Source organism: Pseudomonas sp. 05N431, from assembly GCF_056397005.1.
This window is the reverse complement of record NZ_JBFTMN010000002.1, coordinates 393,721-509,063: the sequence shown is the minus strand read 5'-3', so window position 1 is coordinate 509,063 and position 115,343 is coordinate 393,721. Positions and strand designations below refer to the sequence as shown.

The 115,343-nt window shown below is 59.7% G+C and carries 92 protein-coding genes and 1 other RNA gene (1 of these 93 running past the window's edge); 46 read left to right on the top strand and 47 right to left on the bottom strand.

Annotated elements, in window-relative coordinates; genetic code table 11:
- A protein-coding gene (locus tag AC1DIG_RS05355; RefSeq protein WP_019689457.1) for a phosphoadenylyl-sulfate reductase crosses the window boundary here: on the bottom strand, window positions 1-580 show its 5' portion. Its footprint begins 155 nt before the window's first position; the window shows 580 of its 735 coding nt (coding positions 1-580); its start codon is at window positions 578-580; its stop codon lies off the left edge, out of view.
- A 174-nt stretch (window positions 581-754) separates the two neighbouring features.
- On the opposite strand from AC1DIG_RS05355, the gene thrH reads away from it, so the two are divergent.
- Complete coding sequence (gene thrH / locus AC1DIG_RS05350; RefSeq protein WP_477766440.1) at window positions 755-1,372, top strand: bifunctional phosphoserine phosphatase/homoserine phosphotransferase ThrH; 618 nt, start codon at window positions 755-757, stop codon at window positions 1,370-1,372.
- A gap of 126 nt (window positions 1,373-1,498) precedes the next feature.
- Here thrH and pabB read toward each other — a convergent pair whose 3' ends face one another.
- The 4 genes from pabB to rloA form a co-directional block, all read right to left on the bottom strand.
- A complete protein-coding gene (gene pabB / locus AC1DIG_RS05345; RefSeq protein ID WP_477766439.1) occupies window positions 1,499-2,842 on the bottom strand; it encodes an aminodeoxychorismate synthase component I in 1,344 nt (447 codons plus the stop codon).
- A 239-nt stretch (window positions 2,843-3,081) separates the two neighbouring features.
- The gene (locus tag AC1DIG_RS05340) at window positions 3,082-4,068 is read right to left on the bottom strand and encodes an alpha-L-glutamate ligase-like protein (protein ID WP_477766438.1); all 987 of its coding nucleotides are present in this window, start codon (window positions 4,066-4,068) and stop codon (window positions 3,082-3,084) included.
- Window positions 4,068-5,600 (bottom strand): osmotic stress tolerance membrane protein RloB, encoded by a 1,533-nt coding sequence (rloB, locus tag AC1DIG_RS05335; protein ID WP_477766437.1) that lies wholly within the window; start codon window positions 5,598-5,600, stop codon window positions 4,068-4,070. The genes AC1DIG_RS05340 and rloB overlap by 1 nt, the downstream gene beginning before the upstream one ends.
- Window positions 5,601-5,605: 5 nt before the next feature.
- Window positions 5,606-6,145: a retropepsin-like aspartic peptidase RloA gene (gene rloA / locus AC1DIG_RS05330; RefSeq protein ID WP_477766436.1), complete on the bottom strand. Its 540-nt coding sequence runs from the start codon at window positions 6,143-6,145 to the stop codon at window positions 5,606-5,608.
- A gap of 270 nt (window positions 6,146-6,415) precedes the next feature.
- On the opposite strand from rloA, the gene AC1DIG_RS05325 reads away from it, so the two are divergent.
- The 6 genes from AC1DIG_RS05325 (at window position 6,416) to prpD (ending at window position 15,102) form a co-directional block, all read left to right on the top strand.
- On the top strand, window positions 6,416-7,138 hold the full coding sequence (locus AC1DIG_RS05325) for a GntR family transcriptional regulator (protein ID WP_477766435.1): 723 nt from the start codon (window positions 6,416-6,418) through the stop codon (window positions 7,136-7,138).
- A complete protein-coding gene (gene prpB / locus AC1DIG_RS05320) occupies window positions 7,135-8,025 on the top strand; it encodes a methylisocitrate lyase (protein ID WP_477766434.1) in 891 nt (296 codons plus the stop codon). Before AC1DIG_RS05325 ends, prpB begins: the two co-directional genes overlap by 4 nt.
- A 221-nt stretch (window positions 8,026-8,246) precedes the next feature.
- Complete coding sequence (prpC, locus tag AC1DIG_RS05315; protein WP_477766433.1) at window positions 8,247-9,374, top strand: bifunctional 2-methylcitrate synthase/citrate synthase; 1,128 nt, start codon at window positions 8,247-8,249, stop codon at window positions 9,372-9,374.
- 202 nt (window positions 9,375-9,576) lie between these two features.
- Window positions 9,577-12,171, top strand: a complete 2,595-nt coding sequence (acnD, locus tag AC1DIG_RS05310; protein ID WP_477766432.1) for a Fe/S-dependent 2-methylisocitrate dehydratase AcnD — start codon at window positions 9,577-9,579, stop codon at window positions 12,169-12,171.
- Window positions 12,172-12,225: 54 nt separating this feature from the next.
- Complete coding sequence (gene prpF / locus AC1DIG_RS05305; protein ID WP_477766431.1) at window positions 12,226-13,416, top strand: 2-methylaconitate cis-trans isomerase PrpF; 1,191 nt, start codon at window positions 12,226-12,228, stop codon at window positions 13,414-13,416.
- Between the two features lie 201 nt (window positions 13,417-13,617).
- Window positions 13,618-15,102 (top strand): 2-methylcitrate dehydratase, encoded by a 1,485-nt coding sequence (gene prpD / locus AC1DIG_RS05300; protein ID WP_477766430.1) that lies wholly within the window; start codon window positions 13,618-13,620, stop codon window positions 15,100-15,102.
- Window positions 15,103-15,226: 124 nt separating this feature from the next.
- On the opposite strand, the gene ppsR is transcribed toward prpD, so the two are convergent.
- The gene (ppsR, locus tag AC1DIG_RS05295; protein ID WP_477766429.1) at window positions 15,227-16,045 is read right to left on the bottom strand and encodes a posphoenolpyruvate synthetase regulatory kinase/phosphorylase PpsR; all 819 of its coding nucleotides are present in this window, start codon (window positions 16,043-16,045) and stop codon (window positions 15,227-15,229) included.
- Between the two features lie 176 nt (window positions 16,046-16,221).
- Between ppsR and ppsA the strand changes: the two genes are divergently transcribed.
- The 9 genes from ppsA (at window position 16,222) to AC1DIG_RS05250 (ending at window position 24,589) form a co-directional block, all read left to right on the top strand.
- A complete protein-coding gene (gene ppsA, locus AC1DIG_RS05290) occupies window positions 16,222-18,597 on the top strand; it encodes a phosphoenolpyruvate synthase (protein WP_477766428.1) in 2,376 nt (791 codons plus the stop codon).
- 103 nt (window positions 18,598-18,700) lie between these two features.
- On the top strand, window positions 18,701-19,690 hold the full coding sequence (locus AC1DIG_RS05285; RefSeq protein ID WP_477766427.1) for an alpha/beta fold hydrolase: 990 nt from the start codon (window positions 18,701-18,703) through the stop codon (window positions 19,688-19,690).
- Window positions 19,691-19,790: 100 nt separating this feature from the next.
- Complete coding sequence (locus AC1DIG_RS05280; RefSeq protein WP_429538384.1) at window positions 19,791-20,090, top strand: Rieske (2Fe-2S) protein; 300 nt, start codon at window positions 19,791-19,793, stop codon at window positions 20,088-20,090.
- 87 nt (window positions 20,091-20,177) lie between these two features.
- Window positions 20,178-20,669: a ribonuclease E activity regulator RraA gene (rraA, locus tag AC1DIG_RS05275; RefSeq protein WP_427540250.1), complete on the top strand. Its 492-nt coding sequence runs from the start codon at window positions 20,178-20,180 to the stop codon at window positions 20,667-20,669.
- A 25-nt stretch (window positions 20,670-20,694) separates the two neighbouring features.
- A complete protein-coding gene (locus AC1DIG_RS05270; RefSeq protein ID WP_477766426.1) occupies window positions 20,695-21,690 on the top strand; it encodes a zinc transporter ZntB in 996 nt (331 codons plus the stop codon).
- 63 nt (window positions 21,691-21,753) lie between these two features.
- Window positions 21,754-21,999, top strand: coding sequence for a hypothetical protein (locus tag AC1DIG_RS05265; protein WP_054593251.1), 246 nt, complete (start codon window positions 21,754-21,756; stop codon window positions 21,997-21,999).
- 2 nt (window positions 22,000-22,001) lie between these two features.
- The gene (locus AC1DIG_RS05260; RefSeq protein WP_046053154.1) at window positions 22,002-22,826 is read left to right on the top strand and encodes a mechanosensitive ion channel family protein; all 825 of its coding nucleotides are present in this window, start codon (window positions 22,002-22,004) and stop codon (window positions 22,824-22,826) included.
- Window positions 22,827-22,916: 90 nt separating this feature from the next.
- Entirely contained in the window at window positions 22,917-23,507 is a 591-nt protein-coding gene (sigX, locus tag AC1DIG_RS05255) for an RNA polymerase sigma factor SigX (protein ID WP_477766425.1), read from the top strand.
- A 107-nt stretch (window positions 23,508-23,614) separates the two neighbouring features.
- Window positions 23,615-24,589 (top strand): OmpA family protein, encoded by a 975-nt coding sequence (locus tag AC1DIG_RS05250; RefSeq protein ID WP_477766424.1) that lies wholly within the window; start codon window positions 23,615-23,617, stop codon window positions 24,587-24,589.
- 104 nt (window positions 24,590-24,693) lie between these two features.
- Here AC1DIG_RS05250 and cobA read toward each other — a convergent pair whose 3' ends face one another.
- The 8 genes from cobA to AC1DIG_RS05210 form a co-directional block, all read right to left on the bottom strand.
- Window positions 24,694-25,467 carry a uroporphyrinogen-III C-methyltransferase gene (gene cobA, locus AC1DIG_RS05245; protein ID WP_477766423.1) on the bottom strand — a complete coding sequence of 258 codons (774 nt, stop codon included), beginning with the start codon at window positions 25,465-25,467 and terminating at the stop codon, window positions 24,694-24,696.
- Window positions 25,468-25,477: 10 nt separating this feature from the next.
- Window positions 25,478-28,195, bottom strand: coding sequence for a nitrate reductase (locus AC1DIG_RS05240; RefSeq protein WP_477766422.1), 2,718 nt, complete (start codon window positions 28,193-28,195; stop codon window positions 25,478-25,480).
- Window positions 28,195-28,512, bottom strand: a complete 318-nt coding sequence (gene nirD / locus AC1DIG_RS05235) for a nitrite reductase small subunit NirD (RefSeq protein WP_019689480.1) — start codon at window positions 28,510-28,512, stop codon at window positions 28,195-28,197. The genes AC1DIG_RS05240 and nirD overlap by 1 nt, the downstream gene beginning before the upstream one ends.
- A complete protein-coding gene (nirB, locus tag AC1DIG_RS05230; protein ID WP_477766421.1) occupies window positions 28,509-30,962 on the bottom strand; it encodes a nitrite reductase large subunit NirB in 2,454 nt (817 codons plus the stop codon). Before nirB ends, nirD begins: the two co-directional genes overlap by 4 nt.
- 447 nt (window positions 30,963-31,409) lie before the next feature.
- A complete protein-coding gene (locus AC1DIG_RS05225; protein WP_477766420.1) occupies window positions 31,410-33,080 on the bottom strand; it encodes a bifunctional protein-serine/threonine kinase/phosphatase in 1,671 nt (556 codons plus the stop codon).
- Window positions 33,081-33,087: 7 nt separating this feature from the next.
- Window positions 33,088-34,299: a nitrate/nitrite transporter gene (locus AC1DIG_RS05220; protein ID WP_477766419.1), complete on the bottom strand. Its 1,212-nt coding sequence runs from the start codon at window positions 34,297-34,299 to the stop codon at window positions 33,088-33,090.
- A gap of 338 nt (window positions 34,300-34,637) precedes the next feature.
- Window positions 34,638-35,213 carry an ANTAR domain-containing response regulator gene (locus tag AC1DIG_RS05215; RefSeq protein ID WP_145015334.1) on the bottom strand — a complete coding sequence of 192 codons (576 nt, stop codon included), beginning with the start codon at window positions 35,211-35,213 and terminating at the stop codon, window positions 34,638-34,640.
- Between the two features lie 15 nt (window positions 35,214-35,228).
- The gene (locus AC1DIG_RS05210; RefSeq protein WP_477766418.1) at window positions 35,229-36,440 is read right to left on the bottom strand and encodes a CmpA/NrtA family ABC transporter substrate-binding protein; all 1,212 of its coding nucleotides are present in this window, start codon (window positions 36,438-36,440) and stop codon (window positions 35,229-35,231) included.
- Between the two features lie 249 nt (window positions 36,441-36,689).
- On the opposite strand from AC1DIG_RS05210, the gene AC1DIG_RS05205 reads away from it, so the two are divergent.
- The gene (locus AC1DIG_RS05205) at window positions 36,690-37,709 is read left to right on the top strand and encodes a quinone-dependent dihydroorotate dehydrogenase (protein WP_054593241.1); all 1,020 of its coding nucleotides are present in this window, start codon (window positions 36,690-36,692) and stop codon (window positions 37,707-37,709) included.
- Window positions 37,710-37,952: 243 nt separating this feature from the next.
- On the opposite strand, the gene rmf is transcribed toward AC1DIG_RS05205, so the two are convergent.
- The gene (rmf, locus tag AC1DIG_RS05200; RefSeq protein WP_003223300.1) at window positions 37,953-38,168 is read right to left on the bottom strand and encodes a ribosome modulation factor; all 216 of its coding nucleotides are present in this window, start codon (window positions 38,166-38,168) and stop codon (window positions 37,953-37,955) included.
- 545 nt (window positions 38,169-38,713) lie between these two features.
- Between rmf and rlmKL the strand changes: the two genes are divergently transcribed.
- A complete protein-coding gene (gene rlmKL, locus AC1DIG_RS05195; protein ID WP_477766417.1) occupies window positions 38,714-40,984 on the top strand; it encodes a bifunctional 23S rRNA (guanine(2069)-N(7))-methyltransferase RlmK/23S rRNA (guanine(2445)-N(2))-methyltransferase RlmL in 2,271 nt (756 codons plus the stop codon).
- Window positions 40,985-41,122: 138 nt separating this feature from the next.
- Complete coding sequence (locus AC1DIG_RS05190; RefSeq protein ID WP_477766416.1) at window positions 41,123-43,522, top strand: sensor domain-containing diguanylate cyclase; 2,400 nt, start codon at window positions 41,123-41,125, stop codon at window positions 43,520-43,522.
- 129 nt (window positions 43,523-43,651) lie between these two features.
- On the opposite strand, the gene dacB is transcribed toward AC1DIG_RS05190, so the two are convergent.
- The gene (gene dacB, locus AC1DIG_RS05185) at window positions 43,652-45,112 is read right to left on the bottom strand and encodes a D-alanyl-D-alanine carboxypeptidase/D-alanyl-D-alanine endopeptidase (RefSeq protein WP_477766415.1); all 1,461 of its coding nucleotides are present in this window, start codon (window positions 45,110-45,112) and stop codon (window positions 43,652-43,654) included.
- Between the two features lie 234 nt (window positions 45,113-45,346).
- Between dacB and AC1DIG_RS05180 the strand changes: the two genes are divergently transcribed.
- Window positions 45,347-45,691, top strand: coding sequence for a YggL family protein (locus AC1DIG_RS05180; protein WP_054593237.1), 345 nt, complete (start codon window positions 45,347-45,349; stop codon window positions 45,689-45,691).
- Window positions 45,692-45,909: 218 nt separating this feature from the next.
- Here AC1DIG_RS05180 and AC1DIG_RS05175 read toward each other — a convergent pair whose 3' ends face one another.
- The gene (locus AC1DIG_RS05175) at window positions 45,910-47,100 is read right to left on the bottom strand and encodes a benzoate/H(+) symporter BenE family transporter (RefSeq protein WP_477766414.1); all 1,191 of its coding nucleotides are present in this window, start codon (window positions 47,098-47,100) and stop codon (window positions 45,910-45,912) included.
- Between the two features lie 244 nt (window positions 47,101-47,344).
- On the opposite strand from AC1DIG_RS05175, the gene AC1DIG_RS05170 reads away from it, so the two are divergent.
- Window positions 47,345-48,109, top strand: coding sequence for a GntR family transcriptional regulator (locus AC1DIG_RS05170; RefSeq protein ID WP_145015317.1), 765 nt, complete (start codon window positions 47,345-47,347; stop codon window positions 48,107-48,109).
- Window positions 48,110-48,263: 154 nt separating this feature from the next.
- On the opposite strand, the gene guaD is transcribed toward AC1DIG_RS05170, so the two are convergent.
- The 4 genes from guaD to xdhA form a co-directional block, all read right to left on the bottom strand.
- Entirely contained in the window at window positions 48,264-49,568 is a 1,305-nt protein-coding gene (gene guaD / locus AC1DIG_RS05165) for a guanine deaminase (protein ID WP_477766413.1), read from the bottom strand.
- 23 nt (window positions 49,569-49,591) lie between these two features.
- Window positions 49,592-50,434, bottom strand: coding sequence for a xanthine dehydrogenase accessory protein XdhC (xdhC, locus tag AC1DIG_RS05160; protein ID WP_477766412.1), 843 nt, complete (start codon window positions 50,432-50,434; stop codon window positions 49,592-49,594).
- Between the two features lie 70 nt (window positions 50,435-50,504).
- A complete protein-coding gene (gene xdhB, locus AC1DIG_RS05155) occupies window positions 50,505-52,904 on the bottom strand; it encodes a xanthine dehydrogenase molybdopterin binding subunit (RefSeq protein WP_477766411.1) in 2,400 nt (799 codons plus the stop codon).
- Complete coding sequence (gene xdhA, locus AC1DIG_RS05150; RefSeq protein WP_477766410.1) at window positions 52,897-54,351, bottom strand: xanthine dehydrogenase small subunit; 1,455 nt, start codon at window positions 54,349-54,351, stop codon at window positions 52,897-52,899. Before xdhA ends, xdhB begins: the two co-directional genes overlap by 8 nt.
- Window positions 54,352-54,618: 267 nt before the next feature.
- Between xdhA and AC1DIG_RS05145 the strand changes: the two genes are divergently transcribed.
- The 5 genes from AC1DIG_RS05145 to ffs all read left to right on the top strand — a co-directional run bounded on the left by AC1DIG_RS05145 (window position 54,619) and on the right by ffs (window position 62,622).
- Window positions 54,619-55,278, top strand: coding sequence for a GntR family transcriptional regulator (locus AC1DIG_RS05145; protein WP_477766409.1), 660 nt, complete (start codon window positions 54,619-54,621; stop codon window positions 55,276-55,278).
- 2 nt (window positions 55,279-55,280) lie between these two features.
- Complete coding sequence (smc, locus tag AC1DIG_RS05140; protein WP_477766408.1) at window positions 55,281-58,769, top strand: chromosome segregation protein SMC; 3,489 nt, start codon at window positions 55,281-55,283, stop codon at window positions 58,767-58,769.
- 256 nt (window positions 58,770-59,025) lie between these two features.
- A complete protein-coding gene (gene zipA / locus AC1DIG_RS05135; protein ID WP_054593228.1) occupies window positions 59,026-59,874 on the top strand; it encodes a cell division protein ZipA in 849 nt (282 codons plus the stop codon).
- A 90-nt stretch (window positions 59,875-59,964) separates the two neighbouring features.
- Window positions 59,965-62,322 carry an NAD-dependent DNA ligase LigA gene (gene ligA, locus AC1DIG_RS05130; RefSeq protein WP_477766407.1) on the top strand — a complete coding sequence of 786 codons (2,358 nt, stop codon included), beginning with the start codon at window positions 59,965-59,967 and terminating at the stop codon, window positions 62,320-62,322.
- A 203-nt stretch (window positions 62,323-62,525) separates the two neighbouring features.
- Window positions 62,526-62,622: signal recognition particle sRNA small type (ffs, locus tag AC1DIG_RS05125), an RNA gene on the top strand.
- A gap of 118 nt (window positions 62,623-62,740) precedes the next feature.
- Here ffs and AC1DIG_RS05120 read toward each other — a convergent pair.
- The gene (locus AC1DIG_RS05120) at window positions 62,741-63,109 is read right to left on the bottom strand and encodes a VOC family protein (RefSeq protein ID WP_477766406.1); all 369 of its coding nucleotides are present in this window, start codon (window positions 63,107-63,109) and stop codon (window positions 62,741-62,743) included.
- A gap of 136 nt (window positions 63,110-63,245) precedes the next feature.
- Window positions 63,246-63,560, bottom strand: a complete 315-nt coding sequence (locus AC1DIG_RS05115) for a helix-turn-helix domain-containing protein (RefSeq protein WP_054593225.1) — start codon at window positions 63,558-63,560, stop codon at window positions 63,246-63,248.
- Between the two features lie 490 nt (window positions 63,561-64,050).
- Between AC1DIG_RS05115 and AC1DIG_RS05110 the strand changes: the two genes are divergently transcribed.
- Entirely contained in the window at window positions 64,051-65,751 is a 1,701-nt protein-coding gene (locus tag AC1DIG_RS05110; RefSeq protein WP_477766405.1) for a putative bifunctional diguanylate cyclase/phosphodiesterase, read from the top strand.
- Between the two features lie 3 nt (window positions 65,752-65,754).
- On the opposite strand, the gene AC1DIG_RS05105 is transcribed toward AC1DIG_RS05110, so the two are convergent.
- The gene (locus AC1DIG_RS05105; protein ID WP_477766404.1) at window positions 65,755-66,513 is read right to left on the bottom strand and encodes a substrate-binding periplasmic protein; all 759 of its coding nucleotides are present in this window, start codon (window positions 66,511-66,513) and stop codon (window positions 65,755-65,757) included.
- Between the two features lie 145 nt (window positions 66,514-66,658).
- On the opposite strand from AC1DIG_RS05105, the gene dnaX reads away from it, so the two are divergent.
- From dnaX to AC1DIG_RS05085, 4 genes are all read left to right on the top strand, one after another.
- Complete coding sequence (dnaX, locus tag AC1DIG_RS05100; protein ID WP_477766403.1) at window positions 66,659-68,764, top strand: DNA polymerase III subunit gamma/tau; 2,106 nt, start codon at window positions 66,659-66,661, stop codon at window positions 68,762-68,764.
- Between the two features lie 67 nt (window positions 68,765-68,831).
- Window positions 68,832-69,170 (top strand): YbaB/EbfC family nucleoid-associated protein, encoded by a 339-nt coding sequence (locus tag AC1DIG_RS05095; protein ID WP_008028561.1) that lies wholly within the window; start codon window positions 68,832-68,834, stop codon window positions 69,168-69,170.
- A 302-nt stretch (window positions 69,171-69,472) separates the two neighbouring features.
- On the top strand, window positions 69,473-70,075 hold the full coding sequence (gene recR / locus AC1DIG_RS05090; RefSeq protein ID WP_477766402.1) for a recombination mediator RecR: 603 nt from the start codon (window positions 69,473-69,475) through the stop codon (window positions 70,073-70,075).
- 171 nt (window positions 70,076-70,246) lie between these two features.
- On the top strand, window positions 70,247-71,395 hold the full coding sequence (locus tag AC1DIG_RS05085; RefSeq protein ID WP_477766401.1) for an acyl-CoA dehydrogenase family protein: 1,149 nt from the start codon (window positions 70,247-70,249) through the stop codon (window positions 71,393-71,395).
- A gap of 138 nt (window positions 71,396-71,533) precedes the next feature.
- Here AC1DIG_RS05085 and AC1DIG_RS05080 read toward each other — a convergent pair whose 3' ends face one another.
- The 8 genes from AC1DIG_RS05080 to ccoG form a co-directional block, all read right to left on the bottom strand.
- Entirely contained in the window at window positions 71,534-72,082 is a 549-nt protein-coding gene (locus tag AC1DIG_RS05080; RefSeq protein WP_477766400.1) for an adenine phosphoribosyltransferase, read from the bottom strand.
- Window positions 72,083-72,160: 78 nt separating this feature from the next.
- Window positions 72,161-72,895, bottom strand: coding sequence for a fumarate/nitrate reduction transcriptional regulator Fnr (fnr, locus tag AC1DIG_RS05075; protein ID WP_477766399.1), 735 nt, complete (start codon window positions 72,893-72,895; stop codon window positions 72,161-72,163).
- A gap of 80 nt (window positions 72,896-72,975) precedes the next feature.
- Window positions 72,976-74,358, bottom strand: coding sequence for an oxygen-independent coproporphyrinogen III oxidase (gene hemN / locus AC1DIG_RS05070; RefSeq protein WP_477766398.1), 1,383 nt, complete (start codon window positions 74,356-74,358; stop codon window positions 72,976-72,978).
- Window positions 74,359-74,566: 208 nt separating this feature from the next.
- Window positions 74,567-75,250, bottom strand: a complete 684-nt coding sequence (locus AC1DIG_RS05065) for a sulfite exporter TauE/SafE family protein (RefSeq protein ID WP_477766397.1) — start codon at window positions 75,248-75,250, stop codon at window positions 74,567-74,569.
- The gene (gene ccoS / locus AC1DIG_RS05060) at window positions 75,243-75,473 is read right to left on the bottom strand and encodes a cbb3-type cytochrome oxidase assembly protein CcoS (protein ID WP_347929440.1); all 231 of its coding nucleotides are present in this window, start codon (window positions 75,471-75,473) and stop codon (window positions 75,243-75,245) included. The genes AC1DIG_RS05065 and ccoS overlap by 8 nt, the downstream gene beginning before the upstream one ends.
- 22 nt (window positions 75,474-75,495) lie before the next feature.
- Window positions 75,496-77,946 (bottom strand): heavy metal translocating P-type ATPase, encoded by a 2,451-nt coding sequence (locus tag AC1DIG_RS05055; RefSeq protein WP_477766396.1) that lies wholly within the window; start codon window positions 77,944-77,946, stop codon window positions 75,496-75,498.
- Between the two features lie 141 nt (window positions 77,947-78,087).
- The gene (locus AC1DIG_RS05050; protein ID WP_477766395.1) at window positions 78,088-78,621 is read right to left on the bottom strand and encodes a FixH family protein; all 534 of its coding nucleotides are present in this window, start codon (window positions 78,619-78,621) and stop codon (window positions 78,088-78,090) included.
- 11 nt (window positions 78,622-78,632) lie between these two features.
- Complete coding sequence (gene ccoG / locus AC1DIG_RS05045; RefSeq protein WP_477766394.1) at window positions 78,633-80,048, bottom strand: cytochrome c oxidase accessory protein CcoG; 1,416 nt, start codon at window positions 80,046-80,048, stop codon at window positions 78,633-78,635.
- 139 nt (window positions 80,049-80,187) lie between these two features.
- Between ccoG and AC1DIG_RS05040 the strand changes: the two genes are divergently transcribed.
- Both AC1DIG_RS05040 and AC1DIG_RS05035 read left to right on the top strand, forming a co-directional pair.
- A complete protein-coding gene (locus AC1DIG_RS05040) occupies window positions 80,188-80,571 on the top strand; it encodes a hypothetical protein (RefSeq protein ID WP_477766393.1) in 384 nt (127 codons plus the stop codon).
- A 66-nt stretch (window positions 80,572-80,637) separates the two neighbouring features.
- Window positions 80,638-81,660 carry a metallophosphoesterase family protein gene (locus AC1DIG_RS05035; protein WP_477766392.1) on the top strand — a complete coding sequence of 341 codons (1,023 nt, stop codon included), beginning with the start codon at window positions 80,638-80,640 and terminating at the stop codon, window positions 81,658-81,660.
- An 81-nt stretch (window positions 81,661-81,741) separates the two neighbouring features.
- Here the strand turns inward: AC1DIG_RS05035 and ccoP (AC1DIG_RS05030) are convergent, their stop codons facing one another.
- The 8 genes from ccoP (AC1DIG_RS05030) to ccoN (AC1DIG_RS04995) form a co-directional block, all read right to left on the bottom strand.
- On the bottom strand, window positions 81,742-82,719 hold the full coding sequence (gene ccoP, locus AC1DIG_RS05030) for a cytochrome-c oxidase, cbb3-type subunit III (RefSeq protein WP_477766391.1): 978 nt from the start codon (window positions 82,717-82,719) through the stop codon (window positions 81,742-81,744).
- Window positions 82,716-82,901, bottom strand: coding sequence for a CcoQ/FixQ family Cbb3-type cytochrome c oxidase assembly chaperone (locus tag AC1DIG_RS05025; protein ID WP_003175465.1), 186 nt, complete (start codon window positions 82,899-82,901; stop codon window positions 82,716-82,718). The genes ccoP (AC1DIG_RS05030) and AC1DIG_RS05025 overlap by 4 nt, the downstream gene beginning before the upstream one ends.
- A gap of 5 nt (window positions 82,902-82,906) precedes the next feature.
- On the bottom strand, window positions 82,907-83,515 hold the full coding sequence (ccoO, locus tag AC1DIG_RS05020; protein WP_054593209.1) for a cytochrome-c oxidase, cbb3-type subunit II: 609 nt from the start codon (window positions 83,513-83,515) through the stop codon (window positions 82,907-82,909).
- Entirely contained in the window at window positions 83,515-84,957 is a 1,443-nt protein-coding gene (ccoN, locus tag AC1DIG_RS05015; protein ID WP_054593208.1) for a cytochrome-c oxidase, cbb3-type subunit I, read from the bottom strand. The genes ccoO (AC1DIG_RS05020) and ccoN (AC1DIG_RS05015) overlap by 1 nt, the downstream gene beginning before the upstream one ends.
- Window positions 84,958-85,440: 483 nt before the next feature.
- On the bottom strand, window positions 85,441-86,394 hold the full coding sequence (gene ccoP / locus AC1DIG_RS05010) for a cytochrome-c oxidase, cbb3-type subunit III (RefSeq protein ID WP_477766390.1): 954 nt from the start codon (window positions 86,392-86,394) through the stop codon (window positions 85,441-85,443).
- The gene (locus AC1DIG_RS05005) at window positions 86,391-86,597 is read right to left on the bottom strand and encodes a cbb3-type cytochrome oxidase subunit 3 (protein ID WP_477766389.1); all 207 of its coding nucleotides are present in this window, start codon (window positions 86,595-86,597) and stop codon (window positions 86,391-86,393) included. The genes ccoP (AC1DIG_RS05010) and AC1DIG_RS05005 overlap by 4 nt, the downstream gene beginning before the upstream one ends.
- Before the next feature lie 3 nt (window positions 86,598-86,600).
- Window positions 86,601-87,209 carry a cytochrome-c oxidase, cbb3-type subunit II gene (gene ccoO / locus AC1DIG_RS05000; protein WP_477766388.1) on the bottom strand — a complete coding sequence of 203 codons (609 nt, stop codon included), beginning with the start codon at window positions 87,207-87,209 and terminating at the stop codon, window positions 86,601-86,603.
- Window positions 87,210-87,219: 10 nt separating this feature from the next.
- On the bottom strand, window positions 87,220-88,644 hold the full coding sequence (ccoN, locus tag AC1DIG_RS04995) for a cytochrome-c oxidase, cbb3-type subunit I (RefSeq protein WP_477766387.1): 1,425 nt from the start codon (window positions 88,642-88,644) through the stop codon (window positions 87,220-87,222).
- Between the two features lie 98 nt (window positions 88,645-88,742).
- Between ccoN (AC1DIG_RS04995) and AC1DIG_RS04990 the strand changes: the two genes are divergently transcribed.
- A complete protein-coding gene (locus AC1DIG_RS04990) occupies window positions 88,743-89,420 on the top strand; it encodes an alpha/beta family hydrolase (RefSeq protein WP_477766386.1) in 678 nt (225 codons plus the stop codon).
- Between the two features lie 186 nt (window positions 89,421-89,606).
- Here AC1DIG_RS04990 and AC1DIG_RS04985 read toward each other — a convergent pair whose 3' ends face one another.
- The 3 genes from AC1DIG_RS04985 to acnA form a co-directional block, all read right to left on the bottom strand.
- Window positions 89,607-91,172, bottom strand: coding sequence for a methyl-accepting chemotaxis protein (locus AC1DIG_RS04985; RefSeq protein WP_477766385.1), 1,566 nt, complete (start codon window positions 91,170-91,172; stop codon window positions 89,607-89,609).
- A 100-nt stretch (window positions 91,173-91,272) separates the two neighbouring features.
- The gene (locus AC1DIG_RS04980) at window positions 91,273-92,064 is read right to left on the bottom strand and encodes a lysostaphin resistance A-like protein (protein ID WP_477766384.1); all 792 of its coding nucleotides are present in this window, start codon (window positions 92,062-92,064) and stop codon (window positions 91,273-91,275) included.
- 253 nt (window positions 92,065-92,317) lie between these two features.
- The gene (acnA, locus tag AC1DIG_RS04975) at window positions 92,318-95,068 is read right to left on the bottom strand and encodes an aconitate hydratase AcnA (protein WP_477766383.1); all 2,751 of its coding nucleotides are present in this window, start codon (window positions 95,066-95,068) and stop codon (window positions 92,318-92,320) included.
- 222 nt (window positions 95,069-95,290) lie between these two features.
- On the opposite strand from acnA, the gene rlmM reads away from it, so the two are divergent.
- Both rlmM and tusA read left to right on the top strand, forming a co-directional pair.
- Window positions 95,291-96,364, top strand: coding sequence for a 23S rRNA (cytidine(2498)-2'-O)-methyltransferase RlmM (gene rlmM / locus AC1DIG_RS04970; RefSeq protein ID WP_477766382.1), 1,074 nt, complete (start codon window positions 95,291-95,293; stop codon window positions 96,362-96,364).
- Between the two features lie 178 nt (window positions 96,365-96,542).
- Complete coding sequence (tusA, locus tag AC1DIG_RS04965; protein ID WP_477766381.1) at window positions 96,543-96,794, top strand: sulfurtransferase TusA; 252 nt, start codon at window positions 96,543-96,545, stop codon at window positions 96,792-96,794.
- A 49-nt stretch (window positions 96,795-96,843) separates the two neighbouring features.
- On the opposite strand, the gene AC1DIG_RS04960 is transcribed toward tusA, so the two are convergent.
- Entirely contained in the window at window positions 96,844-98,253 is a 1,410-nt protein-coding gene (locus AC1DIG_RS04960) for an MATE family efflux transporter (protein WP_477766380.1), read from the bottom strand.
- Window positions 98,254-98,401: 148 nt separating this feature from the next.
- Between AC1DIG_RS04960 and pdxB the strand changes: the two genes are divergently transcribed.
- The gene (gene pdxB / locus AC1DIG_RS04955) at window positions 98,402-99,544 is read left to right on the top strand and encodes a 4-phosphoerythronate dehydrogenase PdxB (protein WP_477766379.1); all 1,143 of its coding nucleotides are present in this window, start codon (window positions 98,402-98,404) and stop codon (window positions 99,542-99,544) included.
- A gap of 174 nt (window positions 99,545-99,718) precedes the next feature.
- Here pdxB and AC1DIG_RS04950 read toward each other — a convergent pair whose 3' ends face one another.
- A complete protein-coding gene (locus AC1DIG_RS04950; RefSeq protein WP_477766378.1) occupies window positions 99,719-99,898 on the bottom strand; it encodes a PA1571 family protein in 180 nt (59 codons plus the stop codon).
- A 258-nt stretch (window positions 99,899-100,156) separates the two neighbouring features.
- Between AC1DIG_RS04950 and AC1DIG_RS04945 the strand changes: the two genes are divergently transcribed.
- Complete coding sequence (locus AC1DIG_RS04945) at window positions 100,157-101,956, top strand: ABC transporter transmembrane domain-containing protein (protein WP_477766377.1); 1,800 nt, start codon at window positions 100,157-100,159, stop codon at window positions 101,954-101,956.
- 118 nt (window positions 101,957-102,074) lie between these two features.
- Here AC1DIG_RS04945 and AC1DIG_RS04940 read toward each other — a convergent pair whose 3' ends face one another.
- Window positions 102,075-104,003: a transglycosylase SLT domain-containing protein gene (locus AC1DIG_RS04940; RefSeq protein ID WP_477766376.1), complete on the bottom strand. Its 1,929-nt coding sequence runs from the start codon at window positions 104,001-104,003 to the stop codon at window positions 102,075-102,077.
- Window positions 104,004-104,216: 213 nt separating this feature from the next.
- On the opposite strand from AC1DIG_RS04940, the gene AC1DIG_RS04935 reads away from it, so the two are divergent.
- The gene (locus tag AC1DIG_RS04935; protein ID WP_477766375.1) at window positions 104,217-106,133 is read left to right on the top strand and encodes an ATP-binding cassette domain-containing protein; all 1,917 of its coding nucleotides are present in this window, start codon (window positions 104,217-104,219) and stop codon (window positions 106,131-106,133) included.
- 179 nt (window positions 106,134-106,312) lie between these two features.
- On the opposite strand, the gene AC1DIG_RS04930 is transcribed toward AC1DIG_RS04935, so the two are convergent.
- On the bottom strand, window positions 106,313-106,750 hold the full coding sequence (locus AC1DIG_RS04930; protein ID WP_019689573.1) for a universal stress protein: 438 nt from the start codon (window positions 106,748-106,750) through the stop codon (window positions 106,313-106,315).
- 104 nt (window positions 106,751-106,854) lie between these two features.
- Between AC1DIG_RS04930 and AC1DIG_RS04925 the strand changes: the two genes are divergently transcribed.
- The 7 genes from AC1DIG_RS04925 (at window position 106,855) to AC1DIG_RS04895 (ending at window position 115,296) form a co-directional block, all read left to right on the top strand.
- Window positions 106,855-107,292 (top strand): hypothetical protein, encoded by a 438-nt coding sequence (locus AC1DIG_RS04925; RefSeq protein ID WP_477766374.1) that lies wholly within the window; start codon window positions 106,855-106,857, stop codon window positions 107,290-107,292.
- A 524-nt stretch (window positions 107,293-107,816) separates the two neighbouring features.
- On the top strand, window positions 107,817-109,964 hold the full coding sequence (gene fadB / locus AC1DIG_RS04920) for a fatty acid oxidation complex subunit alpha FadB (RefSeq protein ID WP_477766373.1): 2,148 nt from the start codon (window positions 107,817-107,819) through the stop codon (window positions 109,962-109,964).
- A gap of 29 nt (window positions 109,965-109,993) precedes the next feature.
- On the top strand, window positions 109,994-111,169 hold the full coding sequence (gene fadA, locus AC1DIG_RS04915) for an acetyl-CoA C-acyltransferase FadA (protein WP_019692749.1): 1,176 nt from the start codon (window positions 109,994-109,996) through the stop codon (window positions 111,167-111,169).
- A 101-nt stretch (window positions 111,170-111,270) separates the two neighbouring features.
- Complete coding sequence (locus AC1DIG_RS04910; RefSeq protein ID WP_019692748.1) at window positions 111,271-111,507, top strand: DUF1653 domain-containing protein; 237 nt, start codon at window positions 111,271-111,273, stop codon at window positions 111,505-111,507.
- A gap of 114 nt (window positions 111,508-111,621) precedes the next feature.
- The gene (gene topA, locus AC1DIG_RS04905) at window positions 111,622-114,243 is read left to right on the top strand and encodes a type I DNA topoisomerase (protein WP_477766372.1); all 2,622 of its coding nucleotides are present in this window, start codon (window positions 111,622-111,624) and stop codon (window positions 114,241-114,243) included.
- Window positions 114,244-114,386: 143 nt separating this feature from the next.
- On the top strand, window positions 114,387-114,911 hold the full coding sequence (locus tag AC1DIG_RS04900; RefSeq protein ID WP_123584637.1) for a DUF6586 family protein: 525 nt from the start codon (window positions 114,387-114,389) through the stop codon (window positions 114,909-114,911).
- 151 nt (window positions 114,912-115,062) lie between these two features.
- Complete coding sequence (locus tag AC1DIG_RS04895) at window positions 115,063-115,296, top strand: hypothetical protein (protein WP_123426092.1); 234 nt, start codon at window positions 115,063-115,065, stop codon at window positions 115,294-115,296.
- Window positions 115,297-115,343 lie beyond the last annotated feature (47 nt).

Genomic DNA, 115,343 nt, shown 5'->3' with positions numbered 1-115,343 from the left:
TGTTGTACGGCAGCTCCAGCATGCGGATATAGCCCCAGATCTCTTCGCTGGTCATTTGTGCCAGCGGGTTGAATTTGTACAGGGTGCGCTCTGGCGTCGAGAACGCGCTGTCGATTTCCAGTACGGCAACCTGACTGCGGGTGCCCGGGCTCTGGTCGCGGCGCTGGCCGGTGGCCCAGGCGCTGACGGTGGACAGCTTGCGGCGCAGCGGTTCGATCTTGCGGATGCCGCAGCATTCGCCATGACCATCCTTGTAGAAGCTGAACAGGCCTTTTTCTTTGACGAACGGTTCGAGCTTTGTATGGTCCGGGGAGACCAGTTCAATCTCGATCTTGTAGTGTTCGCGCACCTGATCGATGAAGCGATAGGTTTCCGGATGCAGGCGTCCGGTGTCGAGGCTGAAGACTTTGACGTTCTTGTTGATCTTCCAGGCCATGTCCACCAGCACCACGTCTTCGGCGCCGCTGAAGGAGATCCACAGGTCGTCCCCGAACTCGGCAAAGGCGAGTTTTAGAATGTCCTGGGCGGATTTGTTGGCATAGGTCGCAGCGAGTTCAGTGACGTCGAACGATGGGCTCATCAGGGCGGTTTCCTACAGGTCGGTGGCGCTAAGCGCTCTATATGGTGGCGATGGTAGCAAAATCCCGAAGCGACAGGGGCGCTCCTCTGCGTTGCGTCGGTCGGTATGTCTCGCTAGAGTTCGGCAGTCCTTTTGCTCGCTCAACTCAATAATCAGTACAAATGGGAGTGTCTTGTGGAAATTGCCTGTCTCGATCTGGAAGGTGTATTGGTCCCGGAGATCTGGATCGCCTTTGCCGAAAAAACCGGGATTGAATCCCTCAAGGCAACCACCCGGGATATTCCCGATTACGACGTGCTGATGCAGCAGCGCCTGCGCATCCTCGACGAGCACGGCCTGAAGCTGTCCGACATTCAGGAAGTGATCGCTACCCTGAAGCCACTCGACGGTGCCATCGAGTTCGTCAACTGGCTGCGCGAGCGGTTCCAGGTGGTGATTCTTTCCGACACCTTCTACGAATTTTCCCAGCCGCTGATGCGTCAACTGGGCTTCCCGACCTTGCTTTGCCATCGTCTGATTACGGATGACACGGGGCGGGTGACGGGCTATCAGCTGCGTCAGAAAGATCCCAAGCGTCAGTCGGTATTGTCCTTCAAGAGCCTCTACTATCGGGTGATTGCCGCTGGTGATTCGTACAACGACACCAGCATGCTGGGCGAAGCGGACGCCGGAATCCTGTTCCACGCACCAGACAACGTGATCCGCGAGTTCCCGCAGTTCCCGGCGGTGCACAGCTTTGCCGAGCTGAAGCAGGAGTTTCTCAAGGCCTCGAATCGCGAGCTGAGCCTGTAAACACCTGAAGATCGTTCCCACGCTCTGCGTGGGAACGCCTCAATGGACGCTCTGCGTCCGCTTCTGAATGTGACGCAGAGCGTCACGGGCTGCATTCCCACGCGGGAGCGTGGGAACGATCATCTGCTAGAGGGTTTGCAGGGTTTCGAGCAACACCTTCACCTTGGTGATGGACTCCTGATACTCGGCCTGCCAGTCCGAATCGGCGACGATCCCGCCGCCGCCCCAGCAGCAGACCTGACCATCCTTGACCAGCAAGCTACGGATGGCAATCGAGCTGTCCATTTCCCCGCGTACGTCCAGATACAGCAACGAACCGCAGTACAAACCACGGCGGGTTGGCTCTAGCTCGTCGATGATTTGCATGGCACGAATTTTCGGCGCGCCAGTGATCGAGCCACCGGGGAAGCTACCGGCGATCAGGTCCAGGGCGTCTTTTTTGTCAGCCAATTCGCCAGTGACGCTGCTCACCAGGTGATGCACGTTCGGGTAGCTTTCCAGACTGAACAACTCGGGGACGCGCACCGAGCCAATGCGGCAGGTGCGGCCCAGATCGTTGCGCAACAGGTCGACGATCATCAGGTTTTCCGCACGATCCTTGGGGCTGGCCAACAGTTCGGCGGCGTTGGCCGCGTCTTCGGCGGCGTTCTGCCCGCGCGGACGGGTGCCTTTGATCGGGCGGGTTTCTACGTGGCCTTCGCTGACTTTGACGAAACGCTCTGGCGACAGGCTCAGCACCGCGCCGCCATCGGGCAGGCTCTGGAAGCCAGAAAACGGTGTTGGGCAAGCTGCCCGCAGCGCGCAATACGCCGTCCACGGATCGCCTTGGCATTGCGCGCGAAAGCGTTGTGCGAAGTTGACCTGATAGCAGTCGCCGGCCTGGATGTACTGCTGGATACGCACGAACGCCTGCTGATAGTCGCTGGCGCTGAGGTCGGGGCTCATCGCGCCGCTCAGGGTGAACGGTGCGGCAGCTGCAGTTGTGGGTTGGCTGAACAGTTCAATCAGGCGCAGGCGTTCGGTGTCGATCAGATTGGGATGGAACACCAGTTGACTGCTGCCGATCAGGTGATCGCTGATCAGTGCCCAGTCATACAGGCCGAAGCGCGCGTCGGGCAGTTGCAGGTCATCGTGAGCCTGGGAGGGCAGGGCCTCCAGGTGACGGCCGAAATCGTAACTGAGGTAGCCGATCAAGCCACCCGCAAACGGTAATTCGTAGGGGGCAGGGATCGCTGCATCGCCGAGCCGAGCGAGTGTGGCGCGCAGGCGCTGCAGGAAAGCGCCGCCACTTTCGTCAGGCGATACCGCCAGTGTTGCCAGTGGCCAGGCGCTGAGCACGTCATAACGTCCACGCTCGGCACTCGGCCGGCCGCTGTCGAGCAGCACGCTGCCTGGGGCATGACGAATCGCCGCGAAATACTCGGCGGGGTTGGCGCGATAGGGAAGCGGGTATACGGAGCAGGTCAACATGGGCGGGGCAGATCAGCCATCGAGGCGGGGTGGCGATTGTAGTCCTCTGCGGGATTTGCTCCTAGAGGGGATGTCGGTGATCGGCAGGTTGGAGGCAGGGCTGAAGGTTTTGGTGACTGTCAGGCCGCCATCGCGAGCAAGCTCGCTCCCACATTAAATCTTTGGCGCTACACCGATCCAGTGTGGGAGCGAGCTTGCTCCGGGCGGCGTTCCGACGATGGGCGCGCCTCGGTCTCGAATCAGCCCTGAATCGGAGGAATATTCCCGAACATGTGCTGAACAAACTCCACGCGCTCTTGCGGCGTTTCGGTAATCCCTCTGGCCTTCAGCTCTTCCAGGCGTGCCTCGACTGCATGAGTGCGCGTGGTCAACCCGCAATCATTGGCGATCTGAATGTTCAGCCCGGGTCGCGCGTTGAGTTCGAGAATCAGCGGACCTTTTTCCTGGTCCAGCACCATGTCGACACCGATGTAGCCCAGGCCGCACAGCTCATAACAGCTGGCGGCAAGCTTCATGAAACCGTCCCAGTAGGGCAGTTGCACGTCATCCACCGCGTTGGCGGTGTCCGGGTGCTTGGCGATGATGCGGTTCATCCAGGTGCCGCGCAGCGTCAGGCCGGTGGCCAGGTCGACACCGACGCCGATAGCGCCCTGGTGCAGGTTGGCCTTGCCGTTGGATTGCCGGGTGGGCAAACGCAGCATGGCCATCACCGGGTAGCCCATCAACACGATGATGCGGATGTCCGGCACGCCTTCATAACTGATGCTTTTGAAGATCTGGTCGGGAATCACCCGGTATTCGATCAGTGCGCGGTCGCGGTGACCGCCCAGGGAATACAGGCCGGTCAGAATGCTGGAAATCTGGTGTTCGATTTCTTCATGGCTGATGATCTTTCCGGAAACCGTGCGGTACTGGCCTTCGAAGCGGTCGGCGATCACCAGAATGCCGTCACCGCCGGCACCCTGCGCCGGTTTGATCACGAAGTCGCTGTGGTTGCCGATGATTTCGCCGAGTTTTTCGATTTCTTTCTCGGTGGAGATCACGCCGTACATCTCCGGCACGTGAATGCCGGCCTTGATTGCGCGTTCCTTGGTGATGATCTTGTCATCGACAATCGGGTACAGGCTGCGCTTGTTGTACTTGAGTACGTAGTCAGCGTTGCGTCGATTGATGCCCATGATGCCCCGGGCGTGCAGGGCCTTCCAGGTCTTCCAGAAACCGAACATTACGACTCAGCCTTGACGAAGGCTTTGAAGCGCATCAGCTCGGTCAGGCGGTAGCCGCGATAGCGACCCATGGCCAGCATGAAGCCCACCAGGATCAACAGGATCGCCGGGAAGGTGAACACAAAGTAAACCAGTTCCGGAATGCTCATGATCAAGTGTCCCAGAGAGGCGGCGAACAGCGTACCAATCGCGACTTTCAACGCATGCCCGGCGCCACGTTCTTCCCAGGTGATCGACAGGCGTTCGATGGTCATGGTCAGGATCACCATCGGGAACAGCGCCACCGACAGCCCGCGTTCCAGCCCCAGTTTATGGCTGAACAGGCTGATGGCGGCAATCAGTACCACGACGAAGGTCAGCACCACCGACAGTCTCGGGAGCATTTGCAGCTTCAGGTGCTCAAGGTAAGAGCGCAGCGACAGCCCCAGCGCCGTGATCACGGTAAACAGTGCGATGCCGAAACCCAACCCGGTTTCGCGAAAGGCCAGGGCAACCAGCACCGGGGTAAAGGTGCCGAGGGTCTGCAAGCCGATCAGGTTACGCAGGATCAGGATAACCAGCACGCCGATCGGGATCATCACCATGATCATGAAGGTTTGCTGGGTTTGCAGCGGCAAGCCGTACAGCGAGTAATCAAGGAAGCTGGCGTCGGTGTTTTCGTCGGTCAGCTTGGCCAGGCGAATGGCGTTCATTTCGCTGTTGTTCAGGCTGAAGGTGACGTTGGCTTTCTTGCCGCCCTCGACGGTGATCAGGTTGTCATCGCCGGTCCACCACAGCAGGCGATCGGTAGGCAGGCCTTGCTCGCCGGTTTCCGGGTTGAAGTACAGCCAGTCAGTGCCGTTGAAGCTGCGCAGCCAGAGTTCCGGGGTTTGCGGCTGATCGGCGACCAGACGGATGGTGTGGACCTTTTCCATCGGTACATGGGCAATGGACAGCAGCAGCTCGACGATTTTCGCTTTGTGCATCGGTGACGGATCGCCGGCCAGCAGCAGTTTTGCGTTGTCGTCATTGGTATTGTTGACGCGTTTGATCGCTTCGCCGATGAAGGTCTCGACGTCTGCCGAGTGCTGGCGAATCGGCGCGAGCAGGGCGTCGGCGGCAATTTTCTCCGGACCTTCGACAGCGATGCTGTCGCGGAAGGTCGGGCCTTTGACTTTGGATTTTTCACCGGTGTAGCGCTTGGTCAGCACCAGACGGTAGTAAAGCGTCTGGTTGCCCTTGGCCCGGCGTGCCGACCAGGTGACCTTGCGGTTACCGTCGACGCGGTTGACCGCAACGCCATAGTTGTTGGAGATAAAGCTCTCATTGAGGCTGACGTAGTCGCGGCTCAGCGGTGGCACGAACATCTGGATCTTGACCGGGTCCTTGGCACTGGCGACGAACTCGACCTTGGCGTCGATGTTCCACAAGTCGTCGGTGGCGTCTTCGGTCACCGGAATGCCCAGCACGAAAATCTGATAGGCCGTAACTGAAAGGCCCAGCACCACCAGGATGGCGATCAGGATTTTCAGGTGGAGGGTAAGGGAGCGCATGGGCATTACTCTGCGGTATGAGCGTCGGTGGCGCAGGCGGGTTTGCCAGCAGCGTATTTAAGACTCGGGTCGACCAGCGCATCAAAGCGTTTCAAGGCTTCGGAACCGATCAGGAGCGGGAATTGGAATGCACTTCGGTCGGTCAGGTTTACTTCAATGCTGCGAAGCGCCGTGCCCATGCAGATATCCAGTTCGATCACCGGGCGAGCGGTGTACTGCTTGCCTTCCTCGGGATCGAAGTCGCCAGCACGGCGTTTGATTTTGCTCACGCGTGCCAAAGGGCGCTCGATCGGGTGTGAGTGGGCGGTGTCGATCGCCAGATAAAAGCGCACCCACGATTCGCCATTGCGTTTGAAGCGCTTGATATCACGGGCACTGAGGGAGGCGGTTTTGGCCCCGGTGTCGAGTTTGGCTGCGACTTCCAGGTCGATCCCTGCCAGCTGCGCGTACTCGTTGAGACCGTACACAGTCTTTTCGCCCGCGATAGCGAGACCTGGCAGGCAGAGTAGTAGACAGATCAACAGGGTGAAGGGCTTGAGTCTCATAGATCCTGGCGCGGTGCCGTCCGTTCTTCAGTTCAAGGCGACTGGCATTGCTGCACAAGCTCCTTCTCGTGCCTGCCATAAAAAGATGACAGACAAATGCGGGCGGCATTCTAGCACGGTGGTTTTATGGCGCCAGCCGCGCGCCTGTCCTTTACTTAGGTTTTACTTAAGGCGTTTATTAGACGATTGTCGACAATAGCTCTATTTCCTTTGACTGGTAGCGCGATATTGGTTAGTTTTTGCCGTATTGGCTTATGAGGTGTCGACAATATGCTGGATCAACTTGATCCCCCGGTGATGGCGTCAGACGATTCGGAAACCCTTTCCGAAAACGTCTTCCGACGTATTCAGGCGGCCATCGTCAAAGGCGAGATCGCCCCGGGCAGCAAGATTTCCGAACCTGAGCTGGCGCGCACCTACGGCATCAGCCGCGGGCCGTTGCGCGAGGCGATCCATCGCCTGGAAGGTCAGCGCCTGCTGGTTCGCGTCCCGCACGTGGGGGCCAGGGTGGTGTCGCTGAGTCACGCCGAACTGCTTGAGCTCTACGAAATTCGCGAGTCCCTGGAAGGCATGGCCTGTCGTCTGGCCGCCGAGCGCATGACCACCGAAGAAATCGAAGAGTTACGTCGGGTGCTGGAAACCCATGAGCGCGATGCGGCGTTTCAGGCCGGTGTCGGTTATTACCAGCAGGAAGGCGATTTCGATTTTCACTACCGAATCATCCAGGGCAGCGGCAACCGCACGCTGACGCAAATGCTCTGCGGCGAGCTATATCAACTGGTGCGCATGTACCGCATCCAGTTTTCCGCCACGCCCAATCGGCCGCGCCAGGCGTTCGCCGAGCACCACCGGATTCTCGATGCCATCGCCGACCGTGACGGTGAATTGGCCGAGTTGTTGATGCGTCGTCACATCGGCGCTTCAAAACGCAATATTGCCCGTCACTATCAGGACGGTGCCCATCAGACAGCCACTCCACGAGGTGAGTCATGAGTTCGAACAAGAGCACACCAGGCCAGCGTTTCCGCGATGCGGTTGCCAGCGAGCATCCGTTGCAAGTGGTCGGCACGATCAACGCCAACCATGCGCTGCTGGCCAAGCGCGCCGGTTTCAAGGCTATTTATCTGTCCGGTGGCGGGGTCGCTGCCGGTTCTCTCGGTGTGCCGGACCTGGGGATTACCGGGCTCGATGATGTGCTGACCGACGTACGTCGGATCACTGACGTTTGCGACCTGCCGCTGTTGGTGGACGTGGACACCGGTTTCGGTTCCTCGGCGTTCAACGTCGCGCGCACCGTGAAGTCGATGATCAAGTTCGGCGCGGCAGCGATTCACATCGAAGACCAGGTCGGCGCCAAGCGTTGCGGTCACCGCCCGAATAAAGAGATCGTTTCCCAGCAGGAAATGGTCGACCGGATCAAGGCGGCAGTCGACGCGCGTACCGATGACAGCTTCGTGATCATGGCCCGCACCGACGCCCTGGCGGTGGAAGGTCTGGAGTCGGCACTGGATCGCGCCGCGGCGTGCATCGAAGCCGGCGCCGACATGGTGTTCCCGGAAGCCATCACCGAACTGGATATGTACAAGCTGTTCGCCAGCCGCGTCAAAGCGCCGATCCTGGCCAACATCACCGAGTTCGGCGCCACGCCGCTCTACACCACCGAGCAACTGAAAGCCGCCGATGTGTCGCTGGTGCTGTACCCGCTGTCGGCCTTTCGCGCGATGAACAAAGCGGCGGAAAACGTCTACACCGCGATCCGTCGCGACGGTACGCAACAGAACGTCATCGACACCATGCAAACCCGCATGGAGCTTTACGATCGCATCGATTACCACACCTTCGAGCAGAAGCTCGATGCGTTGTTTGCTGCCAAGAAATAAAGATGGACGCACCCCCGTAGCAGCTGTCGAGCCTGCGAGGCTGCGTTCGAGGCCGAAGGACTCGCCAATCAGGCGGCGCGATTTCCCGGACGGACCGCGTCGTCAGGTTTACGACTGCTGTGCAGCCGAACGCCGCCTCGCGGGCTCGGCAGCTGCTACGAAAGCAAGATGATTATTTAGAGCTTGCCGATTCCCTGACAAATTCAAGATTGGAGACAGCAATGGCCGAAGCAAAAGTATTGAGTGGCGCCGGTCTGCGTGGCCAGGTGGCCGGGCAAACCGCATTGTCCACCGTGGGACAAGAAGGCGCAGGCCTGACCTATCGCGGCTATGACGTTCGCGAACTGGCGGCGCAAGCGCATTTCGAAGAAGTGGCGTACATGCTGCTGTACGGCGAACTGCCGAACAAGGCGCAACTGGCGGCCTACATCAACAAACTGAGCAAGCTGCGCGACCTGCCGCAAGCGCTGAAGGAAGTGCTTGAACGCATCCCGGCCGACGCCCATCCGATGGACGTGATGCGCACCGGTTGCTCGTTCCTCGGTAACCTTGAACCGGAGCATGACTTCTCCCAGCAGCACGATAAAACCGACCGGCTGCTGGCCGCGTTCCCGGCGATCATGTGCTACTGGTATCGCTTCAGCCACGACGGCAAACGCATCAACTGTGTGACCGATGAAGAGTCGATCGGCGGGCACTTCCTGCACCTGCTGCACGACAAGAAACCGAGCGAGTTGCACGTCAAGGTGATGAACGTTTCGCTGATCCTTTACGCGGAACACGAGTTCAATGCGTCGACCTTTACCGCCCGCGTTTGCGCATCGACCTTGTCCGACCTGTTCTCCTGCGTCACCGCGGCCATCGGTTCGCTGCGCGGCCCGCTGCATGGCGGCGCCAACGAAGCGGCGATGGAAATGATCGAGCGCTTCGCGTCGCCGGAAGAGGCGATCAAAGGCACGCTCGCCATGCTCGAGCGCAAAGACAAGATCATGGGTTTCGGTCACGCGATCTACAAAGACAATGATCCGCGTAATGAAGTGATCAAGGGCTGGTCGAAAAAGCTCGCTGACGAAGTCGGTGACACAGTGTTGTTCCCGGTTTCCGAAGCCATCGACAAGACCATGTGGGAACAGAAGAAACTGTTCCCCAACGCTGACTTCTACCATGCCTCGGCGTACCACTTCATGGGCATTCCAACCAAGCTGTTCACGCCGATTTTCGTCTGCTCACGCCTGACCGGCTGGGCGGCGCATGTGTTCGAACAGCGTGCAAACAACCGCATCATCCGCCCGAGCGCCGAATACGTCGGCGTCGAACAGCGCAAGTTCGTGCCAATCGAACAACGCTGAATGGTGGAGGCCGGCGCTGGTTGCTGAATGAACCGAAAACCCTGTGGGAGCGAGCTTGCTCGCGATAGCGGTGGGTCAGTCGACATCAATGTTGGATGTGACTCAGTCATCGCGAGCAAGCTCGCTCCCACAGTAAACCGAGTTCACTTCAAAGCCGGTGCCAGGCCCCACCTTTTGTAATCACCGTGACCGAGTCCTGACGATGAACACAGATTTCCGCAAATCGCTGCCCGGCAGCCATCTGGATTATTTCGACACCCGTGCGGCAGTCGAGGCCATCCAGCCTGGCGCCTATGACACCCTGCCGTACACCTCCCGTGTGCTGGCGGAAAACCTGGTGCGTCGCTGCGACCCGGCCACGCTCACCGAATCCCTGAAACAGTTCATCGAGCGCAAACGCGACCTCGACTTCCCGTGGTTTCCGGCCCGTGTGGTGTGCCACGACATTCTTGGTCAGACCGCCCTGGTCGACCTCGCCGGCCTGCGTGATGCCATCGCCCTGCAAGGCGGCGATCCTGCGCAAGTGAACCCGGTAGTGCCGACGCAATTGATCGTCGACCACTCTCTGGCCGTCGAGCGCGGTGGCTTCGATCCGGAGGCGTTCGAAAAGAACCGCGCCATCGAAGACCGTCGCAACGAAGACCGTTTCCACTTCATCAACTGGACCAAGAAGGCCTTCAAGAACGTCGATGTGATTCCGCCAGGCAACGGCATCATGCACCAGATCAACCTGGAGAAAATGTCGCCAGTGATCCAGGTGCGTGACGGCGTAGCTTTCCCGGATACCTGTGTCGGCACCGACAGTCACACCCCGCACGTTGATGCCTTGGGTGTGATCGCCATCGGTGTTGGCGGTCTGGAGGCGGAAAGTGTGATGCTTGGCCGCGCCTCCTGGATGCGTCTGCCGGAAAGCGTCGGTGTCGAACTGACCGGCAAGCTGCAACCGGGCATCACCGCCACCGATATGGTGCTGGCGCTGACCGAGTTCCTGCGCAAGCAAAAAGTCGTTGGGGCCTGGCTGGAATTCTTCGGCGAAGGCGCCTCCGCGCTGACCCTCGGCGACCGTGCGACCATTTCCAACATGGCCCCGGAATACGGCGCTACCGCAGCGATGTTCTACATCGACCAGCAGACCATCGACTACCTGAAACTCACCGGACGTGAAGGCGAGCAGGTGCAGTTGGTCGAAAATTACGCCAAGACCACAGGCTTGTGGGCCGATTGCCTGAAGGGCGCGCAATACGAGCGTGGCTTGACCTTCGATCTGTCTTCGGTGGTGCGCAACATGGCGGGGCCGAGCAATCCTCACGCCCGTGTCGCGACTTCCGATCTCGCGGCCCAAGGCATCTCTGGCCAGTGGGACGATGTGCCCGGCCAAATGCCGGACGGCGCAGTGATCATTGCTGCCATCACCAGCTGCACCAACACCAGCAACCCGCGCAACGTCATCGCTGCCGGCCTGTTGGCACGCAACGCCAACAAGCTCGGGTTGACCCGCAAGCCATGGGTCAAATCGTCACTCGCGCCGGGTTCGAAAACCGTGGCGCTGTACCTCGATGAAGCCGGCCTGACCTCTGAACTGGAACAGCTCGGTTTCGGTGTTGTGGCATTTGCCTGCACCACCTGCAACGGCATGTCCGGTGCGCTGGACCCGGTGATCCAGCAAGAGATCATCGACCGCGACCTGTATGCCACTGCCGTGCTGTCGGGTAACCGCAATTTCGACGGCCGGATTCACCCGTACGCCAAGCAGGCGTTCCTCGCGTCGCCGCCGTTGGTGGTGGCTTACGCCATTGCCGGGACCATCCGTTTCGACATCGAAAAAGACGTGTTGGGCCTGACGGCGGATGGCAAGGAAATCCGCCTCAAGGACATCTGGCCGAGCGACGAAGAGATCGACGCGGTGGTCAAGGCATCGGTCAAACCGGAGCAGTTCCGTCAGGTCTACATCCCGATGTTCGCCATTCACGAAGACACCGGTCCGAAAGTCAAACCGCTGTACGACTGGCGCGAGATGAGCACCTATATCCGTCGTCCGCCGTACTGGGAAGGCGCCTTGGCCGGGGCGCGTCCGCTCAAGGGCATGCGTCCGCTGGCGGTGCTGCCGGACAACATCACTACCGATCACCTGTCGCCGTCCAACGCCATCATGCTCGACAGCGCCGCTGGCGAATACCTGGCGAAAATGGGCTTGCCGGAAGAGGACTTCAACTCCTACGCGACTCACCGCGGTGACCACTTGACCGCGCAACGCGCGACCTTCGCCAACCCGAAACTGTTCAACGAAATGGTTCAGGAAAATGGCAAGGTCAAGCAGGGTTCGCTGGCGCGTGTCGAGCCGGAAGGCCAGGTCATGCGCATGTGGGAAGCCATCGAAACCTACATGGAGCGCAAGCAGCCGCTGATCATCATCGCAGGCGCCGACTACGGTCAGGGTTCGTCCCGCGACTGGGCGGCCAAGGGTGTGCGTCTGGCCGGTGTCGAAGCCATCGCAGCCGAAGGTTTCGAGCGCATCCACCGTACCAACCTGGTGGGCATGGGCGTGTTGCCGCTGGAGTTCAAGCCGGGCACCGACCGCAAGACGCTGGGCATCGACGGCACAGAAACCTTCGACGTGATCGGCGAGCGCACACCGCGCGCCACGCTGACCCTGGTCATCACCCGCAAGAACGGTGAGCAGGTGTCGGTGCCGGTGACCTGCCGCCTCGATACGGCTGAAGAAGTCTCGATCTATGAAGCCGGCGGCGTGTTGCAGCGTTTCGCCCAGGACTTCCTTGAATCGGCTGTTGCTGTCTAACGCGACTTGCCGGAGCAGGGCGATAACGTCCTGCTCCGGCGCATAAGGAACATTATGGCCCACGTATCCCAGATCAAGATTCCCGCCACCTACATGCGGGGCGGCACCAGCAAAGGCGTGTTCTTCAGCCTGCAAGACCTGCCTGAGTCGGCGCAGGTTCCGGGCCCGTCCCGCGACGCGTTGTTGTTGCGGGTAATCGGCAGCCCTGATCCGTATGAAAAGCAAATCGACGGCATGGGTGGGGCGACTTCCAGCACCAGCAAAACGGTGATCGTGTCCAAGAGCATCAAGGCCGATCACGATGTCGATTATCTGTTCGGTCAGGTCTCCATCGACAAGCCTTTTGTCGACTGGAGCGGTAACTGCGGCAACCTCTCGGCGGCGGTCGGTTCGTTCGCCATCAGCAGCGGTCTGGTAGAAGCCAGTCGCATCCCGCACAACGGTGTGGCGGTGGTGCGTATCTGGCAGGCTAATATCGGCAAGACCATCATCGCCCACGTGCCGATCACTGACGGTGCCGTACAGGAAACCGGTGATTTTGAACTCGATGGCGTGACCTTTCCGGCCGCTGAAGTGCAGCTCGAATTCATGAATCCGGCGGCCGAGGAAGAGGGCGCAGGCGGCTCGATGTTCCCGACCGGCAACCTGGTCGATGACCTGGAAGTGCCCGGTGTCGGCACGCTCAAGGTGACCATGATCAATGCCGGCATCCCGACCATTTTCCTCAACGCCGAAGCCATCGGCTACACGGGTACCGAGTTGCAGGGCGATATCAACGGCGACCCGAAAGCGCTGGCGATGTTCGAGACCATTCGCGCGCATGGCGCGCTGCGCATGGGGCTGATCCAGAATCTTGACGACGCCGCCAAGCGTCAGCACACCCCCAAGGTGGCGTTTGTCGCACGGCCTGCCGATTACCTCGCTTCCAGCGGCAAACCGGTGGCGGCAGGCGATGTCGACCTGTTGGTCCGCGCACTGTCCATGGGCAAGTTGCACCACGCGATGATGGGCACCGCTGCCGTAGCGATTGGCACCGCGGCGGCGATTGACGGCACACTGGTCAACCTCGCCGCGGGCGGTATTCCACGCAACGCGGTGCGCTTCGGGCATCCGTCAGGCACATTGCGCGTTGGCGCCGAAGCCAGTCTGGTCGATGGCGAATGGACCGTGACCAAAGCCATCATGAGCCGCAGTGCGCGGGTACTGATGGAAGGCTGGGTGCGCGTGCCGGGTGACTCGTTCTGATCCCGACACTAAGCCCATGTGGGAGCGGGCTTGCTCGCGAAGACGGACTGACATTCAACATTAATGTCGGCTGAAACACCGCTTTCGCGAGCAAGCCCGCTCCCACATTTGATCGCATTTCTACAATAAGAAAGATTAGCCCCCCGAGATTGATCCTGAACCGAGGTCCCATCAACGAACCACTGCCAGAGTGAATCGAACATGAGCGCCAACGTCGACCTGAACATTCGTCCCGACTACGACAAAGTCCTGCAGGACATTGCCGATTACGTTCTCAATTTCAAGATCGAGTCCAAAGAGGCGCTGGACACCGCCCGCAATTGCCTGATGGACACCCTCGGCTGTGGCCTGCTGGCCCTGCGCTTTCCTGAATGCACCAAACACCTGGGCCCCATCGTTGAAGGCACGGTCGTGCCCTTTGGCGCGCGTGTTCCCGGCACCCATTTTCGTCTCGACCCGGTAAAAGCGGCGTGGGACATCGGTTGTATCGTCCGCTGGCTCGATTACAACGACACCTGGCTGGCGGCCGAGTGGGGCCATCCGTCCGATAACCTCGGCGGGATCCTCGCGGTTGCCGATCACCTGTCGCAGAAGCGCGTGGCCAATGGCGATGCGCCGCTGACCATGCGAGCGGTGCTGGACGCGATGATCATGGCGCACGAGATTCAGGGCGTGATTGCCCTGGAGAACTCCTTCAACCGGGTCGGCCTGGACCATGTGCTGCTGGTCAAAGTCGCCTCGACGGCGGTGACCGCGAAACTGATGGGCGCCAATCGCGAGCAACTGCTGGCGGCGCTGTCCCACGCGTTTGTCGATGGCCAGGCATTGCGCACTTACCGTCACACGCCGAACGCCGGTTCGCGCAAGTCCTGGGCGGCGGGCGACGCCTCCAGTCGTGGCGTGCGATTGGCGGACATCGCCATGCGCGGCGAGATGGGCATTCCGGGTGTATTGACCGCGCCGCAATGGGGTTTCTACGACGTGCTGTTCAGCCATGCCAACAAGGACCTGGCGCTCAAGCCCGCAGATAAACGCACGTTCAGCCTCTCGCAGAAGTACGGCACTTACGTGATGGAAAACGTGCTGTTCAAGATCAGTTTCCCGGCCGAGTTCCACGCGCAAACCGCCTGCGAAGCGGCGGTGACCCTGCACCCGCAGGTGCGCGATCGTCTGGATGAAATCGACAAGATCGTTATCACCACTCACGAGTCGGCGATTCGTATCATTTCCAAGGTCGGCCAACTGGCCAATGCCGCGGACCGCGACCACTGCATCCAGTACATGACCGCCGTGCCGCTGGCCTTCGGCACTCTGGTGGCTGAACAGTACGAAGACGAGTTCCACGCCGCGCACCCGATCATCGACGAGTTGCGCGAGAAGATGGTCATTGTTGAAGAGCCGCGCTACACCCGTGAGTACCTGGAGGCCGACAAGCGCTCTATCGCCAACGCCCTGCAAGTGTTCTTCAAGGACGGCTCAAGTACCGGACAAGTGGTGGTCGAATACCCGATTGGCCATCGCCGTCGCCGCGCCGAGGGCATTCCCTTGCTGGAGGACAAGTTCAAGGCGAATCTGGCCACCCGATTCACTGCGCAGCGCAGTGCCGAGATTTTCGAGCTGTGCAAGGATCAGGCGCGGCTGGAGGCGACGCCGGTAAATCGGTTTGTGGATTTGTTTGTTATCTAAAGGGCCGCGTTATCGTTCAATCGCGAGCAAGCTCGCTCCCACATTTGACCGCAACCTCAAGGTAAATACGGTCCAGTGTGGGAGCGAGCTTGCTCGCGATAGCGGCTTAACAGGCGCTACGGAACTACTTGAACCGCCGCTCGACGCCTTTTTCCACCAGAATCTTCGCCGAAATCTCTTCCACGGAAAAATGCGTGGAGTTGATGTGCGCGATGTTCTCGCGGCGGAACAGGTTTTCGACTTCACGCACTTCGAACTCGCATTGGGCGTAGCTCGAGTAGCGGCTATTGGGCTTGCGCTCGTTGCGGATCGCGGTGAGGCGGTCCGGATCGATGGTCAGGCCAAACAGCTTGTGCTTGTGGGCACGCAATGCCGTTGGCAGTTGCAGGCGCTCCATGTCGTCTTCGGTCAGCGGGTAGTTGGCCGCACGAATACCGAATTGCATGGCCATATACAGGCAGGTTGGGGTTTTGCCGCAGCGCGACACGCCGACCAGGATCAGGTCGGCCTTGTCGTAATAGTGGGTACGGGCGCCGTCGTCGTTGTCGAGGGCGAAGTTCACTGCCTCGATACGCTCCATGTAATTGGAGTTGTGGCCAATGGAGTGGGACTTGCCGACCGAATACGACGAGTGTTCGCTCAACTCCTGCTCGAGTGGCGCGAGGAAGGTCGAGAAAATGTCGATCATGAAACCATTGGAGGTCGCGAGGATCTCACGAATATCCTGGTTGACGATCGTGTCGAAGATGATCGGACGAAAGCCGTCCTTTTCGGCGGCCTTATTGATTTGTTGTACCATGGCCCGCGCTTTGTCCACGTTGTCGATGTACGGTCGTATGACTTTGCTGAAGGTAATGTTTTCGAACTGCGCCAACAGACTTTGACCCAGGGTTTCGGCTGTAATGCCCGTGCCATCGGAGATAAAGAAAGCAGATCGTTTCATTTGCGCCTTGGGCCTTAAGCTGGTGACGATTCTTGGATATGATAGGCGCGGTTTGTCGGCCTGGATTGGCCCGCATTCTCACTTATTTTCCAGGTCCAGGCCATATTGCTGGCAAATGCTCCTGATGAGCCGCCAGCGCCCTGAGCTTTTCCAACACAGTTAGTGGAGAGATCACCTTGGTAGAGTACGTAGTTTCCCTCGATAAGCTCGGCGTCCATGATGTGGAGCATGTGGGGGGCAAGAACGCATCCCTGGGCGAGATGATCAGTAATCTTGCGGGGGCCGGTGTATCGGTCCCGGGTGGCTTCGCCACGACGGCTCAGGCTTATCGTGATTTTCTCGAATTAAGTGGTTTGAACGACCAGATCCACGCAGCCCTCGACGCACTGGACGTCGACGACGTGAACGCCCTGGCGAAAACCGGTGCGCAAATCCGTCAATGGATCATGGAAGCCGAATTCCCGGAGAAGCTCAACACCGAGATCCGCACCGCGTTCGCCACGCTGTCGGCCGGTAACCCGGACATGGCCGTGGCCGTGCGCTCCTCGGCAACCGCCGAAGACTTGCCGGACGCTTCCTTCGCCGGCCAGCAGGAAACCTTCCTGAACATCCGCGGCGTCGAAAACGTCATTCGTGCTGCCAAGGAAGTCTTTGCTTCCCTGTTCAACGACCGTGCCATTTCCTACCGCGTGCATCAGGGTTTCGACCACAAGCTGGTTGCCCTGTCGGCTGGCGTGCAGCGCATGGTCCGTTCGGAAACCGGCACTGCCGGCGTGATGTTCACCCTCGATACCGAATCCGGCTTCCGTGACGTGGTGTTTATCACCGGCGCCTACGGCCTGGGCGAAACTGTCGTACAGGGCGCGGTGAACCCGGATGAGTTCTACGTCCACAAAGGTACGCTGGCAGCGGGTCGCCCGGCGATCCTGCGCCGCAACCTGGGCAGCAAAGCCATCAAGATGATCTACGGCGACGAAGCCAAGGCCGGTCGTTCGGTCAAGACTGTCGATGTCGACAAGGCCGAACGCGCGCGCTTCTGCCTGACCGATGCTGAAGTCAGCGAACTGGCCAAGCAGGCGATGATCATCGAGAAGCACTACAAGTGCCCGATGGACATCGAGTGGGCCAAAGACGGCGATGACGGCAAGCTGTACATCGTTCAGGCTCGCCCTGAAACCGTGAAGAGCCGCACCCAGGCCAACGTCATGGAACGTTACCTGTTGAAAGAAACCGGCACCGTGCTGGTTGAAGGTCGCGCCATCGGCCAGCGCATCGGCGCCGGTAAAGTGCGCATCATCAAAGACGTTTCCGAGATGGACAAAGTCCAGCCGGGAGACGTTCTGGTTTCCGACATGACCGACCCGGACTGGGAGCCGGTCATGAAGCGCGCCAGCGCCATTGTCACCAACCGTGGCGGCCGTACCTGCCACGCGGCGATCATTGCGCGTGAACTGGGTATCCCGGCAGTCGTGGGTTGCGGTAACGCCACCCAGCTGTTGAAAGACGGCCAGGGCGTGACGGTTTCCTGCGCTGAAGGCGACACCGGTTTCATCTTCGAAGGCGAGTTGGGCTTCGACATCAAGAAAAACTCCGTCGACGCCATGCCGGAACTGCCGTTCAAAATCATGATGAACGTCGGTAACCCGGATCGCGCCTTCGATTTCGCGCAGTTGCCGAACGCCGGTGTGGGCCTGGCCCGCCTGGAATTCATCATCAACCGCATGATCGGCGTGCACCCTAAAGCACTGCTGAACTACGACGGTCTGCCGTCGGAAATCAAGGAAAGCGTCGACAAGCGCATTGCCGGTTACCACGATCCGGTCGGCTTCTACGTCGAGAAACTGGTCGAGGGCATCAGCACCCTGGCCGCCGCGTTTTGGCCGAAGAAGGTCATCGTGCGTCTGTCGGACTTCAAGTCCAACGAATACGCCAACCTGATCGGCGGCAAGCTCTACGAGCCGGAAGAAGAAAACCCGATGCTGGGCTTCCGCGGCGCTTCGCGTTACATCAGCGAGTCGTTCCGTGACTGCTTCGAACTCGAATGCCGCGCGCTGAAGCGTGTGCGCAACGACATGGGCCTGACCAACGTCGAAATCATGGTGCCGTTCGTCCGCACCCTGGGCGAAGCCAGCCAGGTCGTGGACCTGTTGGCCGAGAATGGCCTGGCGCGTGGCGAAAACGGTCTGCGCGTCATCATGATGTGCGAACTGCCGTCCAACGCGATCCTCGCTGAAGAGTTCCTCGAGTTCTTCGACGGCTTCTCCATCGGCTCTAACGACCTGACCCAGCTGACCCTTGGTCTGGACCGTGACTCCGGGATCATCGCGCATCTGTTCGACGAGCGTAATCCAGCGGTCAAGAAGCTGCTGTCCAACGCGATTCAGGCCTGCAACAAGGCTGGTAAATACATCGGTATTTGCGGCCAGGGCCCTTCCGACCACCCAGACCTGGCCAAGTGGCTGATGGAGCAGGGTATCGAAAGCGTTTCGTTGAACCCCGATTCCGTACTGGAAACCTGGTTCTTCCTGGCTGAAGGTCAGGCTGCGGTCTGATCCGTGAATGAAGCCCGGGTCAGGCTTTTCCGCTGACCGGGGCTTTAAGATTCAAGTAGGGCGGCATCCGGATGGAACCCGCCCTTTTTTATGCAAGAGCATTATGCAAAGCAGCAGCAACCTATTTCCTGTCGCCTTGATCAGCGCCGAGCGTCGCGGCGATCTGAGCGAGGACGTCTATCGTTTGAAACCCGGCAACAGCCCGGACGGCACCGTCGAGCTGGCGGTCACCCGCCTGGGCATGGCCGATGAGCCCACCGTGCGTGGCGTTCCAGTGATTTTGCTTCACGGCAGTTTTTCCAATCGGCGTTTCTGGTTTTCCCCCAAAGGCCTTGGACTGGGCGCCTATCTGGCGCGTGCCGGCTTTGATGTCTGGATACCGGAAATGCGCGGTCACGGCTTGTCCCAGCGCAATCAGAACTATCGAAAGAACCGCGTTGCCGACTATGCCCGTTACGATTTGCCGGCGATTGCTGCGTTCGTTCGTGAGCAAAGCGGTCAGGTTCCGCACTGGATTGGTCATTCACTGGGCGGCATCACCCTGGCGGCAGCGCTGGGTGGTCAGTACCTGGGTGAGCCTGCCGTGGCGTCTGCGGCATTTTTTGGTACGCAGGTCAGTCGTACCTATTGGCCGCTGAAATTTCCCCCGGTGGAGTGGAGCGGGCGCTTCATCCTGAAGCGTTTCGCGCAAATTTCAGGCTCCCGCCTCAAGCGCGGTCCGGAGGACGAGCCGATAGGCCTGGCGCTGGAGGGCATGCGCTGGTACGGCTTGTTCGGACGTTTTGGCGATGCCGAGAAAGACTGGTGGGCCGGGCTGGCGGAGGTTCAGGTGCCGGTCCTGGGCGTCAGCGCGACCAGTGATCATCAGGACCCGGATTGGGCGTGTCGCAAGCTGTTCGATCAGATCGGTTCCGAGCACAAGCAGTTCATCTGCCTGGGGCGCGAGCAGGGTTTTTCGGACAATTTCGGGCATGTTGAAATGCTCGTCAGCAAAGCCGCACAGGCCGAAGTCTGGCCGTTGGTGCAGCGCTGGCTGACAGATCCGCAGGCGCCGTTGTTGGCTGGCAAACCGGATTTGGCGACAGCGGTCTGAGTACGAATGCTCTGACAAGATCGTTTCGCTCCGATCAGCGAACGGCTAAGATATGACGCATTGAGCTGTTCTGGTCACAAACAGTTGTTGAGTCGGCCTTATGTTCGTACCGCTTGAGCGTCTGATCAATCTGAATGAAGGTTATCGGCGGACGTTCCAGGTTGAAGGGCGTAGCCTGCTGTTGTTGGTGCTGGATAATCAGCCGTTGTTGCTGATAGACAGCTGCCCGCACCAAGGCTCGCCGCTCGGCAGCGCGACATTGTCGGGAAATATCCTGCGTTGTCAGCGCCACGGTATCGAATTTCAGCTGCCCAGCGGCGTGCCGGTACAGGCACAGTGTCCTGGCTTGAGTATGCTGAAGGTGGCTTACGAGGGGGATCGCATCGGAATAGATGTTTAAATTCTTTGCTGATACTCGTTTCAGTGCCGTAACCCCTGCGATTTTCGACAGCCCACGATCTGTTCTTTCTCTTACAGGAGTTTCTCGATGAACCATTACCTTACTCCCGACCTGTGTGATGCCTACCCGGAACTGGTGCAGGTGCTGGAGCCGATGTTCAGCAATTTTGGTGGCCGTGACTCCTTCGGCGGCGAAATCGTTACCATCAAGTGCTTCGAAGACAACTCGCGGGTCAAGGAGCAGGCCGAGCTCAAAGGGAATGGCAAGGTGCTGGTGGTCGATGGCGGTGGTTCACTGCGCCGCGCCTTGCTGGGCGACATGATCGCCGAGAAAGCCGCGAAAAACGGTTGGGAAGGGTTGGTCATCTACGGCTGTATCCGTGATGTCGACGTTATTGCGCAAACCGACCTGGGTGTGCAGGCGCTGGCCAGTCACCCGATGAAAACCGACAGGCGTGGCCTCGGTGACCTCAACGTTGCGGTAACCTTCGCCGGCGTGACTTTCCGTCCGGGTGAATACATCTATGCGGACAACAATGGCGTGATCGTCTCGCCTAGTCCGTTGAAAATGCCGGAATAAATAACTGATTCAGCCAGGGGTGAGGATGTTCGAGGAAGAAAACGCGCAGTGGGGGCTGGTGCATGCCCTGGTGCTGGATGGTAAAGGTGGTGCGCGTTGGCTTGCCCGGACTGAACTGGATGACCTGCAACTGCAACCCCATGAAAGCCTTTGGCTGCACTGGGACCGTAGTCACCCGCAAACTCAGACCTGGTTGCGTAAATCCAGCGGCCTGAGTGAGTTCAGCTGTGACCTGCTGCTCGAAGAGAACACCCGGCCGCGCCTGTTGGCGCTGCCGGACTCCGAGTTGTTGCTGTTTTTGCGCGGAATCAACCTCAACCCGGGTGCCGAGCCTGAAGACATGGTGTCAGTACGCATCTTCGCCTCTGCTCAGCGGGTCATTTCCCTGCGTTTACGCCCGTTACGCGCCACCGATGAGTTGCTGGTGCAACTGAATGAGGGCAAGGGGCCGAAAACCACCTCCGAACTGGTCCTTTATCTGGCTCAGTACCTCACCCATAAGGTGCAGGATCTGGTCAGCGATCTCTCCGAAATCGTCGATGACGAAGAAGAAAAGCTGGATGCCGACGAACGGTATACTCCGGAGCATGGCTCCATTGTGCAGATCCGTCGGCGAGCGGCAGGACTGAAGCGCTTCCTTGCTCCGCAGCGGGAAATCTTCGGCCAGCTGACGCGGATAAAACTGCCCTGGTTTGTCGACGATGACAGCGACTACTGGAACGAATTGAACAACAGCCTGACGCGTTACCTGGAAGAGCTGGAATTGACCCGAGAGCGCGTGGGGCTGGTGCTTGAGACTGAAGACCGGCGTTTGAACGTGCATATGAATCGCATCATGTACCGCTTCGGGATCATCACCGGGATCTTTTTGCCGATGAGTTTTCTGACCGGTTTGCTCGGGATAAACGTCGGCGGAATTCCTTTTTCCGGGAACCCTTATGGCTTCGTGATTGCCTGCCTGATGATGGTGACGGTAGGGGTGGGGCAGTGGTGGTTGTTCCGGCGTTTGCGCTGGGTATGAGGGAGAGCCATGTGACCCGAAGAATTTTGATCGCGTCTTTCACAGATATCACGAGAGGTGCGTATGCACGATCCGTTTGAACAGTCCTTGCGCGACATGCTCAAGGCATCACCGTCCACCCGTGACGACGATGCCTGTCTGGGGCGTGTGCTGAAAACCGCCAACCGCCAGGTTGGTGCCGGTGATCTGTTCAGCCTGCTGGGCCGCTGGCTGCCCGCGCTGATGATCGCCCTGAATAACGGATCGGCCCATGTCATGCCGGTTTCCCGTCATAAACCTGCTGCCCGCACTGCTGATAAGGCTGATTGAATATGGAACTTGATCTCTGGACTCAGAGCCTCGTCACGGCAATGACTGCGTTGTGGACCAAGGTAGCGAACTTCATTCCTAACCTGTTCGGCGCACTGGTAGTGCTTCTGCTGGGTTTTGTCGTAGCCAAGCTGCTCGACACCCTGCTCTCGAAATTGCTGGCAAAACTGGGCCTGGATCGCTTGATGGGCGGTACCGGCTTGACCAAGCTGCTGTCCCGCGCAGGGCTGCAGGTGCCGATCTCTACGCTGATCGGCAAGATCGTTTATTGGTTCGTTTTGCTGATTTTCCTGGTTTCTGCTGCAGAATCCCTTGGCTTGGAGCGAGTTTCGGCTACGCTCGATATGTTGGCGTTGTATGTGCCGAAAGTATTCGGCGCCGCGCTGGTGTTGCTGGTGGGCGTGTTGCTCGCACAATTGGCCAATGGGCTGGTGCGTGGCGCCGCAGAAGGCGTAGGGCTGGATTACGCAGCAGGTCTTGGGCGTATCGCTCAAGGCCTGGTGATCATCATCAGTATTTCGGTCGCGATCAGTCAGCTTGAGGTCAAAACAGACCTGCTGAACCATGTGATCGTGATTGTCTTGATTACCGTTGGTCTGGCAGTTGCCTTGGCCATGGGGTTGGGAAGTCGGGAAATCGCTGGTCAGATTCTTGCTGGAATCTATGTGCGTGAGTTGTATCAGGTTGGGCAACAAGTACGTGTTGGTGAGGTCGAAGGTCAGATCGAAGAGATCGGCACGGTTAAAACTACATTGCTGACCGATGAGGGTGAGCTAGTCTCACTTTCCAATCGGATCCTCCTGGAACAGCATGTTAGTAGCCGCTAACCCGGCAAACCCTGCTAATGTATGCCGCCGCAAAATGCCCGATACGATGGGCTGCGGCGGACATTGACCTGACTGTCGGCCCGACTTGTTTTGAATAAAGCCCAATCGCTATCCATGCGCTACGACCCCCGCGAACTCTCTGATGAGGAGTTGGTCGCGCGCTCGCACACGGAGCTGTTTCACGTGACGCGCGCCTACGAAGAGCTGATGCGGCGTTATCAGAGAACATTATTTAACGTTTGTGCACGGTATCTTGGGAACGATCGTGATGCAGATGATGTCTGTCAGGAAGTGATGTTGAAGGTGTTGTACGGCTTGAAGAACTTCGAGGGCAAATCGAAGTTCAAAACGTGGCTCTACAGCATCACGTACAACGAATGCATCACGCAGTATCGGAAGGAACGGCGTAAGCGTCGCTTGATGGATGCTTTGAGTCTGGACCCCCTTGAGGAAGCGTCTGAAGAGAAGGCGCCGAAACCTGAGGAAAAGGGTGGACTTGATCGCTGGTTAGTGTATGTGAACCCGATTGACCGAGAAATTCTAGTGCTACGATTTGTCGCAGAGTTGGAGTTTCAGGAGATCGCGGACATCATGCACATGGGTTTGAGTGCAACGAAAATGCGGTACAAACGCGCTCTTGACAAATTGCGTGAGAAATTTGCAGGCATCACTGAAACTTAGTTCAGCGCAAATATTTCTTACGTGTAGGCAAGTTCTGATAGACTTGCCGCCGAGTTGTCCCCCGGTTTGCGGGACTGCTTTACAATCACCAGATGGGGATTTAACGGATGAAACTGAAAAACACCTTGGGCTTGGCCATTGGTTCTCTTATTGCCGCTACTTCGTTCGGCGCTCTGGCACAAGGCCAAGGCGCGGTCGAAGGAGAAGCATTCTGGGGCAAAACCTGGAACCACAGCGTCGATTCCTACCAGAACGGCCGTACTCCTGGCGTCTCGATCGGCTACTTCCTGACCGATGACGTGTCTGTGAACGCGACCTATCGCAAAGACGAATACACTCGTTCGGACACCGACACTGGCAACCAGCGGATCCGTGGCGATCACTTCGGTCTGAAATCCCAGTACCACTTCGGTACCGTTGGCGACGCTATCCGTCCTTACGTTGAAGGCGGTGTATCCCACGGCAGCATGACCAACGTCGCTGCTGACGGTCACACTGGTCGTGACAAGTCCACCTACCTGACCACTGGCGCTGGCGCCAAGTGGTACATGACCGACAACCTGTACGCTCGTGCTGGCGTTGAAGCCGACTACAAGCTGGACAACGGTCGTTGGGACTACCAGGCTCTGATCGGCCTGGGCGTTAACTTCGGCGGCACCGGCGGCAAAGTTGCTCCAGCTCCAGTAGCTCCAGCACCGGCTCCAGAGCCAGCTCCAGAAGCTCCAGTTGCTGAAGTTGTTCGCGTTCAACTGGACGTGAAATTCGACTTCAACAAGGCTGTTGTCAAGCCAAACAGCTACGGCGACGTGAAGAACCTGGCTGACTTCATGAAGCAGTACCCGAACACCACCACCGTAGTTGAAGGTCACACCGACAACGTCGGTCCTGACGCTTACAACCAGAAGCTGTCCCAGCGTCGTGCTGACGCTGTTAAGCAAGTTCTGGTCAAAGACGGCGTTGAAGCTAACCGCGTTCACTCGGTTGGTTATGGCAAGTCCCGCCCAATTGCTGACAACAGCACTGACGCTGGCCGCGCTGCAAACCGTCGCGTAGAAGCGCAGGTTGAAGCTACCGCTAAGTAATTAGCCTGGTAGTTCGGAAAAGCCCGGCTTAGGCCGGGCTTTTCTTTGCCTGCGATTTGGCTTTTTGGAAGATCGTCCGAACGCGGCCCGAGCCTTCGAGGGCACTATGCGAGGTTAGCGTTCCAGAACTCTTCTAAAGGAGCTGCCGCAGGCTGCGATCTCTTGGCGTTGTCACTGGCAGCCACTGCACCTATCACCAGGATCGCCGGGCTTTTCAGTTGGAAGCTGTGGGCATCTTCCTGCATCGCTGTCAGGCTACTCCGACATTCACGCTGGTGTGGCAATGAAGCATTTTCAATCATCGCCACGGGCGTATCAGCGGCCATCCCACCAGCGAGCAATTGCTCGCCAATTGAGCTCAATTTCGCCACGCCCATGTAAATCACCAGCGTCGTACCGCTTTGAGCCAAGGCTCGCCAGTTAAGCTCGCTGTCGTCCTGAGTGTGCGCGGTGACCAGCGTTACGCCGCGGGCGACGCCGCGCAGGGTCAGGGAAATATCGCATTGCGTTGCGCCGGCCAGGCCTGCGGTGATGCCATTGACCAACTCCACTTCAATCTCGCGCTCGCGCAGCCACTGCGCTTCTTCACCGCCGCGTCCGAAAATGCATGGATCGCCGCCCTTGAGCCGTACCACGCACTTGCCTTGGCGGGCATAACGCAGCATCAAGCGATGAATGAACGCCTGCGGAGTAGAGCGACAGCCACCACGTTTGCCGACCGCAATGATGCGTGCCTGCGGGCAATGCACCAGCACCGCGTCGTTCACCAGGTCATCGATCAGCACCACATCGGCTTCGTTCAGCGCCCGTACAGCTTTGAGGGTCAGCAATTCAGGGTCACCGGGGCCTGCGCCCACCAACCAGACTTTTGCGCTCATGTTCTATTCCTCACGAGGTGATTGCGACGGGCTGCACGCTGGCCGCCAACAGACGCTTGATTTCCGGGATACAGGAGCCGCATTGCGTGCCGCAACCGAGTTGTTGTTTCAGACCCTGCAAATCCAGGCCGCTGCGAATACCGGCACACACCGCGCCTTCGCTGACGTTCTTGCAGTTGCACAGGGTTTTGTTGGCGCTGACGGATGCACCTGCACTGCCGGGTGGCGTGCTCAACGGTGCCAAGAGCCAGCGCCGCAGTTGTTCGTCGGCGCGGCCTTCCAGCCAGAGGTTTTGCAGCCAGTGTTGGGCAAGGGTTTCACCGGCCAGACGAATGGCGGTAATCCGGCCCTGTTCGATGCGCACGCGTTTGCCAATGGCGCGCCGTGGATCGTCGTAAGCCAGGACCGGGCCATCGTTGAGTCCCAGTTGTTGATCGATGTCATGCAGCCGTTGCGGGTCGGGTGCCTGGGCGCTGGCAGCGCGTATCAGCAGCGCTGGGCGTTCACGGCCGGCCAGGCTGAGGCTGACGTAGGCAAAGCCCTCACAGAGTGGTCGCAAGGTCTCGAAATGCTGCTGAACATCGCCCTCAACCAGTGCGAACAAATGCCATGGCAGCTTTACCGGTTCGATACGCACGCCGCTGTGCTTGAGTTCAGGTTGTTTCGACAGAGGATCGAACGCCGGTTGTGTGAGCGTATTGACGCCACCCTTGAGGAAACGGTCTCCCCAGTGCATCGGCAGAAACGCCTGGCCCGGGCGCACGCTGTCATCACCGCCGACCGCAACGATCAGGCTGCCTCGACGGCTTTTGAGGCTGACCAGATCACCGTTTTGCAGCCGATACCGACGCAGTTCATCAGGATGCAGGCTCAACAGGGCTTCGCTGACATGCCCGAACAATTGCGCAGCCGTGCCGGTGCGGCTCATGCCATGCCATTGATCGCGCAGGCGCCCGGTGATCAGGGTCAGCGGAAAGCGTGCGTCACGTTGCTCCTTGGCGGCGCGATAAGGGTCGGCGACAAACTGTGCGCGGCCACTCTGGGTAGGAAAAATTCCGTCCGCATAAAGCCGTGGCGTTCCGCTCAAGGCGCCGTCCGGGAACGGCCATTGCTGCGGGCCGAGGCGGTCGAGCAGTGCATGACTGATCCCGCAGAGGTCCAGATCGCGTCCGCGTGTCAGTTGTTTGTATTCATCGAAGATCTGCGCCGGTTGCTCGAAAGCAAACAGGCTGGGCTGTGCTGGACGCAGGCGCTGTTCCAGACGCTGTGCGAAATCCACAGTGATCGCCCAGTCCGGGCGCGCTTCACCCGGTGCGCTGATGGCGCGGCGAACGTGGGAAATCCGCCGTTCGGAGTTGGTCACCGTGCCTTCCTTCTCACCCCAACTGGCGGCCGGCAGCAGCAGGTCGGCGAAGGGCGCGGTTTCGGTGGTACGAAAGGCTTCTTGCAGCACCACAAACGGGCAAGCCTGCAACGCCGCACGCACGGTTTGCTGATCCGGCAACGACTGCGCCGGGTTGGTGCAGGCGATCCACAATGCTTTGATCTTGCCGCTCTGGACCTGTTCGAACAGTTCGATGGCGGTTAGCCCGGTGGTGTCAGGTAGTTTCTCGACGCCCCAGTACGCCGCCACTTCGGCGCGATGCTCAGCATTGGCCGCTTCGCGATGGCCAGGCAGCAAGTTCGACAAACTGCCGGTTTCGCGCCCGCCCATGGCATTCGGCTGACCGGTAAGCGAGAAGGGGCCCGCACCTGGGCGGCCGATTTGCCCGGTGGCCAGGTGCAGGTTGATCAGTGCACTGTTTTTTGCGCTGCCGGCAGTGGATTGATTCAGGCCCATGCACCACAGCGAGAGAAAACTGGTTGAGGTGCCGACCCACTCGGCGCATTGCTGCAGCTGTTCAACGCTGATCCCGCAGAGTTGCGCGACCATTTGCGGGGTGTAATCGCGCACCAGGTTTTTCAGCTCGGCCAAGCCTTCGGTGTGCGCCTTGATGAACTCGCGGTCGACCCAGTCTTCCCACAGCAGCAGATGCAATATCCCATGGAACAGCGCGACATCGGTGCCGGGCAGAATGGCCAGGTGCAGGTCGGCGAGGTCGCAAGTGTCCGTACGCCTGGGGTCGATGACGATGACTTTCATCTGTGGTCGGCGGGATTTGGCTTCTTCCAGTCGGCGAAACAGCACCGGATGGGCGTAGGCCATGTTGCTGCCGACAATCATCACGCAATCGCTCAGTTCAAGGTCTTCATAGCTGCACGGCGGGGCGTCGGCGCCCAGGCTGCGCTTGTAGCCGACCACCGCCGACGACATGCAGAGTCGCGAATTGCTGTCGATGTTGTTGGTGCCGACCAGCGCCCGGGCCAACTTGTTGAAAGCGTAATAATCTTCGGTCAGCAGTTGCCCGGAGATATAGAACGCCACGCTGTCCGGGCCGTGCTCGGCGATCGTGTCGGCGAACACGCTGGCGGCGTGATCGAGAGCGGTGTCCCAATCGGTACGGCTGCGGGCCATACCTTTGCCGAGGCGCAGTTCCGGGTACAGCGCCCGCGCTGCACGGTCGCCGGTGAGGTGCAGGGTCGAGCCTTTGCTGCACAGCTTGCCGAAGTTGGCCGGGTGCGTCGGGTCGCCGCTGACGCCGAGGATCTGCTCGCCGTCATGCTCGATCAGTACGCCGCAGCCCACCCCGCAATAACAGCAGGTCGAGGCGGTCGTCTGGCGGCTCATCAGCCTGCTTCCCGCAGAGCCAGCATGACCCGACCGTTCTCCACCCGTGCCGGATGGTGATGAGCGCAGCCGACATCAGGTGCCAGGGCCTGACCGGACTCCAGGTCGATCTGCCAGTTGTGCAACGGGCAAGCGACGCGTTTGCCGTAGATCAGTCCCTGGGACAGTGGTCCGCCCTTGTGTGGGCAGCGGTCGTCGAGCGCGAAAACTTCGTCGTCGCTGGTGCGGAAAATCGCGATGTCACCTTTGGGGCCGCTGATGATGCGCGAGCCCAGGGCGTTGATTTCTTCGAGTGCGCAGATATCCAGCCAGTTCATGCCGACACCTCCAGGTTTTTCACGGGGATCACATCGAACTCCTTCTTCAGCAATGGCTGCTCAAGGCGTTCTTTCCATGGGTCCTGCTCGAACGACAGGGAGAATTGCAGCCGGTCGTTAAGCGCTTTGCGGCGCTCCGGGTCTTCCAGCACGGCTTTCTTGATGTGTTCCATGCCGACCCGTTGCAGGTAGTGCACGGTGCGCTCTAGGTAGAAGGCTTCTTCGCGATACAGCTGCAGGAACGCGCCGTTGTACTCGCGCACCTCTTCAGCGGTTTTCAGTTTGACGAAGAATTCCGCGACCTCGGTTTTGATCCCGCCGTTGCCGCCGATGTACATCTCCCAACCCGAGTCGACGCCGATGATTCCGACGTCCTTGATCCCGGCTTCCGAGCAGTTGCGCGGGCAACCAGAGACCGCCAGCTTGACCTTGTGCGGCGACCACATGTTGAACAGGTCATGCTCCAGTTCGATGCCCAGTTGCGTGGAGTTTTGCGTACCGAAGCGGCAGAACTCGCTGCCGACGCAGGTTTTTACCGTGCGGATCGATTTGCCGTAGGCATGGCCGGACGGCATGTCGAGGTCCTTCCAGACGCCGGGAAGATCCTGCTTCTTGATCCCCAGCAAGTCGATGCGCTGGCCGCCCGTGACCTTGACCATGGGCACGTTGTACTTGTCGGCGACATCGGCAATGCGCCGCAGCTCCGAAGGATTGGTCACACCGCCCCACATCCGAGGGACTACAGAGTACGTGCCGTCTTTCTGAATGTTGGCGTGGGCCCGTTCGTTGATCAGCCGTGATTGCGGATCGTCCTTGGCCTCGCCTGGCCAGGTGGAAATCAGGTAGTAGTTGAGCGCCGGGCGGCAGGTGGCGCAGCCATTCGGGGTGCGCCAGTTCAGGTAGCTCATGGTCCCGGCGATGGTCAGCAGATGCTCTTCGCGGATTGCCTGGCGGATCTGTCCGTGGTTGAGGTCGCTGCAACCGCAGATGGCTTTTTCGCTTTTCGGTTTGACGTCCGCCGCACCGCCGACGGTGTTGATCAGGATCTGTTCCACCAATCCGGCGCAGGAGCCGCAGGAGCTGGCCGCTTTGGTGTGTTTCTTGACTTCGTCGACGCTGAACAGCCCGTGTTCCTGAATCGCCTTGACGATGGTGCCCTTGCAGACGCCATTGCAACCGCAGACTTCGGCGTTGTCAGCCATGCTCATGGCTTTGTCCTGGCCTTGATGGCCTACATCGCCCAGAGCGTTTTCGCCGAACATCAGGTGATCGCGGATTTCGCCGATGGCGTGGTTCTCACGAATCTGCCGGAAATACCAGCCGCCATCCGCGGTGTCGCCGTACAGACAGGCACCGACCAGCACGTCATCCTTGATCACCAGTTTTTTATAGACCCCGCCGATCGGGTCGGAGAGGGTGATGGTTTCGGTGCCTTCGCCGCCCATGAAGTCACCGGCGGAGAACAGGTCGATGCCGGTGACTTTCAATTTGGTCGAGGTCACCGAGCCCGAATAGCGGGCAAACCCCAGTTGCGCCAGGTGGTTGGCGCAGACCTTGGCCTGCTCGAACAACGGCGCTACCAGGCCGTAGGCGATGCCACGGTGGCTGGCGCATTCGCCGATCGCGTAGATGCGCGGGTCATAGGTTTGCAGGGTGTCGTTGACCAGAATCCCGCGGTTGCACGGGATGCCGGATTTTTCCGCGAGTTCGGTATTGGGACGAATGCCGGCGGCCATCACCACCAGGTCAGCGGGAATGATGTCGCCGTTCTTGAACTGCACCGAGCCGACCCGGCCATTACCGGCGTCGTGCAGGGCCTGGGTCTGTTCGCACAGGCGAAAGTGCAAGCCGCGTCCTTCCAGTGCGGTTTGCAGCAACTGGCCGCTGGTTTTGTCCAGTTGCCGCTCCAGCAACCACTCGCCGAGGTGCACCACGGTCACGTGCATGCCGCGCAGCATCAGCCCATTGGCGGCTTCAAGGCCCAGCAGGCCGCCGCCGATGACTACTGCGTGTTTGTGGGTCTTGGCGGTGTCGATCATGGCCTGGGTGTCGGCGATGTCGCGGTAGCCGATGACGCCTTCCAGGGTATTGCCTGGGATCGGCAGGATGAATGGCGTCGAGCCGGTGGCGATCAGCAGTCGGTCGTATTCGGCTTCGCTGCCGTCTTCGGCGATGACCCGGCGTTTGACCCGGTCGATTTCCACCACCTTGCGGTTGAGCAGCAGCTTGATGTTGTTTTCCAGGTACCAATCAAGATCGTTAAGCACGATCTCTTCAAAGGTCTGCTCACCCGCCAGCACCGGCGAAAGAAGAATGCGGTTGTAGTTGGTATGGGGCTCGGCACCGAAGACCGTGATGTCATACAGCTCGCTGCTCAGCTTGAGCAATTCTTCCAGGGTGCGAACCCCGGCCATGCCATTGCCGATCATCACCAGTTTTAGTTTTTTCATCAGGTTCTCCGGGGAGCTCAGGCTTGCCTCATCAGGGCGGTCAGGCTGGCTCGACAAATTTTGCGCAAACAAAAAAAGGCGTCCCGCTAGTTTCCTAGCGAGGACGCCTTTGTCCTGGTCCCGTTCTCTCGGGAAGCACGCCCTTCGTCGTTGAAGGCCGGGCTTTATGTCTGTTGAAAAAGGTAATGCAGTGGTCGTGCCAAATCGGGGGAGGGCGCGGTTTTGTTGGGATTTGCTTCGTTATTCAGTATCTGGATTGGTCTTTTTGCACCGAATCAAAGCGCGTTGCCCGTTAATGGAGCGTATGGGCGATAGATTCGAGGGGGCTATAAGTCCGCTTTCGCGAGCAAGCTCGCTCCCACATTTGATCAACGTCGTATGCAGATGCTGTGTTCGCTGAAGATCTCTTGTGGGAGCGAGCTTGCTCGCGAAAGGCGCGACTGGATCTCAGCCATGAAATACCAGATACAACAGCACCAGATTGATCAGCAGCGACACCAGCGCCAAGGTCCGCCAGACCTTCAACGGTTCACGTTCCAGCAACGGTCTTGGTCGCACACTCAAACTGCGCCGTTCACCTTGCTCCAGCGCCAGTAACCATTCCTCCGCCGTCTCATAACGTTGCGCCGGGTCGGCGCACACCGCACGTTCCAGGCTTTGTCCCAGCCAGTCGGGTAAATCCGGCCGATAACGATTGGCGTTGATTGGCAGGCCAAAGCGCGGACGTTGAAAGGCTTCGATTTCCCCGTAGGGATAATGCCCGGTGGCCAGGTAATAAAGCGTCACGCCAACCGCATACAGATCCTGTTGCGGTGTCGGTGGATTCCCGTTGAACGCTTCCGGGGCGATATAGCTCGGGGTGCCCGGCAGGGCGTTCGATTGGTCTTCGGATAAGCCGGTGCAGTACGCCAGGCCGAAATCCAGCAGCCGTAACTCACCGTCGTCAGCCAGCAGCAGGTTTTCCGGTTTGATGTCGCGATGGAAGATTTGCCTCCGGTGCAACATGCCCACCGCCCGCAGCAAACGTTCGGCCAGTTGCTGCCATTGGGGCAGTGGCAACGGACCGTTTTGCGCGAACAGCTCGGCCAGGGTCAGCCCCGGATACTCGCGCATCACGTAATAGAGGTGCTGACGTTGCGCCGCCGGGTGAACTTCCGGAAAGCTGCGACCGGCAACGCGCTTGAGAAACCACTCTTCAGAGAGCAGCGCCTGTGCGGTCGCGGTGTCGTTGTTCAACTGCAAAGGGAGTGTTTTCAGAAGCCAGGGCTGTTGCTGCCCATCCCGTACACGGTAAATCAGCGACTGCTGGCTCTGCCCGAGCAGCCTCTCGACATGCCAGCCCTCGAAGGCCTGACCGGGTTTGAGTGGCGGCGGTAATGGCCATTGCTGTAGTTGGATCAGCGTATCGCCGATGCTCGTTTCACCAAGGGTGTCGACCCGCACCAGCAGCGCGCTGGCGTTGTCCTGACTGCCGGCCAGGTGAGCGGCGTTGACCAGGGTTTGCGCTGCGCTGTCGAGGTCGGGTTGATCGCGCAGAATGGCGGCGATGGCGGTGTCGCCCAGCGTTGCCCAAACGCCGTCGCTCAGCAGGACGAAACTCTCGCCCGCACGCAATTCACCGTCGAGAAAATCCAGCACCAGATGTTGATCCAGCCCCAGTGCACGTTTGAGCACATGCTGCATGCCCGGTTGTTCCCAGACGTGGTCCTCAGTGATGCGCTGCAACTGATCGGCGTGCCAGCGATACACCCGACAATCGCCAACATGCGCCAAGGTGAAGCGACGACCGCGCAGCACCAGCGCGCTGACGGTGGTGAGCAATGGCTGGCCGCCGCCATTGGCCTGCAACCAGCGATTCTGTGCCAGCAGCAGGCGGTCCAGCGCTTGTGCCACAGCCCAGGTCTGCGGCGTGGCGTAGTAGTCGAGGGCCAGGGCCTGCAAGGTTGCCCTGGCTGCCAGCCCGCCATCGGCGCATTGACTGACACCGTCGGCGATGGCGAACAGAAATCCCTTGCTCGCCGCCAGTTCAGCGGCGGGCGTGACCAGGCGCAGGGCGTCCTGGTTTTCGTCCCGTGGGCCGATGGCGCTGGCCTCGGCGAAGCTCAATTGCAGGCTCATCGGTACATCATACCCGCGCGGCAGTCACAGCAGCCGAACCCCAGGTGGTTCTCCAGCGACGCTTGACCCCGTGCAGGCCAAACCAGGCCAGAACACCGAGGCTGGCGAACAACCACAAGGCCAACTGATAGCTGCCGGTGCTCTGTTTGATCGCGCCCATGCCCGCCGCGAGGGCGAAACCGCCGATGCCGCCCGCCATGCCGATCAACCCGGTCATCACGCCGATTTCGCGGCGAAAGCGTTGTGGCACCAGCTGGAACACCGCACCGTTACCCGCGCCAAGGCCGAGCATGGTGCAGACGAACAGTGCCAGTGCAGCGTAGGAGCTGGGCAGGTTGAAGCCCACGGCAGCAATGCAGGTCGCGGCCAGCGTGTACATCACCAGCAGGGTGCGAATGCCACCGAAACGATCCGCCAATGCGCCACCGAGTGGCCGCATCAAACTGCCGCCGAATACACAGGCTGCGGTGTAGTAGCCGGCGGTGACCGGGCTCAGGCCGTATTGGTCGTTGAAGTAGCCGGGCAGGGCGCTGGCCAGGCCGATGAAGCCGCCGAAGGTCACGCTGTAGAAAAACATGAACCACCAGCTGTCGCGGTCACCGAGGGCCTTGAAGTAGTCGCTCATGGATTTGGCTTTCGGCCGTTCAGGTGCGTTTTTCGCCAGCCAGGCGAAGATGATCAGCGTCAGGATCAGCGGGATCAGTGCGAAGCCAAAGACGTTGCTCCAGCCAAATGAAGCCGCCAGCATCGGGGCGATCAGCGCGGCGAACACCGTGCCCGAGTTGCCCGCGCCGGCGATGCCCATCGCCTTGCCCTGATGCTGTGGCGGATACCACTGCGAGGCCAGGGGCAGGGCGACTGCGAACGAGGCGCCGGCCATGCCGAGAAACAGGCCCAGCAGCAGCGCTTGTTCGTAGCTGTGGATGCCCAGCTTCCAGGCGCCGAACAGGGCGCAGATCACGATCACTTGACCGATCAGCCCGGCGGTTTTCGGCGACAGACGATCCGCCAGCAATCCCATCACGAAGCGCAAGAAGGCCCCGGCCAGAATCGGCGTGGCCACCACGAGCCCGCGTTGCTGGGTAGTCAGGTGCAAGTCGGCGGCGATTTGCACTGCCAGCGGACCCAGCAGGTACCAGACCATGAAGCTCAGGTCGAAATACAGAAAGGCCGAGAAGAGTGTCGGGGTATGGCCGGATTTCCAGAAGCTTGAATTCATCGCGCACCTCAGCTGTAAAGAGTCTCGAAGGGAGTCATGAGCTTTGCGGTGGCGCGCCGCGACGGCCGCACCACCGGCCCCGGGCTGTGGGGCCAAAACGAAAAAACGCCGCAACCCGCTGCACTTGCGCGAAAGGGGTATGCGACGTCTTTGTCGTAGGTGGGGCAACCGCCGTTGGCTACCTGTGCGGTTTACTTAGCGAGATCTGTGCCAACAGGCGAAACCGAGTTGCGGCCCATCGCGAGCAAGCTCGCTCCCACAGGGGAATTGCGTCGTTCACAAATCAACTGTGGGAGCGAGCTTGCTCGCGATGGGGCCCTTACAGGCGCCAGAAAGGGTCAGCCCAGCAACTCGCTCATGGCAATGATCTGCTCGGCCACCTGGATCAGCTTCTGCTGGCGGCTCATGGCCTGGCGGCGCATCAGGGTGTAGGCCTGCTCTTCATTGCAGTCCTTCATTTTCATCAGCAAGCCCTTGGCCAGTTCGATGCGCTTGCGCTCGGCCAGTTGCTGGTCGCGGGCCTGGAGTTGAGCACGCAGGGCCTGATCGCTTTCGAAACGTGCCATGGCCACGTCGAGGATCGGTTGCAGGCGTGCGGCATGAATGCCTTCGACGATGTAGGCGCTGACGCCGGACTTGATCGCCTGGCGCATGACATCCGGGTCGTGCTCGTCAGTGAACATCACGATCGGCCGCGGCTGGTCGCGGCTGACCAGCACCACTTGTTCCAATACATCGCGGCTCGGTGACTCGGTATCGATCAGGATTACGTCCGGACGCACCGTTTCGACGCGTGCGGGCAGGTCGATGGTCAAGCCCGACTCGTCGATTACCTCAAACCCGGCCTCAGTCAGTGCCGCTTTGAGGCGCCCAACTTTTTTCGCCGTGTCGTTGATCAGCAGGATACGCAACATATTTGCAGCCTCCTGTCAGCGGCGGGCGAGAAGAGCGGAGGTGTCGGCCATGGCGTGCAGCTTGAAACTGCGGGCATACGCCGCCGGGTCCGAGCCATTCCATATTTTACCGTCGATCAACTGGCTGCTGCGCATTTCCTGATTCTGGCCCGCGATCCCCAGCGCGCTGGCGGCATCGCGATAGACACCAAGTTGCTGGACCTGACGTGCCACCTGCAGATAGTCCGGGTCTTCGCGCAGCAAACCCCAGCGCCGGAATTGGGTCATGAACCACATTCCGTCGGAAAGGTACGGCACGTTGACCTCGCCGCCAGCGTGAAAGCGCAGCGCGTGAGGGTCCTGCCAGCGATTGCCCAGGCCGTCGGCATAATCGCCCAGCAAGCGTGGTTCGATGCAGTCGAGTGGTGCGTCCAGGTATTCGCTAGCGCTCAACAGTTGCGCGGTGCTGCGACGGTTTTCCGTGCTTTGTTCAATGAAGCGACTGGCCTCCAGGATCGCCATGACCAGCGCCCGTGCGGTGTTCGGGTATTGCTCGACGAAGGTACGGGTGCAGCCGAGGACCTTTTCCGGGTGGTCGGGCCAGATGGTCTGGCTTGTCGCCAGGGTGAAGCCGAGGTTCTGCTTCACCGCACTGGCGCTCCAGGGTTCGCCGACGCAGAAACCGTCGATCCGTCCAGCCTGCAAGTGCGCGACCATTTGAGGCGGTGGCACCACGACGCTGTCGACATCCTGCAACGGATGGATGCCCTGGCTCGCCAGCCAGTAATACAACCACATGGCGTGGGTGCCAGTGGGGAAGGTCTGGGCAAAGGTGAGTTTTGGGCGACTTTGGTGCACGTGACGGTGCAGCGCTTCAGGACCGGTCACGCCCAGTGCTTGCAGGCCATGAGAAAGGTTGATGCTCTGACCGTTCTGGTTCAGCCCCATCAGCACGGCCATGTCCGTCGCGGCGACGCCGCCGATGCCCAGATGCACCGCATAGATCAAACCATAGAGGCTGTGGGCGGCATCCAGTTCGCCGCTGACCAGTTTGTCCCGCAGGTTGGCCCACGACGATTGGCGCTTGAGGTTCAGGGTCAACCCGTAGGGTTGGGCGAAGCCCTGAGTCGCCGCAACCACCACGGATGCGCAGTCGCTCAGGGCCATGAAGCCAAGGTTGATCGCGGTATTTTCCGGGGCATCGCTGCCGTTGATCCAGGCCAGCGGTCCTGCTACAGGTTCAGTCATCACATAAGCACCTTGCATGAAAAAAGCGCCGTACCCAGGCCCCATGTGCAAACCAGGCCAGGTGACGACGCCGTTGTCCTTTCAAATCGTAACCTGGCACGCATCCCGCCATTGGCATGGGTGCAGATGTCAGTACCAGTGCAAGGCATATGCCACTGATGGCTGATTTCATCGTGCGCCTCGCTTGCGACCCCGATGCACGGCTATAATCGCCGCCTTATTTCGCCGCCAACCGAGTCAAGCCCGCCCATGTATACCCTGGCCCGCCAACTGCTGTTCAAACTCTCCCCGGAAACCTCCCACGATCTGTCCCTGGACCTGATCGGCGCAGGTGGGCGTTTGGGTCTCAATGGCTTGCTGTGCAAGGCGCCAGCGCAGTTGCCGGTGAATGTCATGGGCCTGGATTTTCCAAACCCGGTGGGTCTGGCGGCTGGTCTGGACAAGAACGGTGCGGCCATCGACGGGTTTGCGCAGTTGGGTTTCGGCTTCGTTGAAATCGGCACCATCACCCCGCGTCCGCAACCGGGCAATCCAAAGCCACGGATTTTCCGCTTGCCGCAAGCCGAGGCGATCATCAACCGCATGGGGTTCAACAACCTCGGCGTCGATCATCTGCTGGCACGCGTGGCGGCAGCCAAATACAAGGGCGTGCTGGGGATCAACATCGGCAAGAACTTCGACACGCCGGTTGAACGTGCGGTCGACGACTACCTGATCTGCCTGGACAAAGTCTACGCCCACGCCAGTTACGTGACAGTCAACGTCAGCTCGCCGAACACTCCGGGCCTGCGCAGCCTGCAGTTTGGTGACTCGCTCAAGCAACTGCTCGAAGCCTTGCGTCAGCGCCAGGAAGACCTGGCTCAGCGCCACGGCAAGCGTGTACCGCTGGCGATCAAGATCGCACCGGACATGACCGATGAAGAAACCGTTCAGGTGGCGCAAGCGCTGATCGACACCGGGATGGACGCGGTGATTGCGACCAACACCACCCTGAGCCGCGTAGGCGTCGAAGGCATGGAATACGGTGACGAGGCGGGCGGCTTGTCCGGCGCTCCGGTGCGCGACAAGAGCACTCACACGGTCAAGGTGCTGGCCGCCGAGCTGGCCGGGCGTTTGCCGATCATCGCGGTGGGCGGTATTACCGAAGGCAAGCACGCGGCTGAGAAAATCGCTGCGGGCGCCAGTCTGGTGCAGCTGTACTCTGGCTTCATTTACAAAGGCCCGGCGCTCATCCGTGAGTCGGTGGATGCTATCGCGGCCTTGCGCTAAACCCTGTGGGAGCGAGCTTGCTCGCGATGACGGACTTTCAGCCAACATCATTGTTGAGTGTTAAACCGCTATCGCGAGCAAGCTCGCTCCCACAGGTGTGTTTGCAGCTCAAGGTTGGGGTTTTGAAGGCATAAAAAAGGGCTCCTCGAAGGAGCCCTTGGGCCGAAGCCCGCCGTCCGGAGAGGACGTGCGTGGTTAAGTCGTTACATATTCAGATTTTCGTGTCGGAGTGTGTGCCCTGTTTTAGCCGACGGCGTGAAGTTCGTTGAGTCTATGGATTCCCGCAGTGCCGGTCATACCGTCCCAGTTGTCGCCGCGTCCTTCTCGCCAGCCGTTGATCCAGGCTTGGCGTACCGACGGTAGAGTAAAGGGGCAAAGCTCACGGGATTTTCCACCAACGCCATATTGATATCCGCGCAAAAATGCTCTTTCCAACGGATCACGCTTAAGTCTTCTCATAGGGTGTTTCCCTCACTTGTTGACTGTATTTGTCGCGTCGACCTCGATCGAGGTCAGGCAGAAAAATTTCTGCCGTTGGTGGCTCGCTGCCGGCGTCACGAGCCAAGGTGTTGACGCCGTTGCGACGTCAACCTGTATTGAGTTCTAACCAATGCGTCACATCGAGGGAATGATCGTTTTGTCATAAGGACGTAACGATAATGATGCTAAGGCCATAAGTAACACGATGTAATTCCCGTGTTCATTGACCAAAGCTCGCTATGATCGGCCTTTCACTGGATGATGAGGCTAATGGTTGAGTAAAAATGTCCACCCGTTGCACTCGGGTACTATTCGACGAAGGGTCGAGTTATGACATTTTGTTGCACAGAATTTTTTATCTGCCCGGGCATCTAAGCTCATTCAACCGGTTGGTTGGCTGTGCGGCCAGGGTCGGACGGCACACTTTCGTGCCACGCGAGCGCTCTTCAAGAAAAGCGCTTGATTGAAAACCGAGCGGTCAATGCGTTGTCCGTTCACTTATTGCTAAAGGCCCTGGAACTCCCATGTCGGATCGTTACGAACTCTTCCTCACTTGCCCCAAGGGCCTCGAAGGCCTGCTGATCGAGGAAGCCGTCGGGCTTGGCCTTGAGGAAGCGCGTGAGCACACGTCGGCTGTGCGCGGCATGGCCGACATGGAAACGGCTTATCGCCTGTGCCTGTGGTCGCGTCTGGCTAACCGGGTGCTGCTGGTGCTCAAGCGTTTCCCGATGAAGGATGCCGAAGACCTGTACCACGGCGTGCTGGATATCGAGTGGCAAGACCACATGCTCAATGACGGCACCCTGGCCGTCGAATTCAGCGGTCACGGCTCGGGCATCGACAACACGCACTTCGGCGCCCTGAAAGTGAAGGACGCCATCGTCGACAAACTGCGCACCCCGTCGGGCGAGCGTCCGTCCATCGACAAGCTCAACCCGGACCTGCGCATTCACCTGCGTCTGGACCGTGGCGAAGCAATCCTCTCCCTCGATTTGTCCGGTCACAGCCTGCACCAGCGCGGTTATCGCCTGCAGCAGGGTGCGGCGCCGCTGAAGGAAAACCTCGCCGCGGCGATTCTGATCCGTTCCGGCTGGCCGCGCATTGCGGCTGAAGGCGGCGCCCTGGCTGACCCGATGTGCGGTGTCGGTACGTTCCTCGTCGAAGCGGCGATGATCGCCGCCGACATGGCGCCGAACCTGCGTCGCGAGCAGTGGGGCTTCACCGCCTGGCTCGGTCACGTGCCGGCGCTGTGGAAAAAACTTCACGAAGAAGCCGTCGCCCGTGCTGCTGCCGGTCTGGCCAAGCCGCCGTTGTGGATTCGCGGTTACGAAGCCGACCCACGGCTGATTCAACCGGGCCGCAACAACGTCGAGCGCGCCGGCCTGAGCGAGTGGATCAAGATCTACCAGGGCGAAGTCGCGACCTTCGAGCCGCGTCCGGACCAGAACCAGAAAGGCCTGGTGATCTGCAACCCTCCATACGGCGAGCGTCTGGGCGACGAGGCGAGCTTGCTCTATCTCTACCAGAACCTCGGCGAGCGTCTGCGTCAGGCCTGCCTGAACTGGGAAGCGGCGGTGTTCACCGGCGCACCGGATCTGGGCAAGCGCATGGGTATTCGCAGCCACAAACAGTATTCGTTCTGGAACGGCGCCTTGCCGTGCAAATTGCTGCTGATCAAAGTACTGCCGGACCAGTTCGTCACAGGGGAGCGTCGTACCCCGGAGCAGCGTCAGGCCGAACGCGAGCAGGCGGCCTACGATCAGTCGCCGGCCGAGCCGCAAGAGCGTCAGTACAACAAGAACGGCAACCCGATCAAACCTGCACCGGCGCCGGCTCCCGTTGTTGAGCAGCCACGTCTGAGCGAAGGCGGGCAAATGTTTGCCAACCGCCTGCAAAAAAACCTCAAGGCGCTGGGCAAGTGGGTCAAGCGTGAAGGTGTTGACTGCTACCGTGTCTACGATGCCGACATGCCGGAATACTCCATGGCCATCGATCTGTATCACGACTGGGTCCACGTTCAGGAATATGCGGCGCCGAAGTCGATCGACCCGGAAAAGGCCTCGGCGCGGATGTTCGATGCGCTGGCAGCCATTCCACAAGCCTTGAACATCGACAAGAGCCGCGTGGTCGTCAAGCGTCGCGAGCGTCAGAGCGGCACCAAGCAGTACGAGCGCCAGAGCGCACAGGGCAAGTTCACCGAGGTGAACGAAGGCGGCGTGAAGTTGCTGGTCAATCTGACCGACTACCTCGACACCGGCCTGTTCCTGGATCACCGTCCAATGCGCCTGCGGATTCAGAAAGAGGCGGCCGGCAAGCGCTTCCTCAACCTGTATTGCTACACCGCAACCGCCAGCGTTCATGCAGCCAAGGGCGGCGCACGCAGCACCACCAGCGTCGACCTGTCGAAAACCTACCTCGATTGGGCGCGTCGCAACCTGTCGCTGAACGGTTTCTCCGACAAGAACCGTCTGGAGCAGGGCGACGTGATGGCCTGGCTGGAAGCCAACCGTGACGAGTTCGACATGATCTTTATCGATCCGCCGACCTTCTCCAACTCCAAGCGCATGGAAGGGATCTTCGACGTGCAGCGTGACCACGTACAGTTGCTGGACCTGGCCATGGCCCGTCTGGCGCCGGGTGGCGTGTTGTATTTCTCCAACAACTTTCGCAAGTTCCAGCTCGAAGAGAACCTCACGGCGCGCTATGCCGTCGAGGAGATCACCGCACAAACCATCGACCCGGACTTTGCCCGTAACGGCAAGATCCATCGCGCCTGGAAAATCATGGCGCGCTGAGGCCTGATTGGATCCACAGAGCCTTGATTTTTCGAGGTTCTGTGGTGTTTTTGCGCTGGCTAATCTAATGGCTAATAGCTATAACTTCACTCAAAGCCAAGGTGACGCCAAAGCACGCCGGCGTTTTGAGTTTCGCTTATGCCGTTGCACGCCGTACGACCCAAGATCCTGGGCTTGATCAGTGAAGATGTTTCGGCCTGGCTCATTGCGCTGCTGGTGTTGCTGGCCGGCGGCGTACTGACGGGGCTGCTCGCCTGGGCCAGCTTCAATGCGCAGCATCAGCAGATGGCACAGCGTTTCCAAATGCTGGTCAGCGAGCGCAAGAGCCGGATTGCCGAGCGTTTCGACGATCAGGAACAGCGCCTTGATAGCCTGCGGCGTTTCTTCGTCAACTCCGATTCGGTTTCCCGTGAAGAGTTCGACGGCTTTACCCAAGCACTGTTGCACAGAACTCAGGCCTACGCCTGGGCACCGCGGGTTGCCCGCAATGAACGTTCCGCGTTCGAGCAACGGGTGCGCGAGCAAGGTAAAGCAGGATTTGCCATCCGCGATCTGACACCTTCCGCCACGTTGCGACCTGCCGCCGAGCGCGATGAATACGCGCCGGTGTTGTACAGCCAGGCGCTAGGCTCAAAAGGCGCGCCGCTGGGTTTTGATTTGCTCTCGGAACCGACACGTCGGGTAACCCTGCAAAAGGCCCGCTCCCTCAACGCGATGGCGGTGTCCGAGCCCACGCTGCTGCTTGGTGTCGATCCTGAGTATGCCCGTGGCGTGCTGCTGGTCGAGCCGGTTTTGCGCGATACTGCAGCGTCCGCTCAAGACGCTGCGCCCCTGGGTTACGTGCTGGCAGTGATCAGCATGCGTCAGTTGGTGGCCGATGGTTTTCCGTTGCCCAGTCAGGACAACCTTGTGGTGCAGATTCGTGGTCGGGCGCAGGACGGTCAGGCGCAAGCACTTTACGAATCTACCAACCCGGTGGCGAACCAGCCGTTGCATTACAGCTCGATGTTGCGCCTGGGCGATCATGTCTACGATCTCGATATTCGCACCAGTACCGTGTTTGAACGTGCCACTCATTCGGCGGTTGCCAGCCTGATCGTAATGGGGGCGCTGTTGAGCGTGCTGCTCAGTGCCTTGCTCTACATTCTGGTCAGTCAACGGCAACGAGCGCTGGCACTGGTCGAGCAGCGCACCCGCGAGTTGCGCCTGCGAGAACAGGAGTTGAGCGGCGCTCATGGGCAATTACGCGGGGTGCTGGACGCGGCGACCCAAGTGGCAGTGATCGCCACCAACCTGCGTGGCGTGATCACCACCTTCAATGCCGGTGCCGAGCACATGCTCGGCTATCGCAGTGTCGATGTATTGGGGCATGCGACCCTGGAAAGCCTGCATCTGCCCGCTGAGCTGGAGGCACGGGCTGTGGAGCTCAGTCAGCGTTACTGCAAACCGGTGCCGAGCTGCCAGGCGATGCTGGTGGAAGGTGGCGAAGCGGGTGGGCATGAAGCGCGCGAATGGACCTTGGTGCGTCAGGATGGCAGCCATCTGACGGTGAACATGCTCGCCACCGCCATGCTTGATGAGCAGGGGCTGTGGGTCGGGAATCTGGCGATCTGCATCGACATTACGGAGCGCAAGCGCGTGCATGAAGCGTTGGCGGCGCGCGATTTGCTGCTCAAGAAACTCAGCGCTCATGTGCCGGGCGGCATTTATCAATTCAAGATGGCGGCAGACGGGCGCTTCAGTGTGATCTACGCCAGTGATGGCATTCGCGATATTTACGAAATCGACCCGGACGTGCTGCAACAGAACGCCGAGGCCATTTTCGAGCGGATCCATCCTCAGGATGCCGCTCGGGTGCGTGCCTCGATCCGGATCTCTTCGCTAAAGCTCAACCCGTGGCGCGAAGAGTACCGCGTGCAGTTGCCCGTCCGTGGCCTGCGTTGGGTACGCGGCGAGGCAACGCCGGAAGAACTGCCTGGTGGTGGGGTGTTGTGGCATGGCTACATTTCGGATATTTCCGACCTCAAACGGGTCGAGGAAGAGCTGCGCGCCTTGTCGGTGACCGACTCGCTGACCGGCATTCACAATCGACGCTATTTCCAGGAGCGGTTGACCATGGAAATGGCCCGCGTCGAGCGAGGTGTCGGGGACTTGGCGGTGATCATGCTGGATATCGATCACTTCAAGCGCATCAATGATGTGTATGGCCATGCGGCCGGCGATCGGGTGTTGCAGGCGATCTGTCAGCGCATCCGTCAGCGTTTGCGGCGCACCGATGTGTTCTGTCGCCTGGGTGGCGAGGAGTTCATGGTGCTGTGTCCGGACACCAACGGGCAGCATGCCCATGCGTTGGCCGTCGAGTTATGGCAGAGCTTGCGCAATACGCCGATCGACGACCTGGGCACGGTGACTGCCAGCTTTGGTATCGCCAGCTGGCGTTCCGGAGAGGGGGCTGATGCCCTGCTGCTGCGCGCTGACTCGGGGGTTTATGCGGCGAAGCAGGCCGGGCGGGATCGGGTTGAGATGGAACTGGTATAGGCTGGTGGGCTGTTGTGGGAGCGAGCTTGCTCGCTATGAACGATGACACGGTCATTCTGATGCACCGCGTTGCCCGCATCGCGAGCAAGCTAGCTCCCACACTGGAACTATTGCGTTTTATAGATCGGCTTAAAGCGCCGACTCGGCGGTTGCCAGTTTCGGTTGGCGGTACAGGTCCAGCAGCACCTGATCGAGCACCGTATGCGCACCAAAAGGTGCCGGATCGTTGAGGATCGCGACTACTGCCCAGGTGTTGCCGTTGCTGTCGCGGCTGAAACCGGCGATGGCGCGCACGGTGTTCAGGGTGCCGGTCTTGACGTGTGCTTCACCGCGCATTGCGGTGGTCTTGAGGCGTTTGCGCATGGTGCCGTCCATGCCGCTGATCGGCAGCGAACTGACGAACTCGGCCGAGTACGGGCTTCTCCAGGCAGCCTGCAGCATGCTCGCCATTTCACGGGCACTGACCCGTTCGGCACGCGACAGGCCCGAGCCGTTCTCCATCACCAGATGCGGCGCGGTGATGCCTTTCTTCGCCAGCCACTGACGCACTACGCGTTGTGCGGCTTTTGCATCGTCAGCATCGGCGTCGGTGCGGTATTTCGCGCCCAGACTGAGGAACAGCTGCTGAGCCATGGTGTTGTTACTGTATTTGTTGATATCGCGGATGATTTCCGCCAGGTCCGGCGAGAACGCCCGGGCCAGTACCTTGGCATCCTTCGGTACGGCGGCCAGACGATCCTTGCCCTGGATGCTGCCACCCAGTTCCTGCCAGATCGCCCGCACGGCGCCAGCGGTATAGGTTGCATGGTCGAGCAGCGAAAGGTAAGTCTGCGAGCTGCAACCGTCGGCCAACTGGCCTGCAACGGTCACGCTCACGCTGCCGTCGGCCTGGGTCACCGGGTTGTAGCGTACGCCCCCGGAACACTGTTTACCGCTGAGCGCTTTGACCTGGTTGTCGATGCGAATGCTGGCGATCGGCGGTTCGACCGACACCAGCACCTTGCCCGAATCGTTGCGAGCTACGAAGCGCAGGGCCTTGAGGTTGACCATCAACGCGTCGGGTTTGACCAGGAACGGCTTGTTTTCGTCTTTGCCGTCGTCATTGAACTCCGGCAATTGCGGCTGGACGAAGAAGCTGCGGTCCAGCACCAGGTCACCGGTGACTTGCTGCACGCCATTGGCCCGCAGGTCACGCATCAGCAACCAGAGTTTTTCCATGTTCAGCTTTGGATCGCCGCCACCCTTGAGGTACAGGTTGCCGTGCAGGATGCCGCCATTGAGGGTGCCGTCGGTGTAGAACTCGGTTTTCCACTGGTGGTTCGGGCCAAGCATTTCCAGCGCGGCGTAGGTGGTGACCAGTTTCATGGTCGAGGCCGGATTGACCGAAACGTCAGCGTTGAAGACCGTCGGTGTACCCGGGCCGTTGAGCGGAATCATCACCAGCGACAGGGCGCTGTCCTGCAACTTGCTGGCTTTGAGTGCTTTTTCAACGCTGGGTGGCAGGGTTGTGTTGACTGGGGCAGCGGAAACAGGGAAGGCCAGCGGCACAAGCAGGCTGGCGAGAAGCAATGGACGCAAAGATTTGATCATCTGAAATAAAACCCTACAGCCGAGGGGGGGAAAGATGAGGGCATGAGAATAAATTCCCTCGGTGGTCGTGAAAGTGTCGGCATTATGCCCCAAGGAGTAGCGGCTTGTGCCGTACGCAGAGGGCCGAATCCGCTATTTTTTTACCGGCGGTAGGCGCAAGCCGCCAGAGAATCGGGCAAACAACGGCTTAAACTGCTAAAGTGCCGCCCGTTATTACTTTTGAGGATTGTTCCAATGGCGACTAACCGTTCCCAGCGTCTGCGCAAAAAACTGTGCGTCGATGAATTTCAAGAGCTGGGTTTCGAACTGAACCTGGATTTCAAAGAAGATCTGGCTGATGAGGCTGTTGACGCTTTCCTCGACGCGTTTCTGAAAGAAGCCATGGAAGCTAACGGCCTCGGCTACGTTGGCGGCGACGACTACGGTCTGGTTTGCCTGCAAAAACGTGGCTCGGTCAGCGCAGAACAACGCGCCGCCGTTGAAGCCTGGCTGAAAGCCCGCACCGAGCTGACCAGCGTAGAAGTCAGCCCGTTGCTGGACGTCTGGTACCCGGAAAAGCCGATCAATCCGGTAGCCTGATGTTCTGAACCAGCGACCCGTTCGGGTCGCTGGTTTGCTGTCCTTGTACAGCGTTTCGTTTTCCCCCTTTATTGAATGATGCCTCGGGGCTGTTTCCCGGGATTTTGTGTGTCTGTCAGAAAGCTATCGCGAGCAAGCTCGCTCCCACATTTGATCCGTGTCGTTCACAAATCCGCTGTGGGAGCGAGCTTGCTCCGGGCGGCGATCCGACGATGCTTTCAGGCATTGCGCCAGTTCAGAATCATCAGCGTCACCACACCCGCCACAATCCCCCAAAATGCCGAACCAATGGAAAACAGCGTCAGCCCCGACGCAGTGACCATAAAGGTGATCAACGCCGCTTCACGTTCCTTCACTTCGCTCATGGCGATGCTCAGGCCGTTGATGATCGAGCCGAACAGCGCCAGGGCGGCAATCGACAGCACCAGCTCCTTCGGCAAAGCGGCGAACAGCGCCGCGAGGGTTGCGCCAAAGACCCCGGCAATCCCGTAGAAAATCCCGCACCAGACGGCCGCGGTGTAACGCTTGTGGCGATCTTCATGGGCGTGCGGCCCGGTGCAGATTGCGGCGCTGATTGCTGCCAGGTTGATCCCGTGGGAGCCAAATGGCGCCAGCAACAGCGAGGCGATGCCGGTGGTGGTGATCAGTGGCGAAGCCGGCACGTTGTAGCCGTCGGCGCGCAACACGGCGATGCCCGGCATGTTCTGCGAGGTCATGGCCACCACGAACAATGGAATGCCGATGCTGATGGTCGCCGCGAGGGAAAAGTGCGGGGTGGTCCAGACCGGGGTGGCCACTTCCAGATGAAAACCGCTGAAATCCAGCAGGCCCATGACGCCGGACAGTACCGTGCCGATCAGCAGCGCCGCGAGCACCGCATAACGCGGCGACAGGCGCTTGACCGCCAGATAGGTGAAAAACATCCCCAGTACCAGGCCGGTGCGGTGCTGGGCGGCGACGAAAATTTCGCTGCCGATCTTGAACAGAATCCCCGCCAGCAACGCCGCTGCCAGTGACGCAGGAATGCGTTTGACCAGGCGTTCGAAGCTGCCGGTCATGCCGCACAGGGTGACGAGCACGGCGCAAGTGATGTAGGCACCAATCGCTTCGCCGTAGGTCACGCCCGACAGGCTGGTAATCAGCAACGCCGCACCGGGCGTCGACCAGGCAATGGTGATCGGTGTGCGATAACGCAAGGACAAACCGATCGAGCACACCGCCATGCCAATCGAAATCGCCCAGATCCACGACGATATTTGCCCGCTGGTCAGCCCCGCCGCCTGGCCAGCCTGGAACATCAGCACCAGTGAACTGGTGTAGCCGGTCATCATGGCAATAAAACCGGCGACGATGGCCGAAGGTGAAGTGTCGGCCAATGGGCGAAGTTGCGCGTGAGTGGCGTCGGTCATGGCGCGGTGTTCCTTGATCTTGATAAATATGATGCACCCCGGAGTGTCGGGGGTATTCAAGCCTAAACTTAAACGTGGCAGCTCGTTGCAATACAGCCGGGGGCGTATATGGCCGTACAGTCGTGTTGCCACCAGCGGTTGTGTACAATGTGCTGTGTTTTTTTTACGCAATACTTGCCAGCGACCCTCTGTGACGTATTACAGTCACAGTCAATTCGCCGCAGTTCTCCCGACTCGAGTGCCCATGAACGAACAGTTGCAGCCCCTCAAGAAACAACCGCGAGCAGGCAAAGCCGGCCGCAGCGGAACCCAGGACGATATCGTCTATGCGCATATCTTCGAGGCCATCCTCGAACAGCGTCTGGCGCCCGGTACAAAGTTGAGCGAAGAGGCGCTGGGAGAAATTTTCGGGGTCAGTCGCACCATCATTCGCCGCGCGCTGTCGCGTCTGGCCCACGAAGGCGTGGTGCTGTTGCGTCCCAACCGGGGTGCCGTGGTTGCCAGCCCGAGTGTCGAAGAAGCCCGTCAGGTATTCATGGCGCGGCGTCTGGTCGAGAAGGCGATCACTGAACTGGCAGTCGTACACGCGACGGCCGAACAGATTGCCGAGCTGCGGCAAATGGTCAACGACGAGCGTGACAGTTTCTCCCGTGGCGACCGTGGTGCCGGTATCCGTTTGTCTGGCGAGTTTCACCTGAAGCTGGCCGAGGCGGCGAAGAACGCTCCGCTGATCAGCTTCCAGCGCAGCCTGGTGTCGCAGACTTCGTTGATCATCGCCCAGTACGAAAGCGGTAACCGCTCGCACTGTTCCTACGATGAACACACTCAGCTGATCGATGCCATCGAGGCTCGCGACGCCGAACTGGCGGTGAACCTGATGATGCATCACATGGACCACATCGACAGCAAGCTCAACCTCGACGAAGAAAGCGCCTCGGACGATTTGCACGCGGTGTTCTCACACTTGTTGCAGACCAAAAAGCCAGGGCGGCCGACCGCCAAGCTTTGATAGACCGCGGCGCACCCATCGCGAGCAAGCTCGCTCCCACATTTGGCCGCATTTCCCTGTGGGAGCGAGCTTGCTCGCGATAGCGGTCTGACAGACGATAAAAAAATCCCCCGCAACCTAATGGCTGCGGGGGATTTTTTATGCCTGGAAAAACCTAGCGCTGGTGAACCAGATTCCCCGCCGCATAAGTCTGCAGAACAGTCCGGTCATCACCCAATGTCATCAGCACAAACAACGTCTCGGCGATGCTCTTGGCCTGTTTCAGGCGATAGCCGAGCAGCGGTGTGGCGTTGTAGTCCAGCACCAGGAAGTCGGCGTCGGTGCCCGGTTGCAGGGTGCCGATCTTGTCTTCCAGGCGCAGAGCGCGGGCGCCGCCGAGGGTCGCCAGGTACAGCGATTTGAACGGGCTCAGGCGTGCGCCTTGCAGCTGCATGACTTTGTAGGCTTCGTTCAGGGTTTGCAGCAGCGAGAAACTGGTGCCGCCGCCGACATCAGTGCCCAGGCCGACGTTCAGGTTGTGCTTTTCGGCCATTGGCAGGTTGAACAATCCACTGCCGAGGAAGAAGTTCGAGGTCGGGCAGAAGGCGATCGCCGAACCGGTTTCGGCCAGGCGCGCGCATTCGTCATCGCACAGGTGCACGCCGTGCGCGAACACCGAGCGCTCACCGAGCAATTTGTAGTGATCGTAAACGTCCAGGTAGCCCTTGCGCTCTGGGAACAGCTCCTTGACCCATTGAACTTCCTGCAGGTTTTCACTGATGTGGGTCTGCATGTACAGGTCGGGGTATTCGCTGAGCAACTGGCCGGCGAGGGTCAGCTGTTCCGGGGTGCTGGTCGGGGCGAAGCGTGGCGTCACCGCATAGTGCAGGCGACCCTTGCCGTGCCAGCGCTCGATCAGCACCTTGCTCTCAACGTAGCTGGACTCGGCGGTGTCGGTCAGATAGTCCGGCGCGTTGCGGTCCATCATCACTTTGCCGGCGATCATCCGCAGGTCGAGCTTTTCGGCGGCTTCGAAGAACGAGTCCACTGATTGCGGGTGCACACTGCCGAACACCAGTGCGGTGGTGGTGCCGTTGCGCAGCAATTCCTTGATGAAGATGCCGGCGACTTCTTCGGCGTGGGCCTTGTCGGCGAATTGGCTTTCGCACGGGAAGGTGTAGGTGTTGAGCCAGTCCAGCAGTTGTTCGCCGTACGCGCCGACCATGCCGGTTTGCGGCAGGTGAATGTGGGTGTCGATGAAGCCGGGGGTGATCAGGGCGTCCTGATAATGCGTGATTTCAATATCGGCGGGCAGGCTGGCGAGCAGTTCGCAGGCAGGGCCGATGGCGCTGATCTGGCCGTTTTCAGTCACCAGCAAGCCGTCTTCAAAATACTCGTAGGAGGCTTCGATACCCACCACGGCTGGGTCGGCGATGCTGTGCAGAATGGCGGCACGGTAGGCTTTGCGAGTCAAAGGCATTGTCGTTCTCGGTTCGTGGCTTTTTAGTTCGAAGCCTGACTGCGGCGCGAGGCGGGCAGCAGTTTGGCAATAGGTTCGGCTTTCGCGCTGTGCTGGCCGAAATTCGCGTTATAGGTGGCGATGATTTCGCCGGCGATGGAGATGGCGATTTCCACAGGCAATTTGCCTTTGACCTCGCCCAGGCCCATCGGGCAGCGCATACGCTGCAGCACGGCGTTGTCGAAACCACGCTCGCGCAGGCGGTGTTCGAACTTCACCCGTTTGGTCTTCGAGCCGATCAGGCCGAAGTAGGCAAAGTCGTTGCGCTTGAGGATCGCCGCGGTGAGTTCCAGGTCGAGCTGGTGATTGTGGGTCATGACAATGCAGTAACTGCCAGCGGGCAGGTCGTCGATTTCGTCCACCGGTTCTTCGGCGACGATTTTACGCACGCCGTGGGGGATCTGTTCGGGGAACTCGGCTTCCCGCGAATCGATCCAGCGCACCCGGCAGGGCAGGCTGGCGAGCAACGGCACCAACGCCCGACCGACGTGCCCGGCACCGAATACGGCGATCTGGGCTTGCACCTGGCCCATGGGTTCGAACAGCAGCACCGTGACACCGCCGCAGCATTGACCGAGGCTGGCGCCGAGGGTGAAACGCTCCAGGTGGGTGTCCTGTTTGCCGCTGGCAAGCATCTCCCGGGCGACTTGCATCGCCTTGTATTCCAGGTGCCCGCCACCGATGGTGTCGAACGCCTGCGTGGCGCTGACGACCATTTTCGAACCGGCATTGCGCGGCGTCGAGCCGAGCTCTTCGATGATGGTCACCAACACACAGGGTTCACCCTGGGTTTGCAGGTCGGCGAGGGCGTCGATCCAGTTGTACATGTTCACCTCAACATCTGCGTTGTCTGTTCGGCCGTCATCGCGAGCTTGCTCGCGATGGCCGCGCCTCGGTCTAGAGCGAAGCCAGCTCACTCTCGGCTTCCACGGCTTTCACCGCCTTCAACTGGCGCATCTGCTCACAGCCCCACAACACCCGCTCCGGTGTGGCCGGTGCGTCGATTTTTGGTTGATGCCTGTAATCGCCCAGGCTCGCCACCGCATCCTTGATCGCACACCAGGCGGCGATGCCGAGCATGAACGGCGGCTCGCCCACGGCTTTGGAGTGGAACACTGTGTCTTCCGGGTTCTTGCGGTTTTCCACCAGCTTGACCCGCAAATCCAGCGGCATGTCGGCGACCGCCGGGATCTTGTAGCTGGCCGGGCCGTTGGTCATCAGTTTGCCCTTGGCATTCCAGACCAGCTCTTCCATGGTCAGCCAGCCCATGCCCTGGATGAAACCACCTTCGACCTGGCCCATATCGATAGCCGGGTTCAAGGAGGCGCCGACGTCATGCAGGATGTCGGTACGGAGCATTTTGTATTCGCCGGTCAGGGTGTCGACGATCACCTCGGCGCAGGCTGCGCCAAACGCGAAGTAGTAGAACGGACGACCGCGTGCCTGGCTGCGGTCGTAGTAGATTTTCGGGGTCTTGTAGAACCCGGTGCTGGACAGCGACACCTGAGCGAAATACGCCTGCTGGATCAGTTCTTCGAAGGTCAGGATCTGATCGCGAACCCGCACGTGGCCGTTGTGGAATTCCACGTCTTCTTCGCTGACCGCATACTTGCGCGCAGCAAATTCCACCAGGCGTTGCTTGATGATTTCAGCGGCGTTTTGCGCGGCTTTACCGTTCAGGTCGGCACCGCTGGACGCGGCGGTCGGCGAGGTGTTTGGCACTTTGTCGGTGTTGGTCGCGGTGATCTGCACACGGTCGATTTCAACCTGGAACACTTCGGCCACGACTTGCGCGACTTTGACGTTCAAGCCCTGGCCCATTTCGGTGCCGCCGTGGTTCAGATGAATGCTGCCGTCGGTGTAGACGTGAATCAGCGCACCGGCCTGGTTGAGGAAGCTGGCGGTGAAGGAAATACCGAATTTTACCGGGGTCAGCGCCAGGCCTTTTTTCAGGATCGGGCTGTTGGCGTTGTAGCGGCGGATCGCTTCACGGCGTTCGGCGTACTGGCTGCTTTCTTCCAGCTCGGCGGTGATTTCCTCGAGCATGTTGTGCTCGACGGTCTGGTAGTAATGGGTGACGTTGCGCTCGGTCTTGCCGTAGTAGTTGGCCTTGCGCACCGCCAGCGGATCGAGGCCCAGATGACGGGCGATGGCGTCCATCACTTCTTCGATGGCGACCATTCCTTGCGGGCCGCCAAAGCCGCGATAGGCGGTGTTCGATGCGGTGTTGGTCTTGCAGCGGTGACCGTTGATGGTCGCATCGCCCAGGTAGTACGAGTTGTCCGAGTGGAACATCGCCCGGTCAACGATCGACGCCGACAGGTCTGGTGAGCAACCGCAGTTACCAGCCAGTTCCAGCTGGATGCCGTGCAGGCGTCCGCTGTCGTCGAAGCCCACATCGTATTCAATGTAGAACGGGTGACGCTTGCCGGTCATCAGCATGTCTTCGACCCGTGGCAGACGCATTTTGGTCGGCTGTCCGGTCAGGTGCGCGATCACCGCGCAGAGGCAGGCCGGGCTGGCGGCCTGGGTTTCCTTACCGCCGAAACCGCCGCCCATGCGACGCATGTCGACGACGATTTTGTTCATCGACACGTCGAGCACTTCCGCCACCAGTTTCTGCACTTCGGTAGGGTTCTGGGTCGAGCAGTAGACGATCATGCCGCCGTCTTCGGTCGGCATCACCGAAGAGATCTGGGTTTCCAGATAGAAGTGTTCCTGGCCGCCGATGTGCAGCGTGCCTTGAATCCGGTGCTCGGCGGTCGCCAGCGCAGTGGCCGAATCGCCGCGCTTGTGGGTATGGCTATCCAGCACGAAATGGCGTTTGCGCAGGGCTTCGACCACGTCGAGTACCGGCTCCAGATCTTCGTATTCGATGATCGCCGCCATGGCCGCTTTGCGTGCGGTTTCCAGGTCTTTCGCGGCCACCGCAAGCACCGGTTGACCGACGAATTGCACGTCGTCGATGGCCAGCAAGGGGTCGCCCGGCAACAATGGACCGATGTCTTTCAGGCCCGGCACGTCTTCGTGGGTAATGGCGATGCGCACGCCTTCAAAGGCGTAGCAGGGCTTAGTGTCGATGCTGATGATTTTCGCGTGGGCGCGGTCCGAGAGCCGTGCGTAAACGTGCAGCTGATTCGGAAACTCCAGTCGATCGTCGATGTACTGCGCTTCACCGGACACGTGCTTGTCGGCGCTGTCGTGCTTGACGCTGCGGCCGACACCGGTGGTCAGGTCCTTGGCAAACAGTTCGGCCAGTTCGGCTTGGGTCTTCTCGACTTTGTGATGGTTAGACATAAGCGGTCACCCGAGTCTCGATGTGCGGTGTTTGCAGTTCGATGAAGTATTTACGCAGCAGGTTCTGCGCGCTGAGCAGGCGGTATTCCTTGCTCGCACGGAAGTCTGTGAGCGGCGTGAAGTCTTGCGCAAGGGCGGCGCAGGCACGTTCCACTGTTGTGTTGTTCCATGGCGCGCCGAGCAGTGCGGCTTCGCAGCTTTTCGCGCGTTTCGGTGTCGCGGCCATGCCGCCGAACGCGACGCGGGCGTCGGCAACCACGCCGTTTTCGATGCGCAGGTTGAATGCCGCGCAGACTGCGGAAATGTCATCGTCCAGACGCTTGGAAACCTTGTAGGCGCGGAACAGCTGTTCAGCGCTGGCACGCGGCACGATGATCTTCTCGATGAACTCGCTTTCCTGGCGCGCAGTGACCCGGTAATCGATGAAGTAGTCTTCCAGCGCCAGGGTGCGGCGGGTTTCGCCTTTGCACAGCACGATCTGTGCGCCCAGAGCGATCAGCAGCGGAGGCGAGTCACCAATCGGCGAGGCGTTGCCGATGTTGCCGCCGAGCGTGCCCTGATTGCGGATTTGCAAGGAGGCAAAACGTTGCAGCAATTCGCCGAAGTCCGGGTACTCGGCCTCAAGAGCGTCGTAGCAGTCGGAGAGGGCGGTGGCGGCGCCGATTTCCAGGCGATCGTCAAAGCGCTCGATGCGCTTCATTTCTGCGACGTTGCCGACGTAGATCATCACCGGCAGCGTGCGGTGGAACTGGGTCACTTCCAGCGCCAGGTCGGTGCCGCCGGCCAACAGTCTGGCTTGCGGATAAGCGTCGTAGAGGTCGGCCAGATCGGCGACGGTCAGCGGCACCAGGCAGCGTTTGTCGCCGCTGTTCAGTTCACCGGTGTCGGTCGGCGCAATGGCTTTCAGGCGAGCGATGGTTTCGGCTTCGCGGGCATCGAACTGGTCGGGCTGTTTGGCGCAGCACACTTGTTCGGCAGCGGCGAGGATCGGCCGGTAGCCGGTGCAGCGGCAGAGATTGCCGGCGAGGGCTTCGTGGGCTTTATGGGAATCGGCGTGATCGCTGTTTTTCTGCAGGGCGAACAACGACATGACGAAGCCCGGTGTGCAGAAGCCGCACTGTGAACCGTGGCACTCGACCATGGCTTTTTGCACGCTGTGCAATTGGCCCTGATGCTTGAGGTCTTCGACGCTGATCAGCTGCTTGCCGTGCAGCGACGACACAAACGTCAGGCACGAGTTGAGACTGCGATAGCGAATGTGTTCGCGGCCGTTGTCATCGGTCTGCAATTCACCGACCACCACCGTACACGCGCCACAGTCACCGCTGGCGCAACCTTCTTTGGTACCGGGTTTGCCCAAATGTTCGCGCAGATAGTTCAGCACGGTCAGATTCGGGTCCAGGGCGTGCTCGCTACGGAGTTCCTGGTTAAGTAAAAACTGGATCACGGAAGGCCTCGCAGACTCATTATTGTTGTTAACCGACTTGAACCTGAATTTATCAGGTCTGACTTTTCGGTCAATGATTTTCTGACTTAAAGGTCAGGAAATTCGCTTTTGCCGATCAACAGTGGCTTCTTTCATTATTGACCCTCTCGGGATACCCCGCTTTTTGCTTGAATCGTGCCAAATTCCGCCGGCTGGGCCCTGCGCCATCACCCATCAAGTGCGCTACACTGCGCCGCTTGTGCAGATCGAAGAGTTTGAAGGACAACCATGACGTTCAAGGCGCCGGACAGCCTCGCCGAGCAAATCGCTCACCACCTCGCCGAACGCATCATTCGCGGCGACCTCAAGCCGGGAGAGCGCATCCAGGAACAGAAGGTCACGCTGGCCCTCAATGTCAGCCGCGGCTCGGTTCGCGAAGCCTTGCTGATTCTCGAACGCCGGCACCTGATCGCCATCCTGCCGCGTCGTGGTGCGCATGTGACCGAACTCACCGCACACAAGGTGCAGAGCCTGTGCACGCTGATGAGCGAGCTGTACATCCTGCTCGGTAATTCAGTGGCCAATGGCTGGCAGGTCCAGGCCGACATGGCGCCGTTCCTGCAAATCCAGCAGCGCCTGAGCGCCAGTTACGAGCGTCAGGACATCCGCGCCTTTGTCGAAGACAGCTTCAGCGTGATGCGCGCGGCGTACCCATTCGCCGATAACCCGTACTTGCAGGAAACCGTCGAGAACCTGCAACCGGCCATGAGCCGTGCGTATTTTCTCGCTCTGGAACAGCGCAAGGCCGAGATGAGCGAGTTCCTCGAACTGTTCGAGCGCTTGCTCGCGGCCGTGCTGGCTCGTGATCTGCCAGAGATTCGCGTCGTGCTCTCGGCTTATGCCCGGCGCAGTTGCGATCTGGTGCTGTCTGCCTTGCCGGTTGCCTGAGCGTGCGGCTCAAGTGCATCAAGCTGGCGGGGTTCAAATCCTTCGTCGACCCGACCACGGTAAACTTCCCCAGTAACATGGCGGCGGTGGTCGGGCCCAATGGTTGCGGCAAGTCGAACATCATCGACGCCGTACGCTGGGTGATGGGCGAGAGCTCGGCCAAGAACTTGCGCGGCGAGTCGATGACCGACGTCATCTTCAACGGCTCCACCAGTCGCAAACCGGTGAGCCAGGCAAGCATCGAACTGGTGTTCGACAACTCCGACGGCACGTTGCTCGGCGAGTACGCGGCCTACGCGGAAATCTCCATTCGCCGTAAAGTCACCCGCGACAGCCAGACCACGTATTACCTCAACGGCACCAAATGCCGTCGCCGCGATATCACCGACATTTTTCTTGGTACCGGCCTGGGCCCGCGCAGCTACTCGATCATCGAACAGGGGATGATCTCCAAGCTGATCGAGTCCAAGCCCGAAGACCTGCGCAACTTCATCGAAGAAGCGGCGGGGATCTCCAAGTACAAGGAGCGCCGGCGCGAGACCGAAAACCGCATCCGTCGCACCCACGAAAACCTCGCGCGCCTGACCGACCTGCGTGATGAGCTGGAACGTCAGCTCGAACGCTTGCATCGTCAGGCCCAGGCGGCCGAGAAGTATCAGGAATACAAAGCTGAAGAGCGTCAGCTCAAGGCTCAACTGTCGGCGCTACGCTGGCAGGCATTGAACGAACAGGTTGGCCAGCGCGAAGCAATCATTGGCAACCAGGAAATCAGTTTCGAAGCCCTGGTCGCTGAGCAGCGTAATGCCGATGCGAGCATCGAACGGCTGCGCGACGGTCATCATGACCTGTCTGAGCGCTTCAATCTGGTGCAGGGACGCTTCTATTCGGTCGGCGGCGACATCGCCCGGGTCGAGCAAAGTATTCAGCATGGCCAGCAGCGTTTGCGTCAGTTGCAGGACGATTTAAAGGAAGCGGAGCGTTCGCGCCTGGAAACCGAGTCGCACCTGGGGCACGACCGCACCTTGCTGGCAACTCTTGGCGAAGAGCTGGACATGCTCACGCCCGAGCAGGAAGTCACCAGCGCCGCTGCTGAAGAGGCCGCCGCTGCGCTGGAAGAATCCGAAACCACCATGCACGGCTGGCAGGAGCAGTGGGACAGTTTCAACCTGCGCTCGGCCGAGCCACGGCGTCAGGCCGAAGTCCAGCAGTCGCGCATCCAGCAGCTGGAAACCAGCATGGAGCGCCTGGCTGAGCGTCAACGTCGCTTGGCCGAAGAGCGTGACCTGTTGTCGGCAGCCCCGGAAGACGCAGCGATTCTCGATCTGAGTGAACAACTCGCCGCCAGTGAAGCGACCCTTGAGGATTTGCAAGCCAGCGAAGAAGCTCAGGTCGAGCGGCTTGAGCAGTTGCGTCAGGAACTGCAACTGGCCCTGCAAAACCAGCAGCAGGCGCAGGGTGACTTGCAACGGCTCAACGGGCGCCTGGCCTCGCTGGAGGCGTTGCAGCAAGCGGCGCTCGATCCGGGCACCGGCGCCGCCGAGTGGTTGCGTGAACAGCATCTGGCCGAACGTCCGCGTCTGGCTGAAGGCTTGAAAGTTGAAGCGGGTTGGGAGCTGGCGGTGGAAACCGTGCTCGGTGCCGACCTGCAAGCAGTGCTGGTCGATGACTTTGCCGGGTTCGATCTGTCCGGCTTTGCCCAGGGCGATCTGCGTTTGCTCAGCCCGGCCAGCGACGGTGTACGGATCCCCGGCAGTCTGCTCGACAAGGTTGAGGCGCAGATCGATCTGTCGCCGTGGCTGGGACAGGTCAAGCCGGTGGACAGTCTTGAACAAGCGCTGTCGCTGCGTGGCCAGTTGTCGGTCGGCGAAAGCCTGATCAGCCGTGATGGCTACTGGGTTGGGCGGCACTTTTTGCGGGTGCGCCGCGCCAGTGAGGCCGAGAGCGGCATGTTGGCGCGTGGGCAGGAAATCCAGCGTCTGGGGCTTGAGCGCGAAGAGCGTGAAGCGACCGTCGAGACGCTGGAGACCACCTTGCAAAACCTGCGCGCCCAGCAACGTCAGCAAGAGAATGGCCGTGAACACCTGCGCCGTTTGCTGCAAGACGAAGCGCGCCAGCAGGGTGAATTGAAAGCTCAGCTGTCCGCCGGTAAAGCCAAGGCCGAGCAACTGACGTTGCGCCGCACGCGACTCGACGAAGAGCTCGGTGAATTGGCTGAACAGCGTGCGCTGGAACATGAACAGGTTGGCGAGTCGCGCCTGCAATTGCAGGAAGCCCTCGACAGCATGGCGATCGATACCGAGCAGCGCGAATTACTGCTGGCGCAGCGCGACAGCTTGCGCGAACGCCTGGACCGGGTGCGGCAGGAAGCCCGTCAGCATAAAGACCACGCGCACCAATTGGCGGTGCGTCTGGGCTCGCTCAAGGCGCAACACGATTCAACCCGTCAGGCACTGGAACGGCTGGAATTGCAGTCCGAGCGCCTGACAGAAAAGCGCGAGCAGCTCAGCCTCAATCTGGAGGAGGGCGAAGCGCCGCTGGAAGAGTTGCGGCTCAAGCTTGAAGAGTTGCTCGACAAGCGCATGAGCGTCGACGAAGAATTGAGGACCGCGCAGATCGCCCTGGAAGATGCCGACCGTGAGTTGCGTGATGCCGAGAAACGCCGCAGCCAGGCCGAGCAGCAATCGCAGCTGATCCGTGGTCAACTTGAACAGCAGCGCATGGAATGGCAAGCCCTGACCGTGCGCCGTAAAACCTTGCAGGATCAATTGCTCGAAGACGGCTATGACCTGCACGGGGTGCTCGCCACGCTGGTGGCTGAAGCGGACGAAAAAGAAGCCGAAGAAGAGCTCGAGCGCATTGCTGCGCGAATTCAGCGACTGGGCGCGATCAACCTCGCGGCCATCGACGAGTACCAGCAGCAGTCCGAGCGCAAGCGTTATCTGGATGCTCAGGACGCTGACCTGGTCGAAGCGCTCGACACCCTGGAAAACGTCATTCGCAAGATCGACAAGGAAACCCGCAATCGCTTCAAAGATACCTTTGATCAGATTAACGGTGGATTGCAGGCGCTTTTTCCAAAAGTTTTCGGTGGAGGCAGCGCTTATTTGGAACTGACGGGCGAAGATCTACTCGATACAGGGGTAACGATCATGGCGCGTCCGCCCGGGAAGAAGAACAGCACCATCCATTTGCTGTCAGGCGGTGAAAAAGCCCTGACGGCATTGGCACTGGTTTTTGCGATCTTCAAGCTGAACCCGGCGCCGTTTTGCATGCTCGACGAAGTTGACGCACCGCTGGATGACGCTAACGTTGGACGCTATGCCCGATTGGTGAAAGAGATGTCACAAACAGTGCAGTTCATCTATATCACCCACAACAAGATCGCCATGGAAATGGCCGATCAATTGATGGGGGTCACGATGCACGAGCCTGGTTGTTCGCGTCTGGTAGCCGTGGATGTCGAGGAGGCGATGGCGATGGTGGACGCCTGAGTCATGGCGCGTAGGCCAGATATTTGCGGGAATCAGGGATTTTTACCCACAGAGAATGCTGGCTAATCGACATAATGGCTGAAGCCATTGTGACTGACGGTGTAAAGTTATCTTTGGTCGTGCTAGTTTAATGTCAATTTTTCGTATGCGTGGGCAAAACGCCATTCAGAACATAGAGTTGGCGCCACGTTTTAAAGCGGTTTACAGGTTGTAAACCCCTTATTTTTCAGCATTTTTTATAGAGGCACGGGATTACATGGAAATCGGTCTGCGCGAGTGGCTGATCGTCATCGGCATTATTGTCATTGCCGGTATTCTTTTTGATGGCTGGCGGCGCATGCGCGGCGGCAAGGGCAAGCTGAAGTTTCGCCTGGACCGAAGCCTGTCCAACCTGCCGGACGAGGACAGCGGTGCTGAACTGCTGGGCCCGCCACGCGTACTGGATACCCATAAAGAACCGCAACTCGACGAGCATGACTTGCCGTCGGTGAGCATGCCTGCCCGTGAGCCGCGTGAATCGGGCTCCAAGCGCGGCAAACGGGGTGGCGAGCCATCCCAGGGCGACCTGAATTTGAATCTGGACCTGGATGGCGGCCCGAGCTTCAGCAGCCGTGATGATTTCCCGGATGAAACCAAATCGTCGAGCGCTGCAGTCAATAAAGAACAGCCGCAAGCGGAAGAAGTACTGGTCATCAGCGTGATTTGTCGTGACCCGGGCGGTTTCAAAGGTCCGGCCCTGTTGCAGAACATCCTGGAAAGCGGTCTGCGCTTTGGCGAGATGGATATCTTCCATCGTCACGAAAGCATGGCCGGCAACGGTGAAGTGCTGTTCTCCATGGCCAACGCGGTCAAGCCTGGCGTGTTCGATCTGGACGATATCGATCTGTTCAGCACCCCGGCTGTCAGCTTCTTCCTCGGCTTGCCAGGCCCGCGCCACCCGAAACAGGCCTTCGACGTGATGGTCGCGGCTGCCCGCAAACTGTCTCAGGAACTCAATGGCGAACTGAAGGACGATCAGCGCAGCGTGCTGACCGCTCAGACCATCGAGCACTACCGTCAACGTATCGTCGAGTTCGAGCGTCGCGCCCTGACCCAGAAGCGCTGATTCATCGGTTGTTCCCGCGCCGGACGCGGGGCGACCAGCAAAATAGATTGAGCAGCCTCGGCTGCTCTTTTGCTTTATGAGAGAGCACCCATGACCGTCGTTGAAAAACGCATTCTAGAGCTGCGCGCTGAGCTGGATCAGCACAACTACCGTTACTACGTCCTCGACGAGCCGAGCATTCCGGACGCCGAATACGATCGGCTGTTCCATGAGCTCAAGGCGCTGGAAACGGCAAACCCCGAGCTGGTCACTGTCGACTCGCCGACCCAGCGGGTTGGCGGTGCGGCGCTTGCGGCGTTCACTCAAGTGCGGCACGAAGTGCCGATGCTCAGTCTCGGCAACGCCTTCGAAGAAAACGACATGCGTGAGTTCGATCGCCGGGTCACCGAAGGTCTGGATTTGCCGGCCGGCGATTTGTTTGGCGGTGGCGCCGAGGTGGAGTACAGCTGCGAACCAAAGCTCGATGGCCTGGCGGTCAGCTTGCTGTATCAGGACGGCATGCTGGTGCGTGGCGCTACTCGCGGTGATGGCACCACCGGTGAAGACATCAGCGTCAACGTGCGCACTGTGCGCAATATTCCGCTCAAGCTACAGGGCAGCGGCTGGCCAATGACCCTGGAAGTGCGCGGCGAAGTGTATATGTCCAAGGCCGGTTTCGATCGTCTGAACGTCGCGCAACTGGAAGTCGGCGGCAAAACTTTCGCCAACCCGCGCAACGCCGCGGCAGGCAGCTTGCGTCAGCTGGATTCGAAGATTACTGCCAGTCGTCCACTGGAGTTTTGCTGCTACGGTCTCGGCCAGGTTTCGGCGGAGATTGCCGACACGCACATTGGCAATCTGCAGCAACTCAAGCAGTGGGGCATGCCGGTCAGTCACGAGCTGAAACTGGCCAAGGGCATTGGTGAATGCCTGGATTACTACCGTGACATTGGCGAGCGTCGCAACGCGCTGCCTTATGAAATCGATGGTGTGGTGTTCAAGGTCAACAGCCTCGCCTCGCAGCGTGAACTGGGCTTCCGGGCGCGCGAGCCGCGTTGGGCGATTGCCCACAAGTTTCCGGCGATGGAAGAACTCACCGAGCTGCTCGATGTGGAATTCCAGGTCGGCCGAACCGGTGCGGTCACTCCGGTTGCACGCTTGAAACCAGTGAAAGTGGCGGGTGTGACGGTGTCCAACGCGACATTGCACAACATGGATGAAGTCGCGCGTCTGGGCTTGATGATCGGCGATACGGTGATCATTCGCCGCGCCGGTGACGTGATCCCGCAAGTGGTACAAGTGGTTACCGAGCGTCGCCCGGAAAACGCCCGTCCCGTGCAGATTCCCGAGTGCTGCCCGGTCTGTGGTTCGCATGTCGAGCGCACGCAGTTGGTCAAGCGCAGCAAGGGCCGCGAAACGGTCAGCGAAGGTGCGGTGTATCGCTGCGTCGGGCGTCTGGCCTGCGGGGCGCAGCTCAAGCAGGCGATCATCCATTTCGTTTCGCGCCGGGCCATGGACATTGAGGGCCTGGGCGAGAAGAGTGTCGAGCAGTTGGTGGATGAAGGCCTGGTCGGCTCGCCGGCGGATTTGTACGCCTTGAGTTTCGAACAGATCGTCGACCTCGAAGGGTTCGCCGAGCTGTCGAGCAAGAACCTGCTCAGTGCGATTGCCGACAGCAGGAAGCCGGGGTTGGCGCGCTTCATCTACGCCCTCGGTATTCCGGATGTCGGCGAAGAGACGGCCAAGGTTCTGGCGCGTTCGCTGGCATCGCTTGCGCGGGTTCAGCAGGCATTGCCGCAAGTGTTGACGTACTTGCCGGATGTCGGTCTGGAGGTCGCCTACGAGATTCACAGCTTCTTTGACGATGCGCACAACCGGAAGGTGATCGAAGAACTGCTCAAGCATGGCCTGGAGATTCAGGATCAGGGCGAATTGGGTGCCGAGTTTGCCGCCAGTACCACGCTGGGCGGGATGATCGACAAGCTGAACATTCCCTCGGTCGGACCGGGCGGGGCGCAGAAGCTGGCCGACAAGTTTGGTTCGCTGGAAGCGATCATCAGCGCCGACTGGCTGGACATGCGCCAGGCGCTGCCGGAGAAGCAGGCCAACGCCGTTCGGGAGTTCTTTGCCATCGAACAGAACCGTCAGTTGGCACTGGATGCCGAGAAGCAATTACGCGACTTCGGCATGCACTGGCAAAGCGAGAAGAAAGTCGTCGAAGGCTTGCCGCTGGCAGGCCAGACCTGGGTGCTCACCGGCTCTCTGGAGCTGATGAGTCGCGACGTCGCCAAGGACAAGCTCGAAAGCCTGGGCGCCAAGGTGGCGGGTTCGGTGTCGGCCAAGACTTATTGCGTGGTGGCGGGGCCCGGCGCCGGCTCCAAATTGGTCAAGGCCAATGAGCTGGGGTTGAAGGTGCTGGACGAAGAAGCGTTCGTGGCGTTTTTGGCCGGGCACGGCATTACTGCCTGACGTCGGCAAGATCGCAGCCGTCCGCAGCTCCTACAGGGGATGACATTTACATGTAGGAGCTGCCGAAGGCTGCGATCTTTTCAAGACCAACGCATGTCCTTGACCCGGCTCATATTTTTTAATCTGCGCGAACGGTTGTAACTTCGTCTCAGATAGGTACAATGGCGCGGCTCGCCGTCAGGTGAGCGTCGTTATGGTGACCCCATCGGTCCCCCCGCAACGATTACCCGTGAACCTGGTCAGATCCGGAAGGAAGCAGCCACAGCGGGAACATTGTGTGCCGGGGTGTGGCTGGTGGGGTCGCCACCTTAACGCCAAGCCTTCATTCGCAAGGCTTGTGATCCTCAAAAAATCCAGAACTTCTATCTCATTGATCTTTCCTGATCGATGCCTTGTTTCGTCCGAAATAACTTCACCGTCATTCCGAAAGCGCAAACACCCGCAACCGATGCCCATCCGGATCGAGCGCCACGAAGGTGTAGCCGAAATCCAGTGCAATCGGCTCTTGGGCGATGCGCAGCCCTTGTTCGGTCCATGCGGCGTACAGCGTGTCGACCGTCTCTTTGTCGGCCACCGAAAATCCCAGTTCTCCGCCACCGCCCGCCGCTTCGGCCGCAGGTTCCACGGTGTGCCTGGACCACAGCCCAAGCTTTAGCCCTGAATCAAGAATGAACAGTGCGAAGGTCGGTTGCAGTTCAACCGGTGGTTTGTCCAGCAGGCGGCTGTAGAAGTTGGCGCTGGTGGCGGGGCTGTCGACGTATAGCAGCAGGTAGTGTTGGGCGTTCATGGCGACTCCGATGTCGTTGGCGTTGATGGCTCAAGCCTAGACGGTCGGGCTGTCAGTTTCTGTCAGTAGTCGATAGCAAAAGAGCAGGCAGGTGTATTAATCCAATACACCTGCCTGCTCTTTTTTGTTTCTGGCTCTAAGGCTTGGACAAGGCCTGGTCTACCGCCGCGATCAGCTTTCCCAGATCCTTCGGGGTGGCTTTGTGTATGACACCGAACAAATACGCTCGCTGTTCGTCTTCGTCGCCAAGATCGGCAAAAAACGCTTTGAGCTTCACTCCCAGCACATCGGCAAGCATGAACAGGGCTTCCACGCTGGGGGTATAGGTGCCGGTTTCGAAGCGGCTGATGGTTTTGGGGTCAAAACCGGTTTTTTCGCCGAGTTCAGCCTGAGTAAGCCCCGCCACCTTGCGATAGCGCCGTATGGCTGGACCCAAACTTGAAATTTGCATCGCTCAATTCCCATTTAGAATCAAGAACTTAACGATAGATTTTTGCATTAGACAACTGCATGATCCATCACCTTGCTTTGCAAAATGTGATGTATTTCGTAGAATCCCTGTTTCGTACAGGCATTTGGTGACCTGGCTTCATAAGTCCAGGCAATGTGAGACAGCCAGCATTGCGTTACCTCGCAGGGTGTGCAGAGACGCCGCTGACGAGGCGAAATGCCGTTTCAATATTACCAGAGTCGGCGTTTTTGACGTGTTTGTGCGAGGCCTATGAGCCTAGTTGATCTTCGTCTGTTCGGGGGCCATCAAATGCTGTTTATGGAGTTTTAACGTGCATCTGAATTTGCCGGCCCGCTCTATTGCAAGGATGTTGCCCAGGCAGCATCACGCGCTGCGACCCTCTGCGCAGTGCCGCATCTTTCAAAACATCTCTTCCGGGCGTTGTGCGCTGGTCGAGCGGTACAACCGCTAGCCACAGTGAGCCGGACTCATGGATGAGAAGTACCGCAGGGCCGTAGATGCAGCCGCCATTTTTTCCGAGACAGACCTGTCGGGGCGCATTACTTACGTCAACGATTTGTTTTGCGCGGTGTCTGGCTACAGTCGCGAGGAGTTGTTGGGGGCCAACCACCGCATCCTCAATTCAGGTCTGCATCCTGACGATTTCTTCACAACGATGTGGCGCACGGTTGCCTTGGGCAAAGTCTGGAAGGGCGAAATCTGTAACCGGTCCAAGGACGGTAGCCTGAGTTGGGTCGACAGCACCATGGTGCCGGTGCTGGATGAGTCGACCGGACGGGTCCATCGGTATCTGTCGATTTGCTTCGATATCAGTGAAAAGCGTCAGTTGCTGCACTCACTGCAATGGCGGGTCGGCCATGACGTCCTGACCGGCCTGCCCAATCGGGCGTATCTCTCCGAGTTGCTCGAGCAGGCCCTGGATTATTCCCGCATCGAGAACGTGCCGTTGGCGGTGTGCATGCTCGACCTTGACGGCTTCAAGGCGGTCAATGACGGCTATGGTCACGCCAGCGGCGACTTGTTGCTGGTCGAAGTAGCCAAGCGTCTGCGCACCATCGTTCGCGGCGAGGACGTGGTGGCGCGGCTGGCCGGGGACGAGTTCGTGCTGATTTTGCGTTTTGTGCGCGATATGCCGGAATTGCGCGCGGCGTTGCATCGAGTGCTGGGGGCGATCTCTGCGCCGTATTCGATTCTGGGCAAGGACATCAATGTGTTTGCCAGCATCGGTGTCACGTTGTTCCCGGTCGATAGCGAAGATGCGGAAACCCTGCTGCGCCACGCCGATCAGGCAATGTACGTGGCCAAGCAGAGCGGGCGTAACCGTTTCCACCTGTTTGATGTGGTGCGCGACCAAGAGGTCAAGGCGACTCACCAGACAGTTGCACGGGTGCGTCAGGCTTTGCTCAACAATGAGTTGCGCCTGCATTTTCAGCCCAAGGTCAATATGCGCTGCGGTGCGGTGGTTGGCTTTGAGGCGCTGTTGCGCTGGGAGCATCCGCAAAACGGCCTGGTGCCGCCCAGGGAGTTTTTGCCATTTGTGGAGGAGACGGACCTGATCGTCGATATCGGCGAATGGGTGATGGAGCAGGTTCTGGCGCAGTTGTCTCAATGGCAAAAGGACGGTCAACGCTGGCCGGTCAGTGTCAACATCGCTGCCCGGCATTTTCAGCGGGCGGACTTTTTTGATCGGCTCAAAAACGTGCTCGAACGGCACACCTGGGTTGCACCCCAGTTGCTTGACCTGGAGATTGTCGAGTCGGTGGCGATCGAAAATATTCAGCACGTCAGCACCTGCCTGCAGGCCTGTCAGGCGCTGGGCGTGAGGTTTTCTCTGGGAGATTTTGGCACGGGTTATTCGTCGCTGAGTTACCTCAAGCGTCTGCACACGCAAACCATCAAGATCGATAAGTCATTTGTGCGCGACATACTGCACGATCGTGATGATCTGGCGTTGACCACAGCAGTCATTGGTCTTGCCCGGGCGTTTGGGCGAGAGGTGATCGCCGAGGGCCTGGAAAGCATCGAGCATGGCGAGTTGCTGTTGCGCCTGGGCTGCGAGGTGGCGCAGGGCTATTTCATCGCGCGGCCGATGCCGGCCAGCGAGGTGCCGGGTTGGGTCGAGGCCTTCGTCGCTCCGACCCGGTGGCAGGCGCTGGACCAGGCGGTCTGAGGCTTACTGATAGGCCTGGGTCGGTTCGCTGGTTCCGGTGTAGAGCCTGATGATGTCGTCGATTTCCCCGGACATTTTCATCTTGAGCAGCGTTTGCAGAATCAACTGGACCGGTAGTTTTGGGTCGTTACGCACGTAGCAACCGACGTTTTGCTCCTGCAACACCGCGACTGCCCGCAATGGCCGGTCAGGCATCATTTGCAGGTTGAACCAGTCCAGGGCCCATTGATTGCTGACAGCATATTGATTTCGGCCGGCCGCCAGTTTTTTCAACACCTGTTCCTGATTGCGCGCATCGTCGCGTTTGAGTTGGCCGCTGTCGAATAGCGGTTGCAGGGTCGGGTAGCTGTAGCCGAGTACGGTGCCGATCGGCTGCACAGAAAGGCTGGCGGGGATGATCGAGGCAGGAGCGCCTTGCTTGCTGACCAGTACGTCGCGCTGAAACCACAATGGAACGCTCCAGAGATAGTCGCCGGACTGATTTGGCAGCCAGGATTGCGCCGCATAGCAGCGGATGTCGATTTCCCCGTGCTCCATGGCGCTTTGCACGCGTGCGCGGGCCAGCACGTGAAACTCGGCCGGCAGACCCAGTTGTGTGGCCAAGCTGAGCATCGCATCGTACAAAATGCCCTGGGTTGGCCGACCGTGCTCGATTTGCACCATGGGCATGGCCCAGCTGTCGGTGATCGCAAAGCGCAAGGGTGCAGGCGCACCAGCAGCGCTGACGCTGATCAACAGCAAAGCCCCCAAGGCAGAACGCATAAACTCTCCAGCAAAAGACCGGCAGGAGCCGATTAAAACGGATCCAAAGACCAGCTTAGCCAGATTAGCCGAGCACACCGGATGCAATTTTGGCCTTGCTCCGCTAGCATTACCCGCTTCCGCTTCCCAGTTGCGACGGTTTTCGATGAGTTATCAGGTTCTTGCACGTAAATGGCGTCCGCGCTCGTTCCGCGAAATGGTCGGCCAGACCCATGTGCTCAAGGCTCTGATCAATGCCTTGGACAGCCAGCGGCTGCACCACGCCTATCTTTTTACCGGTACCCGCGGTGTGGGCAAGACCACCATCGCGCGGATCATTGCCAAATGTCTGAACTGTGAGACCGGTATCACTTCGACGCCGTGCGGCGAGTGTTCGGTGTGCCGCGAAATCGATGAAGGGCGCTTTGTCGACCTGATCGAGATCGACGCCGCAAGCCGGACCAAGGTCGAGGACACCCGTGAGCTGCTCGATAACGTGCAGTACGCGCCGAGCCGTGGACGCTTCAAGGTCTACCTGATCGACGAAGTGCACATGCTCTCCAGCCATTCCTTCAATGCGCTGTTGAAAACCCTCGAAGAGCCACCGCCCTACGTCAAGTTCATCCTGGCGACTACCGATCCGCAGAAACTTCCTGCAACGATTCTGTCGCGGTGCCTGCAGTTCTCGCTGAAAAACATGACGCCGGAGCGTGTGGTCGAGCATTTGACCCATGTGCTGAGCGTCGAGAATGTGCCGTTCGAAGACGATGCGCTGTGGCTGTTGGGCCGGGCTGCCGACGGTTCGATGCGCGATGCCATGAGCCTCACCGACCAGGCCATTGCCTTCGGTGAAGGCAAGGTCATGGCGGCCGACGTGCGAGCAATGCTCGGCACGCTTGATCACGGTCAGGTCTACGATGTCCTGCACGCGTTGCTTGATGGCGACGCCAAGGCATTGCTCGAAGCGGTGCGGCATCTGGCCGAGCAGGGCCCGGACTGGAACGGCGTGCTGTCGGAAATTCTTAACGTGCTGCACCGCGTGGCGATTGCCCAGGCCTTGCCCGAAGGCGTCGATAACGGTCATGGCGACCGCGACCGGGTGTTGGCACTGGCTCAGGCCTTGCCGGCTGAAGACGTGCAGTTCTATTACCAGATGGGCTTGATTGGCCGTCGCGATTTGCCGCTGGCACCGGACCCGCGCGGTGGGTTCGAAATGGTCTTGCTGCGAATGCTCGCGTTCCGCCCGGCAGACACTGCAGACGCACCGAGGCAGCCGCTAAAGCCAGTGGGGATCAGCCAGGCCACAGTTGATTCCGCAAACTCAGTGGCTGGCGCACCGCGTGTTGCGCCGGCAGTCGCGCCTGCTCCCGTTGCCGTTGCACCTGTCGCTGCGACGCCGGTTGAGCCGGTTGCCGAGGTGATTGCACCCGCACCCGCGCCTGTTGCTCCGGTGGTCGTGCCGGCGCCGGTGGTCGAGGTGGTGGCTGAGCCTGTGGCCATCGTCGAAGAAGTCGTCGATTTGCCCTGGAACGATCCGATAGAGCCTGAGATCGTGCAGCAACCGGCCGTCGAGCCGGTGCTGGAGACGACCGCCGAACAGCCTGATCTGACACCCATGCCGACGCCGACTCCGGACAGCGTTGTACCTGATGCACCTGAGTGGGCTGCCGCGCCGATTCCCGAGCCGTCGGTGGCTGACATCGACGCCGCCACGCCGGGCATGGACCTGGATGACGAGCCGCCGCTGGACGAGGACTACATCGAGCCGGACATGGATTCGGCCTATAGTTACCTCGATGAGCTGGCCAGTGAGCACGCCGCAGAACCTGCGCCGGCCCCCGAACCTGAACCGGCCGCGATGCCGGCCACCGGGCTGGCATTGCAATGGCTGGAGCTGTTCCCGAAATTGCCGATTTCCGGCATGACCGGCAGCATCGCCGCCAACTGCACGCTGATCGCAGTCGATGGCGATCACTGGCTGCTGCACCTGGACCCGGCCCACAGCGCGCTGTTCAACGCGACTCAACAACGCCGGCTGAACGATGCGCTGAACCAGTATCACCAGCGCACCCTGACGGTGAGCATCGAGCTGATCAAGCCGGAGCAGGAAACCCCGGCCCAGGCGGCTTCGCGTCGACGTGCCGACCGCCAGCGCGAGGCTGAGGATTCGATCCACGGCGATCCGTTCATCCAGCAAATGATGCAACAGTTCGGCGCGGTGATCCGTAACGATACTATTGAACCTGTCGAGGCTCTGGTCAGCCAGGGCTAATAACTGAAGGTGTTTGGCCCATTGGGCCGGACGCTGTTTTGATCCAAGTACTTTTGAGGTGATTCCCATGATGAAAGGTGGCATGGCCGGCCTGATGAAGCAGGCGCAACAGATGCAGGAAAAGATGGCCAAGATGCAGGAAGAGCTGGCCAACGCCGAAGTCACTGGTAAAGCCGGTGGCGATATGGTCACCGTGGTGATGACTGGTCGTCACGACGTCAAGCGCGTGACCATCGATCCAAGCCTGGTAGAAGGCCTGAGCGAGGACGACAAGGAGATGCTGGAGGCCGTGTTTGCTGCTGCCGTCAACGACGCCGTGCGCAAGATCGAAGCCAACAGCCAGGACAAAATGTCCGGCATGACCGCAGGCATGCAACTGCCACCGGGCATGAAACTGCCATTCTGATTCGCTGACGCGTCGGATGGTCTACAAAAATGCCAGGCACTTAGCCTGGCATTTTTTTTCGGCAGGAGAGCATGCGGCGTCTCTAGGGCCGCCTTCGCGAGCAAGCTCGCTCCCACATTGGATAGGGGGGCGTTCGCGATTGATGTCACACTGTAAATCCCCTGTGGGAGCGAGCTTGCTCGCGATGAAGTCGACTCGGTAACTCTGAAGAAACTTCGAGCGTGACACCGCAGATGAGCATTTGACGCTGGCCAGAGGCGCAGGTATAAACCGCGTCTCGTTGTTTTGTCGGACCTTTTCCCATGAGCTTCAGCCCTTTGATTCGCCAACTGATCGACGCCTTGCGCATCTTGCCCGGTGTCGGTCAGAAAACCGCCCAGCGCATGGCGTTGCAACTGCTCGAGCGTGATCGCAGCGGTGGCTCGCGGCTGGCGCTGGCCCTGAGTCAGGCCATGGAAGGGGTCGGCCATTGCCGACAGTGCCGCACCCTGACCGAAGACGATCTGTGCCCGCAATGCGCGGACCCTCGTCGCGACGACACCTTGCTGTGCGTGGTCGAAGGGCCGATGGATGTCTATGCCGTGGAGCAGACCGGGTTTCGCGGTCGCTACTTCGTGCTCAAGGGGCATTTATCGCCACTCGACGGTCTGGGGCCGGAAGCCATCGGTATTCCGCAACTGATGTCACGGATCGAAGAGGCGGGTACGTTCACTGAAGTCATCCTCGCCACCAACCCGACGGTTGAAGGTGAAGCGACAGCGCACTACATCGCCCAGTTGCTGAACAATAAAGGCCTGATCGCCTCGCGCATCGCCCACGGTGTGCCGTTGGGTGGGGAGCTGGAGCTGGTGGATGGTGGGACATTGGCGCATTCGTTTGCCGGGCGTAAGCCGATCGTTCTGTAGCGCATGAACTGACGCCATCGCGAGCAAGCTCGCTCCCACAAGGTTAGCGTCGTATTTGTGGGAGCGAGCTTGCTCGCGATTCGGGCGACTAGGTCTCCCTGATTCACATAATTTTATTGAAAACCAAGCAAGCGCTCGGTAAGTTCGCTGAACCTTCAGTGGAGCTCGCCGATGCCTGCCTTTCAGGAATACTTCGACCCCAGCCATCAGTTGGTCCGCGACAGCGTGCGACGTTTCGTCGAGCGCGAGATTCTGCCGGACATCGATCAGTGGGAGGAGGCCGAGGGCTTCCCCCGCGAGCTCTACCTCAAGGCCGGCGCTGCGGGGATTCTCGGCATTGGCTATCCCGAAGCGCTGGGTGGCAGCCACGAAGGTGACCTGTTCGCCAAGATCGCCGCCAGTGAAGAGCTGATGCGCTGTGGTTCCGGCGGGCTGGTGGCGGGGCTGGGCTCGCTGGACATCGGCCTGCCACCGATCCTCAAATGGGCCAGGCCCGAGGTACGTGACCGAGTGGTGCCGCAAGTCCTTTGCGGTGAAAAAATCAGCGCGCTGGCGGTTACCGAGCCCAGCGGCGGCTCTGATGTGGCCAACCTGCAAACCCGCGCCGTGCGTGACGGCGATTACTATCGGGTCAGTGGCAGCAAAACCTTTATCACCAGCGGTGTTTGTGCGGATTTCCATACCGTAGCGGTGCGCACCGGCGAGCCGGGTTTTGGCGGTATCAGCCTGCTGTTGATCGAGAAGGGCACGCCGGGATTCACTGTCGGTCGTCAGCTGAAAAAAATGGGCTGGTGGGCGTCGGATACTGCCGAGCTGTTTTTCGATGATTGCCGCGTGCCGGTGGGCAACCTGATCGGCGTCGAGAACATGGGCTTTGCCTGCATCATGGGCAACTTTCAAAATGAGCGCCTGGCGCTGGCGTTGATGGCCAACATGACTGCGCAACTGGCGCTGGAAGAAAGCCTGAAATGGGCTCGGCAACGCGAAGCGTTCGGCAAGCCGATTGGCAAGTTTCAGGTGCTCAAGCATCGCTTGGCGGAGATGGCCACGGCGTTGGAAGTCTCCCGGGAGTTCACCTATCGCCAGGCAGCGAAAATGGCGGCGGGGCAGAGCGTGATCAAGGAAATTTCCATGGCCAAGAATGTTGCCACCGACATGGCCGATCGCATCACCAGCGACGCGGTGCAGATCCTTGGTGGGCTGGGTTACATGCGTGAAAGTCTGGTGGAACGGCTGTACCGCGACAACCGGATCCTTTCGATCGGGGGCGGTACGCGGGAAGTGATGAACGAGATCATCAGCAAGCAGATGGGGCTTTGAATGAGGCGGTGCCGGGGCTGGCGCCATCGCGAGCAAGCTCGCTTCCACAGTTGATCTTTGTCATGCACAAGATTTGTGTACACCGAAGATCTATGTGGGAGCGAGCTTGCTCGCGATGGCGGCAGTGACGACGCCGACTTATCTTTCGCTCAGCGAAAACTGCGTCAGACAGAACGTCGGGATGCCCATGTCTTCCAGTCGCTGGGAGCCGCCCAGTTCCGGCAGGTCGATAATGGCCGCCGCTTCGAAAATCCGTGCGCCCATACGTCGAACCAGATTGGCCGCAGCGATCAGCGTGCCGCCAGTGGCGATCAGGTCATCGAACATCAGCACCGAGTCGCCTTCGCAGAGGCTGTCGGCGTGGACTTCAAGGAAGGCTTCGCCGTATTCGGTCTGATACCCCTCGGACAGCACGTCAGCCGGCAGTTTGCCTTGCTTGCGGAACAGCACCAGTGGCTTGTTCAACTGATAGGCGAGGATCGAGCCGATCAGGAAGCCGCGCGCATCCATGGCGCCGATGTGCGTGAAGTCAGTCTCGACGTAGCGGTGGGCAAAGCTGTCCATCACCAGGCGCAGGGCCTTTGGGGACTGGAACAGCGGAGTGATGTCGCGAAAGATCACGCCCGGCTTTGGAAAATCGATCACGGGGCGGATCAGGGATTTGATGTCGAAGGAGTCGATGACCATCGTCGAGGTGTCCTGGCAGGCTACAAACGGCGAAGTATAACTGCGGCCGGGCGGGTTCGCTCGGCCGCAATCGCAAAGTCAGCCTTCGACCGAGCCACCGGCCAGTGCACACAGCTGGATCGGGTCGAGGATGTGCACTTCCTTGCCTTCGGCGGCAATCAGTTCGTTTTGCTGGAAGCGCGTGAATACCCGGGACACGGTTTCCACCGCGAGGCCCAGGTAGTTGCCGATTTCGTTGCGCGACATGCTCAGGCGGAACTGGTTGGCAGAGAATCCACGTGCGCGGAAACGGGCCGACAGGTTGACCAGGAACGTGGCGATGCGCTCGTCAGCGGTTTTCTTCGAGAGCAGCAGCATCATCTGCTGATCGTCACGAATCTCGCGGCTCATCACGCGCATCAATTGGCGGCGCAATTGCGGCAGTTGCAGGGCCAGTTCATCAAGGCGTTCGAAGGGGATTTCGCATACCGAGGTGGTTTCCAGCGCCTGGGCCGAAACCGGGTGGCTCTCGGTGTCCATACCCGACAAGCCGACCAGTTCGCTCGGCAGGTGGAAGCCGGTGATCTGTTCTTCGCCGCCATCACTCAGGCTGAAGGTTTTCAACGCGCCGGAGCGTACTGCAAAAACGGAATCGAACTGGTCGCTCTGACGAAACAGAAACTCGCCTTTTTTCAGCGGGCGACCACGTTTGACGATATTGTCCAGCGCATCCATGTCTTCCAGATTCAGAGAAAGTGGCAGGCAGAGGGGGGCCAGGCTGCAATCCTTGCAATGTGCCTGACTGTGAGCGCGCAGTTTAACTGGCTCGGACATTTCTTAGATCCTTGTGGGGGAAACACACATAAGATGTAAGGGTAACTCACACAATGACCCTGAGGCCAGCTTGCGGTGTCTTAAATCACCCGAGAGAAACGCTGGCGATTCTGTTGTTCCAGGTACGCATCGAAGACCATGCACACCGAGCGGACCAACAGCCGCCCGGCCGGCAGGACCACGATTTTTTCGTTGTCGAGTTCGATCAGGCCATCCTCGGCCATGGCCTGCAACTGCGGCCAGAGCTCGCTGAAGTAGCCGCGAAAATCGATGTTGAAAGCCTGCTCGATCTGGGCGAATGCCAGGCTGAACGTACAGATCAGCTGCTGAATCACTGCCCGCCGCAGACGGTCGTCCTGGTTGCACAGCAATCCACGACTGGTGCCCGGTTGCGCGCTGGCCAGAGTGTTTTGGTACTGATTCAGATCGCTGCTGTTCTGGCAGTACAAATCACCAATCTGGCTGATGGCCGACACGCCAAGGCCGATCAGGTCGCAATGACCGTGGGTGGTGTAGCCCTGGAAGTTGCGTTGCAGCGTCGACTCTTCCTGAGCGATGGCCAGTTCATCATCCGGCAGGGCGAAATGGTCCATGCCGATGTAGCGATAACCGGCGGCGGTCAGTTGCTCGATGGTGCGCTGAAGCATGTTCAGCTTTTCGGCGGCTGCCGGCAGGTCGCTGCTGTTGATTCGCCGCTGAGGCATGAAACGTTCGGGCAGGTGCGCGTAGTTGAACACCGAGAGCCGATCCGGTTGCAGGCTGATGACTTCGTCCACCGTGCGGGCGAAGCTCTCGGCGGTTTGCTTGGGCAGGCCGTAGATCAGGTCGATGTTGATCGAGCGAAACTGCAAGGTGCGCGCCGCCTCGATCACCGCACGGGTTTCTTCCAGGCTTTGCAGGCGATTGACCGCACGCTGTACGGCAGGGTCAAGGTCTTGCAGGCCGATGCTGACCCGGTTGAAACCCAGTTCGCGCAGCAGGCCCATGGTTGACCAGTCGGCTTCCCGTGGGTCGATCTCGATGCCGTAATCACCGGAGTCATCGTCCAGCAGGTTGAAATGCTTGCGCAGTTGCGCCATCAACTGACGCAATTCGTCATGGCTGAGAAAGGTCGGGGTGCCGCCGCCGAAATGCAGTTGCTCGACTTTCTGGTTCGGGTCCAGGTGACAGGCGATCAGCTGGATTTCCTGTTCCAGGCGCTGCAAATAGGGCAGGGCGCGGCCGCGGTCCTTGGTGATGACTTTGTTGCAGGCGCAGTAGTAGCAGATGTTTGCGCAGAACGGCACGTGCACATACAGCGACAGCGGGCGCAGGGCCTTGCGGCTTTCGCGCAGGGCATGAAACAGATCGAAAGTGCCGACCTGGCTGTTGAATTGCACCGCGGTCGGATACGAGGTGTAGCGTGGTCCCGCCAGGTCGTAACGGCGGATCAGATCTGTGTCCCAACGAATGGCGTCGAGCATGCGGGCATTCCCCCGGATAGGCTGGCAGTGTTGGCGAGTCTAGGGGGTGCGACGTTGGGGCATCTTGATTTGCATCAAGGGTCACACGGTCGGGGCTTGTGGTGTCTGTGACGAACTCATCGCGAGCAAGCTCGCTCCCACATTGGATCTTCGGTGTTCACAAAATCCCTGTGGGAGCGAGCTTGCTCGCGATGGGAGCACCGCCGATCTAATGCCCCATCAACCAATGCTGATGTGGCCCCGGCAAGGTCCAGATGCCAAACAGGATCACCAGCAAGCCGCCGGTCATGCGCACGCTGCGTTTGCGCAGTAACGCCGTGACCCGTTCGGCCGCAAGGCCAGTGGCCAACAAAACCGGCCAGGTGCCAAGGCCAAACGCGAGCATCAACAACGCGCTGTCGATGGCATTGCCCTGGCTGGCAGACCACAACAGTGTGCTGTAGACCAAACCGCACGGCAGCCAGCCCCAGAGTGCGCCGAGCAGCAACGCGCGCGGCAGGCTCGATACCGGCAGCAAGCGGTTGGCAACTGGCTGTATGTAGCGCCACAGGCCGCGCCCCAGGCTTTCGATGCGGGTCAGGCCGCTCCACCAGCCGGCCAGGTACAGGCCCATGGCGATCAGCAGCAAACCGGCGAGAATCCGCATAAACATCGCCGCCGGGCTGTTGGCCACCGCCCATCCCGCCAGGCCGATCAGCAGGCCCGCAGAGGCGTAGCTGAGAATCCGCCCGAGGTTGTACGCCAGCAGCAGACGGAAGCGCCGGCTGCGTTGTTCCTTGGGAATCGCCAGGGTCAACGCGCCCATCAACCCGCCGCACATGCCCAGGCAATGCCCGCCGCCGAGCAGGCCAAGGATCACCGCAGAAACCAGCAGTGGCGCCAACTCAAGCATGCGGCGGGGCCTTGTCGTTCGGCTTGGCCGGATCGGTCGGCGAGTGACCACTGGCTTCATCGACTGCTGCCTGATGGCTCGGGTCCTGGTCGTCGAACAGGATGCTGTGGGCCGGACCGTCGAGGTCGTCGTACTGACCGCTGTCGACCGCCCAGAAGAAAATGTAAATGGCGATGGCGACGATCAGCAGCGCTGCCGGGATCATCACATAAAGAGCTGGCATCTGGACTCCATGCCTGACCGGATCAAACCGGTAGCGGGCGGGTGACTGGCGTGGCACTGGCGCTTGGCTGGCTCGGCATGCGAGTCAGGCGAAGTGCATTGAGCACCACGGTCAGCGAACTGATCGACATGCCGACCGCGGCCCACACCGGAGTGATCCAGCCGAGGGCGGCGAACGGCAACATGAGGCCATTGTACAGTCCGGCCCACAGCAGGTTTTCAATGATTACCCGGCGTGTACGTCGAGCCAGGCTGAAAGCTTGCACCAAGGCGTCGAGGCGATTGGACAGGAGCACCGCGTCGGCGCTGGTTTTCGCCAGATCGGTGGCCGAGCCCATGGCCACGCTGATGTCGGCGGCGGCCAGCACCGGCACGTCGTTGACCCCGTCGCCGAGCATCAACACCTTGCGGCCTTGCTGGTGCAACTGCTTGAGCACCTGCAGCTTGTCATCCGGACGCAAGCCGCCGCGGAACTCGTCGATACCCAATTCGGCGGCGACACTGGCAACCATCGGCGAGCTGTCACCGGACAGCAGCAGCGTGCGCCAACCGCGTGCTTTACACGCCGCGAGCAGCACCGGTGCGTCGTTGCGCAGACGGTCGTCGAGCACGAACCAGGCCAGCGCGCCATGGCTGTCGCCAAGCAACAGCCATTGGCCGGCTTCATCCGGGATTGCCGGCACAGCGCAGCCGCTGAGTTCGCAGACAAACGCCGGTTGACCGATGCGCAGGCGCTGTTCGCCAACCAGGCCCTCAAGGCCCAATCCCGGGGTGCTGAGGACTTCTTCGGCGGCCAGCGGCGCTCGGCCAAAGGCGCGGGCAATCGGGTGTTCAGAACGGTTTTCCAGAGCGGCGGCGAGGCCCAGGCACTGATCGCTGTCGAGTGCGCCCAGTGCTCGAATCGAACGCAAGGCCAGACGGCCCTCGGTGAGCGTGCCAGTCTTGTCGAAAATAACCGTGTCGATTTGATTCAGACCTTCCAGCACGTGGCCGCGGGTCAGCAGCAGGCCGAGTTTGTGCAAGGTGCCGGTGGCGGCGGTGAGCGCGGTCGGCGTGGCCAGCGACAAGGCGCACGGGCAGGTCGCGACCAGCATCGCCAGCACGATCCAGAACGCACGGGACGCGTCCAGCTGCCACCAGAGTAGACCAATGGCCGCGGCGGCCATCAACGACAGCAGCAGGAACCACTGCGCAGCGCGGTCGGCAATTTCTGCCAGGCGTGGTTTTTCGGCCTGAGCGCGATCCAGCAGGCGGACGATGGCCGAAAGGCGAGTGTCCTGACCCAGTGCCAGCACTTCGACGGTCAGCGCGCCCTCGACATTCAGGGTGCCGGCCGTCACCGCATCGCCGAGCGTCCGGGGTTGCGGCAGGTACTCGCCGGTCAGCAGCGACTCATCGATGCTCGACTGGCCATCGAGGATTTTGCCATCGGCCGGGAGGATGGCGCCGGGATGCACCAAAACATGGTCACCGAGACGCAACTCGCTGAGCAGGATGCGCTCGCTCTGGCCGTCCGCGCTCAGGCGCAGGCACGACGCGGGCAGCAGGTTCACCAGTTGCGCGGTGGCGGCGGCGGTGCGCTCGCGAGCGCGGCGTTCCAGGTAGCGGCCCGCCAACAGAAACAGTGCAAACATCCCGACCGCGTCGAAATACAGCTCGCCGACGCCGGTGATCGAGGTCCAGATCCCTGCGAGGTAGGCGCCGCCGATGGCCAGCGAAACGGAAACGTCCATGGTCAGGTGGCGGGTGCGCAGGTCGCGCATTGCGCCTTTGAAAAACGGCGCGCAGCTGTAGAACACAATCGGTGTAGTCAGGAACAGCGCGACCCAGCGCAAGATGGTGTGCAGCTCGGGGCTGAGGTCGATATTGAATTCCGGCCAGGTGGCCATGGTCGCCATCATTGCCTGGAACCACAGCAAGCCGGCGACGCCCAGTTGGCGCAAGGCCAGGCGGTTTTCGCTGGCCAGTTGTTCGCTGGCACGATCGGCCTGGTAGGGGTGGGCGGCGTAACCGATGTGGCGCAGTTCGCTGAGCACCTGGCTCAATGGTAACTGGCTGTCGGCCCAGCGCACGTGCAAGCGATGGTTGGACAGGTTCAGGCGCGCCTCGGCCACGGCCGGCAGGCTGCGCAGGTGTTTCTCGATCAACCAGCCGCAGGCCGCGCAGCTGATGCCTTCCATCAGTAAGGTGGTTTCAGCGAGTTCGCCTTCGTGGCGAACAAACGGTTGTTGCACGTCGGCGCGGTCATACAGCGCCAGTTCGTCCACCAGTTGCACCGGCAAGGCCTCGGGGTTGGCCGAGGCCTCGCTGCGGTGGCTGTAATAGTGCTCCAGCCCGCCTGCGACAATCGCCTCGGCCACGGCCTGGCAACCCGGACAGCAGAGCTCGCGGGTTTCGCCGAGGATGACGGCGGTAAACCGGCTGCCGGGCGGGACGGGCAGGGCACAGTGGTAGCAGGGGGTGGGTGTGGTCATCAGGTATTCACTGGTACCGCAGAATCTGTGTCGTCTGACAGGGCCTCATCGCGAGCAAGCTCGCTCCCACATTAGTTCTGCGAATACAGGTCCAGTGTGGGAGCGAGCTTGCTCGCGATGCGCGAAGCGCAGGTGTTACTACTACTGGTCTTCCGCGCCTTGCAGCGGTTCGTCACCGAGCAGCAGATTCTTGTCGTGGCCGATCTGTTCTTCTTCGAACATTCGCCACACGTGATCGTCCTGGCTGCCCAGCAACTCGACGAAGCGCCGGCCTTCGATCTTGTCGGTCAACTGGCCGATATAACGACCCGGTTCAGTCTCGCTGCGGGTCAGGGTGATCTTGCGGTCTTTTTCCGGCTGGGTCGGCGAGATCAGGTTCAGTTCCAGGGTCGCGGGTGTGCTGTTGCCGGTCAGGCGCACATCGACTTCACCAGTCACCTCATCCAGATGCACGTTGGCGCGCAACAGCAGGGTCTGGGCCAGCAACTCGCGGTCCAGCGAACGGTTGATGCCTTTGCCCGCCTCGTAGTAATTGTCGTTGACCAGGTTATCCGGGTTTTTGACGGCAATGGTCACCATGGACAGGGTCAGGGTCACCGAACAGGTCAGAATCCCGATGATGATCCATGGCCAGAGGTGCTTGTACCAGGGGCTGGTGGCAGTTGCTGCGGGCATGATGACTTCTCTCAACGAATTTGTGGGCCGATGAATCGGCTCTTGGCTTCAACGTGGACGCTGTTGTCGTCGGCATCCTTGAGGGTGAATTTCACCTCGTTGGTGCTGGACGGCAATTGATCCGGTGCACTCGATAGCTCGATCGGCATGCTGAAGATTTCGCCCGCAGCCACCTTGATCTCGCGCTTGCCTTGCAACTTGAGATCCGGCAGCCCGGAGGCTTCCAGCACGTAGGTGTGGTCGCGCTGGTCCTTGTTCATGACTTTGAGGCTGTAGACGTTCTCGATCCGGCCTTCGGCGTTTTCGCGGTACAGCACGCGGTCCTTGCTGACATCGAAGCCGACCAGAGAGCGCATGAAGAACGCAGTGATCAGCAAGCTGATCATGGTCAGCAACACCAGCGCGTAACCGATCAGGCGCGGACGCAGTTTATGGGTTTTTTGCCCGGACAGGTTGTGCTCGGTGGTGTAGCTGATCAGGCCGCGCGGGTAGTCCATCTTGTCCATGATGCTGTCACAGGCATCGATGCAGGCGGCACAGCCAATGCACTCGATCTGCAAGCCGTCACGGATGTCGATACCGGTCGGACACACCTGGACACACATGGTGCAGTCGATGCAGTCGCCCAGGCCCTGAGCCTTGTAGTCGATACCTTTTTTGCGCGGGCCACGGGCTTCGCCGCGGCGCGGGTCGTAGGAAACGATCAGCGTGTCCTTGTCGAACATAACGCTCTGGAAGCGCGCGTAAGGGCACATGTAGATGCACACCTGTTCGCGCAACCAGCCGGCATTGCCGTAAGTGGCGAGGGTGAAGAAACCGACCCAGAAATACGACCAGCCATCGGCCTGGCCCATGAAAAAATCGATCGTCAGTTCACGAATCGGCGAGAAGTAGCCGACGAAGGTCATGCCGGTGACGAAGCCGATCAACAGCCACAGGCTGTGTTTGCTGAACTTGCGCAAGAACTTGTTGGCACTCATCGGTGCCTTGTCGAGCTTGATGCGTTGATTGCGGTCGCCTTCGGTGACCTTCTCGCACCACATGAAAATCCAGGTCCAGACACTCTGCGGGCAGGTATAGCCGCACCAGACGCGTCCGGCGTACACGGTAATGAAGAACAGGCCGAAGGCGCTGATGATCAACAGGCCGGACAGCAGGATGAAATCCTGTGGCCAGAAGGTCGCACCGAAGATGAAGAATTTGCGCTCCGGCAGGTTCCACCAGACTGCCTGGTGACCGCCCCAATTGAGCCAGACCGTACCGAAGTACAGCAGGAACAACACGGCACCGCCGACCATTCGCAGGTTGCGGAACAGGCCGGTGAAGGCGCGGGTGTAGATTTTTTCCCGAGAGGCGTAGAGGTCGACGCTGTTATTTGCGTTCTTGGAGGGCGGGGTGACGTCGTGTACCGGAATCTGGTTGCTCATCATTGCATCCCACGGCAGTGGAAAAATGCCCCGGTCAGTACGTGCCGACCGCGGTCAAAAAAGGCTGTTGCAGTGGCGCAATGATACGCCTGTCGCTCTAGTCCAAGGGTGCGACCTTTGGTCGCGTTGGGGAAAAATCATGAATGGTGTAGCAGATGTAACAAAACATGATCCACGTCAATTGACTATAGCCGAACCCTGTTCTTCGGCGATGAGCCAGGCGCTTGAGCTACAGAGCGCAGCGGATGACCGCAACACTTCGAGTCGATGCAGCTTAAGGCAGGCGACCTTGTCCAAGGCTGTCGAGCCTACCGGAAGTGCGCTTTTTGTCATCACTGCGATCGGGGGCGGTAAACGGGGCGCGACGCTTCGAAGTCTCCGCGGCTGCACCGTCAGTGATAATTACATTGGCATGTATTCGTCAAATTTGCCGATGTTGTGTGCGCCGTCATCATGGGCTCGGCAATATGCTTTATTAAATGTTGGTGTGGGGGGATTTGTTTTTTTGATTCTGTCGGCATAAGTTCTGGTGGCGCATGAGTCAAGCGCTGACAAACTAAAATATAAGTATTAATGGAGAAGGAACTCTATGGCGTTTTTGTGTGTTCGCAAGCGGTTGGCTTGTGCAGTGTTTGGTTTAGGGTTGGGTATTTCAAGTGTGGTGTTGGCGGATACATCACCCCTTCATATGATCTTTACCTCTGATCCACAGTACCCGTGGACTGAAAGTTCCGACAGTGGTGCGCAAGAGTCGAGCTCTGACAAGGAGAAGCGCTCCAAGTGGCTGATCGAGACCCAGTACTCGGATGTGGCCAGTTTCAGAAAGAATTTCAGTACGGATCCGGCTCATGTTCCCGTCATGATCAACGGCGACATGACGGCTTTCGGGCATGGTTGGCAGCGTTCGACGGTTAAGTCCCTGCTTGAAAGCACGCTGGGTGATAACTATGACTACGGTCTGGGTAATCACGATTACGAAAACAATGTGGACGACTGTAGTTTTCCCGAGAATGGCTGTGCAGCCGAGAGCATTCTGGCACTGAAAGACAGGTATTGGGGCAAGGTTGGCAATATGGATCTGGCGGCCAGAAGCGAGGGTAGGGTAAAGATTTTTTATGGCAGCCTGGCTTACTCCAAAAAAATGGGCGATGTTCACCTGGTTCAACTAAATAACGAGCCTACTTATGCGGTGAATTTTGCGTCCGGATTTCCATTGAATAAAATCAACTTTGAAATTACCGATGCATTGGATTGGTTGGAGCGCGATCTGCAGCAGGCGCACAGTCAAGGTCGGGTTATTATTCTCAATATGCATAAACCTGATCGCTGGAAGGGGAGTACTGAGCAGATTGCCCGGTTCAAGAAGATGATTCAGGACTACAAGGTCACGGCAGTGTTCGCCGGGCACTATCACGAGAGTTCTGGTGAATACTTCAGTTGGAACAAACACGACTATTTTGGTGATGTGCCGGTGTTCCTGAGCGGTGGCGCTTCCCAGCAGACCTACCTGATTACCAGTTTTTCGGCGGATCGCAGCAGCCTGACAGTCAGTCGTGTGCAAGGTAATAACTGGCCCAGCCGTAAAGTTATTTCGACCATCCCGGTCAAGTAAGCGTCCACACGGTTGTTGAAATGAAAACGGCCCCGCCAGATCACTGGCGGGGCCGTTTGGTGTTGCAGTCAGGCGTTTGCCTTACTGGGCGTCAGCCGCCTTCTCACCGTGAGACAGGCTGTAGACGTAAGCGGCCAGCAGGTGAACCTTGTCGTTGCCTTGCAGCTGTTCTTGCGCAGGCATCTGGCCCTGACGGCCGTAACGGATGGTCTGCTGCAGTTGAGCGAAGCTCGAACCGTAGATGAACGCGGCCGGGTGGGTCAGGTTAGGTGCGCCCATGGCTGGGGTGCCTTTACCTTCCGGACCGTGGCAAGCCACGCAGTTGGCAGCGAAAATCTTCTGGCCGGCAACCGGGTCGGCCTTGGCACCTTCCGGCAGCTTGCGGCCATCGAGGTTGGTCAGCACGAACGCGGCAACGTCGCTGACGCCTTGCTCGCCGATCACTTCACCCCAGGCTGGCATCATCGCGTGACGGCCGCCCATGATGGTGGTCTTGATGGTTTGTGGCTCGCCGCCCCAACGCCAGTCTTCGTCGGTCAGGTTAGGGAAGCCGTAAGCGCCTTTTGCGTCGGAACCGTGGCAAACCGAGCAGTTGGAGGCGAACAGGCGGCCACCCATCTTCAGGGCTTGTGGGTCCTTGGCAACTTCTTCAATTGGCATGGCTGCGAATTTGGCGAAGATCGGACCGAACTTGGCATCCGATTTGGCCATTTCCTTTTCCCACTCGTGAACGCCGGTCCAGCCGGACTGGCCGTTGGCGAAGGGGGTCTGCTTCTCGTTGTCGAGGTAGCCGTAACCCGGCAGCAGGCCTTTCCAGTTGCCCAGGCCCGGGTACAGCGCCAGGTAGCCGAGGGCGAAGATGATGGTGCCGACAAACAGCATGAACCACCATTTCGGCAGCGGGTTGTCGTATTCCTCGATCCCGTCGAAGGCGTGGCCAACCGTCTCATCCGTCTGCTCGGCGCGCTGGCCCTTGCGGGTCGACAGCAGCAGCCAGGTCAGGGCGAAGATGGTACCCAGACTGAGGACTGTGACGTACAGACTCCAGAACGTAGTCATTCTTTGTTACTCCTAGAAGCTTGCTCGACGTGCTTGATGGCTTCGGGATCATCCGCGAAAGGCAGCAAGGTCGCGTCTTCAAACTCCGACTTGCGCTTGGGGCTGAAGACCCACAGCGCCAGACCGATAAAGGCAACCATCACGACAACGGTGCCCAGGCCACGAATCATCCCGATATCCATCCAGATCACCGTTTGCTTTTGATGATGGTGCCCAGGCCTTGCAGATAGGCCACCAGCGCGTCCATTTCGGTTTTGCCCTTCACGGCATCTTTTGCACCGGCGATGTCTTCGTCGGTGTAAGGAACGCCGAGGGTGCGCAAGACTTCCATTTTCTTCGCGGTGTCCTTGCCGTCGAGCTTGTTTTCCACGAGGAACGGGTAAGCCGGCATTTTCGACTCAGGCACCACGTTGCGCGGGTTGTACAAGTGCGCACGCTGCCAGTCATCGGAGTAACGACCGCCAACGCGGGCCAGGTCCGGACCGGTACGCTTGGAGCCCCACAGGAACGGGTGGTCCCAAACGCTTTCACCGGCTACCGAGTAGTGGCCATAACGTTCGGTTTCAGCACGGAACGGACGGATCATCTGCGAGTGGCAGCCGACGCAACCGTTGGCGATGAAAATGTCACGGCCTTCAAGTTCCAGCGCCGGGCGTGGCTTCATGCCTTCAACCGGCTTGTTGGTCACGTCCTGGAAAAACAGGGGGACGATCTGGGTCAGGCCGCCGATGCTGACGGCGATGACCATGAAGAAGGCCAGCAGGCCAATATTCTTCTCGACTGCTTCATGCTTCATCAGTGAGCTCCAACGACAGCGATCTGAGCGGCGGCTTCAGCATCTTCCGGATTCGAGGCGCGTACGGTGCGGAACACGTTGTACGCCATGAACAGCATGCCGCTGGCAAAGAACGCACCGCCCAGGGCGCGAACGATGAAACCAGGGTGGCTGGCTTGCAGGGCTTCGACGAACGAGTAGGTGAGGGTGCCGTCATCGTTGATTGCACGCCACATCAGGCCCTGGGTGATGCCGTTGACCCACATCGAAGCGATGTACAGCACGGTACCGATGGTCGCGAGCCAGAAGTGCGTGTTGATCAGGCCGATGCTGTGCATCTGCGCACGACCGAAGATTTTCGGGATCATGTGGTACAACGCACCGATCGAAATCATCGCTACCCAGCCCAAGGCACCGGCGTGTACGTGGCCGATGGTCCAGTCGGTGTAGTGCGACAGCGAGTTGACGGTCTTGATGGCCATCATCGGGCCTTCGAAGGTCGACATGCCGTAGAACGCCAGGGACACGACCAGGAAGCGCAGGATTGGGTCGGTACGCAGCTTATGCCAGGCGCCCGAGAGGGTCATCATGCCGTTGATCATGCCGCCCCAGCTTGGCGCCAGCAGGATGATCGACATCGCCATGCCCAGCGACTGAGCCCAGTCCGGCAGTGCGGTGTAGTGCAGGTGGTGCGGACCTGCCCAGATGTACAGGGTGATCAGTGCCCAGAAGTGCACGATCGACAGGCGATACGAGTAGATCGGACGCTCGGCCTGTTTCGGTACGAAGTAGTACATCATCCCCAGGAACCCGGTGGTCAGGAAGAAACCTACCGCGTTGTGGCCGTACCACCACTGGATCATGGCGTCAGTCGCACCGGCGTACGCCGAGTAGGACTTGAAGAAGCTGACCGGCAAGGACGCGTGGTTGACGATGTGCAGCATCGCCGTCACGACGATGAAGGCACCGTAGAACCAGTTACCGACGTAGATGTGCTTGGTCTTGCGCTTGACGATGGTGCCGAAGAACACCAGGCCGTAGGTGACCCAGACGATAGCCAGCAGGATAGCCAGGGGCCATTCCAGTTCCGCGTATTCCTTGGTGGTGGTGTAACCCAGCGGCAAGGTAACGATCGCGCCAACGATTACAGCCTGCCATCCCCAGAAGTGGAAGGCAGCGAGGCTGTCGGAAATCAGTCGCGTTTGGCAGGTTCGCTGCACGACGTAATAAGAAGTGGCAAACAGTGCACAACCACCGAAGGCGAAAATCACCAGGTTGGTGTGCAACGGGCGTAGGCGTCCAAACGTCGTCCACGGCAGGCCGAAATTCAACTCCGGCCAGACCAATTGTGAGGCGATGAAGACACCGAGCCCCATGCCAAGGATCCCCCAGACCACCGTCATGATGGCGAACTGGCGGACTACCTTATAGTTATAAGCAGTCGGACTGATTGCTGTGCTCATTCTAAGGTTCCACGGTTTAGGTGTTTTATTAGGGATAAAAATCGGTCGCAAGTATGGAGAAAGCGGGGGGTCATTGCAACGCGCCATGACCCGCGTCAATGCTTTCAAAAGCTGATTCTGCGGCCTTTCCATGCTCCGCGTAGGGACAAAATTGCCCGTGGACAAAATGTCTCGGCGGACCAAAAAGGCAAGGGGGTCGGGTCAGGTGTAACTGGGTGTGTTCAAACGAGGCGGGCAGGTGACAGACGGCAATTTGCGCGACAGCCGGTATCTACCAGCCTTTGCGGCCTGTCATCGAACAGATTCGTCGAACGCATCGTGTACGGTTGACCTTTGACCGGCTGTTGCCAGTCCGCTTCGAAGCAAGCGTAGACGCGAATCCACCGAACCGAAAGGCAGACCCATTGAGGGGTGCGACAATGCGTCGCAAAGGAGCAGGGAACTGCCGCATTCGGGTGAATGCAGCAGTTGGGCAGTGAAGATTTATTCGGTTTTGCTTTCAGCCTGCAAACGCTCGGCGTTCGGGTTGTGAGACAAGCTGTACACATACGCGGCCAGCAGTTGCACCTTGTCGTTGCCGAGCAGTTCGTGCTGCGCCGGCATTTGACCCTGGCGACCATGGCGGATGGTCTGCTGCAGCTGCGTCAGGCTGGTGCCGTAGATGAAGCCTGCCGGTTGCGTCAGGTTTGGCGCGCCCATCAGTTCCGTGCCTTGGCCATTTGCACCGTGACAGGCTACGCAAGTGGTGCTGAACACTTGCTGTCCGGCTTGCAGGTCAGCGCCGCTGTCGGTTGGCAGCGGCAGGCCGGCGAGCTCGTGACGGACATACGCCGCGACGTTTTTCACCCCGGTTTCGCCCAGCACTTCACCCCAGGCCGGCATGGCTGCCATGCGTCCGCCCATGATCGTGGTCTTGATGGTTTCGGCACTGCCGCCCCAACGCCAGATGTTGTCGGCGAGGTTGGGGAAACCGAAAGCGCCCTTGGCATCCGAGCCGTGGCAGACCGAGCAGTTGGAGGCAAACAGGCGTCCGCCCATTTTCAGCGCTTGTGGATCCTTGGCGACTTCTTCCACGGGCATGGCCGCGAATTTGGCGAAGATCGGTCCGAACCTGGCGTCGGCCTTGGCCATTTCCCGGTCCCATTCCTTGGTCTGGGTCCAGCCGTCCTGATAGCCGGGCAGAATGCCTTTCCAGTTGCCCAGGCCCGGATAAAGGATCAGGTAGCCGACGGCAAACACCAGGGTCCCGGCGAACAGCATGAACCACCACTGCGGCAGCGGATTGTCGTACTCCTCGATGCCGTCGAAGCTGTGGCCCATGGTCTGGTCGACGCTGCCCTTGGTTTCGCCCTTGCGGGTGCCGATCAGCAGCCAGGTCAGGCCGATCAGGCTGCCAATGGTCAGCACGCAGATCCACGTACTCCAAAAGGTGGTCATGGCTGGGTACTCCTTGTTGTTGCTGTTTCTTGGCTGGTGGCGTCGTCGGGTTGCGGTTCATCGGCAAAGGGCAGCAGGCGCGCTTCGGCGAATTCCGGGCTGCGTTTGCCGTTGAACACCCACAGCGCCAGTCCGACGAAGGCTATGAAGACGACGACGGTGCCCAGGCCGCGAATCATTCCGCTACTTATTTCAAAGGGCATGGCTCACCTCTTGCTCTTGATCGCAGTGCCGAGCACTTGCAGGTAGGCGACCAGCGCATCCATTTCGGTCTTGCCCTTGAGCGTTTCGACGCTGCCTGTGATGTCTTCGTCGGTGTATGGAACGCCGAGGGTGCGCATGGTCCGCAACTTGGTTTCGGTGTGGCTGCTGTCCAGCGCGTTGGCCACCAGCCATGGGTAGGCGGGCATCTTCGACTCGGGCACGACGTTGCGCGGGTTGTACAAGTGCGCGCGGTGCCAGTCTTCCGAGTAGCGACCGCCGACCCGGGCCAGGTCCGGGCCGGTGCGCTTGGAACCCCACAGGAACGGGTGATCCCAGACGCTTTCACCGGCCACCGAGTAGTGGCCGTAACGCTCGGTCTCGGCGCGGAACGGACGAATCATCTGTGAATGGCAACCGACGCAACCTTCGCGGATGTAGATGTCGCGACCTTCGAGTTGCAGTGCGGTGTAAGGCTTCATGCCTTCGACCGGTTTGTTGGTGACGTCCTGGAAGAACAGCGGGACGATCTGGGTCAGACCGCCGATGCTCACCGCGAAGACCATCAGCAGCAACAGCAGGCCGACGTTTTTCTCAATCGTTTCGTGTTTCATGGCGGACTCCTCAGGCCATCTGCGCCGAGGCGGCGACTTCGGCTGGCTGTGCGGCACGCACAGTGCGCCAGGTGTTGTAAGCCATCAGCAGCATGCCGCTGAAGAAGATCGCGCCGCCCACCAGCCGCACGACGTAGCCTGGGTGGCTGGCCACCAGGGTTTCGACGAAGGAGTAGGTCAGCGTGCCGTCTTCGTTGACCGCGCGCCACATCAGGCCTTGGGCGATGCCGTTGACCCACATCGAGGCGATGTAGAGCACGGTGCCGATGGTCGCGAGCCAGAAATGCGAGTTGATCAGGCCGAGGCTGTACATCTGCGTGCGGCCGAAGATTTTCGGGATCATGTGGTACAGCGCGCCGATCGAGATCATCGCCACCCAGCCGAGTGCGCCGGCGTGTACGTGGCCGATGGTCCAGTCGGTGTAGTGGGAGAGGGCGTTGACCGTTTTGATCGCCATCATCGGCCCTTCGAAGGTCGACATGCCGTAGAACGCCAGCGACACGACCAGGAAGCGCAGGATCGGGTCGCTGCGCAACTTATGCCAGGCGCCCGAGAGGGTCATCATGCCGTTGATCATCCCGCCCCAGCTCGGTGCCAGCAGGATCAGCGACATCACCATGCCCAGCGACTGCGCCCAGTCCGGCAGCGCGGTGTAGTGCAAGTGGTGCGGGCCGGCCCAGATGTACAGGGTGATCAGTGCCCAGAAGTGCACGATCGACAGGCGATACGAGTACACCGGGCGTTCAGCCTGTTTCGGCACGAAGTAATACATCATCCCGAGGAAGCCGGCGGTGAGGAAGAAACCTACCGCGTTGTGGCCGTACCACCACTGCACCATGGCATCCGTCGCACCGCCGTAGGCCGAGTAGGACTTGGTCCAGCTCACCGGCAGGGAGGCGTGGTTGACGATATGCAGGATGGCCACGGTGATGATGAACGCACCGAAGAACCAGTTACCGACGTAGATGTGCTTGGTCTTGCGCTTCATCACCGTGCCGAAGAAAACGACGCCGTAGGCGACCCAGACGATGGCGATCAAAATGGCGATCGGCCATTCCAGCTCGGCGTATTCCTTGGAAGTGGTGTACCCCAGCGGCAGGCTGATGGCGGCCAGGACAATGACCAACTGCCAGCCCCAGAAGCAGAATGCGGCGATTTTCGGCGCGAACAGCTGCGTCTGGCAGGTACGTTGCACCGAATAGAAGGAGCTGGCGAACAGGGCGCAGCCGCCGAATGCGAAGATCACCGCGTTGGTGTGCAGCGGGCGCAAACGGCCGAAGCTGGTCCAGGGCAAATTGAAGTTGAGTTCAGGCCAGACCAATTGAGCCGCGAGAAAAACCCCGAGCCCCATGCCGACGATGCCCCACACCACCGTCATAATGGCGAATTGGCGGACCACCTTGTAGTTATAGGCGGTACTTAAAGAAGTGTTCATGGTTCCCCATCCACGGTTCAGCCGAAGTGAAAGCGTCCGCGCAGGGCGATGACGCTCCCTTCGCCTGGAGTTATAGGCAGATTAAAAGCGAGGCAAGCATGGACAAACAGCACAAGGCCAGTATTGACGGGGATCAATGGGCGCAGTGCGTGCAGGATCGCGGATGGCTGTGGGATGCCGCCTCGGTGCCGGCATCGGCGACGCTGATTCTCGCGCATGGCGCGGGCGCACCGATGGACAGTCAGTGGATGAACGACATCGCCGCACGCCTTGCCGCGCAGGGCGTCAACGTGTTGCGCTTCGAGTTTCCGTACATGGCGCAGCGGCGCGTCGACGGTGGCAAGCGCCCGCCGAATCCGGCGCCCAAATTGCTCGAATGCTGGCGTGAAGTGCATGCCCTGGTGCGACGCCATGTCGCTGGGCGTCTGGCCATTGGCGGCAAGTCCATGGGCGGGCGCATGGCCAGTTTGCTGGCCGATGAGTTGGGCGCGGATGGGTTGGTGTGCCTGGGGTATCCGTTTTATGCGGTGGGTAAACCGGAGAGGCCGCGAGTCGAGCATCTGGCCGGGCTCAAGACGCCGACGTTGATTGTGCAAGGTGAGCGGGATGCGTTGGGGAATCGTGAGGCGGTCGAGGGTTACGTGTTGTCGCCGAGTATCGAGGTGATGTGGTTAGTGGCTGGCGATCATGATTTGAAGCCGTTGAAGGCGTCCGGGTTTACTCATGAGCAGCATTTGGCGGCTGCGGCGCAGAAGGTTGCTGAGTTTCTTCTCTGATAATGATGGTGGCAGTTGCGGCCTCATCGCGAGCAAGCTCGCTCCCACATTGGATTGTGGTGGCGCACAAAACCCTGTGGGAGCGAGCTTGCTCGCGATGAGGCCCTGACAGGCGACATCACTTTCAAACTGGCAATAAAAAACCCGGAAGCTTCACCTCCCGGGTTTTGTTCTTTCTGGCATCTGTCAGCGGTTAAAGCGCTCCACCAACGAATACTGGGTATTGGCCGTACGGGTCAGCTCTTCGCTCAGCAGGGCTGAGTTCTGTGCCTGTTCCGAAGTCTGGTCAGCCAGTTGTGCAATGGTGCTGATGTTGCGGCTGATCTCTTCGGCTACGGCGCTTTGCTCTTCGGTCGCGGCAGCGATTTGGGTGGTCATGTCGGTGATGTTGGCCACTGCTTCGCTGATGCCCACCAGTGCCTGGTCGGCTTCCAGAACCCGCGCCACGCCTTCTTCAGCCTGGCGGTGACCGGCTTCCATGGTTTGCACCGCGGTGCCGGCGGTTTGCTGGAGTTTGGCGATCAGGGCATGGATCTGCCCGGTCGATTCGCTGGTGCGTTGCGCCAATTGCCTTACTTCGTCGGCAACCACCGCAAAACCACGGCCCATCTCGCCGGCACGAGCCGCTTCGATGGCCGCGTTCAAGGCCAGCAGGTTGGTCTGGTCGGCGATGCCTTTGATCACGTCGACCACGCCGCCGATTTCGTCGCTGTCCTTGGCCAGTTGGGTCACGGTCAGGCCGGTTTCACCGACCACTACCGACAGGCGCTGGATCGCGTCACGGGTTTCACCGGCGATGTCACGACCACGGCCGGTCAGGCGATTGGCTTCCTGGGTCGCGTCAGCGGTGCGTTGTACGTGGCTGGCGACTTCCTGGGTGGTGGCGGCCATCTGGTTGACGGCGGTCGCCACTTGCTCGGTCTCGACGCGCTGACGTTCCAGGCCGGTCGAGCTTTTGTGCGCCAGGGCGTCGGACTGTCGAGCTTGCTCGTTCAGGTGTTCCGCGGTGTCTTGCAGGCGAGTCAGGCAGGTTTTCAGACGGGCTTCCTGACTGAGGATCGACATTTCCAGGCGCGCTTGAGCGCCGCGGCTGTCGGTGTACATCTGCGCAATCAGCGGGTCGGATGTGGTCTGCTCGGCCAGGCGCAGCAAGCGCTTGAGGCCACGCTGTTGCCAGCTCAAGCCCAACAGGCCGAGCGGCACGGACAGTCCGGCGGCCAGCGCAAAACCCCACTGCGAGTTAAGCGTGGCGCCGATCATGAAGCTCAGCTGGCTGACCAGAATGAACGGCAACCAGTCCTGTAGCACCGGTAGCCATTTGTCTGTTTGAGGAATAGCCGACTTGCCCTGATTGATGCGTTGGTAGAGCGCTTCGGCACGGCGGATCTGTTCGGCGGTGGGTTTGACCCGCACCGACTCGTAACCGACCACCTGATTACCGTCGAACACCGGTGTGACATAGGCGTTAACCCAGTAGTGGTCACCGGTCTTGCAGCGATTCTTGACAATGCCCATCCATGGCAAGCCTTGTTTCAGTGTGCCCCACATGTGCGCGAAGACCGCGGGCGGAACGTCGGGGTGACGGACCAGGTTGTGCGGTGCACGGATCAGCTCTTCACGAGAAAACCCGCTGATTTCGACGAAAGCGTCGTTGCAGTAGGTGATCACGCCTTTGGCATCGGTCGTGGAAATCAACCGTTGCTGAGCCGGAAAGGTCCGTTCGCGTTGTGTAATGGGCTGGTTATTACGCATGGCTTTTTCAATCCGCAAGGCTTTGAGAGGGTGTCGGCAGCGCCAGGAATAAATTGAAATTATTTTTCAATATTCAGCGCTGGCGCACATTTCTTGATCTTCAACCCGCCAGCATCGGGTAGGTGAAGAGGCCCAAGTGCAGCAGATTCAAGCCAAAGTGCGTGGCGATGGCGGCCCCCAGCCCACCGAAACGGTACGCCAGCCCATAACCGAACCCGGCGAGGCTCGCCAGCAACACCCATTGCCAGCCGGCGCCGAGGTGCGCCAGACCGAACAACAACGTGGCGCCAAGCAGGGCGAGGTGTTCGCCGTAGCGCAGGTGTTGCAGGCAGCGACTCAAACCGCCCTGAATGTAACCGCGAAACAGCGCCTCCTCGACCAGCGTCACCAGCAGCAGGTTGTTCAGCACCCAGAGCCAGGCTTGATCGGGCCACTTCGGCGCCCAACTGATCATGCCCAGCAGCAGCGCACCACCAAGAGCGGCCAGCGCGCTCAGGGGCAGAGCAACGGCGGTGGCATACAGTGAAAGGCGCAGGGAGCGGCGACCGACGATCCATGGGCACACCAGCAACAGCCAGAAGCCAATCAGTGGTTTGTCCAGGTTCAGGTACATGGAAAACGGCACGGCGTCAGCGCTGAAACGTTCCGGGCCGATACCGCGACCGTTGTAGAAACCGGGCAGCCAGTGCATTGCCAGCGCCACCGCGAGGAAAATGAACAGGCCGTGGCCCAGGACGCGGCCGACCTGGATCTGTGGTTGGCGAACGGCAAAGCCGGCAAACGCTAACAACCCGACGGAAATGGCCGCCAGCCAGCCAAGGTGGCTGTAGATCAGGGCCAGTGCGTAGCCAATGGAGAGGAGTGCCAGGTAGAGCCATGGCAGAGCAATCATGTGAAGTCCTTGTTCCCGGGATTTTGCAGTGTGACTCGGTCCACTGTGGGAGCGAGCTTGCTCGCGATGAGGCAATTACATTCAACATTGATGTCGACTGTCAGTACGCTATCGCGAGCAAGCTCGCTCCCACAGTGGTTTTGTGTCTGGCACAACATTGTGAGCAGCGCCCATCAAGTGGCGCGGAATTATAGAGACGAGAATCCCACAAACAAAAACACCGCCCAAAGGCGGTGTTTTTGTCAGTGCGACATTATGAAGCAATCAACTGCCGCAACACGTAATGCAATATCCCTCCCGCCTTGAAGTATTCCACTTCGTTCAACGTGTCGATCCGGCACAACACGTCCACCTTCTCGCTGCTGCCGTCCTCGCGGGTGATCACCAGCGTCAGGTTCATTCGCGGCGTCAGCTCGACGCCCGTCAGCCCTTGAATATCGAGTGTCTCCTTGCCGGTCAGGTTCAGGCTCTTGCGGTTCTGGTCAAGCTTGAATTGCAGCGGCAGTACGCCCATGCCCACCAGGTTGGATCGGTGAATCCGCTCGAAGCTCTCGGCAATCACCGCTTTGACGCCCAGCAGGTTGGTGCCCTTGGCCGCCCAGTCACGGCTTGAACCGGTGCCGTATTCCTGACCCGCAATCACCACCAGCGGAGTGCCCGCCGCTTGATAACGCATGGCGGCATCGTAGATCGCCAGTTTCTCTCCGGTCGGAATATAGAGCGTGTTGCCGCCTTCTTCGCCACCGAGCATTTCGTTGCGGATGCGGATGTTGGCGAACGTGCCACGCATCATCACTTCATGGTTACCGCGACGTGAGCCGTAAGAGTTGAAGTCTCGCGGTTCCACACCTTGTTCACGCAGGTAACGTCCGGCCGGGCTGTCGGCCTTGATGTTGCCGGCGGGGGAGATGTGGTCGGTGGTCACCGAATCGCCGAGCAGCGCCAGTACGCGTGCACCGCTGATGTCCTGAATCACCGGCAGGGGGCCGGAAATATCATCGAAGAACGGCGGATGCTGGATGTAGGTGGAATCCTTCTGCCAGACGTAGGTCGCCGCTTGCGGGACTTCGATGGCTTGCCACTGCGCGTCTCCGGCAAACACCTCGGCGTATTCCTTATGGAACATCGCGGTGTCGACCTGCGCCACGGCGTCGGCGATTTCCTTGCTGCTCGGCCAGATGTCCCGCAGGTACACCGGTTTGCCATCCTTGCCTTCACCCAGCGGCTCGCTGCTGATGTCCATGCGCACGCTGCCGGCCAAGGCATACGCGACGACCAGCGGCGGGGAGGCCAGCCAGTTGGTTTTCACCAGAGGGTGCACGCGACCTTCGAAGTTGCGGTTGCCGGACAGCACCGAGGCGACGGCCAGGTCGGAGCTCTGGATGGCTTTTTCAATCGGTTCCAGCAACGGCCCGGAGTTACCGATACAGGTGGTACAGCCGTAGCCGACCAGTGAAAAGCCCAATTCATCGAGGTATTGGGTCAGGCCAGCGGCCTTGTAGTAGTCGGTAACCACTTTGGAGCCCGGCGCCAGGGAGCTTTTCACCCACGGTTTGCGCTTGAGGCCTTTTTCCACGGCTTTTTTGGCCACCAGCCCGGCCGCCATCATCACGCTCGGGTTGGAGGTGTTGGTGCACGAGGTGATGGCGGCAATCACCACGGCACCGTTTTTCAGCCGATACGTCTGGCCCTCGTACTCGTAGTCCGCCTCACTCACGAGATCGGCATTGCCGACCGCGACGCCACCACCACCTTCGCTTTCTAGACGGCCTTCATCCTTGCTGGTGGGGCGTGCGGGCTTGACTTGCAGGCCGAGGAAGTCAGTGAACGCCTGGGCGACATTTGGCAGCGACACTCGGTCCTGTGGGCGTTTGGGGCCGGCGAGGCTGGCTTCGACGCTGCTCATGTCCAGCGCCAGGCTGTCAGTGAACACCGGCTCCTGGCCGGGCAGGCGCCACAGGCCCTGGGTTTTGCAGTAGGCCTCGACCAGTTTCACCACGGCGGCAGGTCGACCGGACAGGCGCAGGTACTCCAGCGTCACCTCGTCCACCGGGAAAAATCCGCAGGTGGCGCCGTATTCCGGGGCCATGTTGGCGATGGTCGCGCGATCCGCCAGCGGCAACTCGGCGAGGCCGTCGCCATAAAACTCGACGAATTTGCCGACCACGCCTTTCTTGCGCAGCATCTGGGTGACGGTCAGTACCAGGTCGGTGGCGGTGATGCCTTCCTTGAGCTTGCCGGTGAGTTTGAAACCGATCACTTCCGGGATCAGCATCGACACTGGTTGGCCGAGCATCGCCGCTTCCGCTTCGATGCCGCCAACCCCCCAGCCGAGTACGCCGAGGCCGTTGATCATGGTGGTGTGGGAGTCGGTGCCGACCAGCGTATCCGGAAAGGCGTAGGTGCGGCCGTCCTCATCTTTTGTCCATACGGTGCGGCCGAGGTATTCGAGGTTGACCTGGTGACAAATGCCGGTGCCCGGCGGCACCACGCTGAAGTTGTCGAAGGCGCTCTGGCCCCAGCGCAGAAAGGCGTAACGCTCGCCATTGCGCTGCATTTCGATGTCGACGTTCTGGGTGAAGGCTGTGCTGCTGGCGAATTTGTCGACCATCACCGAGTGGTCGATCACAAGGTCCACCGGCGACAGCGGATTGATTCGCTGCGGATCGCCACCGGCCTTGGCCATGGCGGCGCGCATGGCCGCGAGGTCGACCACTGCCGGTACGCCGGTGAAATCCTGCATCAACACGCGCGCGGGGCGGTACTGGATTTCCCGGTCGCTGCGCCGCTCTTTGAGCCAGGCGGCGAGGGCCTTGAGGTCGGCGCCGGTAACGGTTTTTTCGTCTTCCCAGCGCAGCAGGTTTTCCAGAAGCACTTTGAGCGACATCGGCAGCTTGTCGAGATCGCCCAAGGACTTTGCGGCTTCCGGCAAGCTGAAATAATGGTAAGTCTTGTCGTCTACTTTCAGCGTTTTAAGGGTCTTCAGACTATCAAGGGACGGCATTGAAATGACTCCTTTTGGTCCGCACGGCTACGGACTGACGGGACGGACAGAGCCTTTAACCTAGCCCTGTTTGGCAAATCTGGCTAATAACCGGACGCTATGGACAAGTCCGGCGTTGCGAACTCGGCTATCATGCGCCGGTTTTCGTGACAGGCTTTGCTTCAACGCAAGTCTGGGCATCGCGCAGTGGTTGAATGTCTCGCCATCTGCCCAGGAGTAAGAATGAACACCCTCTTTATGCATTGCCGGCCGGGCTTCGAAGGCGAAGTCTGTTCCGAGATTTCCGAACACGCCGCGCGGCTGAACGTGGCCGGTTATGCCAAGGCCAAAGCCGCCAGCGCCTGCGCCGAGTTTGTCTGCACCGAAGAAGATGGCGCCGAGCGCCTGATGCGCGGCCAGCGTTTCGCCGAGCTGATTTTTCCGCGCCAATGGGCGCGCGGCATCTTCATCGATCTGCCGGAAACCGACCGCATCAGCGTGATCCTCGCCCATCTGGCGAGCTTCCCGACGTGCGGCAGCTTGTGGCTGGAAGTGGTCGACACCAACGACGGCAAAGAGCTGTCGAACTTCTGCAAGAAATTCGAAGGCCCGCTGCGCAAGGCGCTGACCGGCGCCGGCAAACTGGTGGAGGACGCCAACAAGCCACGTTTGCTGCTGACCTTCAAAAGCGGCCGCGAAGTGTTCGTCGGCCTGGCCGAAGCCAACAACTCGGCGATGTGGCCGATGGGCATTCCGCGCTTGAAGTTCCCGCGTGAAGCGCCAAGCCGTTCGACCTTGAAGCTGGAAGAGGCGTGGCACCATTTCATCCCGCGTGATCAGTGGGATGAGCGCCTGCACAGCGATATGACCGGCGTCGACCTTGGCGCCGCGCCGGGCGGCTGGACCTGGCAACTGGTCAATCGCGGCATGCTGGTGACGGCTATCGATAACGGTCCGATGGCTGAAAGCCTGATGGACACCGGGCTGGTTCAGCACTTGATGGCCGACGGTTTTACCTTCAAGCCCAAGCAACCGGTGGACTGGATGGTCTGCGACATCGTCGAGAAGCCAGCGCGCAACGCGGCGATGCTGGAAGAATGGATTGGCGAGGGGCATTGCCGCGAGGCGGTGGTCAACCTGAAGCTGCCGATGAAGCAGCGTTATGCCGAAGTGAAGCGCTTGCTTGAGCGCATCGCAGAAGGCTTCAAGGCGCGTGGCATACGGGTCGATATCGGCTGCAAACAGCTGTACCACGACCGCGAAGAAGTGACCTGCCATTTGCGCCGGCATGATATGAAAAAACCGAAATCCCGCTGATTCACACGGACCCATGTGGGAGCGAGCTTGCTCGCGATTTCGGTGTGTCATTCAACATTGAAGCTGGCTGATGTACCGCTATCGCGAGCAAGCTCGCTCCCACAGGTACAGCGTAATGCCACAGATGACGCTAAGCCCGGTTTTGCGCGACAATGCCGGCCAGTTTCAGGAGTGAATCATGAGTGAAATGATCAATACGCCGGTAGACGGCACCCTCGACGCCACCGGCCTCAATTGCCCGGAGCCGGTGATGATGCTGCACCAGCATATTCGTGATCTGGTGCCTGGCGGCCTGCTCAAGGTGATCGCCACCGACCCGTCGACCCGTCGCGACATTCCCAAGTTCTGCGTGTTTCTGGACCATGAACTGGTTGGACAGCATGAAGATGCCGGGACTTATCTGTACTGGATTCGCAAGAAGTCCGATTAACGGACCCGAAAAAAAGGCCTGCGTTTGCAGGCCTTCTCTTTACCGTCGCTTAACTCGCTGCCCGACTGATGCGGATTCGCTTGCGTGCACTGCGCGTCAGGCGGATCGACAGCATCAGCGCCGCACAGCTCAGGCCTGCAATCAGACCTTCCCACAGCCCGCTCGGGCCGCTGGCCGGGCCGAACCAGTCGGTCAACCCCAGCACGTATCCCACCGGCAGGCCGATCCCCCAATAGGCGAACAACGTCAGGACCATCGTCGCCCGGGTGTCCTGATAACCGCGCAGGGCGCCGGCGCAGATCACTTGGATAGCATCGGAAAACTGGTACAGCGCGGCATAGACGATCAGCATCGAGGCGATCTGGATGACGGTCTTGTCGGCGGTGTAAATCGAGGCAATGGGTTCGCGCAGGAGCAGTATCAGGCTCGCCGAGAATGCGGCAAACACCAGTGCCGCGCCCAGGCCGACTTTCGCCGCGAAGCTCGCCTGATACGGGTTCCCGGCTCCCAGTGCCTGACCCACCCGTACGGTGACCGCCATCCCCAGGGAATAAGGAATCATGAACAGCAGCGAGCTGATGTTCAGGGCGATCTGGTGCCCGGCCACGACGGTCGATCCGAGGCTGCCGATCAGCAGGGCGATGACTGCAAAGATGCTGGACTCGGCAAATACCGCGATACCGATCGGCAGGCCGATGCCGACCAGACGTTTGATCACCGCCCACTGCGGACGATCGAAACGCACCAGCACACGCGTGGGGGCATAGAAGGGCGCCCAGCGGGTCCAGCCGGCCATGCTCAGCGCCATGAACCACATGACGATGCCGCTGGCCCAGCCGCAACCGACACCGCCGAGGGCCGGCAGGCCGAAATGGCCATAGATCAGCGCGTAGTTCACTGGAATGTTCAGCAATAAACCACCCAGGCCAATGACCATGCTTGGACGGGTGCGGCCCATTGCATCGCTGTAGCAGCGCAGTACGTAGTAGAAGGCAATGCCGGGAAAGCCGAAGGCGATACCGTGCAAGTAGCCCATGCTCGGCTCAATCAACTGCGGGTCGACTTTCATCCAGTGCAGGATCGGCTCGGCGCTCAGCAGCAGGCCACTGCCCATCAGTCCGACACAGAGTGCCAGCCACAAGGCCTGGCGTGCCAGAGGCGCGATCTCGTCGTGCTGCTTTGCGCCGAAGCGTTGGGCGATCTTGGGGGTGGTGGCCAGCAGAACCCCGGTCATCAGCAGGTAGATCGGAATCCAGATCGAATTGCCCAGTGCCACCGCCGCCAAATCCCGTGGGCTGACCCGGCCGGCCATTACCGCATCGACGAAGCCCATGGCGGTGGTTGCCAGTTGCGCGATCATGATCGGCAGCGCCAGGCCAAGCAGGTTTTTAAGCTCCAGGCGAACCCGGGCCGGGCGGTCGAGGGAAGTAGCGGCGAGGCTGTCAGTTACGGAATTCACAGGCGAAGCGTCCAGAGGGGATTGATGCGCGGGGCGGCGCATTCTACGCGTTGACGCCGCAGTCAGGAAAATTCCTGTGTTGTGGATTTGTAAAGCTCATTCCTCGCGGGAGCTGCGCTACACTGCCGATCCGCCAAAGGAGCCTGCCATGCTGATTGTTGCCGACGAAAATATCCCGCTGCTCGATTCGTTCTTTGAAGGTTTCGGTGAAATACGCCGCGTACCGGGACGCTCCATCGACCGCGCAACGGTCGAGGCGGCCGATGTGCTGCTGGTGCGTTCGGTGACCAACGTCGACCGCGACTTGCTCGAAGGCAGCAACGTGCGGTTTGTCGGCACCTGCACCATTGGTACGGATCACCTGGACCTGGACTACTTTCAGCAGGCCGGCATCACCTGGTCCAGCGCGCCGGGTTGCAATGCCCGAGGCGTGGTCGACTACGTGTTGGGCAGCCTGCTGACCCTGGCCGAAATCGAAGGCGTCGAGCTGGCCGAACGTACTTACGGGGTGGTTGGTGCCGGTGAAGTCGGTGGTCGGCTGGTCAAGGTCCTGCAAGGTCTGGGCTGGAAGGTGCTGGTCTGCGATCCACCGCGTCAGGCAGCTGAAGGCGGCGACTTCGTCAGCCTGGAGCAGATCATCGGGCAATGCGACGTTATCAGTTTGCACACCCCGTTGAGCAACGATGCCGAGCATTCGACCTGGCACCTGTTTGACGAAAACCGTTTGAATCAACTCAAGCCTGGCGCCTGGCTGATCAACGCCAGCCGTGGTCCGGTGGTGGACAATGCCGCGTTGCGTGAAGTGCTGCTGGCGCGCGAAGATCTGCAAGCGGTGCTGGACGTGTGGGAAGGCGAGCCGAGCGTCGATATTGGCTTGGCCGAGCTGTGTGTGATCGCTACCCCGCATATCGCCGGTTACAGCCTCGACGGCAAGCAGCGCGGCACTGCGCAGATCTATCAGGCGTTTTGCCAGTTCCTCGGGCAGCCGGCCCAGGTCTCCCTTGATGAATTGTTGCCGGCACCGTGGCTGGCGCAAGTCCACTTGAACGCCAGCTGTGATCCGGCCTGGGCCTTGGCGATGGTCTGCCGTGGCGTGTACGACCCGCGTCGTGATGACGCGGATTTCCGCCGCAGCCTGGTGGTCAGCGGTGCCGAACAGCGCACGGCGTTTGACTTGCTGCGCAAGCATTACCCTGAGCGGCGTGAGATTGACGGGCTGAAGGTGCGCATTGAGGGTGAGTCGCCGGCATTGCGGCAAATGGTGGCGGCGCTGGGGGCGGTGGCTATCTAGGGATCGAGTCGACCTCATCGCGAGCAAGCTCGCTCCCACAGGGTTTTGTGATCACCGAAAATCCACTGTGGGAGCGAGCTTGCTCGCGATGAGGCCCTGACAAACGACATTACTTTCAGACGGATAATAAAAAACCCGGCCAAGAGGCCGGGTCGGAAGACGTAAGGCTATGCATCAATCTTGCTTGGCAGGCTTGACCAACCGTTGGTCCAGTTCGCGGCACGCACTCTGGATCATCTCTTCAGTGATCGGTACTTCGCGCCCTTGAGCGTCAATGATGGAGCACCCCAGAGACTGGTCTGGCTGGGTGCGGATCACTTGAATCTTGTCATCGCTGCTGTTTTGCAAGGACATGGCCTGTCTCCTCATCAGGTTGTGCGTTTACTGTAGAACCACCAAATGACCAAGCTGTGACAACTCCCTACAGGGGACAAGGCGGCAATACCAGTCCATCAGAAATAACCCCGGACTTCTAGCCAGACTTTAGACCGATAACATCTAGGCTCTATTGTCAGCGGTCATATTTAACCTGACTCATTGTGATTTACCGCGTTGCGGCGGATCGACCGGTGTAGGCTTGGCCAGGTTGATCCTTTCAGTTTGTGCTTTCGGATGATCCTGATGCTGTCTGCCCGTCACCGCCGCGCGATTCGCCTGGCCAGTCGTTTTGTTGCACCTTACCGTTGGCAGGCGCTCGGTGCCTTGCTGGCGCTGATCGTCACTGCCGGCATTACCTTGTCCATGGGGCAGGGCATTCGCCTGCTGGTGGACCAGGGCTTCATGACCCAGTCACCGCAGTTGCTCAACCAGTCCATCGGCGTGTTCATGTTGCTGGTGTTGGGCCTTGCGATCGGCACTTTCATGCGTTTTTACTTGGTGTCGTGGATCGGTGAGCGTTGCGTGGCCGATATCCGTCAGCAGGTGTTCAATCATTTGATTTACCTGCACCCGGGGTTCTACGAGAACAACCGCAGCTCCGAGATCCAGTCGCGCCTGACGGCCGATACCACACTGCTGCAATCGGTGATCGGCTCGTCGCTGTCGCTGTTCCTGCGCAATTTGCTGATGGTCATCGGCGGGGTCGTGCTGCTGTTTATCACCAACCCGAAACTCACCAGTATTGTGGTGGTGACGCTGCCGTTGGTGATCGCACCGATTCTGATCTTCGGTCGTCGGGTTCGCCGTTTGTCGCGCTTGAGCCAGGATCGCATTGCCGACATCGGCAGCTATGTGTCGGAGTCCCTTGGCCAGATCAAAACCGTGCAGGCCTACAACCACCAGGTGCAGGACGAACAACGCTTCGCCGTCACCGTGGAAGAGGCTTTCGACACCGCACGCAAACGTATCGTCCAACGCGCCTGGCTGATTACCCTGGTGATCATGCTGGTGTTGGGGGCGGTCGCGGTGATGCTCTGGGTTGGTGGTATGGACGTGATGGCCGGGCGCATTTCCGCGGGCGAACTGGCGGCTTTCGTGTTCTACAGCCTGATCGTCGGCAGTGCCTTTGGCACCTTGAGCGAAGTGATTGGCGAGCTGCAGCGGGCGGCTGGCGCGGCAGAGCGAATTGCCGAGTTGCTGCGTTCGGAAAACATCATCCAGCCACCGGTCTCGGGACAAGTGACATTGCCTGATCGGGTGCGTGGCGATCTGCTGCTCGAAGATCTGCGCTTTTCCTACCCGTCGCGGCCCGAAAGCTACGCTATCGATGGTTTGAGTCTGACCATCAAGGCCGGCGAAACCCTCGCGCTGGTCGGACCTTCGGGGGCCGGCAAGTCGACGGTTTATGACCTGCTGCTGCGCTTCTACGATCCGATCGCGGGCCGCATCCTGCTCGATGGCGTGCCGCTGACCCAACTTGATCCTATGGATTTGCGCCGGTGTTTCGCGCTGGTGTCGCAAAACCCGGCGCTGTTCTTCGGCAGCATCGAAGAGAACATCCGCTATGGCAAACCCTCGGCAACCCTGGCCCAGGTCCAGGAAGCGGCAAGGATTGCCTACGCCCACGACTTCATCGAAAAAATGCCGGATGGCTACCAGACGCATCTGGGCGACGGCGGTCTCGGACTTTCCGGCGGTCAGCGTCAGCGCCTGGCCATCGCCCGGGCGTTATTGGTGGATGCGCCGATCCTGCTGCTTGACGAAGCCACCAGCGCCCTCGATGCGCAAAGTGAACACCTGATCCAGCAAGCACTGCCCAGCCTGATGAAAAACCGCACCACGCTGGTCATCGCCCATCGCCTGGCCACGGTAAAGAACGCCGACCGGATCGCGGTGATGGACCAGGGAAAACTGATAGCGGTGGGTACGCACCACGAACTGATCGCCAGCAATGCGCTGTATGCGCGGCTGGCGGCGTTGCAGTTTGTTGGGGCGGCCGAAGATGGCGAACTTTTCGGCAGCGCGACCAAGTAACCGACCAAGTAGGCCTTCACAAAAAATGCCCGCATCTTTCAATGCGGGCATTTTTGTCAGCGCCTCATGCTAAAGCTTTCCGAAGTCCGGATCAAAAGATCACAGGTTGCGCAGGCTCCTACAGATCGTCGAAGTACCGCTCATGCCAATCCACCAGCGGCTGCGGTGCATTGAGCTTCTGGCCGTAGATCACCGAGTAGGAGAGCACGTTCTGTACGTATTGGCGGGTTTCGTCGAACGGGATGCTTTCCACCCAGACATCGAAGCTCAGGTGGTTGGCACCGCTTAGCCACTGGCGAACGCGACCAGGGCCGGCGTTGTAGGCGGCGGTGGCGAGGACCCGGTTGCCGTTGAACTGGCTGTGGACCTGACTCAGGTAGGCAGCGCCGAGCTGGATATTCTTGTCCGGGTCCAGCACTTGCTGCGGTGAGGCCAGCGGAATGCTGAATTTGCGCGCGGTTTCCTTGGCGGTGCCGGGCATCAACTGCATCAGGCCGCTGGCGCCGACGCCGGAGCGGGCGTCGTCCATGAAGGCACTTTCCTGGCGGGTAATGGCGAACACCCAGCTTGAATGCAGGCCGCGGACCTTGGCTTCACGTACCAGGGTTTCGCGGTGAGCCATCGGGAAGCGAATGTCCAGGTCGTCCCAGTATTGCGCCTGACTGATGGTGCGGATCGCCGGGAAATACCACTTCAGGTCGTAGGCCAGTTTCGCCTGGGCGACCATTTCGTCACGGCTGAAGTGGCGGCTGACGTAATACCACTCGCGGCGTCCGTCGACGATCTGCCCGCGGGCATGGAGCTCCAGCGCCCGGCGCACGCCCGGTGTATTGCGGACTTTGTTGATCAGTGCCTGACTCAATACCAGGGGTTTATTGACCAGCGAATACGGCGATTGCGAGCGGTCGGCGGCGAGGAAACCGTAGAAATCACGTTCACGCGCGAGGCTCTTGTACAGGGTTTGCGCTTCCGGGTTTTGCGGTTGGGCAAGCTCCAGGCTGCGGGCTTTCCAGTAGCGCCAGCGGTTGGTGGTGGCCAGATCCTGCGGCAAGCGGCGGGTCAGTTGATAGGCATCGTCCCAACGTGCCAGGCGCAGCAGCAGGCGCAAGCGCCACTCGGAAACGGTGTTGTCGCGCAGTTCCGGGTCGTATTTGGTCATCACGTCGAGGGCGCGGCTGTCGTAGCGTCGGGCCAGGGTCAGGCCGATTTCACGGGCGATAGCGACTTTTTCTTCGCTGGAAAAATGCATGCTGCTGGCATAGCTGTCGAGCAGGGCCATTGCCCGGTCCGGGTCCTGGCGCGCGAAGCGGCGCAGGCCAAGGCTGACAATGTCGGACATGGCTTCATCGGCCGGGGTGAAGCGCGAAGGCTGGTCGAGCATTTCGGGTCTTTGCGCGACATCAACCAATAAACGCCCACGCGATGCCAGGGTGGTCATGTTGTTGATCAAGCTGTTGGCCAGCGCATAGTTGCGGGCGTGAGCGGCGAGTTTGAGGCGTTCCCAGCGTTTCTGTTCGGTCAGCTGGCCCTCGGCGGCCCATTGCGCAAACAACGAGTCGCAGGCTTCAGGCTGGGATTTGCCGGTCAGCCAGAGCTTTTCAGCGTTGGCGTAACCTTCGGACTTGAGGTTGTGACCGATCTGGTATTGCGCATTGAGGCAGTCCAGTTCGGTGAAGTTGAGCTTGGGGTCGTAGTATTTGACGAAGGTCGACCAGTCGCCCCGGTCAGACAGCCAGCGCAGCCAGCGTAATTTCATCCAGTTGGCTTGCGGCAGGTCGCCGTGCTGGGCGAGGAATCTTTCGATTTCATCGTTGCTCGCGGTTTTCAGGCGGGCAGTCAGCTCGTCATAGGCCAGGTAAGGTTCCAGCGGGTAATCGCTCAGCTCCTGGCTGTAGCGAAAATACGGGCCTGTATCGCCCTTGGCCAAGGCGCGCTTGGCTTCATCGTAATACTGGCGCTGGGTGAACAGGTCCACCGCCTGGGCGGATTGAACGGCAGTGGCAGAAAGAAGCAAACACGATAAAAAGCTGAAAATGCGACTGCGCATGAGACATCCGGGCAGAGAAATCATGACAAGTGCCAGCAGGTGCCAGCACTGATTGTCTGTAGCTTAGCCTTTTGCCCGCAGCCGGTGAAAGCTTTGCTGACTCGTCGGCACAAGTTCGCAACAATTGTGGCGCAGAGTGCTGCGACATTGAAAATGCCGGCCTTCTGGCGTCGCAAGTCAGGTAGAATGCGCGCCCGGTTTTTGGAGAAGCTCATGACCCTGCTCAAATTCAGCGATGTGTCCCTTGCTTTCGGCGCTATGCCGTTGTTGGACAAGGTGTCCTGGCAGATCGCCCGTGGTGAGCGGGTGTGCATCATCGGCCGCAACGGCACTGGCAAATCCAGCATGATGAAGCTGGTCAAGGGCGACCAGAAGCCCGATGACGGCTCCGTCTGGCGCGCACCTGGCCTCAAGATTGGCGAATTACCGCAAGAATTGCCGGTGGCCGACGAGCGGACAGTGTTCGACGTGGTGGCCGAAGGCCTGGACGGTGTGGGCGAATTGCTTGCGCAGTACCACCACCTGAGTCAGAACTGCGTTACCGAAGCCGATCTGGACAAACTGATGCACGTTCAGCACGACCTCGAAGCCCGCGATGGCTGGCGTTTGCAGCAATTGGTCGACAGCACCCTGAGCCGTCTGCAATTGCCGGCTGACAAAACCCTCGCCGAATTGTCCGGCGGCTGGCGTCGTCGCGTCCTGCTGGCGCAGGCGCTGGTTTCCGAACCGGATCTGCTGCTGCTCGACGAACCGACCAACCACCTGGACATCGGTGCCATCGCCTGGCTCGAAGAGGCGTTGAAGGATTTCCAGGGCGCCGTGCTGTTCATCACGCACGACCGTTCTTTCCTGCAAAACCTGGCCACCCGCATCTTGGAACTGGATCGCGGCGGCCTGATCGACTGGAACGGCGACTACGCCAGCTTCCTCGTCCACAAGGAAGCCACGCTGGCCGCTGAAGAAACCGCCAACGCGTTGTTCGACAAGAAGCTGGCCCAGGAAGAAGTCTGGATCCGCCAGGGCATCAAGGCTCGTCGCACCCGTAACGAAGGTCGTGTTCGCGCCCTCAAGGCGCTGCGTGTCGAGCGTAGCGAGCGTCGTGAGCGCACCGGCAAGGCCAACATTCAGCTGGATACCGCTGACAAGTCCGGCAAGCAGGTGATGGTCCTCGAGAACGTCAGCTTCGCCCACCCGGATGGCCCGTTCCTGATCAAGGACTTCTCCATGGTCTTGCAGCGCGGCGACCGTATCGGTCTGCTGGGCGCCAACGGTACCGGCAAAACCACCTTGCTGAAGCTGATGCTTAATGGTTTGCAGCCAACCAGCGGTACAGTCGAAGAGGGCACTCGCATCGATGTGGCCTATTTCGACCAGCTGCGCCATCAGCTGGATCTGGAAAAGACCGTGATCGACAACGTCGCCGAAGGTCGCGATTTTATCGATATCGACGGTCAGAGCCGTCACGTATTGAGCTACCTCGGTGACTTCCTGTTCAGCCCACAGCGTGCCCGCACGCCGGTCAAGGCGTTGTCGGGTGGTGAGCGTGCGCGTCTGTTGCTGGCCAAGTTGTTCAGCAAGCCGGCCAACCTGCTGGTACTCGACGAACCGACCAACGACCTCGACGTGGAAACCCTCGAGCTGCTCGAAGAGGTCTTGCTGACCTTCAACGGCACTGTGCTGATGGTCAGCCACGACCGGGCATTCCTCGACAACGTGGTCACCAGTACCCTGGTCTTCGAAGGTGAAGGCAAGGTTCGTGAATACGTCGGTGGTTATCAGGACTGGCTGCGTCAGGGCGGCTCGCCGCGCCTGTTGGGCGTGACCGAGAGCAAGTCCGGCAAGGCCGACCTGAACTCTGCAGTCGTCACCGCAGCGCCTGCGCCAGTGGCGGTTCAAGAAGCGCCAGCGGCCAAGAAAAAGCTCAGCTACAAGCTGCAACGTGAGCTGGAAGCGTTGCCGGGCGATATCGATGCCAAGGAACAGCAGATCGCCAAGGTACAAACCGAAATGGCCGATGCCGGTTTCTATCAGCGTCCTGCTGTTGAAACCGCCAAGGTCATCGCGCAGCTTGAGCAGTTGCAAGCGGAACTCGATGCACTGGTCGAGCGCTGGGCCGAGCTGGATGCCTGATTGATCCTGTTATGAAAAAGCCCGGCGTTCAGTAATGAGCGCCGGGCTTTTCATATGGAATGCGATTTTATGTGGGAGCTGGCTTGCCTGCGATGGCATCACCTCGGTCTTTGCATTGCCTGTAATGGCCCCATCGCGGGCAAGCCCGGCTCCCACACTGGATCTCCATTTGGACGTATTCAGCTTTTGATCAGGCGCACCGCCAGTACATCGCAAGGCGCACCATGCAACACGTCATTGGCGGTGGAGCCCAGCAGCAGTGCGAGGCCGTGGCGGCCATGACTGCCCACGACGATCAGGTCGCACTCCTGTTCCTTGGCCATATGATGGATTTCCTGGCGTGGCTGGCCATAGGTCAGGTGGCTGTATTCTTTGGACAATTCAGGATACTTGTTGATCAGGCGCTCGAGGCGCTCCTTGGCCTGGTCGAATTGCTGTTGCTGCAATTGCGACAGGTCCATCGGCACGTCACCACCAAAGGCCATGGCCATCGGTTCGACAATATGAACCAGGGACAATTTGGCACCGTTGCTGACCGATAACTCGCGAGCACGGTGAATCACAGGATCGCACTCTTCGGTTAGATCTACGGCGACCAGAATATGGTGGTAGGGCATGAGGTGCTCCTCCTGAGGATTGCGATAACGGTAAGTATGGCTGGTTTCAAGCGGATTGGTTTCGACAGGGATCAATCCGCCCATCAAGAATCGGGAGTACAGATATGACGGTCTGGATAGTGGTGTCAATCCTCGCAGTAGTGCTGAGCCCTCTGGCATGGCTGCGACCTTCGCGTAAACAGGGGGGGCAGATGGCCTTGCGCATGGAGGCGCGGCGTATTGGCCTGGCCATGCAGCTGGCACCGCAGGAGTGGCCGCATTGGCTTGAGCCAGTGCCGCCCAGCCCGTGTGCGCAATACCATCGGCCGCGACGGGGCAATCAGCCGGGGTGCTGGATCTATTGGCAAAGTGCGCCGGGCGTGTGGGTCAATCAATGGCGGGAAGTTTGTCAGGATGAGTCGTTGCTGATTCATTTCCGGAAGTTGCCGGCCAACGTCTACAAGGTTGAGGCCGACAAGCAAATGATCACCTTGTATTGGGGGGAGCGGGGCGAGGCCGAGGTGTTGCAACAGATTGATGCCGTCCTCAAGGCGCTGGCTTGAACAACGGCTAATAAAAAGCCCGACATCTTCATCGGGCTGGAGTGGCCAGGCAGGCCGGTAATTCGCTGAATCGTCACGCTATCCAAGGTGTGGCGCTGATCTTGCGCTTGGCGTTCGCCATAAGCGTCTCTGTTTTCCGTTTATCGTCCCCGCCAGCGTAGCTGTGTATTTCCGGTTGCGCAGCTGATTAGGGCGACGTTTCTAAATATTGATTCTATGAATGGCTGCACATGCACCCGCGTGTTGCAGGTCTTCGTGGTGCGGATATGACCGCAAAGTCGAATTACAACCCGCATTTTGGGCGATTGACAATTGTCGGAAATTCCGTGAAGGTGGCGTACCCAAATCAAACGGGCGTATGAATTGAGCGTTTGTATTACAGACAGCTCCTACAGAATCCCGACTATCGCGTTGGCGGGTGTGCCTGGTGGAATGGCGTTAGCATCGACGGTAGCGTCCATGCCGAGCCAGAACGTCAGCGTCCGACGTGTACTGTTCAGCTTCCATATCGTGGAGATCAGTTGATGATTTACGAAGGTAAAGCCATCACGGTTAAGGCTCTTGAAAGTGGCATCGTCGAATTGAAATTCGACCTCAAGGGTGAGTCCGTCAACAAGTTCAACCGTCTAACCCTGAACGAACTGCGTTCGGCCGTAGACGCCATCAAGGCAGATGCGTCGGTCAAGGGTGTGATCGTCAGCAGTGGCAAGGACGTATTCATCGTCGGTGCCGACATCACCGAATTCGTCGACAACTTCAAGCTGCCGGATGCAGAGCTGGTTGCTGGCAACCTCGAAGCCAACAAGATTTTCAGCGATTTTGAAGACCTCAACGTTCCAACCGTGGCCGCAATCAACGGCATCGCCTTGGGTGGCGGTCTGGAAATGTGCCTGGCGGCGGACTACCGCGTCATGTCCACCACGGCCAAGATCGGTCTGCCGGAAGTCAAACTGGGCATCTACCCAGGCTTCGGCGGTACCGTTCGCCTGCCGCGCATCATCGGTGCCGACAACGCCATCGAGTGGATTGCCGCCGGTAAGGAAAACCGCCCGGAAGACGCGCTGAAAGTCGGCGCAGTCGATGCGGTGGTTGCTCCAGAGAAGCTGCAGGAAGCGGCCCTGGAACTGATCAAGCGCGCCATCGCAGGCGAATTCGATTACAAGGCCAAGCGTCAGCCGAAGCTGGAAAAGCTCAAGTTGAACGCCATCGAGCAAATGATGGCTTTCGAAACCGCCAAAGGTTTCGTGGCCGGTCAGGCTGGCCCGAACTATCCGGCGCCGGTTGAAGCGATCAAGACGATCCAGAAAGCCGCGAACTTCGGTCGCGACAAGGCTCTGGAAGTTGAAGCCGCCGGCTTCGTCAAACTGGCCAAGACCTCTGCTGCGCAGAGCTTGATCGGTCTGTTCCTGAACGATCAGGAGCTGAAGAAAAAAGCCAAGGCCTACGATGAAATCGCCAAAGACGTGAAACAGGCTGCCGTACTCGGCGCCGGTATCATGGGCGGCGGTATCGCTTATCAGTCGGCGTCCAAAGGCACGCCGATCCTGATGAAGGACATCAACGAGCACGGTATCGAGCAGGGCCTGGCTGAAGCCGCGAAACTGCTGGTTGGCCGCGTTGATAAAGGCCGCATGACCGCAGCCAAAATGGCCGAAGTGCTCAACGGCATTCGTCCAACCCTGTCCTACGGTGATTTCGGCCACGTCGACCTGGTGGTCGAAGCGGTCGTCGAGAACCCTAAGGTCAAGCAAGCGGTATTGGCCGAAGTCGAAGACCAGGTCAAAGAGGACACCATCCTCGCGTCGAACACCTCGACCATTTCCATCAGCCTGTTGGCCAAGGCCCTCAAGCGTCCGGAAAACTTCGTCGGCATGCACTTCTTCAACCCGGTGCACATGATGCCGCTGGTCGAAGTCATTCGTGGCGAGAAGTCCAGCGAGCTGGCCGTTGCCACCACCGTTGCCTACGCCAAGAAAATGGGCAAGAACCCGATCGTCGTCAACGACTGCCCGGGCTTCCTGGTCAACCGCGTTCTGTTCCCGTACTTCGGCGGTTTCGCCAAGTTGGTCAGCGCCGGTGTGGACTTCGTCCGTATCGACAAGATCATGGAAAAATTCGGCTGGCCAATGGGCCCGGCGTACCTGATGGACGTGGTCGGTATCGACACCGGTCACCACGGTCGTGACGTAATGGCTGAAGGCTTCCCGGACCGCATGAAAGATGACCGTCGTTCGGCCGTTGACGTGCTCTACGAAGCCAAGCGCCTGGGCCAGAAGAACGGCAAGGGCTTCTACGCCTACGAGACCGACAAGCGCGGCAAGCAGAAGAAAGTAGCCGATCCGTCGGTACTCGAAGTGCTCAAGCCAATCGTCTTCGAACAGCGTGAAGTGACCGACGAAGACATCATCAACTGGATGATGATCCCGCTGTGCCTGGAAACCGTGCGTTGCCTGGAAGACGGCATCGTCGAAACCGCTGCCGAAGCCGACATGGGTCTGGTCTACGGTATTGGTTTCCCTCCATTCCGTGGCGGTGCACTGCGCTACATCGATTCGATCGGTGTTGCAGAGTTCGTTGCCCTGGCTGACCAGTACGCTGATTTGGGCGCGCTGTACCACCCGACCGAGAAGCTGCGCGAGATGGCCAAAAACGGCCAGAGCTTCTTCGGTTAAGCGCCTAAACGACTAGAGCGAGAATATTTATGAGCTTGAATCCAAGAGACGTCGTGATTGTCGACTTCGGTCGTACTCCGATGGGCCGCTCCAAGGGCGGCATGCACCGCAACACCCGCGCCGAAGACATGTCGGCGCACCTGATCAGCAAATTGCTGGAACGCAACGTCAAGGTCGACCCGAGCGAAGTCGAAGACGTGATCTGGGGCTGCGTGAACCAGACCCTGGAGCAGGGCTGGAACATCGCCCGCATGGCGTCCTTGATGACTCAGATCCCGCACACGGCTGCCGGCCAGACCGTCAGCCGCCTGTGTGGCTCGTCGATGAGTGCATTGCACACCGCAGCGCAAGCGATCATGACCGGTAATGGTGACGTGTTCGTGGTTGGCGGCGTCGAGCATATGGGTCACGTGAGCATGATGCACGGTGTCGATCCGAACCCGCATATGTCGCTGTACGCGGCGAAAGCCTCGGGCATGATGGGCCTGACCGCAGAAATGCTCGGTAAAATGCACGGCATTACCCGTGAGCAGCAGGATGCCTTCGGCGTGCGCTCCCACCAACTCGCCCATAAAGCGACGGTGGAAGGCAAGTTCAAAGACGAAATCATCCCGATGCAGGGTTACGACGAAAACGGTTTCCTGAAACTGTTCGACTACGACGAAACCATCCGTCCGGAAACTACCCTGGAAAGCCTGGCGGCATTGAAGCCGGCGTTCAATCCAAAGGGTGGCACCGTGACAGCCGGTACTTCGTCGCAGATCACCGATGGTGCTTCGTGCATGATCGTGATGTCGGCGCAGCGTGCACAGGACCTGGGCATCCAGCCGATGGCGGTGATCCGCTCGATGGCAGTGGCAGGTGTGGATCCGGCGATCATGGGTTATGGTCCAGTGCCGGCGACACAGAAAGCACTGAAGCGTGCAGGTCTGGGTATTGCCGATATCGACTTCTTCGAGCTCAACGAAGCTTTCGCTGCACAGGCCCTGCCGGTGCTGAAAGATTTGAAAGTGCTCGACAAGATGAACGAGAAGGTTAACCTGCACGGCGGCGCGATCGCCCTGGGCCACCCATTCGGTTGCTCCGGTGCACGTATCTCCGGCACGCTGCTCAATGTAATGAAGCAGAATGGCGGCACCTTCGGTGTATCGACCATGTGCATTGGCCTCGGCCAGGGCATTGCCACCGTCTTCGAACGCGTTTAAGCGATTCGTCGACGGAAGCCGGGGCCAAGTGCCCCGGTTTTTGTTTTTCTGAAGATTTTTTTTTGTTTTTTATTTCAAGTGATTTGAGTGAGGGCCAGACCATGCCGATACAACCAGGGCTCTACCAGCATTACAAAGGTCCGCAGTACCGCGTATTCAGTGTCGCGCGGCATTCCGAGACCGAAGAAGAAGTGGTCTTCTACCAAGCCCTGTATGGCGATTACGGCTTTTGGGTGCGTCCCTTGAGCATGTTCCTGGAGTCGGTCGAAGTTGACGGCGAACAGGTCCCGCGCTTTGCTTTGGTGCAGGCCGAACCAAGCCTTTTTTCAAGGCCATAAGCTGAGAGCGCGCAGAACCCTGCGCTTGACCTCACCTTGTTGCCACTATATATAGCGGTGCCGCGTCAGGCGCCAACCGCCTTTCACTTCTAGAATTCAGGAATTTTCTGATCCATGGGCAAATCGCTGGTCATTGTGGAATCCCCGGCTAAGGCCAAGACCATCAACAAGTATCTGGGTAACCAATACGTGGTGAAGTCGAGTATCGGCCATATCCGAGACCTGCCCACCAGCGGTTCGGCTAGCGCCAGCAAAGAGCCTGCTGCCAAGCGCGGCAAGGCTGCTGCTGGTGAAGCGCCGGCGCTGTCGCCTAAAGAAAAGGCGCGCAAGCAGCTGGTCTCGCGCATGGGTGTCGATCCCGATCATGGCTGGAAAGCCAAGTACGAGATCCTCCCGGGCAAGGAAAAGGTCATCGAAGAGCTGCGCCGGCTCGCCAAAGATGCTGACACCATCTATCTCGCAACCGACTTGGATCGCGAGGGGGAAGCCATTGCCTGGCACCTGCGCGAAGCCATCGGTGGTGATGACAGCCGCTACAAGCGCGTGGTGTTCAACGAAATTACCAAGAAGGCGATTCAGGAAGCCTTCTCCCAGCCGGGCGAGCTGGACATCGATCGGGTCAATGCCCAGCAGGCGCGTCGCTTCCTCGACCGCGTGGTGGGTTACATGGTTTCGCCGCTGCTGTGGGCCAAGATCGCTCGCGGTCTGTCTGCCGGCCGTGTGCAATCGGTAGCCGTGAAGCTGGTGGTGGAACGTGAGCGCGAAATTCGTGCGTTCAACCCGGAAGAGTACTGGGAAGTACACGCTGACCTCGGCACTGCCAAGGGCGCCAACGTGCGTTTTGAAGTGGCCCGTGAAAACGGCGAAGCCTTCAAGCCGCTCAACGAAGCCCAGGCCATGGCTGCGCTGGAAAAGCTCAAGGCTTCCAGCTACACCATCGCCAAGCGCGAAGACAAACCGACCAGCAGCAAGCCGTCGGCACCGTTCATCACCTCCACCCTGCAACAGGCTGCCAGTAACCGCCTGGGCTTCGGCGTGAAGAAAACCATGATGATGGCGCAGCGTCTGTACGAAGCTGGCTACATCACTTATATGCGTACCGACTCGACCAACCTCTCGGTTGATGCCGTGGCGATGGCGCGTACTTATATTGAAGGTGAGTTCGGTAGCAAGTACCTGCCGGAAACACCGAACGTCTACAGCAGCAAGGAAGGCGCGCAAGAGGCTCACGAAGCGATTCGTCCTTCTGACGTGAACACCGATCCAAGCAAGCTGTCGGGTATGGAGCGTGACGCTGAGCGTCTCTACGAGCTGATCTGGCGCCAATTCGTCGCGTGCCAGATGCTGCCGGCGAAATACCTGTCGACCACCGTCAGTGTCGCCGCCAGCGGCTTTGAGCTGCGTGCCAAGGGCCGCATCCTGAAGTTCGACGGTTACACCCGCGTCATGCCGCAAATGGCCAAGCCAGGCGACGACGATGTGCTGCCGGACATGGCGCAAGGCGATGTGCTGAAGTTGATCAAGCTTGATCCGAGCCAGCATTTCACCAAGCCGCCGGCGCGTTACTCGGAAGCGAGCCTGGTCAAGGAAATGGAAAAGCGCGGTATCGGTCGTCCTTCGACCTATGCGGCGATCATTTCGACCATCCAGGACCGCGGTTACGTCGCACTGCACAACCGTCGTTTCTACTCGGAAAAGATGGGAGACATCGTCACCGAGCGTCTGTCCGAAAGCTTCTCGAACCTGATGGACTACGGCTTCACCGCCGGCATGGAAGAGAACCTCGATGACGTCGCCCAGGGCGAACGTGACTGGAAAAACGTGCTGGACGAGTTCTACGGCGACTTCAAGAAGAAACTCGAAGTAGCCGAGAGCGCGGAAAACGGCATGCGTGCCAACCAGCCGGTCATGACGGACATCCCGTGCCTCACGTGTGGTCGTCCGATGCAGATTCGTACCGCGTCGACCGGCGTGTTCCTTGGTTGCTCGGGCTACAGCCTGCCGCCAAAAGAGCGCTGCAAAGCCACCGTCAACCTGGTGCCGGGCGATGAAATCGCTGCGGACGACGAGGGTGAATCGGAGTCTTTGGTGCTGCGTGGCAAGCATCGCTGCCCGATCTGCAGCACTGCGATGGACGCGTACCTGCTGGATGAGAAGCGCAAGCTGCACATCTGCGGTAACAACCCGGATTGCGCAGGCTACGAGATCGAAGAAGGCAGCTATCGCATCAAGGGCTACGAAGGTCCGAGCCTGGAGTGCGATAAGTGCGGCAGCGAAATGCAGTTGAAGACGGGCCGTTTCGGCAAGTTCTTCGGTTGCACCAACGCGACCTGCAAGAACACCCGCAAACTGCTGAAGAGCGGTGACGCGGCGCCGCCGAAGATGGATCCGGTGAAGATGCCCGAGCTCAAGTGCGAGAAGGTCAACGACACCTACATCCTGCGTGACGGTGCTTCCGGCCTGTTCCTGGCGGCGAGCCAGTTCCCGAAAAACCGCGAGACCCGTGCTCCGCTGGTGATCGAGATCGTGCCGCACAAGGATGAGATCGATCCGAAGTACCACTTCCTCTGCGCAGCGCCGAAGAAGGATCCGGATGGTCTCCCGGCAGTGATCCGTTACAGCCGCAAGACCAAGGAGCAGTACGTGCAGACCGAAGTCGAAGGCAAGCCTACCGGTTGGAAGGCGTTCTACGACGGTGGCAAATGGGTGGTTGAAGACAAGCGCGTAGCCAAGTAATCGGGCAATGCGATGCAAAAGGCCGCATGCAAACCCTCGGGTTTTCATGCGGCCTTTTGTTTTGTGCTTGCGGTCAGCTTGTCTGATCCATGACACTGTCAGACCTGCATTACGCGTCTTATTTCGTTGTGGAGACTGCCGTCATGGCCTTTGAGCTCTATACCCGTACCAATCAGAAAATTTACTTTGCCGGTCTGTCGCTTGAGGCGCTGGCCCGAGCGGAAGAGGGACGGGCGATGAACTCCCTGGCGCTGATCCAGGCCGGGCGTGAGTCAGCGTTGTTTCACTTGTACGGCGCACTGCTGGGCTTGTGTCATGAGATTGCCGGTTTTTACCGTTTGCCTCAGGCCAATGCGCCGCGAGCAGAATTGCTGCTGACTCGGGAAGTACTCGAAACCATCGCTATTCCGGAGATGGCGGAGATGGTCGAGTTGGCGAACAATCCTGAAACCTGGCTGGCGAAACTCCTGGCTGCCCATGCCGCACTGTTTCAACCGCCACGCGTGCCGCACAAGCCCAAGGGCGATGTGACCCAGCCGCTGATCATGGCGGTTAACCTCGATGAGGAAGAGACGCCTCAAGAGTTGAGTCGGGAAGAGCTTGAGAGCTGGCGCCAGAACCTCAAGGACCTGGCGATTCGGTTTCGCGAAGGGTTGAATGAGTGCTGAGTCTCTGTCCTGAACGCTGAGCGTTCAGGACCGGTCATGGATCAGGGATGATCTTCAGCGTCGGTTTCAGTGACGTGCAGCCGGTCAAGATCCCGAGCGAAGCTGCGCTGATGACTATATAATCCCCGCCTTTCGTGGAGAACAGACCTTTATGCCAACGTCCTTTCTAGAAATTGTCGAACTGCCAGACGGTCGTATTGAGCTGCGCAGAGCTGAGGACGAGGGTTCTCTGGTGACTTTGGACTTCTCTGAAGACGCCAAGGCGTTCCTGCAGGGCCAGCACGTTGAAGTCGCCAAGGCGATGTTGAGCGTCGGTGTGCAGATGGCTGGACGCCTGGTTGAAGGCGAGTTCGACAAAGAAGAAGGGCCGCGGATTCTTCATTGATTCCGTTCGTCGGCTTTTCGTAGAGCATCATTTCATATCAAAGTTAC

What these genes read in the sequence shown, in the direction of transcription:
- AC1DIG_RS05280 (WP_429538384.1), top strand. Translation starts at nt 19,791, where the DNA reads ATGTTCGTACCGCTTGAGCGTCTGATCAATCTGAATGAAGGTTATCGG.
- AC1DIG_RS04985 (WP_477766385.1), bottom strand. Translation starts at nt 91,172, where the DNA reads ATGCGTAATAACCAGCCCATTACACAACGCGAACGGACCTTTCCGGCT.
- AC1DIG_RS05220 (WP_477766419.1), bottom strand. Translation starts at nt 34,299, where the DNA reads ATGAATTCAAGCTTCTGGAAATCCGGCCATACCCCGACACTCTTCTCG.
- AC1DIG_RS04990 (WP_477766386.1), top strand. Translation starts at nt 88,743, where the DNA reads ATGGACAAACAGCACAAGGCCAGTATTGACGGGGATCAATGGGCGCAG.
- ccoG (WP_477766394.1), bottom strand. Translation starts at nt 80,048, where the DNA reads ATGAGCAACCAGATTCCGGTACACGACGTCACCCCGCCCTCCAAGAAC.
- AC1DIG_RS05260 (WP_046053154.1), top strand. Translation starts at nt 22,002, where the DNA reads ATGGAACTTGATCTCTGGACTCAGAGCCTCGTCACGGCAATGACTGCG.
- acnD (WP_477766432.1), top strand. Translation starts at nt 9,577, where the DNA reads ATGAACACAGATTTCCGCAAATCGCTGCCCGGCAGCCATCTGGATTAT.
- AC1DIG_RS05270 (WP_477766426.1), top strand. Translation starts at nt 20,695, where the DNA reads ATGTTCGAGGAAGAAAACGCGCAGTGGGGGCTGGTGCATGCCCTGGTG.
- ccoN (WP_054593208.1), bottom strand. Translation starts at nt 84,957, where the DNA reads ATGAGCACAGCAATCAGTCCGACTGCTTATAACTATAAGGTAGTCCGC.
- AC1DIG_RS05040 (WP_477766393.1), top strand. Translation starts at nt 80,188, where the DNA reads ATGAATGGTGTAGCAGATGTAACAAAACATGATCCACGTCAATTGACT.
- AC1DIG_RS05145 (WP_477766409.1), top strand. Translation starts at nt 54,619, where the DNA reads ATGACGTTCAAGGCGCCGGACAGCCTCGCCGAGCAAATCGCTCACCAC.
- ppsR (WP_477766429.1), bottom strand. Translation starts at nt 16,045, where the DNA reads ATGAAACGATCTGCTTTCTTTATCTCCGATGGCACGGGCATTACAGCC.
- rloA (WP_477766436.1), bottom strand. Translation starts at nt 6,145, where the DNA reads ATGAGACTCAAGCCCTTCACCCTGTTGATCTGTCTACTACTCTGCCTG.
- zipA (WP_054593228.1), top strand. Translation starts at nt 59,026, where the DNA reads ATGGAAATCGGTCTGCGCGAGTGGCTGATCGTCATCGGCATTATTGTC.
- guaD (WP_477766413.1), bottom strand. Translation starts at nt 49,568, where the DNA reads ATGCCTTTGACTCGCAAAGCCTACCGTGCCGCCATTCTGCACAGCATC.
- AC1DIG_RS05215 (WP_145015334.1), bottom strand. Translation starts at nt 35,213, where the DNA reads ATGTTGCGTATCCTGCTGATCAACGACACGGCGAAAAAAGTTGGGCGC.
- AC1DIG_RS05050 (WP_477766395.1), bottom strand. Translation starts at nt 78,621, where the DNA reads ATGCCCGCAGCAACTGCCACCAGCCCCTGGTACAAGCACCTCTGGCCA.
- AC1DIG_RS05110 (WP_477766405.1), top strand. Translation starts at nt 64,051, where the DNA reads ATGGATGAGAAGTACCGCAGGGCCGTAGATGCAGCCGCCATTTTTTCC.
- AC1DIG_RS05205 (WP_054593241.1), top strand. Translation starts at nt 36,690, where the DNA reads ATGTATACCCTGGCCCGCCAACTGCTGTTCAAACTCTCCCCGGAAACC.
- AC1DIG_RS04940 (WP_477766376.1), bottom strand. Translation starts at nt 104,003, where the DNA reads ATGCGCAGTCGCATTTTCAGCTTTTTATCGTGTTTGCTTCTTTCTGCC.
- xdhB (WP_477766411.1), bottom strand. Translation starts at nt 52,904, where the DNA reads ATGTCTAACCATCACAAAGTCGAGAAGACCCAAGCCGAACTGGCCGAA.
- AC1DIG_RS04935 (WP_477766375.1), top strand. Translation starts at nt 104,217, where the DNA reads ATGACCCTGCTCAAATTCAGCGATGTGTCCCTTGCTTTCGGCGCTATG.
- AC1DIG_RS05080 (WP_477766400.1), bottom strand. Translation starts at nt 72,082, where the DNA reads ATGGTCATCGACTCCTTCGACATCAAATCCCTGATCCGCCCCGTGATC.
- AC1DIG_RS04980 (WP_477766384.1), bottom strand. Translation starts at nt 92,064, where the DNA reads ATGATTGCTCTGCCATGGCTCTACCTGGCACTCCTCTCCATTGGCTAC.
- AC1DIG_RS04930 (WP_019689573.1), bottom strand. Translation starts at nt 106,750, where the DNA reads ATGCCCTACCACCATATTCTGGTCGCCGTAGATCTAACCGAAGAGTGC.
- AC1DIG_RS05240 (WP_477766422.1), bottom strand. Translation starts at nt 28,195, where the DNA reads ATGAGCCGCCAGACGACCGCCTCGACCTGCTGTTATTGCGGGGTGGGC.
- AC1DIG_RS04925 (WP_477766374.1), top strand. Translation starts at nt 106,855, where the DNA reads ATGACGGTCTGGATAGTGGTGTCAATCCTCGCAGTAGTGCTGAGCCCT.
- prpB (WP_477766434.1), top strand. Translation starts at nt 7,135, where the DNA reads ATGAGTTCGAACAAGAGCACACCAGGCCAGCGTTTCCGCGATGCGGTT.
- AC1DIG_RS05180 (WP_054593237.1), top strand. Translation starts at nt 45,347, where the DNA reads ATGGCGACTAACCGTTCCCAGCGTCTGCGCAAAAAACTGTGCGTCGAT.
- rloB (WP_477766437.1), bottom strand. Translation starts at nt 5,600, where the DNA reads ATGCGCTCCCTTACCCTCCACCTGAAAATCCTGATCGCCATCCTGGTG.
- cobA (WP_477766423.1), bottom strand. Translation starts at nt 25,467, where the DNA reads ATGAGCGCAAAAGTCTGGTTGGTGGGCGCAGGCCCCGGTGACCCTGAA.
- AC1DIG_RS05105 (WP_477766404.1), bottom strand. Translation starts at nt 66,513, where the DNA reads ATGCGTTCTGCCTTGGGGGCTTTGCTGTTGATCAGCGTCAGCGCTGCT.
- AC1DIG_RS05065 (WP_477766397.1), bottom strand. Translation starts at nt 75,250, where the DNA reads ATGCTTGAGTTGGCGCCACTGCTGGTTTCTGCGGTGATCCTTGGCCTG.
- AC1DIG_RS05190 (WP_477766416.1), top strand. Translation starts at nt 41,123, where the DNA reads ATGCCGTTGCACGCCGTACGACCCAAGATCCTGGGCTTGATCAGTGAA.
- pabB (WP_477766439.1), bottom strand. Translation starts at nt 2,842, where the DNA reads ATGTTGACCTGCTCCGTATACCCGCTTCCCTATCGCGCCAACCCCGCC.
- tusA (WP_477766381.1), top strand. Translation starts at nt 96,543, where the DNA reads ATGAGTGAAATGATCAATACGCCGGTAGACGGCACCCTCGACGCCACC.
- AC1DIG_RS05265 (WP_054593251.1), top strand. Translation starts at nt 21,754, where the DNA reads ATGCACGATCCGTTTGAACAGTCCTTGCGCGACATGCTCAAGGCATCA.
- AC1DIG_RS04950 (WP_477766378.1), bottom strand. Translation starts at nt 99,898, where the DNA reads ATGTCCTTGCAAAACAGCAGCGATGACAAGATTCAAGTGATCCGCACC.
- AC1DIG_RS05210 (WP_477766418.1), bottom strand. Translation starts at nt 36,440, where the DNA reads ATGACTGAACCTGTAGCAGGACCGCTGGCCTGGATCAACGGCAGCGAT.
- AC1DIG_RS05175 (WP_477766414.1), bottom strand. Translation starts at nt 47,100, where the DNA reads ATGACCGACGCCACTCACGCGCAACTTCGCCCATTGGCCGACACTTCA.
- ccoP (WP_477766390.1), bottom strand. Translation starts at nt 86,394, where the DNA reads ATGACCACCTTTTGGAGTACGTGGATCTGCGTGCTGACCATTGGCAGC.
- ccoO (WP_477766388.1), bottom strand. Translation starts at nt 87,209, where the DNA reads ATGAAACACGAAACGATTGAGAAAAACGTCGGCCTGCTGTTGCTGCTG.
- AC1DIG_RS05285 (WP_477766427.1), top strand. Translation starts at nt 18,701, where the DNA reads ATGCAAAGCAGCAGCAACCTATTTCCTGTCGCCTTGATCAGCGCCGAG.
- prpD (WP_477766430.1), top strand. Translation starts at nt 13,618, where the DNA reads ATGAGCGCCAACGTCGACCTGAACATTCGTCCCGACTACGACAAAGTC.
- dnaX (WP_477766403.1), top strand. Translation starts at nt 66,659, where the DNA reads ATGAGTTATCAGGTTCTTGCACGTAAATGGCGTCCGCGCTCGTTCCGC.
- AC1DIG_RS04910 (WP_019692748.1), top strand. Translation starts at nt 111,271, where the DNA reads ATGCCGATACAACCAGGGCTCTACCAGCATTACAAAGGTCCGCAGTAC.
- AC1DIG_RS05250 (WP_477766424.1), top strand. Translation starts at nt 23,615, where the DNA reads ATGAAACTGAAAAACACCTTGGGCTTGGCCATTGGTTCTCTTATTGCC.
- prpF (WP_477766431.1), top strand. Translation starts at nt 12,226, where the DNA reads ATGGCCCACGTATCCCAGATCAAGATTCCCGCCACCTACATGCGGGGC.
- rlmKL (WP_477766417.1), top strand. Translation starts at nt 38,714, where the DNA reads ATGTCGGATCGTTACGAACTCTTCCTCACTTGCCCCAAGGGCCTCGAA.
- recR (WP_477766402.1), top strand. Translation starts at nt 69,473, where the DNA reads ATGAGCTTCAGCCCTTTGATTCGCCAACTGATCGACGCCTTGCGCATC.
- AC1DIG_RS05095 (WP_008028561.1), top strand. Translation starts at nt 68,832, where the DNA reads ATGATGAAAGGTGGCATGGCCGGCCTGATGAAGCAGGCGCAACAGATG.
- ccoN (WP_477766387.1), bottom strand. Translation starts at nt 88,644, where the DNA reads ATGAACACTTCTTTAAGTACCGCCTATAACTACAAGGTGGTCCGCCAA.
- pdxB (WP_477766379.1), top strand. Translation starts at nt 98,402, where the DNA reads ATGCTGATTGTTGCCGACGAAAATATCCCGCTGCTCGATTCGTTCTTT.
- AC1DIG_RS05005 (WP_477766389.1), bottom strand. Translation starts at nt 86,597, where the DNA reads ATGCCCTTTGAAATAAGTAGCGGAATGATTCGCGGCCTGGGCACCGTC.
- AC1DIG_RS05225 (WP_477766420.1), bottom strand. Translation starts at nt 33,080, where the DNA reads ATGAGCCTGCAATTGAGCTTCGCCGAGGCCAGCGCCATCGGCCCACGG.
- fadB (WP_477766373.1), top strand. Translation starts at nt 107,817, where the DNA reads ATGATTTACGAAGGTAAAGCCATCACGGTTAAGGCTCTTGAAAGTGGC.
- nirB (WP_477766421.1), bottom strand. Translation starts at nt 30,962, where the DNA reads ATGAAAAAACTAAAACTGGTGATGATCGGCAATGGCATGGCCGGGGTT.
- ccoP (WP_477766391.1), bottom strand. Translation starts at nt 82,719, where the DNA reads ATGACTACGTTCTGGAGTCTGTACGTCACAGTCCTCAGTCTGGGTACC.
- AC1DIG_RS05340 (WP_477766438.1), bottom strand. Translation starts at nt 4,068, where the DNA reads ATGTTCGGTTTCTGGAAGACCTGGAAGGCCCTGCACGCCCGGGGCATC.
- AC1DIG_RS05170 (WP_145015317.1), top strand. Translation starts at nt 47,345, where the DNA reads ATGAACGAACAGTTGCAGCCCCTCAAGAAACAACCGCGAGCAGGCAAA.
- dacB (WP_477766415.1), bottom strand. Translation starts at nt 45,112, where the DNA reads ATGATCAAATCTTTGCGTCCATTGCTTCTCGCCAGCCTGCTTGTGCCG.
- topA (WP_477766372.1), top strand. Translation starts at nt 111,622, where the DNA reads ATGGGCAAATCGCTGGTCATTGTGGAATCCCCGGCTAAGGCCAAGACC.
- acnA (WP_477766383.1), bottom strand. Translation starts at nt 95,068, where the DNA reads ATGCCGTCCCTTGATAGTCTGAAGACCCTTAAAACGCTGAAAGTAGAC.
- AC1DIG_RS05325 (WP_477766435.1), top strand. Translation starts at nt 6,416, where the DNA reads ATGCTGGATCAACTTGATCCCCCGGTGATGGCGTCAGACGATTCGGAA.
- fadA (WP_019692749.1), top strand. Translation starts at nt 109,994, where the DNA reads ATGAGCTTGAATCCAAGAGACGTCGTGATTGTCGACTTCGGTCGTACT.
- fnr (WP_477766399.1), bottom strand. Translation starts at nt 72,895, where the DNA reads ATGTCCGAGCCAGTTAAACTGCGCGCTCACAGTCAGGCACATTGCAAG.
- xdhC (WP_477766412.1), bottom strand. Translation starts at nt 50,434, where the DNA reads ATGTACAACTGGATCGACGCCCTCGCCGACCTGCAAACCCAGGGTGAA.
- ccoS (WP_347929440.1), bottom strand. Translation starts at nt 75,473, where the DNA reads ATGCCAGCTCTTTATGTGATGATCCCGGCAGCGCTGCTGATCGTCGCC.
- AC1DIG_RS05025 (WP_003175465.1), bottom strand. Translation starts at nt 82,901, where the DNA reads ATGGATATCGGGATGATTCGTGGCCTGGGCACCGTTGTCGTGATGGTT.
- rmf (WP_003223300.1), bottom strand. Translation starts at nt 38,168, where the DNA reads ATGAGAAGACTTAAGCGTGATCCGTTGGAAAGAGCATTTTTGCGCGGA.
- AC1DIG_RS04900 (WP_123584637.1), top strand. Translation starts at nt 114,387, where the DNA reads ATGGCCTTTGAGCTCTATACCCGTACCAATCAGAAAATTTACTTTGCC.
- AC1DIG_RS05035 (WP_477766392.1), top strand. Translation starts at nt 80,638, where the DNA reads ATGGCGTTTTTGTGTGTTCGCAAGCGGTTGGCTTGTGCAGTGTTTGGT.
- rlmM (WP_477766382.1), top strand. Translation starts at nt 95,291, where the DNA reads ATGAACACCCTCTTTATGCATTGCCGGCCGGGCTTCGAAGGCGAAGTC.
- ccoO (WP_054593209.1), bottom strand. Translation starts at nt 83,515, where the DNA reads ATGAAGCATGAAGCAGTCGAGAAGAATATTGGCCTGCTGGCCTTCTTC.
- AC1DIG_RS05085 (WP_477766401.1), top strand. Translation starts at nt 70,247, where the DNA reads ATGCCTGCCTTTCAGGAATACTTCGACCCCAGCCATCAGTTGGTCCGC.
- rraA (WP_427540250.1), top strand. Translation starts at nt 20,178, where the DNA reads ATGAACCATTACCTTACTCCCGACCTGTGTGATGCCTACCCGGAACTG.
- prpC (WP_477766433.1), top strand. Translation starts at nt 8,247, where the DNA reads ATGGCCGAAGCAAAAGTATTGAGTGGCGCCGGTCTGCGTGGCCAGGTG.
- AC1DIG_RS05115 (WP_054593225.1), bottom strand. Translation starts at nt 63,560, where the DNA reads ATGCAAATTTCAAGTTTGGGTCCAGCCATACGGCGCTATCGCAAGGTG.
- AC1DIG_RS05120 (WP_477766406.1), bottom strand. Translation starts at nt 63,109, where the DNA reads ATGAACGCCCAACACTACCTGCTGCTATACGTCGACAGCCCCGCCACC.
- AC1DIG_RS04895 (WP_123426092.1), top strand. Translation starts at nt 115,063, where the DNA reads ATGCCAACGTCCTTTCTAGAAATTGTCGAACTGCCAGACGGTCGTATT.
- ligA (WP_477766407.1), top strand. Translation starts at nt 59,965, where the DNA reads ATGACCGTCGTTGAAAAACGCATTCTAGAGCTGCGCGCTGAGCTGGAT.
- nirD (WP_019689480.1), bottom strand. Translation starts at nt 28,512, where the DNA reads ATGAACTGGCTGGATATCTGCGCACTCGAAGAAATCAACGCCCTGGGC.
- AC1DIG_RS05055 (WP_477766396.1), bottom strand. Translation starts at nt 77,946, where the DNA reads ATGACCACACCCACCCCCTGCTACCACTGTGCCCTGCCCGTCCCGCCC.
- hemN (WP_477766398.1), bottom strand. Translation starts at nt 74,358, where the DNA reads ATGCTCGACGCCATTCGTTGGGACACAGATCTGATCCGCCGTTACGAC.
- AC1DIG_RS04945 (WP_477766377.1), top strand. Translation starts at nt 100,157, where the DNA reads ATGATCCTGATGCTGTCTGCCCGTCACCGCCGCGCGATTCGCCTGGCC.